Origin of the sequence: Shinella agrisoli (assembly GCF_046557955.1) — a bacterium.
Lineage (GTDB): Bacteria > Pseudomonadota > Alphaproteobacteria > Rhizobiales > Rhizobiaceae > Shinella.
This window is the reverse complement of sequence record NZ_JBJIEP010000008.1, coordinates 1-111,023: the sequence shown is the minus strand read 5'-3', so window position 1 is coordinate 111,023 and position 111,023 is coordinate 1. Positions and strand designations below refer to the sequence as shown.

General features: G+C 65.7%; 108 protein-coding genes, 3 tRNA genes, 1 pseudogene and 1 riboswitch (1 of these 113 running past the window's edge). Of the genes and pseudogenes, 77 read left to right on the top strand and 35 right to left on the bottom strand.

All coding sequences use genetic code 11. The features are described 5' to 3' along the window. From mutS to murJ, 3 genes are all read left to right on the top strand, one after another. Positions 1-2,002, top strand: the 3' portion of a protein-coding gene (gene mutS / locus ACIIOY_RS10680) for a DNA mismatch repair protein MutS (protein ID WP_411034638.1). Its footprint begins 737 nt before the window's first position; only the last 2,002 of its 2,739 coding nucleotides appear in the window; its start codon lies off the left edge, out of view; it ends in the stop codon at positions 2,000-2,002. Positions 2,003-2,094: 92 nt separating this feature from the next. After that, complete coding sequence (locus ACIIOY_RS10675; protein WP_411034756.1) at positions 2,095-4,938, top strand: [protein-PII] uridylyltransferase; 2,844 nt, start codon at positions 2,095-2,097, stop codon at positions 4,936-4,938. Next, a complete protein-coding gene (gene murJ / locus ACIIOY_RS10670; RefSeq protein WP_411034637.1) occupies positions 4,935-6,533 on the top strand; it encodes a murein biosynthesis integral membrane protein MurJ in 1,599 nt (532 codons plus the stop codon). Before ACIIOY_RS10675 ends, murJ begins: the two co-directional genes overlap by 4 nt. Before the next feature lie 10 nt (positions 6,534-6,543). On the opposite strand, the gene ACIIOY_RS10665 is transcribed toward murJ, so the two are convergent. Then, positions 6,544-7,020, bottom strand: a complete 477-nt coding sequence (locus ACIIOY_RS10665; RefSeq protein ID WP_411034636.1) for a YcbK family protein — start codon at positions 7,018-7,020, stop codon at positions 6,544-6,546. Positions 7,021-7,276: 256 nt separating this feature from the next. Between ACIIOY_RS10665 and trpS the strand changes: the two genes are divergently transcribed. The 15 genes from trpS (at position 7,277) to trmB (ending at position 20,696) form a co-directional block, all read left to right on the top strand. After that, entirely contained in the window at positions 7,277-8,344 is a 1,068-nt protein-coding gene (trpS, locus tag ACIIOY_RS10660) for a tryptophan--tRNA ligase (RefSeq protein WP_411034635.1), read from the top strand. Positions 8,345-8,380: 36 nt separating this feature from the next. Then, positions 8,381-8,872, top strand: a complete 492-nt coding sequence (locus tag ACIIOY_RS10655; RefSeq protein WP_411034634.1) for a universal stress protein — start codon at positions 8,381-8,383, stop codon at positions 8,870-8,872. Positions 8,873-8,971: 99 nt separating this feature from the next. Then, entirely contained in the window at positions 8,972-9,541 is a 570-nt protein-coding gene (locus ACIIOY_RS10650) for a NifU family protein (protein ID WP_411034633.1), read from the top strand. A gap of 30 nt (positions 9,542-9,571) precedes the next feature. After that, positions 9,572-10,219, top strand: a complete 648-nt coding sequence (gene tsaB / locus ACIIOY_RS10645) for a tRNA (adenosine(37)-N6)-threonylcarbamoyltransferase complex dimerization subunit type 1 TsaB (protein ID WP_411034632.1) — start codon at positions 9,572-9,574, stop codon at positions 10,217-10,219. Position 10,220: 1 nt separating this feature from the next. After that, complete coding sequence (locus ACIIOY_RS10640) at positions 10,221-10,715, top strand: GNAT family N-acetyltransferase (RefSeq protein ID WP_411034631.1); 495 nt, start codon at positions 10,221-10,223, stop codon at positions 10,713-10,715. Between the two features lie 38 nt (positions 10,716-10,753). Next, positions 10,754-11,179, top strand: coding sequence for a Fur family transcriptional regulator (locus tag ACIIOY_RS10635; protein ID WP_411034630.1), 426 nt, complete (start codon positions 10,754-10,756; stop codon positions 11,177-11,179). A gap of 121 nt (positions 11,180-11,300) precedes the next feature. Beyond that, positions 11,301-12,089 carry a lyso-ornithine lipid O-acyltransferase gene (olsA, locus tag ACIIOY_RS10630; protein ID WP_411034629.1) on the top strand — a complete coding sequence of 263 codons (789 nt, stop codon included), beginning with the start codon at positions 11,301-11,303 and terminating at the stop codon, positions 12,087-12,089. Between the two features lie 39 nt (positions 12,090-12,128). Next, the gene (gene miaB, locus ACIIOY_RS10625) at positions 12,129-13,508 is read left to right on the top strand and encodes a tRNA (N6-isopentenyl adenosine(37)-C2)-methylthiotransferase MiaB (RefSeq protein ID WP_411034628.1); all 1,380 of its coding nucleotides are present in this window, start codon (positions 12,129-12,131) and stop codon (positions 13,506-13,508) included. 29 nt (positions 13,509-13,537) lie between these two features. Then, positions 13,538-14,590 carry a PhoH family protein gene (locus ACIIOY_RS10620; RefSeq protein WP_411034627.1) on the top strand — a complete coding sequence of 351 codons (1,053 nt, stop codon included), beginning with the start codon at positions 13,538-13,540 and terminating at the stop codon, positions 14,588-14,590. 14 nt (positions 14,591-14,604) lie between these two features. Further along, the gene (gene ybeY / locus ACIIOY_RS10615; protein ID WP_411034626.1) at positions 14,605-15,114 is read left to right on the top strand and encodes an rRNA maturation RNase YbeY; all 510 of its coding nucleotides are present in this window, start codon (positions 14,605-14,607) and stop codon (positions 15,112-15,114) included. Positions 15,115-15,123: 9 nt separating this feature from the next. Next, entirely contained in the window at positions 15,124-16,278 is a 1,155-nt protein-coding gene (locus ACIIOY_RS10610; protein ID WP_411034625.1) for a hemolysin family protein, read from the top strand. Between the two features lie 113 nt (positions 16,279-16,391). Next, positions 16,392-17,975 (top strand): apolipoprotein N-acyltransferase, encoded by a 1,584-nt coding sequence (gene lnt / locus ACIIOY_RS10605; protein ID WP_411034624.1) that lies wholly within the window; start codon positions 16,392-16,394, stop codon positions 17,973-17,975. A 145-nt stretch (positions 17,976-18,120) separates the two neighbouring features. Continuing rightward, positions 18,121-18,540: a helix-turn-helix domain-containing protein gene (locus ACIIOY_RS10600; RefSeq protein ID WP_411034623.1), complete on the top strand. Its 420-nt coding sequence runs from the start codon at positions 18,121-18,123 to the stop codon at positions 18,538-18,540. A gap of 208 nt (positions 18,541-18,748) precedes the next feature. Further along, positions 18,749-19,987, top strand: a complete 1,239-nt coding sequence (gene metK, locus ACIIOY_RS10595; RefSeq protein WP_411034622.1) for a methionine adenosyltransferase — start codon at positions 18,749-18,751, stop codon at positions 19,985-19,987. Positions 19,988-19,994: 7 nt separating this feature from the next. Continuing rightward, positions 19,995-20,696, top strand: a complete 702-nt coding sequence (gene trmB, locus ACIIOY_RS10590) for a tRNA (guanosine(46)-N7)-methyltransferase TrmB (protein ID WP_411034755.1) — start codon at positions 19,995-19,997, stop codon at positions 20,694-20,696. A gap of 21 nt (positions 20,697-20,717) precedes the next feature. On the opposite strand, the gene ACIIOY_RS10585 is transcribed toward trmB, so the two are convergent. Further along, on the bottom strand, positions 20,718-20,975 hold the full coding sequence (locus ACIIOY_RS10585; protein WP_411034621.1) for a BQ00720 family protein: 258 nt from the start codon (positions 20,973-20,975) through the stop codon (positions 20,718-20,720). A gap of 132 nt (positions 20,976-21,107) precedes the next feature. After that, a complete protein-coding gene (locus ACIIOY_RS10580; protein ID WP_411034620.1) occupies positions 21,108-21,539 on the bottom strand; it encodes an Hsp20 family protein in 432 nt (143 codons plus the stop codon). 182 nt (positions 21,540-21,721) lie between these two features. Here ACIIOY_RS10580 and ACIIOY_RS10575 point away from each other — a divergent pair, with 182 nt between their 5' ends. Both ACIIOY_RS10575 and ACIIOY_RS10570 read left to right on the top strand, forming a co-directional pair. Further along, positions 21,722-22,663, top strand: a complete 942-nt coding sequence (locus tag ACIIOY_RS10575; RefSeq protein ID WP_411034619.1) for a nucleoside hydrolase — start codon at positions 21,722-21,724, stop codon at positions 22,661-22,663. Then, positions 22,663-23,022: a hypothetical protein gene (locus tag ACIIOY_RS10570; RefSeq protein WP_411034618.1), complete on the top strand. Its 360-nt coding sequence runs from the start codon at positions 22,663-22,665 to the stop codon at positions 23,020-23,022. The genes ACIIOY_RS10575 and ACIIOY_RS10570 overlap by 1 nt, the downstream gene beginning before the upstream one ends. Positions 23,023-23,173: 151 nt before the next feature. On the opposite strand, the gene ACIIOY_RS10565 is transcribed toward ACIIOY_RS10570, so the two are convergent. The 3 genes from ACIIOY_RS10565 to ACIIOY_RS10555 form a co-directional block, all read right to left on the bottom strand. After that, a complete protein-coding gene (locus ACIIOY_RS10565; RefSeq protein WP_411034617.1) occupies positions 23,174-25,507 on the bottom strand; it encodes a methyl-accepting chemotaxis protein in 2,334 nt (777 codons plus the stop codon). Between the two features lie 281 nt (positions 25,508-25,788). Beyond that, positions 25,789-26,688: a ribokinase gene (locus tag ACIIOY_RS10560; protein ID WP_411034616.1), complete on the bottom strand. Its 900-nt coding sequence runs from the start codon at positions 26,686-26,688 to the stop codon at positions 25,789-25,791. Between the two features lie 44 nt (positions 26,689-26,732). Then, positions 26,733-27,926, bottom strand: a complete 1,194-nt coding sequence (locus ACIIOY_RS10555; protein WP_411034615.1) for a DNA recombination protein RmuC — start codon at positions 27,924-27,926, stop codon at positions 26,733-26,735. A 111-nt stretch (positions 27,927-28,037) separates the two neighbouring features. Here ACIIOY_RS10555 and def point away from each other — a divergent pair, with 111 nt between their 5' ends. The 3 genes from def to truA are packed head-to-tail and all read left to right on the top strand — an operon-like array spanning position 28,038 to position 30,284. Further along, a complete protein-coding gene (gene def / locus ACIIOY_RS10550; RefSeq protein WP_411034614.1) occupies positions 28,038-28,562 on the top strand; it encodes a peptide deformylase in 525 nt (174 codons plus the stop codon). A 34-nt stretch (positions 28,563-28,596) separates the two neighbouring features. Next, complete coding sequence (gene fmt, locus ACIIOY_RS10545; protein ID WP_411034613.1) at positions 28,597-29,541, top strand: methionyl-tRNA formyltransferase; 945 nt, start codon at positions 28,597-28,599, stop codon at positions 29,539-29,541. After that, positions 29,541-30,284, top strand: a complete 744-nt coding sequence (truA, locus tag ACIIOY_RS10540; protein WP_411034612.1) for a tRNA pseudouridine(38-40) synthase TruA — start codon at positions 29,541-29,543, stop codon at positions 30,282-30,284. The genes fmt and truA overlap by 1 nt, the downstream gene beginning before the upstream one ends. 1 nt (position 30,285) lies before the next feature. Here the strand turns inward: truA and ACIIOY_RS10535 are convergent, their stop codons facing one another. The 4 genes from ACIIOY_RS10535 to dapD form a co-directional block, all read right to left on the bottom strand. Continuing rightward, the gene (locus ACIIOY_RS10535) at positions 30,286-30,882 is read right to left on the bottom strand and encodes a hypothetical protein (protein WP_411034611.1); all 597 of its coding nucleotides are present in this window, start codon (positions 30,880-30,882) and stop codon (positions 30,286-30,288) included. Beyond that, positions 30,869-32,062 carry a succinyl-diaminopimelate desuccinylase gene (gene dapE, locus ACIIOY_RS10530; protein ID WP_411034754.1) on the bottom strand — a complete coding sequence of 398 codons (1,194 nt, stop codon included), beginning with the start codon at positions 32,060-32,062 and terminating at the stop codon, positions 30,869-30,871. Before dapE ends, ACIIOY_RS10535 begins: the two co-directional genes overlap by 14 nt. Before the next feature lie 89 nt (positions 32,063-32,151). After that, entirely contained in the window at positions 32,152-32,538 is a 387-nt protein-coding gene (locus ACIIOY_RS10525; RefSeq protein ID WP_411034610.1) for a DUF805 domain-containing protein, read from the bottom strand. 4 nt (positions 32,539-32,542) lie between these two features. Then, complete coding sequence (gene dapD / locus ACIIOY_RS10520) at positions 32,543-33,400, bottom strand: 2,3,4,5-tetrahydropyridine-2,6-dicarboxylate N-succinyltransferase (RefSeq protein WP_411034609.1); 858 nt, start codon at positions 33,398-33,400, stop codon at positions 32,543-32,545. A 175-nt stretch (positions 33,401-33,575) separates the two neighbouring features. Here dapD and ACIIOY_RS10515 point away from each other — a divergent pair, with 175 nt between their 5' ends. After that, a complete protein-coding gene (locus ACIIOY_RS10515; protein ID WP_411034608.1) occupies positions 33,576-34,472 on the top strand; it encodes an LOG family protein in 897 nt (298 codons plus the stop codon). Positions 34,473-34,518: 46 nt separating this feature from the next. Here ACIIOY_RS10515 and ACIIOY_RS10510 read toward each other — a convergent pair whose 3' ends face one another. Together ACIIOY_RS10510 and ACIIOY_RS10505 are read right to left on the bottom strand one after the other, a co-directional pair. Further along, positions 34,519-35,466: an EF-hand domain-containing protein gene (locus ACIIOY_RS10510; protein ID WP_411034607.1), complete on the bottom strand. Its 948-nt coding sequence runs from the start codon at positions 35,464-35,466 to the stop codon at positions 34,519-34,521. 143 nt (positions 35,467-35,609) lie between these two features. Beyond that, on the bottom strand, positions 35,610-36,305 hold the full coding sequence (locus ACIIOY_RS10505; protein WP_411034606.1) for a pyrimidine 5'-nucleotidase: 696 nt from the start codon (positions 36,303-36,305) through the stop codon (positions 35,610-35,612). A 101-nt stretch (positions 36,306-36,406) separates the two neighbouring features. Here ACIIOY_RS10505 and ACIIOY_RS10500 point away from each other — a divergent pair, with 101 nt between their 5' ends. Continuing rightward, complete coding sequence (locus tag ACIIOY_RS10500) at positions 36,407-37,324, top strand: EamA family transporter (protein WP_411034605.1); 918 nt, start codon at positions 36,407-36,409, stop codon at positions 37,322-37,324. Positions 37,325-37,430: 106 nt separating this feature from the next. Then, the gene (locus ACIIOY_RS10495) at positions 37,431-38,204 is read left to right on the top strand and encodes a sterol desaturase family protein (RefSeq protein WP_411034604.1); all 774 of its coding nucleotides are present in this window, start codon (positions 37,431-37,433) and stop codon (positions 38,202-38,204) included. On the opposite strand, the gene argB is transcribed toward ACIIOY_RS10495, so the two are convergent. Next, positions 38,205-39,092 carry an acetylglutamate kinase gene (argB, locus tag ACIIOY_RS10490; RefSeq protein ID WP_411034603.1) on the bottom strand — a complete coding sequence of 296 codons (888 nt, stop codon included), beginning with the start codon at positions 39,090-39,092 and terminating at the stop codon, positions 38,205-38,207. A 243-nt stretch (positions 39,093-39,335) separates the two neighbouring features. Here argB and ACIIOY_RS10485 point away from each other — a divergent pair, with 243 nt between their 5' ends. Next, complete coding sequence (locus tag ACIIOY_RS10485; RefSeq protein ID WP_411034602.1) at positions 39,336-40,070, top strand: anti-sigma factor; 735 nt, start codon at positions 39,336-39,338, stop codon at positions 40,068-40,070. Between the two features lie 47 nt (positions 40,071-40,117). Here the strand turns inward: ACIIOY_RS10485 and yihA are convergent, their stop codons facing one another. From yihA to rpmH, 4 genes are all read right to left on the bottom strand, one after another. After that, the gene (yihA, locus tag ACIIOY_RS10480; RefSeq protein WP_411034601.1) at positions 40,118-40,771 is read right to left on the bottom strand and encodes a ribosome biogenesis GTP-binding protein YihA/YsxC; all 654 of its coding nucleotides are present in this window, start codon (positions 40,769-40,771) and stop codon (positions 40,118-40,120) included. A gap of 137 nt (positions 40,772-40,908) precedes the next feature. After that, complete coding sequence (gene yidC, locus ACIIOY_RS10475) at positions 40,909-42,705, bottom strand: membrane protein insertase YidC (protein ID WP_411034600.1); 1,797 nt, start codon at positions 42,703-42,705, stop codon at positions 40,909-40,911. Then, positions 42,705-43,097 (bottom strand): ribonuclease P protein component, encoded by a 393-nt coding sequence (rnpA, locus tag ACIIOY_RS10470; protein ID WP_411034599.1) that lies wholly within the window; start codon positions 43,095-43,097, stop codon positions 42,705-42,707. The genes yidC and rnpA overlap by 1 nt, the downstream gene beginning before the upstream one ends. 32 nt (positions 43,098-43,129) lie before the next feature. Further along, entirely contained in the window at positions 43,130-43,267 is a 138-nt protein-coding gene (gene rpmH / locus ACIIOY_RS10465) for a 50S ribosomal protein L34 (RefSeq protein WP_037405882.1), read from the bottom strand. A gap of 412 nt (positions 43,268-43,679) precedes the next feature. Between rpmH and ACIIOY_RS10460 the strand changes: the two genes are divergently transcribed. The 12 genes from ACIIOY_RS10460 (at position 43,680) to ACIIOY_RS10405 (ending at position 55,774) form a co-directional block, all read left to right on the top strand. After that, the gene (locus ACIIOY_RS10460; RefSeq protein WP_411034598.1) at positions 43,680-45,686 is read left to right on the top strand and encodes a methyl-accepting chemotaxis protein; all 2,007 of its coding nucleotides are present in this window, start codon (positions 43,680-43,682) and stop codon (positions 45,684-45,686) included. A 181-nt stretch (positions 45,687-45,867) separates the two neighbouring features. Next, entirely contained in the window at positions 45,868-47,337 is a 1,470-nt protein-coding gene (locus tag ACIIOY_RS10455) for a sensor histidine kinase (RefSeq protein ID WP_411034597.1), read from the top strand. A 136-nt stretch (positions 47,338-47,473) separates the two neighbouring features. Beyond that, positions 47,474-47,550: transfer RNA gene (locus ACIIOY_RS10450), tRNA-Arg, on the top strand. A gap of 375 nt (positions 47,551-47,925) precedes the next feature. Next, positions 47,926-48,999 (top strand): DUF707 domain-containing protein, encoded by a 1,074-nt coding sequence (locus ACIIOY_RS10445; protein WP_411034596.1) that lies wholly within the window; start codon positions 47,926-47,928, stop codon positions 48,997-48,999. A 23-nt stretch (positions 49,000-49,022) separates the two neighbouring features. Further along, complete coding sequence (gene rfbF / locus ACIIOY_RS10440; protein WP_411034595.1) at positions 49,023-49,805, top strand: glucose-1-phosphate cytidylyltransferase; 783 nt, start codon at positions 49,023-49,025, stop codon at positions 49,803-49,805. Between the two features lie 112 nt (positions 49,806-49,917). Beyond that, the gene (rfbG, locus tag ACIIOY_RS10435; RefSeq protein WP_411034594.1) at positions 49,918-51,033 is read left to right on the top strand and encodes a CDP-glucose 4,6-dehydratase; all 1,116 of its coding nucleotides are present in this window, start codon (positions 49,918-49,920) and stop codon (positions 51,031-51,033) included. Between the two features lies 1 nt (position 51,034). Then, entirely contained in the window at positions 51,035-51,454 is a 420-nt protein-coding gene (locus tag ACIIOY_RS10430) for a cupin domain-containing protein (protein WP_411034593.1), read from the top strand. Further along, on the top strand, positions 51,451-52,335 hold the full coding sequence (locus ACIIOY_RS10425) for an SDR family oxidoreductase (RefSeq protein WP_411034592.1): 885 nt from the start codon (positions 51,451-51,453) through the stop codon (positions 52,333-52,335). The genes ACIIOY_RS10430 and ACIIOY_RS10425 overlap by 4 nt, the downstream gene beginning before the upstream one ends. After that, positions 52,325-53,638, top strand: a complete 1,314-nt coding sequence (locus ACIIOY_RS10420) for a protoporphyrinogen/coproporphyrinogen oxidase (protein WP_411034591.1) — start codon at positions 52,325-52,327, stop codon at positions 53,636-53,638. Before ACIIOY_RS10425 ends, ACIIOY_RS10420 begins: the two co-directional genes overlap by 11 nt. Positions 53,639-53,808: 170 nt before the next feature. After that, positions 53,809-54,006, top strand: coding sequence for a hypothetical protein (locus tag ACIIOY_RS10415; protein ID WP_411034590.1), 198 nt, complete (start codon positions 53,809-53,811; stop codon positions 54,004-54,006). A 55-nt stretch (positions 54,007-54,061) separates the two neighbouring features. After that, the gene (locus ACIIOY_RS10410) at positions 54,062-54,334 is read left to right on the top strand and encodes a hypothetical protein (RefSeq protein WP_411034589.1); all 273 of its coding nucleotides are present in this window, start codon (positions 54,062-54,064) and stop codon (positions 54,332-54,334) included. Positions 54,335-54,526: 192 nt separating this feature from the next. Continuing rightward, positions 54,527-55,774: an alpha/beta hydrolase gene (locus ACIIOY_RS10405; RefSeq protein WP_411034588.1), complete on the top strand. Its 1,248-nt coding sequence runs from the start codon at positions 54,527-54,529 to the stop codon at positions 55,772-55,774. A gap of 43 nt (positions 55,775-55,817) precedes the next feature. Here ACIIOY_RS10405 and ACIIOY_RS10400 read toward each other — a convergent pair whose 3' ends face one another. Beyond that, positions 55,818-56,453, bottom strand: coding sequence for a DUF1236 domain-containing protein (locus ACIIOY_RS10400; RefSeq protein ID WP_411034587.1), 636 nt, complete (start codon positions 56,451-56,453; stop codon positions 55,818-55,820). Between the two features lie 121 nt (positions 56,454-56,574). Further along, positions 56,575-57,381: a 2', 3'cyclic nucleotide phosphodiesterase SpdA gene (gene spdA / locus ACIIOY_RS10395; RefSeq protein WP_411034586.1), complete on the bottom strand. Its 807-nt coding sequence runs from the start codon at positions 57,379-57,381 to the stop codon at positions 56,575-56,577. Between the two features lie 148 nt (positions 57,382-57,529). Here spdA and ACIIOY_RS10390 point away from each other — a divergent pair, with 148 nt between their 5' ends. Further along, positions 57,530-58,564 carry a proline racemase family protein gene (locus ACIIOY_RS10390; RefSeq protein WP_411034585.1) on the top strand — a complete coding sequence of 345 codons (1,035 nt, stop codon included), beginning with the start codon at positions 57,530-57,532 and terminating at the stop codon, positions 58,562-58,564. A gap of 36 nt (positions 58,565-58,600) precedes the next feature. On the opposite strand, the gene ACIIOY_RS10385 is transcribed toward ACIIOY_RS10390, so the two are convergent. Continuing rightward, positions 58,601-59,626 carry a tetratricopeptide repeat protein gene (locus ACIIOY_RS10385; protein ID WP_411034584.1) on the bottom strand — a complete coding sequence of 342 codons (1,026 nt, stop codon included), beginning with the start codon at positions 59,624-59,626 and terminating at the stop codon, positions 58,601-58,603. 188 nt (positions 59,627-59,814) lie between these two features. Here ACIIOY_RS10385 and ACIIOY_RS10380 point away from each other — a divergent pair, with 188 nt between their 5' ends. Next, a complete protein-coding gene (locus ACIIOY_RS10380) occupies positions 59,815-60,453 on the top strand; it encodes a FecR family protein (protein ID WP_411034583.1) in 639 nt (212 codons plus the stop codon). Between the two features lie 4 nt (positions 60,454-60,457). Here ACIIOY_RS10380 and ACIIOY_RS10375 read toward each other — a convergent pair whose 3' ends face one another. The 3 genes from ACIIOY_RS10375 to ACIIOY_RS10365 form a co-directional block, all read right to left on the bottom strand. Next, positions 60,458-62,299, bottom strand: coding sequence for a CHASE2 domain-containing protein (locus tag ACIIOY_RS10375; protein ID WP_411034753.1), 1,842 nt, complete (start codon positions 62,297-62,299; stop codon positions 60,458-60,460). Positions 62,300-62,315: 16 nt separating this feature from the next. Next, a complete protein-coding gene (locus ACIIOY_RS10370; RefSeq protein ID WP_411034582.1) occupies positions 62,316-63,020 on the bottom strand; it encodes a Crp/Fnr family transcriptional regulator in 705 nt (234 codons plus the stop codon). A gap of 109 nt (positions 63,021-63,129) precedes the next feature. After that, complete coding sequence (locus ACIIOY_RS10365) at positions 63,130-63,360, bottom strand: hypothetical protein (RefSeq protein ID WP_411034581.1); 231 nt, start codon at positions 63,358-63,360, stop codon at positions 63,130-63,132. A 144-nt stretch (positions 63,361-63,504) separates the two neighbouring features. On the opposite strand from ACIIOY_RS10365, the gene ACIIOY_RS10360 reads away from it, so the two are divergent. From ACIIOY_RS10360 to ACIIOY_RS10345, 4 genes are all read left to right on the top strand, one after another. Then, the gene (locus tag ACIIOY_RS10360) at positions 63,505-63,933 is read left to right on the top strand and encodes a DoxX family protein (protein ID WP_411034580.1); all 429 of its coding nucleotides are present in this window, start codon (positions 63,505-63,507) and stop codon (positions 63,931-63,933) included. A gap of 149 nt (positions 63,934-64,082) precedes the next feature. Then, positions 64,083-64,781, top strand: a complete 699-nt coding sequence (locus ACIIOY_RS10355) for an orotate phosphoribosyltransferase (RefSeq protein ID WP_411034579.1) — start codon at positions 64,083-64,085, stop codon at positions 64,779-64,781. A 63-nt stretch (positions 64,782-64,844) separates the two neighbouring features. Continuing rightward, positions 64,845-65,774, top strand: coding sequence for a carbohydrate kinase family protein (locus tag ACIIOY_RS10350; RefSeq protein WP_411034578.1), 930 nt, complete (start codon positions 64,845-64,847; stop codon positions 65,772-65,774). Positions 65,775-65,822: 48 nt separating this feature from the next. Further along, positions 65,823-66,908 carry a glycosyltransferase family 4 protein gene (locus ACIIOY_RS10345; protein WP_411034577.1) on the top strand — a complete coding sequence of 362 codons (1,086 nt, stop codon included), beginning with the start codon at positions 65,823-65,825 and terminating at the stop codon, positions 66,906-66,908. 26 nt (positions 66,909-66,934) lie between these two features. Here ACIIOY_RS10345 and pgi read toward each other — a convergent pair whose 3' ends face one another. Together pgi and ACIIOY_RS10335 are read right to left on the bottom strand one after the other, a co-directional pair. Continuing rightward, positions 66,935-68,560, bottom strand: coding sequence for a glucose-6-phosphate isomerase (pgi, locus tag ACIIOY_RS10340; protein WP_411034576.1), 1,626 nt, complete (start codon positions 68,558-68,560; stop codon positions 66,935-66,937). Positions 68,561-68,676: 116 nt separating this feature from the next. Beyond that, entirely contained in the window at positions 68,677-70,377 is a 1,701-nt protein-coding gene (locus ACIIOY_RS10335; RefSeq protein WP_411034575.1) for a long-chain fatty acid--CoA ligase, read from the bottom strand. Positions 70,378-70,684: 307 nt separating this feature from the next. Between ACIIOY_RS10335 and ACIIOY_RS10330 the strand changes: the two genes are divergently transcribed. Then, positions 70,685-71,869 carry an AI-2E family transporter gene (locus ACIIOY_RS10330; RefSeq protein ID WP_411034574.1) on the top strand — a complete coding sequence of 395 codons (1,185 nt, stop codon included), beginning with the start codon at positions 70,685-70,687 and terminating at the stop codon, positions 71,867-71,869. A 57-nt stretch (positions 71,870-71,926) separates the two neighbouring features. Here ACIIOY_RS10330 and ACIIOY_RS10325 read toward each other — a convergent pair. After that, a tRNA-Thr gene (locus tag ACIIOY_RS10325) sits at positions 71,927-72,002 on the bottom strand. A 126-nt stretch (positions 72,003-72,128) separates the two neighbouring features. Then, complete coding sequence (locus tag ACIIOY_RS10320) at positions 72,129-73,091, bottom strand: NAD(P)H-dependent flavin oxidoreductase (RefSeq protein ID WP_411034573.1); 963 nt, start codon at positions 73,089-73,091, stop codon at positions 72,129-72,131. A gap of 466 nt (positions 73,092-73,557) precedes the next feature. Here ACIIOY_RS10320 and ACIIOY_RS10315 point away from each other — a divergent pair, with 466 nt between their 5' ends. Continuing rightward, entirely contained in the window at positions 73,558-74,703 is a 1,146-nt protein-coding gene (locus tag ACIIOY_RS10315) for a PilN family protein (protein ID WP_411034572.1), read from the top strand. Positions 74,704-74,712: 9 nt separating this feature from the next. Here ACIIOY_RS10315 and ppk2 read toward each other — a convergent pair whose 3' ends face one another. Continuing rightward, positions 74,713-75,594 (bottom strand): polyphosphate kinase 2, encoded by an 882-nt coding sequence (gene ppk2, locus ACIIOY_RS10310; protein WP_411034571.1) that lies wholly within the window; start codon positions 75,592-75,594, stop codon positions 74,713-74,715. 142 nt (positions 75,595-75,736) lie between these two features. On the opposite strand from ppk2, the gene phoR reads away from it, so the two are divergent. The 7 genes from phoR (at position 75,737) to phoB (ending at position 83,473) form a co-directional block, all read left to right on the top strand. Next, complete coding sequence (phoR, locus tag ACIIOY_RS10305; RefSeq protein WP_411034570.1) at positions 75,737-77,029, top strand: phosphate regulon sensor histidine kinase PhoR; 1,293 nt, start codon at positions 75,737-75,739, stop codon at positions 77,027-77,029. 188 nt (positions 77,030-77,217) lie between these two features. Then, a complete protein-coding gene (locus tag ACIIOY_RS10300; RefSeq protein ID WP_411034569.1) occupies positions 77,218-78,252 on the top strand; it encodes a PstS family phosphate ABC transporter substrate-binding protein in 1,035 nt (344 codons plus the stop codon). 115 nt (positions 78,253-78,367) lie between these two features. Further along, a complete protein-coding gene (gene pstC / locus ACIIOY_RS10295; protein WP_411034568.1) occupies positions 78,368-79,852 on the top strand; it encodes a phosphate ABC transporter permease subunit PstC in 1,485 nt (494 codons plus the stop codon). Beyond that, a complete protein-coding gene (pstA, locus tag ACIIOY_RS10290) occupies positions 79,849-81,177 on the top strand; it encodes a phosphate ABC transporter permease PstA (protein ID WP_411034567.1) in 1,329 nt (442 codons plus the stop codon). The genes pstC and pstA overlap by 4 nt, the downstream gene beginning before the upstream one ends. A gap of 12 nt (positions 81,178-81,189) precedes the next feature. Continuing rightward, a complete protein-coding gene (gene pstB, locus ACIIOY_RS10285; RefSeq protein ID WP_411034566.1) occupies positions 81,190-82,005 on the top strand; it encodes a phosphate ABC transporter ATP-binding protein PstB in 816 nt (271 codons plus the stop codon). A gap of 38 nt (positions 82,006-82,043) precedes the next feature. Then, entirely contained in the window at positions 82,044-82,769 is a 726-nt protein-coding gene (phoU, locus tag ACIIOY_RS10280) for a phosphate signaling complex protein PhoU (protein WP_411034565.1), read from the top strand. A 20-nt stretch (positions 82,770-82,789) separates the two neighbouring features. Continuing rightward, on the top strand, positions 82,790-83,473 hold the full coding sequence (gene phoB / locus ACIIOY_RS10275; protein WP_244767332.1) for a phosphate regulon transcriptional regulator PhoB: 684 nt from the start codon (positions 82,790-82,792) through the stop codon (positions 83,471-83,473). A 142-nt stretch (positions 83,474-83,615) separates the two neighbouring features. Here the strand turns inward: phoB and ACIIOY_RS10270 are convergent, their stop codons facing one another. Continuing rightward, positions 83,616-84,146 (bottom strand): GcrA family cell cycle regulator, encoded by a 531-nt coding sequence (locus ACIIOY_RS10270; RefSeq protein WP_411034564.1) that lies wholly within the window; start codon positions 84,144-84,146, stop codon positions 83,616-83,618. Positions 84,147-84,571: 425 nt separating this feature from the next. On the opposite strand from ACIIOY_RS10270, the gene ACIIOY_RS10265 reads away from it, so the two are divergent. From ACIIOY_RS10265 to ACIIOY_RS10255, 3 genes are all read left to right on the top strand, one after another. Then, positions 84,572-85,762 (top strand): aspartate aminotransferase family protein, encoded by a 1,191-nt coding sequence (locus ACIIOY_RS10265; RefSeq protein ID WP_411034563.1) that lies wholly within the window; start codon positions 84,572-84,574, stop codon positions 85,760-85,762. 31 nt (positions 85,763-85,793) lie between these two features. Beyond that, entirely contained in the window at positions 85,794-86,705 is a 912-nt protein-coding gene (argF, locus tag ACIIOY_RS10260) for an ornithine carbamoyltransferase (protein WP_411034562.1), read from the top strand. A 195-nt stretch (positions 86,706-86,900) separates the two neighbouring features. Then, positions 86,901-87,893, top strand: coding sequence for an Hsp33 family molecular chaperone (locus ACIIOY_RS10255; RefSeq protein ID WP_411034561.1), 993 nt, complete (start codon positions 86,901-86,903; stop codon positions 87,891-87,893). 24 nt (positions 87,894-87,917) lie between these two features. On the opposite strand, the gene apaG is transcribed toward ACIIOY_RS10255, so the two are convergent. Both apaG and ACIIOY_RS10245 read right to left on the bottom strand, forming a co-directional pair. Continuing rightward, positions 87,918-88,310: a Co2+/Mg2+ efflux facilitator ApaG/CorD gene (gene apaG, locus ACIIOY_RS10250; protein ID WP_411034560.1), complete on the bottom strand. Its 393-nt coding sequence runs from the start codon at positions 88,308-88,310 to the stop codon at positions 87,918-87,920. Positions 88,311-88,434: 124 nt separating this feature from the next. Then, complete coding sequence (locus ACIIOY_RS10245; protein WP_411034559.1) at positions 88,435-89,619, bottom strand: O-succinylhomoserine sulfhydrylase; 1,185 nt, start codon at positions 89,617-89,619, stop codon at positions 88,435-88,437. Positions 89,620-89,662: 43 nt separating this feature from the next. After that, positions 89,663-89,741, bottom strand: a riboswitch (SAM riboswitch). A 79-nt stretch (positions 89,742-89,820) separates the two neighbouring features. Between ACIIOY_RS10245 and ACIIOY_RS10240 the strand changes: the two genes are divergently transcribed. The 5 genes and pseudogenes from ACIIOY_RS10240 (at position 89,821) to ACIIOY_RS10220 (ending at position 93,585) form a co-directional block, all read left to right on the top strand. Further along, the gene (locus tag ACIIOY_RS10240) at positions 89,821-90,927 is read left to right on the top strand and encodes a 2'-deoxycytidine 5'-triphosphate deaminase (protein ID WP_411034558.1); all 1,107 of its coding nucleotides are present in this window, start codon (positions 89,821-89,823) and stop codon (positions 90,925-90,927) included. 165 nt (positions 90,928-91,092) lie between these two features. Further along, positions 91,093-91,554: pseudogene (locus ACIIOY_RS10235) on the top strand (ABC transporter ATP-binding protein); the annotation flags it as partial. Between the two features lie 10 nt (positions 91,555-91,564). Then, positions 91,565-92,392 (top strand): amylo-alpha-1,6-glucosidase, encoded by an 828-nt coding sequence (locus tag ACIIOY_RS10230; protein ID WP_411034557.1) that lies wholly within the window; start codon positions 91,565-91,567, stop codon positions 92,390-92,392. Positions 92,393-92,406: 14 nt separating this feature from the next. After that, positions 92,407-93,435 (top strand): LacI family DNA-binding transcriptional regulator, encoded by a 1,029-nt coding sequence (locus ACIIOY_RS10225; protein ID WP_411034752.1) that lies wholly within the window; start codon positions 92,407-92,409, stop codon positions 93,433-93,435. Between the two features lie 76 nt (positions 93,436-93,511). Continuing rightward, positions 93,512-93,585: transfer RNA gene (locus ACIIOY_RS10220), tRNA-Gly, on the top strand. Between the two features lie 49 nt (positions 93,586-93,634). Here the strand turns inward: ACIIOY_RS10220 and ACIIOY_RS10215 are convergent. Continuing rightward, the gene (locus ACIIOY_RS10215; protein ID WP_411034556.1) at positions 93,635-94,789 is read right to left on the bottom strand and encodes a site-specific integrase; all 1,155 of its coding nucleotides are present in this window, start codon (positions 94,787-94,789) and stop codon (positions 93,635-93,637) included. A gap of 161 nt (positions 94,790-94,950) precedes the next feature. On the opposite strand from ACIIOY_RS10215, the gene ACIIOY_RS10210 reads away from it, so the two are divergent. After that, positions 94,951-95,547: a transcription termination/antitermination NusG family protein gene (locus tag ACIIOY_RS10210; RefSeq protein ID WP_411034555.1), complete on the top strand. Its 597-nt coding sequence runs from the start codon at positions 94,951-94,953 to the stop codon at positions 95,545-95,547. A gap of 140 nt (positions 95,548-95,687) precedes the next feature. Here ACIIOY_RS10210 and ACIIOY_RS10205 read toward each other — a convergent pair whose 3' ends face one another. From ACIIOY_RS10205 to ACIIOY_RS10195, 3 genes are all read right to left on the bottom strand, one after another. Continuing rightward, on the bottom strand, positions 95,688-96,248 hold the full coding sequence (locus tag ACIIOY_RS10205; protein WP_411034554.1) for a hypothetical protein: 561 nt from the start codon (positions 96,246-96,248) through the stop codon (positions 95,688-95,690). Positions 96,249-96,388: 140 nt separating this feature from the next. Further along, positions 96,389-96,700, bottom strand: coding sequence for a BrnA antitoxin family protein (locus ACIIOY_RS10200; protein WP_411034553.1), 312 nt, complete (start codon positions 96,698-96,700; stop codon positions 96,389-96,391). Next, entirely contained in the window at positions 96,700-96,945 is a 246-nt protein-coding gene (locus tag ACIIOY_RS10195) for a BrnT family toxin (RefSeq protein ID WP_411034552.1), read from the bottom strand. The genes ACIIOY_RS10200 and ACIIOY_RS10195 overlap by 1 nt, the downstream gene beginning before the upstream one ends. Positions 96,946-97,101: 156 nt before the next feature. Between ACIIOY_RS10195 and ACIIOY_RS10190 the strand changes: the two genes are divergently transcribed. From ACIIOY_RS10190 to ACIIOY_RS10125, 14 genes are all read left to right on the top strand, one after another. Then, positions 97,102-97,473 (top strand): hypothetical protein, encoded by a 372-nt coding sequence (locus ACIIOY_RS10190; protein WP_411034551.1) that lies wholly within the window; start codon positions 97,102-97,104, stop codon positions 97,471-97,473. A 188-nt stretch (positions 97,474-97,661) separates the two neighbouring features. Beyond that, positions 97,662-98,096 carry a P27 family phage terminase small subunit gene (locus tag ACIIOY_RS10185; RefSeq protein WP_411034550.1) on the top strand — a complete coding sequence of 145 codons (435 nt, stop codon included), beginning with the start codon at positions 97,662-97,664 and terminating at the stop codon, positions 98,094-98,096. Continuing rightward, positions 98,065-99,882 carry a terminase large subunit gene (locus ACIIOY_RS10180; RefSeq protein WP_411034549.1) on the top strand — a complete coding sequence of 606 codons (1,818 nt, stop codon included), beginning with the start codon at positions 98,065-98,067 and terminating at the stop codon, positions 99,880-99,882. Before ACIIOY_RS10185 ends, ACIIOY_RS10180 begins: the two co-directional genes overlap by 32 nt. A 4-nt stretch (positions 99,883-99,886) precedes the next feature. After that, positions 99,887-101,209 carry a phage portal protein gene (locus ACIIOY_RS10175; RefSeq protein ID WP_411034548.1) on the top strand — a complete coding sequence of 441 codons (1,323 nt, stop codon included), beginning with the start codon at positions 99,887-99,889 and terminating at the stop codon, positions 101,207-101,209. Further along, positions 101,199-101,564: a hypothetical protein gene (locus ACIIOY_RS10170; RefSeq protein ID WP_411034547.1), complete on the top strand. Its 366-nt coding sequence runs from the start codon at positions 101,199-101,201 to the stop codon at positions 101,562-101,564. The genes ACIIOY_RS10175 and ACIIOY_RS10170 overlap by 11 nt, the downstream gene beginning before the upstream one ends. Further along, entirely contained in the window at positions 101,561-101,992 is a 432-nt protein-coding gene (locus ACIIOY_RS10165) for a hypothetical protein (protein ID WP_411034546.1), read from the top strand. The genes ACIIOY_RS10170 and ACIIOY_RS10165 overlap by 4 nt, the downstream gene beginning before the upstream one ends. Next, on the top strand, positions 101,989-102,504 hold the full coding sequence (locus ACIIOY_RS10160; protein ID WP_411034545.1) for a hypothetical protein: 516 nt from the start codon (positions 101,989-101,991) through the stop codon (positions 102,502-102,504). Before ACIIOY_RS10165 ends, ACIIOY_RS10160 begins: the two co-directional genes overlap by 4 nt. After that, positions 102,504-102,911, top strand: a complete 408-nt coding sequence (locus ACIIOY_RS10155) for an NlpC/P60 family protein (RefSeq protein WP_411034544.1) — start codon at positions 102,504-102,506, stop codon at positions 102,909-102,911. The genes ACIIOY_RS10160 and ACIIOY_RS10155 overlap by 1 nt, the downstream gene beginning before the upstream one ends. Before the next feature lie 68 nt (positions 102,912-102,979). Beyond that, the gene (gene gpJ / locus ACIIOY_RS10150; RefSeq protein ID WP_502226618.1) at positions 102,980-106,402 is read left to right on the top strand and encodes a TipJ family phage tail tip protein; all 3,423 of its coding nucleotides are present in this window, start codon (positions 102,980-102,982) and stop codon (positions 106,400-106,402) included. 23 nt (positions 106,403-106,425) lie between these two features. Continuing rightward, positions 106,426-108,555 (top strand): hypothetical protein, encoded by a 2,130-nt coding sequence (locus ACIIOY_RS10145; protein WP_411034542.1) that lies wholly within the window; start codon positions 106,426-106,428, stop codon positions 108,553-108,555. Positions 108,556-108,567: 12 nt separating this feature from the next. Further along, the gene (locus ACIIOY_RS10140; protein ID WP_411034541.1) at positions 108,568-109,326 is read left to right on the top strand and encodes a hypothetical protein; all 759 of its coding nucleotides are present in this window, start codon (positions 108,568-108,570) and stop codon (positions 109,324-109,326) included. Positions 109,327-109,604: 278 nt separating this feature from the next. Then, the gene (locus tag ACIIOY_RS10135) at positions 109,605-110,426 is read left to right on the top strand and encodes a glycoside hydrolase family 19 protein (protein WP_411034540.1); all 822 of its coding nucleotides are present in this window, start codon (positions 109,605-109,607) and stop codon (positions 110,424-110,426) included. Further along, on the top strand, positions 110,426-110,617 hold the full coding sequence (locus ACIIOY_RS10130) for a hypothetical protein (RefSeq protein WP_411034539.1): 192 nt from the start codon (positions 110,426-110,428) through the stop codon (positions 110,615-110,617). The genes ACIIOY_RS10135 and ACIIOY_RS10130 overlap by 1 nt, the downstream gene beginning before the upstream one ends. Then, positions 110,614-110,997, top strand: a complete 384-nt coding sequence (locus ACIIOY_RS10125) for a hypothetical protein (RefSeq protein WP_411034538.1) — start codon at positions 110,614-110,616, stop codon at positions 110,995-110,997. The genes ACIIOY_RS10130 and ACIIOY_RS10125 overlap by 4 nt, the downstream gene beginning before the upstream one ends. Positions 110,998-111,023 lie beyond the last annotated feature (26 nt).

Sequence of the window (111,023 nt, the reverse complement as noted above, 5' to 3'; positions counted from 1 at the left end):
CGGCGTCTCCACGCTCGACGGCTTCGGCACCTTCTCGCGCGCCGAGCTGGCGGCCGCCTCCGCGGCCATCGCCTATGTGGAGAAGACGCAGATCGCCGAGCGCCCGCCGCTCGGCCGGCCGGAGCGGGAAAGCTCGGCTTCCACGCTCTTCATCGATCCGGCGACCCGCGCCAACCTCGAGCTGGTGCGCACGCTTTCCGGCGAGCGCAGCGGCACGCTCCTGAAGGCTATCGACCGTACCGTGACGAGCGGCGGCGCGCGGCTGCTCGCCGAACGGCTGATGTCGCCGCTGACCGATCCGGAGGCGATCAATGCCCGGCTCGATTCCATCGCGACGCTCGCCGACCGCCCCGCCTTCTGCGAGGACCTCTGCTCGGCGCTGAAGCGGCTTCCCGACATGCCGCGGGCGCTCTCGCGCATCGCGCTCGGCCGCGGCGGCCCGCGCGATCTCGGCGCGATCCTGCACGGCCTTTCGACCGCTGCCGAGATCGCGCGGCTGATGGCGGCCGAAGAGCTCGACGGCGAGCTCGCGGCCGCCCGCGCCGCCATCGCCGCCCTGCCGGTCGATCTTTCGCACCGCCTCGCCGTCATGCTTACCGACGAGCTGCCGCTCCTCAAGCGCGACGGCGGCTTCATCCGCGAAGGGGCGGATGCGGAGCTGGACGAGATGCGCGCGCTGCGCGACCAGTCGCGCCGCGTCATCGCCGGCCTCCAGCTGCAATATGCCGAGGAGACGGGCGTCAGGTCGCTGAAGATCAAGCACAACAACGTGCTCGGCTATTTCATCGAGGTCTCTGCCGGCAACGCTTCGGCCCTGACGGACGGCGACGCGGCCAAGGCGCGCTTCATCCACCGCCAGACCATGGCCGGCGCCATGCGTTTCACCACGACGGTGCTCTCGGAGCTGGAAACCAAGATCGCCAATGCCGCCGACCGGGCGCTCGCCATCGAGCTTGCCGCCTTCGACGGCCTCGTCGAGGCGGTCGTGGCGGAGGCCGAGGCCATCAAGGCAGCGGCGCGGGCGCTTGCCGTCGTCGATGTCTCCGTCGGGCTTGCCGCGCTTGCCGAGGAGCAGGCCTATTGCCGGCCCGTCGTCGACAATTCGACGATGTTCGCCATCGTCGGCGGGCGTCACCCTGTCGTGGAGCAGGCGCTGCGCCGCCAGCAGGGGGCGGCCTTCGTCGCCAATTCCTGCGACCTCTCGCCGAAGGACGGCAAGGGCCACGGCGCGATCTGGCTGCTCACCGGCCCGAACATGGGCGGCAAGTCGACGTTCCTGCGCCAGAACGCCCTCATCGCCATCCTCGCGCAGATGGGCGCCTACGTGCCGGCCGAAAGCGCCCATATCGGCATCGTCGACCGGCTGTTCTCGCGGGTCGGCGCATCGGACGACCTTGCCCGCGGCCGCTCCACCTTCATGGTCGAGATGGTCGAGACGGCGGCGATCCTCAACCAGGCGACCGACCGCTCGCTCGTCATCCTGGACGAGATCGGCCGCGGCACGGCGACCTTCGACGGCCTGTCCATCGCCTGGGCCGCCGTCGAGCACCTGCACGAGGCGAGCCGCTGCCGCGGCCTCTTCGCCACCCACTTCCACGAGTTGACCGTGCTGTCGGAAAAGCTTTCCCGCCTTTCCAACGCCACGATGCGGGTCAAGGAATGGGACGGCGACGTGATCTTCCTGCACGAGGTCGGCCCAGGCGCGGCGGACCGTTCCTACGGCATCCAGGTGGCGCGCCTTGCCGGCCTTCCTCCCTCGGTCGTGGCGCGCGCCAGGGACGTGCTCGCCAAGCTGGAGGATGCGGACCGCAAGAACCCGGCAAGCCAGCTCATCGACGACCTGCCGCTGTTCCAGGTCGCTGTGCGCCGCGAGGAGGCGCATCGCGGCGCCGCCCCGTCGAAGGTGGAGGAACTGGTGAAGGGCCTCAATCCGGACGACATGACGCCGCGCGAGGCGCTGGACGCGCTCTATGCGCTGAAGAAAGAACTTGGCAATCGCTAGCCGCTAGGATTTGTCCTCGCGTGCTGAAAGGGTCTATAGGCATGCGAACCGAACGGGCGATCGAGGACAAGCGGGACGCAGGCCGGCATCCGATGGAAAAGAAGTTTCTGGCACCGGCCGACTCCGGCCTGCTCGACGTGCCGGCGCTGCGCGCCAGGTGCGAGTTCATCGCCAGCACCAATGCCGATTACCGCGACCGCATGCGCCGCGAGCTCCTTGCCGAATTCAAGAAGGCCAACGCGGCGGGCCGCGAGCGGGCGCGCGAACTGCTCTTTGCCGACGGCAGCGGCCTGCAATGCGCCGCGCGCATCTCCTGGCTGCAGGACCAGCTGATTTCCGTCCTGCACGATTTCGCGCTCAACCACGTCTTCAGCGCCGGCCAGGCCCCGCCCGCCGCGCGCATCACGGTGACGGCCGTCGGCGGCTACGGGCGCGGCACGCTGGCGCCGGGCTCGGACATCGACCTGCTCTTCCTGCTGCCGGAAAAGCCGGCCGCCTGGAGCGAGCCGGCCATCGAGTTCATGCTCTACATCCTGTGGGATCTCGGCTTCAAGGTCGGCCACGCCACGCGCACCATCGAGCAGTGCATCCAGCTCTCCAAGGGCGACATGACGATCCGCACGGCGATCCTCGAGGCGCGCTACATCTGCGGTTCGGTGGCGCTGTTCGAGGAGATGGCGGTGCGCTTCGACCGCGAGATCGTGCGCAATACCGGCCCGGAATTCATCGCGGCGAAGCTTGCCGAGCGCGACGAGCGCCACCGCAAGGCCGGCGACACGCGCTACCTCGTCGAGCCGAACGTCAAGGAGGGCAAGGGCGGGCTTCGCGACCTGCACACCCTCTTCTGGATCGCCAAGTATTTCTACCATATCCGCGACCCGGCCGAGCTGGTGAAGCTCGGCGTGCTGTCGCGGCAGGAATACAAGCTCTTCCAGAAGGCGGACGACTTCCTCTGGGCCGTGCGCTGCCATATGCATTTCCTGACCGGCAAGGCGGAGGAGCGGCTGTCCTTCGACATCCAGCGCGAGATCGCCGAATGCCTCGGCTACCAGCCGCATCCGGGCCTTTCCGCGGTCGAGCGCTTCATGAAGCACTATTTCCTCGTGGCGAAGGACGTCGGGGACCTGACGCGCATCTTCTGCGCCACGCTGGAGGACCAGCAGGCGAAGGAGGCGCCCGGCATCAGCGCCGTCATCAGCCGCTTCACCCGCCGCACGCGCAAGATCGCCGGCACGCTGGATTTCCTGGAGGACCGCGGCCGCATCACCATCACGGATCCGGGCGTCTTCAAGCGCGATCCGGTGAACCTCATCCGGCTCTTCCACATCGCCGACATCAACGGGCTGGAGTTCCATCCCGACGCGCTGAAGGAGGTCACGCGCTCGCTGAAGCTCATCAACGGCGCGCTGCGCGAGGACGAGGAGGCGAACCGGCTCTTCCTGTCGATCCTCACCTCGCCGCGCGATCCGGCCCTCATCCTGCGGCGCATGAACGAGTCCGGCGTGCTCGGCCGCTTCATTCCCGAATTCGGCAAGATCGTCGCGATGATGCAGTTCAACATGTATCACCACTACACGGTCGATGAGCACCTGATCCGCTCGGTGGGCGTCCTTTCCAGCATCGACCAGGGCCGCGAGAAGGAAGCCCATCCGCTGAGCTATCAGGTCATGCCGAGCATCGAGGACCGCATCCCGCTCTATGTCGCGGTGCTGCTGCACGACATCGCCAAGGGCCGCCCGGAGGACCATTCGGAAGCGGGCGCCAGGGTCGCGCGAAAACTCTGCCCGCGCTTCGGCCTCACGCCGAAGCAGACGGAGCTCGTCGTCTGGCTGATCGAGGAGCACCTCACCATGTCCATGGTCGCCCAGACCCGCGACCTCAACGACCGCAAGACCATCGTCGACTTCGCCGAGAAGGTGCAGTCGATGGAGCGGCTGAAGATGCTGCTGGTGCTGACGGTCTGCGACATCCGCGCCGTCGGCCCGGGCGTGTGGAACGGCTGGAAGGGGCAGCTGCTGCGCACGCTCTACTACGAGACCGAGCTGATGATCTCCGGCGGCTTTTCCGAGCTGTCGCGCAAGGAGCGCGCGCAGGCCGCCCGCGAAACGCTGTTCGAGGCGCTTCCCGCCGACTGGAGCCAGAAGGACCGCAAGACCTATACGCGCCTCCACTACGATCCCTACCTTCTGACTGTGTCGCTGGAGGACCAGGTGCGCCATGCCGCCTTCATCCGCGAGGCGGACAAGGCGAGGCAGACGCTCGCCACCATGGTGCGCACCCATTCCTTCCACGCCATCACCGAGATCACGGTGCTCTCGCCCGACCATCCGCGCCTCCTGACGGTGATCGCCGGCGCCTGCGCGGCAGCGGGGGCCAACATCGTCGACGCGCAGATCTTCACGACCTCGGACGGGCGGGCGCTCGATACGATCCTCGTCAACCGCGAGTTCCCGAACGATGCGGACGAGATGCGCCGCGCCGGCACGATCGGCAGGATGATCGAGGACGTGCTGTCCGGCCGCAAGCGCCTCCCGGAGGTGATCGCCACCCGCACCAGGAGCCGCAAGCGCAGCCGCACCTTCACCGTCTCGCCGGCCGTCACCATCTCCAATACGCTGTCGAACAAGTTCACCGTCATCGAGATCGAGTGCCTCGACCGTCCCGGCCTCCTGTCGGAAGTGACGGCCGTGCTCTCCGACCTCTCGCTCGACATCGCCTCGGCGCATATCACGACCTTCGGCGAGAAGGTCATCGACACCTTCTACGTCACCGACCTCGTCGGCCAGAAGGTGACCAATGAGAACCGGCAGGCCAACATCGTCGCGCGGCTCAAGGCCGTCATGGCCGACGAGGCGGACGAGGTGCGCGACCGCATGCCGCCCGGCATGATCGCGCCTGTCGCCGCCGCGCCGAAAAGGATCAGGGCAGAACAATGAGTCTGGTGAAAAAATTCGCGACCGTGGGCGGCGCGACGCTCGGCAGCCGCGTGCTCGGCTTCGCCCGCGAGACGCTGATGGCCGCCGCGCTCGGCACGGGGCCGATGGCGGATGCCTTCTATGCCGCCTTCCGCTTCCCGAACCTTTTCCGCCGCCTCTTCGCGGAAGGCGCGTTCAACGCCGCCTTCGTGCCGCTCTTCGCCAAGCAGATCGAGGCCGGCGGCATCGACGGCGCGAAGCGCTTCTCCGAGGAGGTCTTCGGTGTTCTCTTCACCGTGCTCCTGATGCTGACCATCGCGATGGAGCTCCTGATGCCGCTCATCGTCGCCTGGGTCATCGCGCCGGGTTTCGTGGACGATGCGGAAAAGTTCGACACGACGGTCAAGCTCGCCGTCGTCATGTTCCCCTATCTCATGTGCATGTCGCTGACGGCGATGCTGTCGGGCATGCTCAATTCCCTGCACCACTATTTCGCCGCCGCCGTCGCTCCGGTCTTCCTCAACGTCGTGCTGATCGGCGCGCTTGCCTATGGGCTCTGGCAGGGTGCCTCGCCGCTTCAGACGGCCTGGTACCTGTCCTGGGGCGTGCTTGCCGCGGGCCTCCTCCAGATGGCCGTGCTCTATGCGGGCGTGCGCCATGCCGGCATGCGGATCGGCTTCCGCCGCCCGCGCATGACGGCGAACGTCAGGCGCCTGCTCTGGCTGGCGCTGCCGGCGGCCGTGACGGGCGGCATCACCCAGATCAACCAGCTCATCGGCCAGATGATCGCCTCCACCAAGGACGGCGCGATCGCCGCCCTGCAATATGCCGACCGCGTGTACCAGCTTCCGCTCGGCGTCGTCGGCATCGCCGTCGGCGTCGTGCTGCTGCCGGAGCTTGCGCGCGCGCTGAAGGGCGGCCACGAGCGCGAGGCCGGCAACCTGCAGAACCGCTCGATGGAATTCGTGCTCTTCCTGACGCTGCCGGCGGCCGGCGCGCTCTGGGTCATCTCCGACGAGATCGTGCGCGTGCTCTACGAGCGCGGCGCCTTCGGCACGGACACGACGTCCATCGTGGCGGGAACGCTCGCCATCTACGGCCTCGGCCTGCCCGGCTTCGTGATGATCAAGGCGCTGAACCCCGGCTTCTTCGCCCGCGAGGACACGAAGACGCCGATGCGCATCACGCTGCTTTCGGTCGTCGTCAACTGCGTCCTTGCGGTTTCGCTCTTCCCGTTCTTCCATGAGCGCGGCATCGCCACCGCCGAGGCCGTCTCCGGCTGGCTGACGGCGCTCCTCCTCTTCGTCACGCTGGTGCGCCGCGGCCACTGGCCGCTGGAAAAGGCGCTCGCCTGGCGTGTCGCACGGCTGCTGATCGCCACGCTCGTCATGGCCGCCACGCTGGAATATGCCTCCGGCTGGCTCGCCGGCCGCCTGGCCTCGGCCGCGCCGCTCCACGAGCAGATCCTTGCGCTCGGCCTGCTCGTCGTCCTCGCCATGATCGTATATTTCTCGGTCGCCTTCCTCATCGGCGGCGCCGATCTCGGCATGATCCGCCGCAATTTGAAGCGCAGGCCGCGCGCCGGGGCCGCGCCGACGGACGGCACGGCCGAGTAGGTTTCCTGCGTCAGCGCGCAGCGAGCTTCGTGCGCCCGCCAAGGCGCGCCAGCCCGCCGCAATGGTGCCAGCGCCGCTTCGGCCCGACATCGACATGGACGATGCCGTTGCAATAGGTGCCGACGCCGCCGACAGCCGGCGCGGACCGCGCAGCGGCGATGATCTGCTTCACGGAAACGCCGGGCACGCGGATGTCGGCGGCAAGGCACTTGCGGTGATAGGATCCTCTGCGGCCGTTCGAGCGGTGGCCCGACGTCACGAGCGGCCGGCGTCCGACCTGCCGTGCGATATGGGCGAGGATCGCCCTCAGCTTGCCCGGGAAACATCGGTGCCGCACGCGCGGCGTCTGCACCGTGTAGACCTTGGCGGCATTGCCCTTCTCGCTTCTGGCGACATGCCTGTGATTTCCGCTTGCCATGGTTTCGGTCGCGAAGATCGATGCCAGCGCGATCATGCAGGCAAGGAGGGGCGAACGGTTTCTTCGCATGGCACACTCCGGTTCGCGCCGTTGCGTCAAAAAACGGCTGATCGAAATCCGCCGGCCCCTGTCCCCGCCGGGAGGAAAGGCCCGGAAAGTGTCATTTATAAGGGAGTTCCTGATGGGGCCGGCCGCGGCCTGTAAAGCCGGTCATCCCTGCCGCGGCAGCGTTGCCGTCCCTCTTGATCGGCGCCCCCGCGCCGTGCATAAGCGCGGCGACAACAGCAACAGGATCAGGCCCTCCACCCGCCTGAAGGAAATCGTCATGAGCGCATTCAAGCCTCTCGTCTTCTCCGGCGTCCAGCCGACCGGCAATCTCCACCTCGGCAACTATCTCGGCGCGATCCGCAAGTTCGTTGCGCTGCAGGAGGACAACGACTGCATCTACTGCGTCGTCGACCTGCACGCGATCACCGCGCAGCTGGTGCACGAGGACATGCGGGGCCAGATCCGCTCGATCGCCGCCGCCTTCATCGCGTCGGGCATCGACCCGAGGAAGCATATCGTCTTCAACCAGTCCGCCGTGCCGCAGCACGCCGAGCTCGCATGGATCTTCAACTGCGTGGCGCGCATCGGCTGGATGGAGCGCATGACCCAGTTCAAGGACAAGGCCGGCGGCAGGAACGCCGAGCAGGTCTCGCTGGGCCTGCTCGCCTATCCGAGCCTGATGGCCGCCGACATCCTCGTCTACCGCGCCACGCACGTGCCGGTCGGCGACGACCAGAAGCAGCACCTGGAGCTGACGCGCGACATCGCCCAGAAGTTCAACATCGACTTCGGCGACCACATCCGCAGGGCCGGCACGGGCGTCGACATCGTCGTCGGCGAGGAGCCGGTGCACGCCTATTTCCCGATGGTCGAGCCGCTGATCGGCGGGCCCGCGCCGCGCGTCATGTCCTTGCGCGACGGCACGAAGAAGATGTCGAAGTCGGATGCCTCCGATCTCTCCCGCATCAACCTGCTGGACGATGCCGACACGATCTCCAAGAAGATCCGCAAGGCCAAGACCGACCCGGACGCGCTGCCGAGCGAAGCCGAAGGCCTCAAGGGCCGCCCGGAGGCGGAAAACCTCGTCGGCATCTATGCCGCGCTCTCCGACAAGTCCAAGGCCGAGGTCCTTTCCGAGTTCGGCGGCCGCCAGTTCTCCGTCTTCAAGCCGGCGCTCGTCGACCTTGCCGTCAACGTGCTCTCGCCGATCACCGACGAGATGCGGCGCCTGATGGACGACACGAGCCATATCGACGCGATCCTCAGGGACGGCGGCGAAAGGGCGCGGGCGCGGGCCGAGAAAACCATGAAGGAAGTTCGCGACATCATCGGTTTTGTGCAGTAAGGTCGCTGCAACAGAGACCTTGCACAAGGGGCCCGTATGGTTTCTCGACGTCTTTCCCGCCTTGAAGGCCACCGCCGCAAGTTTCTGGCGGTCATCGACGACACGCCGGAATGCCAGCGCGCCGTCCATTATGCGGGAATGCGGGCGAAGAATTCCAATGGCGGCGTGGTCCTGCTCTATGTGATCGCCAACGGCGATTTCCAGCAGTGGCTGGGCGTGGAGGAGATCATGCGGGCCGAAGCGCGCGAGGAAGCGGAGGCCGTGCTTGCCAAGGCGGCGCAGGCACTGCGCGAATCGATCGGCATCGAGCCGGAGACGGTGATCCGCGAGGGTGTCGCGAGCGAGGAGATCAACGGCCTGATCGAGGACGACCGCGATATCGCGATCCTCGTTCTGGCCGCCGGATCCGGCAAGGAGGGGCCGGGGCCGCTTGTGTCCTCGCTGGCCAGCCGCGCGCAGGCCTTCCCGATCCCGGTGACGGTGATCCCGGATTCGCTGAGCGACGAAGAGCTCGACGCGCTGAGCTGAGCCGGAACCTTGAAGAGCGGCGCAGAAGCGCCTATCTTCTTTTTTGAATTATTCTAAATGTCTTGGCCGACGGAAGCGCCTGGCCGCACGGAGAGAAAGATGTTCATCCAGACCGAAGCGACGCCGAACCCGTCGACCTTGAAATTCCTGCCGGGCAAGGTGGTGCTGGAGACCGGCACGGCCGAGTTCCGCGACGAGGCGGAAGCGCGCGCCGCATCGCCGCTCGCCGCCCGCCTCTTCGGCATTCCCGGCGTCAAGGGCGTGTTCCTCGGCTACGATTTCATCACCGTCACCAAGGACGGCGCCGATTGGCAGCACATGAAGCCGGCCATCCTCGGCAACATCATGGAGCACTTCATGTCCGGCCAGCCGGTCGTGGCGAGCGGCGCCTTCGGCGGCGGCGAGGAAGAGGACGGCGAGTTCTTCGACGAGGGCGACGAGACGATCGTCGCCACCATCAAGGAACTGCTCGAGACGCGCGTGCGCCCGGCCGTGGCGCAGGACGGCGGCGACATCACCTTCAAGGGTTTCCGCGACGGCGTCGTCTACCTCAACATGAAGGGCGCCTGCTCGGGCTGCCCATCCTCCACGGCGACGCTGAAGCACGGCGTGCAGAACCTTCTCCGCCATTTCGTACCGGAAGTGCAGGAAGTTGAAGCCGTCATGTAGGGCCTGCCCCGCAAGCCTCCGGTGCCCGGCATGATCGTTCTGGCGATCGATACGGCGGGCACGGGCTGCTACGCGGCGCTTTATGATTCCGGACAGGATACCGTCCTCGGCGCCGCCGGCGCGGATATCGGTCGCGGCCATGCCGAACGGCTGATGGGGTTCATCGACGCGGCGCTCGAGGCGGCGGGCATGACATTGCGCGATGTCCACCGCATCGCCGTCGCCATCGGCCCCGGCTCCTTCACCGGCATTCGCGTCGGCGTCGCCGCGGCGCGGGGCCTTGCGCTGGCGCTCGGCGTTCCCGCCGTCGGCGTCTCCACCCTTTCGGCGCTTGCCGCCGACCGGCAGGCGGGCTCGCCCCTCCTCGTCGCGATGGATGCCAGGCGCGACGAGATCTACTGGCAGCGCTTCGCGGCCGATGGCACCGAAGCCTCGCCGCCCGCGATTGCCTCGGTTGCGCAGGCGCGCGGCATCGCCGCCGAAGAAGGCTGTGCCGTCGCCGGTTCCGCCGCAGCGTTGCTGCGCGAGGGTGCGCCGCCGGAGAGCGACGGCGTCTCCATCGCCACGGTGGCGCGCCTCGGCGCCCGCCTCGATCCGGAAAGCCATCTGCCGAAGCCGCTCTATCTTCGCGGTCCCGATGCCAGGCCGCAGGCGGGTTTCGCGATCCGGAGGGCCTGACATGTCCCTGAGCGGTTATTTCACCCGTAAGCCCGTCTTCGACATCTTCCCCCTCGAAACCGCCGATGCCGGCATGGCCGCCGCATTGCACCGTGCCCGCTTTTCCCGGCCCTGGAACGACGGCGAGTTCCACTCGCTGCTGTCGCAGGATCCCGTCTACGGCTTCCTCGCATTGAAGGAGGGCGCGCTCGGCCGTACCGCCGGCGGCTTCGTGCTGGCCCGCGCGGCGGCCGGCGAGGCGGAGATCCTGACGATCGGCGTCGACCAGCGTTTCGAGCGCGCCGGCCTCGGCTGGCGGCTGATGCAGGCGGCGCTGCGCGAGGCCAGGATGCGCGGGGCCGAGGCCATTTTCCTGGAGGTCGACGAGGGCAATATCGCCGCCCGCGGTCTCTATGCCAAGCTCGGCTTTGCCAAGGTGGGCGAGCGCAAGGCCTACTATGCCGGCGCCGATGGCAGCCGGTCCACGGCGCTTGTCATGCGGCGCGATCTTCGCTAGTCCCCTATCGGGGCGCCGAACGAACGAGGGCAGGTCGCATGGCGGACGTCGAGAAATCGCTGGAAGAGCTTTGTGTCGAGCGCGGCATGCGCATGACCGAGCAGCGCCGCGTCATCGCGCGCGTGCTGGAATCCTCCGCCGACCACCCGGATGTCGAAGAGCTCTATCGCCGTTCGTCCGCCATCGATTCGCGCATCTCCATCTCGACCGTCTACCGCACGGTAAAGCTCTTCGAGGATGCCGGCATCATCGAGCGGCACGATTTCCGCGACGGCCGTTCGCGCTACGAGACGGTGCCGGACGAGCACCACGACCACCTGATCGACCTGAAGAACGGCCAGGTGATCGAATTCCATTCGCCGGAAATCGAGGCCTTGCAGGAGCGGATCGCCCGCGAGCACGGCTTCAGGCTCGTCGACCACCGCCTGGAACTCTACGGCGTTCCCCTCAAGGAGGGCGAGTGAGGCGAACCGCTACCGTCCTTTTCGATTTTTCCGGTTCGGCATTGTGGCACCCCCCTCTGCCCTGCCGGGCAAAGGGGGGTAGCCGCCCGGCACTGGCGTTCGACCGCTCGCCGGTGGCGCTTTGATCACCGCATTGCGCATCGCCCTCGGACTCGTCGTCCTCGTCACGGTGACGCTCGTCCTGCTGCCGGTCCAGCTCGTCGGGCTGCGCTTCGACCTGAAGATCCGCCGCCGCCTGCCGCGGCTCTGGCACCGCGTCGCCTGCCGGGTGCTCGGCCTGAAGGTGCGGGTGCACGGCACGCTTGAGCCGAGGCGCCCCCTGCTCATCGCCGCGAACCATGCGTCCTGGAAGGACATCATGGTGCTCGGCTCGGTCGCCGACGTCGTCTATATCGCCAAGGCCGAGGTGCGCGGCTGGCCGGTCTTCGGCATCCTCGCCCGCCTGCAGGCGACGATCTTCGTGGAGCGCGAGCAGCGCCGCAAGACCGGTGATCAGGTGGACGAGATCGCGCGGCGGCTGGCGGACGGCGAGATCGTCGTGCTCTTCCCGGAAGGCACGACCTCGGACGGCAACCGTCTTCTGGAGATGAAGACCTCGCTGTTCGGCGCCGCCGCCTCGGCACTGCCGCACGCGCCGGAGGGCATCGTGCATATCCAGCCGGTCTCGATCGCCTATACCGGCCTGCACGGCATGGCGATGGGCCGTTACCACCGCCCGCTCGCCGCCTGGCCGGGCGACATCGCACTCCTGCCGCATCTGCTCGGCGTCGCGCGGGAAGGGGCGGTCGACGTGGACGTGGATTTCGGCGAGCGCGTCGACTATTCCCGCGCCAGCAATCGAAAGCAGGTGAGCCGCGAGGTCGAGACGCGCATCCGTGCCATGCTCGGCGCGCGGCTGCGCGGCAGATAAAGCTTCATTTTCCGGGACTTTTCCACTATGCAAGCGGCCATGAGCGAACAGTCCCTCTCCACGCCCGCCAAAACGAACACCCGCAAGGTCTTCGTGAAGACCTACGGCTGTCAGATGAACGTCTACGACAGCGACCGCATGACGGACGCGCTGTCGAAGGACGGCTATCAGGCGACGGACGTGCTGGAAGAGGCCGACCTCGTCCTCCTAAACACCTGTCACATCCGCGAGAAGGCGGCGGAAAAGGTCTATTCCGAACTCGGCCGCCTGCGCGAGATGAAGAAGGCGCGGGCGAAGGACGGCCGCGAGATGGTGATCGGCGTCACCGGCTGCGTCGCCCAGGCCGAGGGCAGGGAGATCCTGCGCCGCGCCCCCGCCGTCGACCTCGTCGTCGGCCCGCAGACTTATCACCGCCTGCCCGAGGCGCTGCGCCGCGCCAAGGGCGGCGAGCGCGTCGTCGAGACGGACTATGCGATCGAGGACAAGTTCGAGCACCTGCCGGCGCCGGAAAGGGCGAGGACCCGCGCCCGCGGCGTCACCGCCTTCCTCACCGTGCAGGAAGGCTGCGACAAGTTCTGCACCTTCTGCGTCGTGCCCTATACGCGCGGCGCGGAGGTCTCCCGTCCCGTTTCGCAGATCGTCTCCGAGGCCGAACGCCTCGTCGAGGCCGGCGTGCGCGAGATCACCCTGCTCGGCCAGAACGTCAACGCCTGGCATGGGCTCGGCCCCGGCGGACGCGAATGGGGCCTCGGCGACCTCCTCTACCGCCTCGCGGAGATCGAGGGCCTCGCGCGCCTGCGTTACACGACCAGCCATCCGCGCGACATGGACGACCGCCTCATCGAGGCGCACCGCGACCTGCCGAAGCTGATGCCTTACCTGCACCTGCCGGTGCAGGCCGGCTCCGACCGCATCCTCAAGGCCATGAACCGCCGGCACACCGCGGCCGAATATGTCGCGCTCATCGAACGCATCCGCGCCGTCCAGCCGGAGCTTGCGATTTCCGGCGATTTCATCGTCGGCTTTCCCGGCGAGACCGACGCCGACTTCGAAGCCACGATGCGCCTCATCGAGACGGTCGGTTATGCACAGGCATTTTCGTTCAAGTATTCGATCCGTCCCGGCACGCCCGGCGCCGAGATGGACGGCCATGTCGAAGAGAGCGTGAAGTCCGAACGCCTTGAAAGATTGCAGGCTTTGCTCTTCCGCCAGCAGAGCGCGTTCGCCCGCGGCTGCATCGGCAAGGAGATCGACCTGCTCCTGGAGAAGCCCGGACGCATGCCCGGTCAGCTCGTCGGCCGCTCGCCCTGGCTGCAGCCTGTGAATGTTGATGCAAAAGGCTGCGAAATCGGTGACATTATCCGGGTACGAATCACGGATGCCGGCCCCAACAGCCTCTTCGCCGAAGCGATCGGGTGACGGACCGGCCCTTTGGGAGCGAGAACCGCTTGAACGGACACGAATTGATGACGTCATCGCCGCGCCAGTCGAAAAGCCAGACCGACGCCAATCACTTCGTGCTGACCTTCGAGAACAATCGATACGCAAGCGAGCTGTTCGGACAGTTCGACCAGAACCTGAAGCTTCTGGAGCAGCGCCTCAACATCGATGCGCGCGCCCGCGGCAATTCCGTCTCCATCTCCGGCGACGTGGTGGCCACCAACCAGGCCCGCCATGCGCTCGACTATCTCTACGACCGTCTTCAGAAGGGCGGCTCGATCGAGCTTTCCGACGTCGAGGGCGCCATCCGCATGGCGATCGCTGCGGACGACCAGCTCTCGCTGCCCACCATGGAGCGCAAGGCCAAGCTCACCATGGCGCAGATCTCCACGCGCAAGAAGACGATCGTCGCCCGCACGCCGATGCAGGATGCCTATATCCGCGCGCTGGAACGCTCCGAGCTCGTCTTCGGCGTCGGCCCGGCCGGCACGGGCAAGACCTACCTCGCCGTCGCCTATGCCGCCCAGCTTCTGGAGCGCGGCGCGGTCGACCGCATCATCCTGTCGCGCCCGGCCGTCGAGGCGGGCGAACGCCTCGGCTTCCTGCCGGGTGACATGAAGGAGAAGGTCGATCCCTATCTGCGTCCGCTCTACGACGCGCTCTACGACATGATGCCGGGCGACAAGGTGGAGCGGGCGATCACCGCCGGCGTCATCGAGATCGCGCCGCTCGCCTTCATGCGCGGGCGCACGCTCGCCAATGCCGCGGTCATCCTCGACGAGGCGCAGAACACGACCTCGATGCAGATGAAGATGTTCCTGACGCGTCTCGGCGAGAACGGCCGCATGATCGTCACGGGCGATCCGAGCCAGATCGACCTGCCGCGCGGCGTCAAGTCGGGCCTTGTCGAAGCCTTGCAGATCCTGAACGGGGTGGAGGGCGTCTCCGTCGTCCGCTTCAAGGATGCGGACGTGGTGCGCCATCCGATGGTCGCCCGCATCGTCCGGGCCTACGAGGCCCAGACGGCCGTGCAGGACGAAAGCGAGCAGATGGACCGCTGACGGTCCCGGCCCTCATGAGTGAACTCGATATCCAGATTTCCGTCGAGGAGGGCGCATGGCCCCCCGAGGAGCACCTGTTGGCGATGAGCGGGCGCGTGCTCGGCGCGGCCGCGGACTACCTTCGCAAGCAGGAACGGCAGCCCTTCCCGAAGGCCGACGCGCCGGAAGTCTCCCTCGTCTTCACGAACGATGCGGAGATCCGCGGCATCAATGCGCAGTGGCGCAACCAGGACAAGCCGACCAACGTGCTCTCCTTTCCGGCGTCACCCCTGACGCCCGGGAAAATGCCCGGTCCCATGCTTGGCGACATCATTTTCGCGCAGGAGACGCTGACCCGCGAGGCGGCGGATCTCGGCAAGTCCTTCGACGATCATCTCACGCATCTCATGGTGCATGGATTTCTGCATCTCTTCGGCTATGATCACATGGAAGACGAAGAAGCGGAAAAAATGGAGAGGCTGGAGACTCGCATTCTTGCCGAGCTTGGCCTATCTGACCCTTACGGGGATGGCCCCGATGAATAGTTTGGACCAATGAGCGACTTCAAGAACCAGTCGGCAGCGACGGAAAAGAACGAGGCTGACGCCTCAAGTCAGGACGAGGCGGGCAGTAGTAGCAGCGCGCCGAAGCAGGAAGGCGGGGGCCGTTCATCCTTCTGGTCCCGTGCCGCACGGCTTTGGCGCATGACCGGCGCCTCGAGCCTTCGCAAGGACCTCGCCGAGGCCCTGATGACGGAGGAGAGCGGCGGCGAGCCGGCCTTCTCGCCCGAAGAGCGGGCGATGCTGCACAACATCCTTCGCTTCCGCGAGGTGCGGGTCGAGGACGTCATGGTCCCCCGCGCCGATATCGAGGCCGTCGACCAGGACATCACGATCGCCGAGCTCATGGTGATCTTCGAGGATTCCGGCCGCTCGCGCATGCCGGTCTACAATGAAAGCCTCGACGATCCGCGCGGCATGGTCCACATCCGCGACCTCCTCGCCTATGTCACCAGGCAGGCGCGCAACAAGCGCCGCAACGGCGCAAAGCCCGCCGCGGCGGCCTCCGGCGAGAAGCCGGCGAGGACGCCGAAGGCCGAGTTCGACCTCGGCCGCGTCGATCTTTCCAAGACGGTCGCCGAGGCCGGCATCATCCGCCAGGTCCTCTTCGTGCCGCCGTCCATGCTGGCCGCCGATCTGATGGCGCGCATGCAGGCCGACCGCACGCAGATGGCCCTCGTCATCGACGAATACGGCGGCACCGACGGCCTCGCCTCGCTGGAGGACATCGTCGAGATGGTCGTCGGCGACATCGAGGACGAGCATGACGACGACGAGGCGATGATCCAGCGCGTCGGCGACGACGTCTTCATCGCCGACGCCCGCGTCGAGCTCGAAGAACTCGCCGAGGCGATCGGCCCGGATTTCGACATCCGCGAGCAGCTCGAGGATGCCGATACGCTCGGCGGCCTGATCTTCGCCTCGCTCGGCCGCATCCCGGTGCGCGGCGAAGTGGTCCAGGCGGTGCCCGGCTTCGAATTCCACGTGCTCGACGCCGATCCGCGCCGCGTCAAGCGCGTCCGCGTCACCCGCAAGCGTGTCGGCTCCGTCCGCCGCCGCGAACGCCGGCCGGAAGGCGAGGCCATCGGCCCCGCCGCCGACCGCACCAGGCTCCCCGAGCAGCAGAACGACGGGGCGAGCGCCGAATAGGCGGCCGCCCCTTCCGCCCTGCCGAATACGATTGCCCTTCGGTAACGCGGGACAAGGCGCCGTTTTTTTGGAAGACTGGCCCGGCTGATTCGGGGACACATAGAGGGGACGGCATGGAGCGGCTCGCGGGCAAGGTCATGCTCCTGTCTGGGACAAGACGGGCGCTGGCGGCATTTCTTGCGGGCCTGATCGGGGTGCTGGCGCTGCCGCCCTTCGGCTTCTTCGCGGCGCTCTTCGTGTCCTTCACCCTGCTGGTCTGGCTCATCGACGGCGCCAGCGCCGTGCCGCAAGCCGGCTTCCCGAGGCGGCTTGCGCCGGCCTTCCGCATCGGCTGGTTCTTCGGCTTCGGCTACTTCCTCGGCGGGCTCTGGTGGCTCGGCAATGCGCTGCTGGTGGAGGCGGACGCCTTCGCCTGGGCGCTGCCGCTCGCCGTGTTCGGCCTGCCCGCCTTCCTCGCCTTCTACTACGGCCTTGCCGCGGCGCTTGCCCGCCTTCTCTGGTCGGACGGCATGGGCCGGATCGCCGCGCTCGCCTTCGCCTTCGGCGCGGGGGAATGGCTGCGCGGCACGCTCTTCACCGGCTTTCCGTGGAATGCCGTCGGCTATGGGGCGATGCCCGTGCCGCTGCTCATGCAGTCGTCCGGCGTCGTCGGCATTGCCGCCATGAATGCCCTTGCCGTCCTCGTCTTCGCCGCGCCCGCCCTCCTCGGCACGCGGCGGGGCAGGGTTCCCGGCCTTTCCCTCGCGGCTTTGCTCTTCGCCGCCCATGTCGCCTACGGCTATTACGCCCTCAATGTCGTGCCGGCGCCGCAGGACGGCGCGACCGTCGTCCGTCTCGTCCAGCCGGTGATCGACCAGGCGATGAAGCTCGACGATTCTGCGCGGGCGGACATCTTCGAGCGGCACCTGTCGCTGAGCGCCGCGGCGCCCGAGGCGGGCGGCAAGCGGCCGGACGTCATCGTGTGGCCGGAAACCTCGATCCCCTTCATCCTGACGGACAATCCGGACGCCCTCGTGCGCATCGCCGCGGTGCTGGAGGACGACCAGATGCTGATCGCCGGCGCCGTCCGCACGGAAAGCGCCGGTTCCGGCAAGGCGCCGCGCTACTACAATTCCATCTACGCGATCGACGGCAGGGGGCAGATCGTCGGGGCGGCCGACAAGGTGCATCTCGTGCCTTTCGGCGAATACATGCCCTTCGGCGAATTCTTCGAGAGCCTCGGCGTCAGCGCGGTCGCCATGCCGGGCGGCTTTTCCGCCGCCCGCGAGCACCAGATCCTGAACGCTGCCGGCAAGGGTTTCTATCCGCTGATCTGCTACGAGGCGATCTTCCCTTCCGAGATCACCGCCGCGGCCGATGGCGCGGCCGCGCTCCTCAACGTCACCAACGATGCCTGGTTCGGCAACACGCCCGGTCCCTACCAGCATTTCCAGCAGGCGAGGCTGCGTGCGGTGGAGCGCGGCCTGCCGCTGATTCGCGGCGCCAACAACGGCATTTCGGCCGTCGTCGACGTGAAGGGCCGCGTGCTGTCGGGCCTGGCCTATGACGTTCCCGGCTTCGTGGATGCAACCCTTCCGGGAAGGGCCGGGCCGGAAGACCGGGCAAAAAGGCAGAACTGGTCGTTTCTGATCGTCCTCGGCGTGCTCTTCGCGACAGCGGGCATTTCTCGCATTGGTTTTAGAAACAGGGTGAATTGACCCAAAACCCCTAAAATAGCATAGTGCACCCCGCCGGCCGTTCTCCTGTATTGTAGCGACCTTCAGAGTTTGCGCATACAACGTGACGTTAGGTTTTCATTAAGGGTGCCGGCGGGTGGGGCCATTCCGCGTTAGGACGAAAGTGATGATGGAAAACAAGAAGAAGCCGAATCCGATCGATATTCACGTCGGCAGCCGGATCCGGCTTCGCAGGACCATGCTCGGCATGAGCCAGGAGAAGCTGGGCGAGAGCCTCGGCATCACCTTCCAGCAGATCCAGAAATACGAGAAGGGCACGAACCGCGTCGGTGCGAGCCGCCTCCAGAACATTTCGAGCATTCTCAACGTGCCGGTCTCGTTCTTCTTCGAGGATGCGCCCGGCGAGCAGGCCGACGCCCAGGCCGGCCTTGCGGAAGCATCCAGCTCCAATTACGTGGTCGACTTCCTTTCCTCTTCAGAAGGCCTGCAGCTCAACCGCGCCTTCGTGAAGATCGGCGATCCCAAGGTGCGCCGCAAGCTCGTCGACCTGGTGAAGGCCCTGGCTGCCGAAGCCGAGATCGAGTGATCGGATCTCCTCCCATGGACAGGCAAGAGAACGGCCCTTCGGGGCCGTTTTTCGTTGGGGGGCTGGCGCTGTAGCGCCGGCGCGACAATCGCGGCAAATCGTCCGGGAATGCGGGACATAAACATATTCTTATGTCCTTCTGCGCTTGTCTTTGACCGACGAACTGAATAACAACGTCGAAGTTCATTTCTTTGAGGGGAATTCCCGCATGCGCAGCAGCTATCTCTTCACCAGCGAATCCGTCGCCGAAGGCCATCCCGACAAGGTGTGCGACCGCATCTCCGACGAAATCGTCGATCTGGTCTACCGCGAGGCCGTGAAGTCGAAGGTCGACCCGTGGTCGGTCCGTATTGCCTGCGAGACGCTTGCCACGACCAACCGCGTCGTGATCGCCGGTGAGGTGCGCCTGCCGCCGAGCCTCATGAAGAAGGACAAGGACGGCAAGGACGTCATCAATCCCTCCAAGTTCAAGTCGGCCGCCCGCAAGGCGATCCGCGACATCGGCTACGAGCAGGACGGCTTCAACTGGAAGACGGCGAAGATCGACGTGCTGCTGCACTCCCAGTCCGCCGACATCGCCCAGGGCGTCGACAACGCCGCCGACAAGCAGGGCGACGAAGGCGCCGGCGACCAGGGCATCATGTTCGGCTACGCCTGCCGCGAGACGGCGGAGCTCATGCCCGCGCCGCTCTACTATTCGCACCGCATCCTCCAGCTGCTTGCCGACGCCCGCAAAAAGGGCGAGGGCGAGGCCGCAAAGCTCGGCCCCGACGCCAAGAGCCAGGTGACCGTGCGCTATGTCGACGGCAAGCCGGCCGCCGTCGTCTCGATCGTGCTGTCCACCCAGCATCTCGACGCGAGCTGGGATTCCAAGAAGGTGCGCAAGGTCGTCGAGCCCTATATCCGCGAGGCGCTGGCCGACCTCAAGATCGCCGACGATTGCTCCTGGTACATCAACCCGACCGGCAAGTTCGTCATCGGCGGGCCGGACGGCGATGCGGGCCTGACCGGCCGCAAGATCATCGTCGACACCTATGGCGGCGCGGCCCCGCACGGCGGCGGCGCCTTCTCCGGCAAGGACACGACCAAGGTCGACCGCTCGGCGGCCTATGCGGCCCGCTACCTCGCCAAGAACGTGGTGGCCGCCGGCCTTGCCGAGCGCTGCACGATCCAGCTTTCCTACGCCATCGGCGTCGCCCAGCCGCTGTCGGTCTATGTCGACCTGCACGGCACGGGCAAGGTGAGCGAGGATGCCGTCGAGGCCGCGATCCGCAAGGTCATGGACCTCTCGCCGTCGGGCATCCGCCGCCACCTCGACCTCAACAAGCCGATCTATGCAAAGACCGCCGCCTACGGCCATTTCGGCCGCAAGGCCGGCCGCGACGGCTCCTTCTCCTGGGAGCGCCTCGACCTCGTCAAGGCCCTCAAGGATGCATTGAAGAACTGAGGCGATGATGACCGATGCAGAGCGCCGCAGCCGCGCGAGCGAAGCCTTTTTCGGCCGCCGCAAGGGAAAGCCGCTCAGGGAGCGGCAGGCGCAGCATCTTCAAACCCTGCTGCCGGAACTGAAAGTCGACCTTTCGGCCGAGGCCCCGGCAGACATTGCGTCGCTTTACGATTTCAAGCCTTCCCTCATCCATCTCGAAATCGGCTTCGGCGGCGGAGAGCACCTCATCCATCGGGCGCTGGAGCGGCCGGACACCGGTTTCATCGGTGTCGAACCCTTCGTCAACTCCATGGCGAAACTGGTCGGGCGCGTCGAGGAAACGGGCGCGAGGAACATCCGGCTCTACGATGACGATGCGACGGCGCTTCTCGACTGGCTGCCTGCGGCCTCGGTCGACCAGATCGACCTTCTCTATCCCGATCCATGGCCGAAGAGGAAGCACTGGAAGAGGCGGTTCGTGTCGAGGGTCAATCTCGACCGCTTTGCCCGGGTGATGAAGCCGGGCGGGCTCTTCTGCTTCGCGTCCGACATCGACACCTATGTCAACTGGACGCTTATGCACTGCGGGGCTCATCCCGCTTTCGTGTGGACCGCGGAAAACGCGGTCGACTGGCTGGCGCCGTTTGCCGGCTGGCCGGGCACGCGCTACGAGGCGAAGGCCAGGCGCGAGGGCCGCAAGTCCGCCTATCTCACCTTCCGCCGTCTCTGACGGAAAGCGATCGGCGCGGCGTCAGTGCAGGCTGACGGTGCGCAGGTCGTCCTCGGCAGCCTTGAAGAAGGTGCTCGAGCGGTTGTCGGTCAAGAGGATCGGCGTGCCGTCCGCGCCGAACAGCGCCCAGAGATCCAGGCTCGGATCGATCTCGGGGGCTTCCGGGAAGACGCGCGAGACTTCGTCCGCCTTCATCTTGCGGATATAGCCGACTTCGCCTGCGCCGAGATGTGCAAGGTCTGCCTTCGAAACGGTGGGGGTTGCGGTTTTCAGTCCCATCTTTGCCTCCATGGCAATGCCGGCAGGGCCGGCCACCGGACGCCCACGGCCACCATGGCCCATCGGTACGTCAGGCGATCAGGTTACGCTTGAAACGTTCCGGCGGGTGTTCCCGCAGGAACGGCTCGTGATCTAGTCTGATACGGAAATGTTAATTTTCTTTACCATTCGGACAGGTTCCGGCCGGACGAGGTCGACCGAGAGAAGGCCGTTCCTCAGTTCCGCGCCCTGGACGCGCATGCCGTCGGCAAGCACGAATGTGCGCTGGAACTGGCGGGCCGCGATGCCGCGGTAAAGATAGTCCCGCTCGCCGCTGTCGATCTGGCGGCCACGGATGACGAGCTGGTTCTCCTCGGTCGTCACCTCGAGCTCCTCGTCGGAGAAGCCCGCGACGGCGAGCGTGATGCGCAGGCGCTCGGGCGCACCCGTCTCGCCGTCCGGCCGCAGCCGCTCGATATTGTACGGAGGGTAGCCGTCATTGCCCTTGGCGATGCGCTCGAGGGTTTTTTCCATGGCGTCGAAGCCCAGGAGCAGCGGGCTCGTGAAAGGGGTCATGCGTGTCATCATCCAGTCCTTGGCTTTCAAGCGACTTCGACGGGACCCGGCCTCGGCATCCCGACGGCTGCAATATGGGGATTGCGGCGCGGTCGCGCAAGACGCTTGCGAAAGGCGATCCGGCAAATATAGTCGCCGCTTCGCCTGTGCGTCGCCGGCGGGAAACATAAGAAACAAGGGATGGAAACGGCATGTCCGAGCCACGGAAAATCATCATCGATACGGATCCCGGCCAGGACGATGCCGCCGCGATCATGCTGGCGCTCGGCAGCCCCGAACTCGACATCCTCGGCATCACCGCGGTGGCCGGCAACGTGCCGCTGGCGCTCACCGCCCGCAACGCCCGCATCGTGCTGGAATTCTGCTCCCGGCCGGATGTGAAGGTCTTTGCCGGCGCCGACAAGCCGGTCGCCCGCCCGCTCATCACCGCCGAGCACGTGCACGGCAAGACCGGCCTCGACGGTCCGGAACTGCACGAGTCACGGATGCCGCTGCAGGAGCAGCACGCCGTCGACTTCATCGTCGAGACGCTGAGGCGCGAGCCCGCAGGCACGGTGACGCTCTGCACGCTCGGGCCGCTGACCAACATCGCGACCGCCCTTGCCCGGGCGCCGGACATCGCCGGCCGCGTGCGCGAGCTGGTCATGATGGGCGGCGGCTTCTTCGAGGGCGGCAACATCACGCCGGCCGCTGAATTCAACATCTATGTCGATCCGGAAGCGGCGGCCGCCGTCTTCAAGTCCGGCATTCCCATCGTCATGATGCCGCTCGACGTCACCCACAAGGTGCTGACGCTGAAGAGCCGCGTGGCGAGGCTGCGCGAGATCGGCAGCCGTCCGGCCGTCGCGCTTGTCGAGATGCTCGACTTCTTCGAGCGCTTCGACGTGGAGAAATACGGCTCCGACGGCGGCCCGCTGCACGATCCGACCGTCATCGCCTATCTCCTGAAGCCCGCGCTCTTCTCCGGCCGCGACTGCAACGTCGAGGTCGAGACCGCCTCGCCGCTGACCGTCGGCATGACCGTCGTCGACTGGTGGCAGGTCACCGGCCGTAAGCACAATGCGAAGGTCATGAGGGACGTCGACGCCGACGGCTTCTTCGACCTCCTGATCGAGCGCGTCGGGCGTCTGTGATGCGCGGCCCCCGCAACGCCGCGTCCGGTGCGGAGGCCGGTTTCCACAAGGAGATGATGGGCCTTTACGACCGTTTCGCCGCGCTCGGCTTCCGCCCGGTGCTGCTGCGCCGTTTCGTGCTCCTCAACGGCGGCGTGGCGGCGGCGAGGGAACTCGTCTTCAAGCCCGGCACCACCGGCCTCGAACGGCTCCTCGACGCCGGCAAGCCGGAGCTTTCCATGGAGGCGCTGATGCTGCGCCCGGAATACCGCGGCCTCTTTTCGGACGCGGAGCTGAAGGAGGCCTCCCAGCGGCTGGCAAACGCGACCCGCTCCCGCTCCCGCGGCCGGCTCCAGCCGCAGCCGACGGAGCGAAAATAGCACCCGGCCGGCCATCGCAGCTTTGAAAAACTACGGGCGCAAATGCCGCGTGGGTGGATGTGCATGGCCTCCGGCAGGACACGACCGGAATCCTCCGGAACGACAAGGCCGGCGTTCCCGCCGGCCCTTTCCGCGTCAGGCCGCCGATTTGTCAGAACTCTTCCCAGTCGTCCTGGGCGAGCGCCGTGTTGCCGGCGACAGGCGGCATGGCGCGGGCCGCGGCGCGCGGCGCCTGGTAGCCGGCGCGCGGGGCAGGCTGCGGGCGGGCCGCCTGCTGCACGGGCTGGGGCGCGGCGGGGCTGCCGGCGCCGGCGCGGAAGCGGGCGACGAGCGACTTCAGCGTCTGGGCCTCCTCGTTCAGCGCCATGCTGGCGGCGGTGGTTTCCTCCACCATCGCGGCGTTCTGCTGGGTCACCTGGTCCATCTGGTTGACGGCCGCGTTGATCTCCTTGAGGCCGACGGCCTGCTCGGAGGCGGAAGACGAGATCTGGCGGATGAGCCCGTTGATCTGGATGACCTGCTCGGCGATCTTCTCCAGCGCGTTGCCGGCCTTGCCGACGAGATCGACGCCCTCGCGGACCTGCACCTCGGAGGTGTTGATCAGCGTCTTGATCTCCTTTGCCGCATTGGCCGAACGCTGGGCGAGCTCGCGCACCTCCTGCGCCACGACCGCAAAGCCCTTGCCAGCCTCGCCGGCGCGTGCCGCTTCCACGCCGGCATTGAGCGCCAGAAGGTTCGTCTGGAAGGCGATGTCGTCGATCACGCCGATGATGTTGGAGATTTCGCGCGATGAGTGCTCGATGCCGTGCATGGCGTCGATCGCCTTCTGCACGACCTCGCCGGACTTGCTGGCATCCTCGCTTGCGGTCTCGACCGACTTGGCGGCGACGCGGGCATTCTCCGCGCTGGAATTGACCTGCGAGGTGAGCTGGTCGAGCGCGGCCGCGGTCTCTTCCAGGCTTGCCGCCTGTTGCTCGGTGCGGTGCGAGAGGTCGGCCGCGCCCTTGGAGATTTCGCTGGTGCCGCCGCCGATATTGCCGACCGAGGCGTTGACCGTCTGGATCGTCTCCTCGAGGCTGGCGATCGCCGAGTTGAAATCGGTCTTGAGCTTGCCGTACTCGCCCGGGAAATCGCCGGAGAGGCGGAAGGCGAGGTTGCCCGAGGAAAGCTGGGCGAGGCCTTCGCCGAGGCGAGCGACGACGTCGCGCTGGAGGGCGCTCGATTCGGCGCGTTCGGCTTCCGAGCGGCTGCGCTCGGCCTCCGTCAGCTGGCGCTGGCTGTCGGCCTCGGCCTCGAGGCGCTTGGTATCGGCGAGCCGGTGGCGGAAGCCTTCCAGGGCCCTGGCGACCGCGCCGGTCTCGTCCGACCGGTCCTGGCCGCAGATCGGCTGCGTATAGATGCCGTCGCTGAGGGTCGCGACGTCGCCGACGAGGCCGGCGAGCGGCTTCTGCACGAAGGCGCGGACGGCGAGGTAGAGGCCCGCCAGGACGGTGCCGAGGACGATCAGCCCGCCGAGGATCATCATGGTGGTCTGGTCGTTGACCGGCGCGTTGATCGCCGCGCGCGGCACGTCGACCAGCACGGCCCATGTCGTGTTGATGTCCGGAAGCGCGAACGGATAGACGACGCGGTCGAAGGAGGCGAGCTCGTCGAAGGAGAGGTTCTCGATGTGGCCGGTCTTCCCGGTGGCGAGCGCTTCCTTGACCATGTCGGCGCCCTCGCCGTCGTAGTCCTTCATCAGGAGATCGGCGGTCGGGGCGACGATCCACTTGCCCGTCTGCGACAGCAGCATGACCCGGCCTTCGCCGAAGGGCCTCAGCTGGCTGAGCTTGTCGTAGAGCGTCTTCAGCGAGACGTCGACGCCGGTGACGCCGATGCGCTTGCCGCCCGACATGACGGGGTAGGCAATCGAGGCCATGGTGAAGTTCTCGCCGGTCGAGGTCTCCGCATAGGGCTGGCTCATCGCGCCCTTGCCGCTGTTCGCGGCCAGCGCGTACCACTCGGCCTTGTAGTCGGATGCGAAGGTGGAGAGCACGATGGAGCCGTCCTTGCGCTTCGTCCAGTAGGGGTTGAACGAACCGTCCTTGAACGTACCGGTCTCGAGCTGTTCGGGAAGCGCGCGCGACCTGCCGTCGAAGGCGTTCGGCTCCTCGGCAAACCAGCTGCCGAGCGCGAAGCTGTTCTTTTCCGCATTCGCCTTGATGATGTCGACGACTTCCCTGCGGTCGAAATGGCCGCCGGAATGGCCCTGCCCGATCACGCCCGCCATGGAGCGCGCCGCGCTCGCAAGCTGGCCGATATCGGTCGCGATGTCGGCCGCGATCGCCTTCGCCTCGGTGTCCGCCTTGGAATAGACGAGATCGGCGACGCGGTTCTGCGTTTGGGTGATGAGAACGGTGTTGGAGGCGAGCATCACCAGGGCGATCGTGCCGCCGGTGACCGCAATGAGCTTCGTCGCAAGCGACTTGGCCTGGAACTTGAACATGAAATCCTCACGATGAGAGACGTCCGCGGCGGCTGCCGCGAAGAGGCACATTCGTTTGCAGGGGGATCTCCATCATGGAGGGCGGGGCGCGCGACCAGCGCCGGAGACGGACCGGACGTCTTGCGCGAAGGCCGGTGTCTGGAGACTTCAGTAACCGATAAAATATTAATAAATAGCCAAGCTTCGCCGGCGCCTGCCTGCGCAACCGGCTGAATTTTCAGGCATCGCCGCAAAGCGACGCCCGATATGGCATTTGCGGGATTTGCCGGAGAGGCGGCCGCTCAGACCGCGGCATCGACGGCGGGAGCGAACGGAATGGAAGGCTGGGCGCCCGGCTTCAGGCAGGCGAGCGAGCCTGCGACCGCCGCGCGGCGCAGCGCCTGCTTGAAGGACAGGCCGGCATCGAGCGAGGCGGCAAGGTAGCCGCAGAACGTATCGCCGGCACCGACCGTATCGACCGGCTCGATCGCAAGGCCGGCGGCGCGGTGGATCTCGTTCTTGCGGATGGCGACGACGCCGTCGGCACCGAGCGTCACGATGATCGTCTGCCCGCTTTCGGCATGGAGCCTCTGCATGGCCGCCTCGCGCTCCTCGTCCGAGAGCTCGCCCTTGCCGACGAAGAGGTCGAATTCCGTCTCGTTGGCGACGAGGATGTCCGCCAACGCGCCGAGGCGTTTCGCCGCGGCGCTGAAGGGGGCGATGTTGACGATGGAGATCACGCCCTTCGCCTTCGCGCCGGCAAGCGCGGCCTCGATGGCCGGGTTGGGGATTTCGAACTGCAGCATCAGGTAGTCGCCGCGCGACATGGCGGCGAGGGTGCGCCTGGCGTCCTCGTCGGTGACCGTGCCGTTGGCGCCGGGCACGACGACGATGACGTTCTCGCCATCGGCGGCGACCAGGATATGGGCGGTCCCCGTCGCCTCGGCGGCGGAGCGTACGCCGTTGAGGTCCACGGCGGCGTCAGCGAGCAGCGCGAGCGCCTGGCTTGCCATGCGGTCATCGCCCACGGCGCCCGCCATGCGCACGATGGAGCAGGCGCGGCGGGCGGCGAGCGCCTGGTTGGCGCCCTTGCCGCCGGCGGCGGTGGTGAAGCTGGTGCCCATCACCGTCTCGCCCGGCTTCGGCAGGCGTTCAGGCGTGGCGATGAGGTCCATGTTGATGGAGCCGAAGACGGTGATCATGAGAGCTGCCCCTTGTCGTTTCCGCCGGACGATGCCCGAGGCGGTCAGTCCTCGTCAACCACTCTCAGGCGCAGCTGGCCCGTCCGGCTCTCGACGGCCTTCTCCGCCGGCTGGGAAAGTGCCGAAACCGTTTCGAATTCCAGCTCGCCGATGCGCGCGCCGCGCCGGGCGAGCTTTTCCGTCGAGGTGAGGATGAGGTCGACATCCTTCTGCGCGGATGTGAAATGGCCGTGGAGCTTGCGCACCCGGTCGTCGAGCCGCGTCAAATCGTCCATCAGCCGCGCGACCTCGCCCTGGATGACATGGGCCTGCTCGCGCATGCGCTGGTCCTTCAGCAGCGCCTGGAGCACCTGCACCGACAGCATGAGCAGCGACGGCGAGACGATGACGATGCGCGCGCGGTGCGCCCGCTGCACGACGCCCTCGAAATCCTCGTGGATGCTGGCGAAGATCGATTCCGAAGGCACGAAGAGGAAGGCCGTGTCCTGCGTCTCGCCGGCGATGAGGTATTTTTCCGCGATGTCGCGGATATGGGTCTCCATGTCCCGGCGGAACTGCTGCGCGGCGAGCTTGGCGGCCTCCGGCGCGCGTCCGTCCGACATGGCGTTCCACGCCTCCAGCGGGAACTTCGCGTCCACGACGAGCGGCGGCTGTCCGTTCGGCATGCGGATCGTGCAGTCGGGGCGCACGCCGTTGGAAAGCTGCGCCTGGAACTGGTAGGCGCCGGGCGGCAGGGCATCGGCGATGATCGCCTCCATGCGCGACTGGCCGAAGGCGCCGCGCGTCTGCTTGTTGGAGAGGATTGCCTGAAGCCCCACCACGTCCTTGGCCAGCGACTGGATGTTCGTCTGCGCATTGTCGATCACGGCAAGCCGCTCCTGCAGGCGCCGGAGGTTCTCGTGCGTCGCCCGCGTCTGTTCGGAGATCGACTGGCCGAGCCGCTGCGTCAGCCCGTCAAGGCGCGCATTGATCGCCTGGTTCGTCTCGGATTGCTTGGCGCCGAACACCTCCGCCATGGCGGCGACCCGGCCCTGCATTTCCGTCTGCGCCTTCAAGAGCTCGGCAAAGCGCATCTCCGCCATCGCCGCCGCCTCGCGCTGGCGCGCCTGGCTGCGGCGGGCCGAGAGGAGACCCAAGAGCGCGAGAAGCGCTGCGGCGAGCAGGGCCATCGCCGGGCCGGGACCGCCGAGCCGGGCGAGGAAGGAGGAAAGCAGCGCGTCGAAAGCGGGATCGATCATGCCGCGACCATATCACGGATTGCGGCGGAAACCAGATCATAACGTGAACAAATCGAGCGGCGGACCGGCAAAGTCGATTGAAAGCGCCCAAAAACCACGCTAAGGAGGCGCATGACCATCAAGCCGCTGATAATCCTTCCCGATCCGATCCTCCGCCAGGCCTCCAAACCCATCGAGACCGTGGACGGCGAGGTGAAGAAGCTTGCCGACGACATGCTCGAAACCATGTACGACGCGCCCGGCATCGGCCTTGCCGCCATCCAGATCGGCGTGCCGCGGCGCATGCTGGTGCTGGACGTCTCCAAGGAGGGCGAGGACAGGAAGCCGCTGGTCTTCATCAATCCGCAGATCGTCGCCTCGTCCGACGAGCGCTCGGTCTATGAGGAAGGATGCCTGTCGATCCCGGATTACTATGCCGAGGTCGAGCGCCCCGCGAAGATCACCGTCAAGCATCTCGACCGCGAGGGCAGGGAGCAGCTGACCGAGGCCGACGGCCTGCTGGCGACCTGCCTCCAGCATGAGATCGATCACCTGAACGGCGTGCTGTTCATCGACCATATTTCCAAGCTGAAGCGCGAGATGGTGATCCGCAAGTTCACCAAGGCGGCGAAGCTGCGCGGCAGCAAGGCCCTCTGAGGCTGCCGCCCGTAACATTCACGGAGGCTGACCGATGGCCCTTCGCATCATCTTCATGGGCACGCCGGATTTCTCCGTTCCCACGCTGGAAGCGCTTGCGAAGGCGGGCCATGAGATCGTCGCCGTCTATTCGCAGCCGCCGCGCCCTGCCGGCCGCCGCGGCCTCGAACTGGTGAAGTCGCCGGTGCACCAGGCTGCCGAACGGCTCGGCGTTCCCGTCTTCACGCCGGTCAATTTTCGCGCGGAAGCGGATCGCGAAGCGTTCCGCGCCCTGAATGCGGATGTGGCGGTCGTCGTCGCCTACGGCCTGCTGCTGCCGGAGGCGATCCTCGCCGGCACCCGGCTCGGCTGCTACAACGGCCACGCCTCGCTGCTGCCGCGCTGGCGCGGGGCGGCGCCGATCCAGCGGGCGATCATGGCGGGCGACGGCGAAACCGGCATGATGGTCATGAAGATGGACAAGGGCCTCGATACGGGTCCCGTCGCCCTCACCCGCCGTGTGGCGATCAGCGAGACCATGACCGCCGGCGAGCTGCACGACGTGCTGATGCAGGCGGGCGGCGCGCTGATGGCCGAAGCCATGGCGAAGCTGGAGGCCGGCGACCTGCCGCTCACCCCGCAGGCGGAGGAAGGCGTGCTTTACGCCGCCAAGATCGACAAGGCCGAAACGCGCATCGACTTTTCCCGGCCCGCCAGGGACGTGCACAACCATATCCGCGGCCTCTCGCCCTTTCCCGGCGCCTGGTTCGAGCTGCCGGTCGCCGGCAGGCCGGAGCGGGTGAAGGTGCTGGCGAGCGAGCGGGCCGGCGAAGGCTCGTCCGGCCCCGCCGGCATGGTTCTCGACGACCGGCTGACGGTTGCTTGCGGTGATGGCGGCGCCGTGCGGCTCGTGCGCCTGCAGAAGGCCGGCGGCAAGCCGCTCGGCGCGGCCGATTTCCTGCGCGGCACGTCCGTGCCCGCCGGCCAGGTCCTCGCCTGATGCCGCGCTATCGCCTGCGCATCGAATATGACGGCACGCCCTATGTCGGCTGGCAGCGGCAGGAGAACGGCCACTCCGTGCAGGGCGCCATCGAGGCGGCGGTCCTGTCGCTCACCGGCGAGACCGTTTCGATCCGCGGCGCGGGACGCACGGATTCCGGGGTGCATGCCCTCGGGCAGGTCGCCCATGTGGATCTCGCCCGCACCTGGAAGGAGCACACGCTCCGCAACGCGCTCAACGCCCACCTGATGCTCGCCGGCGAGCGGACCGTCGTGCTCGACGCGGCGGAGGTTCCGGGCGATTTCGACGCCCGCTTTTCCGCGGTGAGGCGGCACTATCTCTACCGAATCATCTCGCGCCGCGCGCCTCTGGCGCTGGAGGCGAACCGCGCCTGGTTCGTCACAAGGGAGCTGGATCACGATGTCATGCATGCGGCCGGCCAGGTGCTGGTCGGCAGGCACGATTTTTCCACCTTCCGCGCCGCCCAGTGCCAGGCGAACAGCCCGGTGCGCACCATCGACCGGCTGGAGGTGACGCGAAGCGGCGAGCTGATCGAGATCCGCGTCTCCGCGCAGAGCTTCCTGCACAATCAGATCCGTTCCTTCGCCGGTACGCTGAAGCTGGCGGGCGAGGGCAAGTGGACGGTGGAGGACGTGCGCGCGGCGCTCGAGGCGCGCGACCGCAAGGCCTGCGGCCCCGTCGCGCCGCCGGAAGGCCTCTACTTCCTGGCCGTCGATTACTGATTCAGCCCGGCAGCGTGCCGAGCAGGCGCTGCAATTCCTGACCGGCGATCATCGGCGGCAGCACGAAGATCGCCGTCATGGCGGCGGCAAGAAGCGTCTGCTTGCCGACGCACATCCACACGAGGCGGAACTGCAGCACGACGCTCGCGCCGAAGACGGCATAGAGCAGGAGGCCGGCAAAGGGGGCGCTTGCCGGCAGGAGAAGCGTCAGCGCGAAGGGGATGGCGGCCGCATAGGCGAAGGGGACGGCGATCCAGTTGCTGGCCGTCACGACGATTGCGAGATATTTGCCATAGCCGAGCGGGCGCGCCAGCACGGCGAGGAGCACGAGCGGCAGCAGCCATCCGGCGACGTCGATCACCAGCAGCTTGGCGAAGAAGTTGACGCCGGCGGCCGTCCCGGCCGGCATGCTGGCGAGGTAGTAGAGCCGCCAGGAGGCCCAGATGACGGCAAAGGCGGGCAGGCACCAGACGAAGGCCCAGAAGGAGCGCGCAAGGCCGCGCAAGGTCAGGTCGAGCCAGCCGAACCCCTCCTGCCTCTGCCGGAGCAGCAGGTAGATGCCGTTGAGGTAGTGCAGGACCTCGTCAAGACCGGGCATCGCCGAACCAGCGTTCGATGAAGGTCTCGTAGATCAGGGTGAGCGTCTCGAGGTCGGCGACCGCCACCCGCTCGTCCACCATGTGCATGGTCTGGCCGACGAGGCCGAACTCCACAACCGGACAATAGTCCTTGATGAAGCGCGCGTCCGAGGTGCCGCCGGTCGTCGACAGCTTCGGCGAACGGCCCGTGACGGCTTCGACGGCGCCCGACAGCGAGGCGATGAGCCGGTCGTTGCGCGTGAGGAAGACGTGGCTCGGCCGCTCGGCCCATCGGACGTCGTAGCGCACGGGCGCGCGGCCCGGCCGCAACGTCCCGTCGGCCGCGGCGGCGTCGAGCCGGCGCACGATCTCGGCCATCACGGTCTCGGCCGTCCAGGTATCGTTGAAGCGGATGTTGAAGCTCGCGCTCGCCTTTCCCGGCACGACATTCGTCGCCGGATTGCCGACGTCGATCGTCGTCACTTCGAGGTTCGACGGCTGGAAATTCTCCGTGCCGGCGTCGAACGGCGGGTGCATCAGCGCACCCGCCAGAGCGATGACGCCCCGAACCGCATTGTCGGCGAGATGCGGATAGGCGGCATGGCCCTGCACGCCGTGCACGGTGATCGTGCCGGAGACGGAGCCGCGCCGTCCGATCTTGATCATGTCGCCGAGCCGGTCCGGGTTGGTCGGCTCGCCGACGAGGCAGGCGTCCCAGCGCTCGCCGCGTGAGGCCGCCCATTCAAGGAGCTTGACCGTGCCGTTGACGGCAGGCCCCTCCTCGTCGCCGGTGATGAGGAAGGAGACGGAGCCCTTCGGCGGGCCGCTCTTTTCGATCCGGCGCGCGATGGCCGCCACGAAGCAGGCGATGCCGCCCTTCATGTCCACCGCGCCGCGGCCGAACATCTCGCCGTTCTCGATCTCCGCGCCGAAGGGCGGATGCGTCCAGGACGCTTCGTCGCCGGCGGGCACCACATCCGTATGGCCGGCGAACATCAGGTGCGGCCCCCCGGTGCCGATACGGGCGTAAAGGTTCTCGATGTCCGGCATGCCGGGCTCGCGCGCGGTCATGCGCTCCACCTTGAATCCGAGCGGCGCCAGCATGCCGGCCAGCGCCGAGAGCGCGCCGCCTTCGGCCGGCGTCACGGAAGGGCAGCGGATGAGCGTGGCGAGATTGGCGATGGGGTCGCAGGAGGTCATGGGCATGCGGTCACGGCACGAGGGAAGAGAGGAATCGAGGTGTAGCCGATCGCCGGTGGCCTGTCACGCGCGGCCGATGCGCACGGCCGTCAGTCTTTCGGACGATCGGGCAGGCGGCCGTAGTCGTTCGGGCCGTTCGTGCCCGGCCAGACCATGAAGGCGAGGAGCGCGAAGAAGGAGATGGCCGGGACGAACAGACAGATGATGAGCGGCACCGGCAGGTTCATGTCGTGCAGCCGCTTGATCGTCAGCATGATGGAGGAGACGGTCGAGACGATGGCGACGCCGAAGAACACGATGGCCCACAGGAGGAAGGACGGATCCTCCTCCGGCACGATGACGATGCGGGCGAGCGCCGCCGAGAGCAGCATGAGCCAGAAGGCCCAGCCGAGCGCGAAGGGAAGCCGGCTCAGCCGGCCGGACCAGCCGAAGAAGAGCCAGGCGAGGCCCGGCCTCCGCTCCCCGGCAGCCGCCATGGCTTCAGTCCCTGAGCAGTTCGTTGATGCCGGTCTTCGAGCGGGTCTGCGCGTCGACGCGCTTGACGATGACGGCGCAGTAGAGGCTGGGCGCCGGCTGGCCGTTCGCCATGACCTTGTCGGAGGGCATGGAGCCGGCGACGACGACGGAATAGGGCGGCACCTCGCCATAGGTCACCTCGCCGGTCGCCCGGTCGACGATCTTGGTCGACTTGCCGATGAAGACGCCCATGCCGAGCACCGAGCCCTCGCGCACGATGCAGCCCTCGACGACTTCCGAGCGGGCGCCGATGAAGCAATTGTCCTCGATGATGGTCGGGCCGGCCTGCATCGGCTCCAGCACGCCGCCGATGCCGACGCCGCCGGAAAGGTGCACGTGCTTGCCGATCTGCGCGCAGGAGCCGACCGTCGCCCAGGTGTCGACCATCGTGCCCTCACCGACATAGGCGCCGAGGTTGACGAAGGAGGGCATCAGGATGGCGTTCGGCGCGATGTAGGCCGAGCGGCGCACCACGCAGTTCGGCACGGCGCGGAAGCCGGCCCGCTCGAATTCGTTGACGCTCCAGCCGTCGAACTTGGAGGGCACCTTGTCCCACCAGGCCGAGTCGCCCGGGCCGCCCTTGACGATCTCCATCGGGTTGAGCCGGAAGGACAGGAGAACGGCCTTCTTGAGCCACTGGTTCACCGTCCAGGTGCCGTCCGCGCCGCGCTCCGCGACGCGAGCCTTGCCGCTGTCGAGCAGGTTGAGGGCCGTCTCCACCGCGTCGCGCACCTCGCCGCGCGTTCCGATATTGATGCCGTCGCGTTCCTCGAAGGCGCGCTCGATGGTTGCGGAAAGTGTGGCGAGGTCGGACGTGCTCATCGGAATTCCTTAAACTTCGACGCTTATTTTCGATTGTCGGGATGCCGGAAGGTCGATTTCATCAATCAGCAAAATGCTCTAGAGCAAGTGCCCGGAAAGATGAAGCCCTTTTCCGGCAGATACTGTCGCACGGGCGAAACGGCAATCCCGTGAGACGGGAAGCAGGGAAGAAGACATGGCAAGACTGAGGAAGAAGAATCTGCGTCGCAAGGACGGCGTATGGGATCCGTTGGCAGACAGCGCGCAGGACAAGTACCGCGCCGCGGTCGTGCCGCAGACGCCGCAATCGGCCCATCCGGCCTATCGGCTCGCCTATGTCGACGACGATTTCCTCTGCCGCGAGGAACTGCGCCCGGTGCGCCTCCAGCTCGAACTCCTGAAGGTCGAGATGATGCTGGCCGAGCGCGGCATCAAGTCGACGGTCGTCATGTTCGGCGGCGCGCGCATTCCCGCCCCCGGCCAGGAGGCCTGGGCGGCGCGCAACGAGACGCAGCGCGCCAATCTGGAAGCCGCCTCGATCTACTACGAGGAGGCCCGCAAGTTCGCGCGCATGTGCTCGCAGAAGTCCGCCGAGCTCGGCTTCAAGGAATATGTCGTCGTCACCGGCGGCGGGCCGGGCGTCATGGAGGCGGGCAACCGCGGGGCGGCCGATGTCGGCGCGCCGTCGATCGGCCTCAACATCGTGCTGCCGCACGAGCAGGCGCCGAACCCCTATGTGACGCCGGAGCTCAGCTTCAACTTCCACTATTTCGCGATCCGCAAGATGCATTTCCTGCTGCGCGCGAAGGCCGTGACCGTCTTCCCCGGCGGCTTCGGCACGCTGGACGAGCTGTTCGAGACCGTGACGCTGATGCAGACCGGGCGCATGGCGCTCGTGCCGCTCATCCTGTTCGGCAGGAAATTCTGGCACAAGATCATCGACTTCGAGGCCCTGGCCGCCTTCGGCACGATCGCGCCCGGCGACGTCGAGCTGATGCAGTTCGTCGAGACGGCCGACGAGGCCTGGGACATCATCGTCAGGTTCTACGAGAAGCTGGAAGCCGAGCAGGCCGCGGCAATCGCTCAGGGCTGAAACAAAAACGCCCCGGCATCGCCGGGGCGTTTTTCAATCGATGCGCTTATTTCTTGTGGCGCTTGCCGATCTCGTCGGCGGTGATGAAACCGTCGCCGTTGCGGTCGCGCTGCTTGAACATGGCGGTTGCGGCGGTTTCCATTTCGCCCTTGGTCAGCGTGCCGTTCCCGTCGGCGTCGGCGCGCTCGAACATGCGGCTCCCCAGGCGGTCGATCCGCGCTTCGCGCAGCGCCTTGCGGGCGGCATCCCGGGCTTCGCCCTCGGTCGCCTTCACCTCGCGGAAGGCCTTGCGGGCGTCGCGGAAGGCTTCGCGCTTCGCATCGACCTCCGCCTTCGTCACCTCGCCGTTCTTGTCCGCGTCGAAGCGCTCGAAGGTCTGCGAGGCGCGCGCCAGCATCTCGTCCTGCGAGACCTTGCCGTCGCCGTTGGCGTCGAGGCGCTTCAGCATGCGTTCGGCACGCTGTTCGCCGCCCTTGCCGTGATGCCCCTTGCCCTTGCCGGGGCGGGCATCCGCCGTGTCGAGGGCGCCGTCCTTGTTGCTGTCGCGGCGTTCGAAGATCCTTTCGGCGGCGGCAAGCACCTCGGCCTCGCTGAGCGAGCCGTTCTTGTCGGCATCGGCACGGTCGAACATACGGCCCGCGCCCGGCATGCTGTAAGGGCCGGCAGCGCGCAGCGCCTCGCGGGCCTTGTCCCTGTCGGCATCGGCCGCCTCCCGGACGGCCTTTCGGGCGTCCCTGAACGCATCCCGGCGCGCCTTGATCTCGTCCTTCGTCACCTCGCCGTTGCCGTCGGCATCGAAGGTCCCGAAGGCTGCCGAGACGTTCGTCTTGAACTCGTCGAGCGAGACCTTGCCGTCCTTGTCGGCATCGAGGCGCTCGATCATTGCGGCACGGCGCGGCTGATGCCTGTCTTCGCCCTTGGCGGCGAAAGCGGTGGTGCCCGAAAGAAGAAGGCCGGCTGCGACGGCGCTGAGAAGAAGTTCCTTTTTGGCCATGGTCATTCCTTTCCATCCATCATCGTCCCTTGAGGGCAGGATAGAGGGAAGGCCGGCATGCACCAGTTACAAATTGGTAATTCAACCTTTTGACGGGAAAGGGTTTTTTCCGTGTCGGGATTGTGTCGCGGTAACCGCGCCGGCTAAAGAAGCGCGTTGAGAAACGCCGTCAGGTCCGACGTCGCATAGTCGATGTGCCTGTCCTCTTGCGTGCGCTTCTCCCAGGCGTCGACGAATTCGTGGCTCTCGTCGCGCGGGGTCAGCAGCACCGTCTTCATGCCGAGCGTCTTCGGCACGACGAGGTTGCGCGGAAGGTCCTCGAACATCACCGCATGCCGTGTGTCGACCCGGTGCAGCGCCATGAACTTGTCGTAGGTCGCGCCCGCGGGCTTGGGCACATATTCCGCCGCCACGATGTCGAACACATCGTCGAAATGGTGGAAGATGCCGAGGGCTTTCGCCGCCATTTCGGCATGCTTCACGCTGCCGTTGGTGAAGATGAACTTGCGGCCCGGCAATGCCTGGATCGCCTCGCCGAGCGGAAGGTCCGGTGAAAGCACGTCGTAGTTGATCGCGTGGGCCTTTTCCAGGAAGTCGGACGGGGCGATGTCGTGATGGATCATCAGGCCCTTCAGCGTCGTGCCGTGGTCGTAATAGTACTGCTTCTGCAAGGCCCGCGCCTCCTCCCGCGACAGTCCGAGCAGGCTTGAAACGTAAGCCGTCATGTTCTTGTCGATCTGGGCGAAGAGGTCGACGTGATGCGGGTAGAGCGTGTTGTCGAGGTCGAAGACCCATTCACGCACGTGGGCGAAGTCGGCTTTGTTCGGAAGGTCGGTCATGGGCCGTTTATGCCATGGGCGATGTCCGAGGGAAACGGAATTTTCCGTGCCGGCCGCTGCGGGCGATGGATTTGCGGCAGCCCGCATGCTAGCGGCAGGGCATGGAAATCTGGGTCCTCATCACGATCGCGGCGGCCTTCCTCCAGAACGTCCGCTCGGCCATGCAGAAATATCTGAAAGGGGCGATGGGCACGACGGGCGCGACCTTCGTGCGCTTCGGCTTCGGCATGCCCTTCGCGCTCCTCTACATGGCGGTGCTCGTGCTTGCGCTTGCGCGGCCCCTGCCGGTCCCGAACGCTTCCTTCTTCCTCTGGGCGGTCGTCGGCGGCGTCGGGCAGATCGCCGCGACCTTCCTGCTCGTCCACCTCTTCTCGTTCCGCAATTTCGCGGTCGGCACCGCCTATTCCCGCACCGAGCCGGCTCAGGCCGCCCTCTTCGGCCTCGTCTTCCTGGGCGAGCGGGCTTCCCCCGGTACGCTGGTCGCCATCGCGATCTCGGTCGCCGGCGTCATGGTGATCTCGGTTGCCCGCAGCGTCGTTTCCCTGCGCTCGCTCCTCACCTCGGTCTTCACGCGCACGGCGGCGATCGGGCTCCTCTCCGGCACGTTCTTCGGCGTGTCGGCCGTCGCCTACCGGTCGGCCTCGCTCGCGCTGGCGCCAAGCCTGCCCGCGCCGGACTACGTGATGCAGGCGAGCTATACGCTGTCCTTCGTCATCGTGCTGCAGACGGCGCTCATGTTCGGCTGGATGCTGCTGCGCGAGCGCGCGGAACTGCCGCGGATCGCCCGGGCCTGGCGGCCGGCGCTGCTCGTCGGCTTCGTCGGCGCGACGGCCTCCTTCGGCTGGTTCATGGCCATGACGCTGCAACAGGCGGCGGTGGTGAAGGCGCTGGCGCAGGTCGAGATGCTCTTCACCTTCGCCTCCACGGTCCTCGTCTTCAAGGAGCGCATCAACCGGCTGGAGATCATCGGCTGCGCGCTCATCGTCGTCGGCGTGCTTGCGCTTGTCATCTATGGTTGAGCACCTTTACCCCGGCAACCTTCTACGCTAGCTTGCCGCCGGCTGGCATGGGGCATGAGGGGATCAGGGGCGAATGGGCGGTTTCACGCGAAGTATTGGGGAATTCTTGCTGCTGCTCGGCGTGATCTACGCGGCGACCGTGGCGATCTACTTCATCCTCGGTTTCGCCATCACCTGGCTGAACGACCGCAACCCAGACCGGCGCATCCAGAAGAACCGCCGCGGCGAGAAGCGCAAGATGGCCGAAATCCGTCTGAGCATGGCGTCGATCTTCGTGACGTGCCTGTCGGTCTCGATCGGCCTCTTCGCGCAGCACAAGGGCTGGACATGGACGCCCTGGGCGTTTTCCTGGTGGACGGCGGTGCCGCTCTTCCTGCTGTGCATGGTGCTCTTCGACACGTGGTTCTATTTCGCCCATCGCCTGCTGCACACCAGGGCGTTCTACCGTTTCCACCTGGAGCATCACCGCAGCGTCGCACCGACCGTCTGGAGCAACGATTCCATCGGCCTCGTCGATACCGCCCTGTCCCAGGGTTTTTATGCGGCGATCGTCTTCATCGTGCCGTTTCCGCCGGTGATCCTGCTGGCGAACCGGCTCTTCGACCAGGTCAACGGCACGTTCGGCCATGCGGGCTTCGAATATTTCGCCTCGAAGTCCGCGCGCTATCCCTCACCCATGCTGTGCACGACCTACCACGACCAGCACCATGCGGAATTCAAGTACAATTTCGCGAACTACTTCTCGTTCTGGGATCGCGCCATGGGCACGATCTCGCCCGTCTACGACAAGCGCGTCGAGACCTTCGAGAAGGAGGCAGAGCCGCTGAAGCTCACGCTCGGCGGGGAAATGGCGCCGCAGGGCGGCGACGCCTCCGCCTGATCAGGGAACGATCAGCGTGCCTGCGCCGTGCTCGGTGAAGATTTCGAGCAGCACCGAATGGGCCGTCTTGCCGTTGAGGATGACGACGCCCTGGACGCCCGCCTTGATGGCGTCGATGCAGGTCTCGACCTTCGGGATCATGCCGCCGGAAATCGTGCCGTCCTTGATGAGCGCGCGGGCCTCTGCGACGGAGAGCTCCTTGATGAGCTGGCCTTGCCGGTCGAGCACGCCCGGCACGTCCGTCAGGAAGAGCAGGCGCGTCGCGCTGAGCGCGCCGGCGATGGCGCCGGCGAAGGTATCGGCATTGATGTTGTAGGTGTGGCCGTCGCGGCCGGGCGCGACCGGCGCGATGACCGGGATCATTTCCGATTTGGCCAGAAGGTCGATGAGCGTGCGGTCGACCTCGACCACCTCGCCGACGAAGCCGAGGTCGAGGATGCGCTCGATATTGCTGTCCGGATCGACGACCGTCTTCTTGGCCTTTTCGGCGAAGACCATGTTGCCGTCCTTGCCGCAAAGCCCGATCGCCCATTCGCCCGTCTGGTTGATGAGCGCGACGATCTCCTTGTTGATGGAGCCTGCCAGCACCATCTCGACGATCTCGACCGTCTTCTCGTCGGTGACGCGCAGCCCCCCTTCGAATTTCGATTCGATGCCCATCTTGGTCAGCATGGCGCCGATCTGCGGGCCGCCGCCGTGCACGACAATCGGGTTGACGCCCGATTGCTTGAGGAGCGCGATGTCGCTCGCGAACGCCTTGCCCAGCTCGGGATTGCCCATCGCATGGCCGCCATATTTTACCACGATGGTCTTGTTCTCGTAGCGCTGCATGAAGGGCAGGGCCTGGGCGAGAAGGCGGGCTTGGGTTTCGCTTTCGGATAGGGACATGGCGGCCTCGTGGGAATGGGTGGGCGCCTGTTTAACGCATGTTTCGTGACGATGGAATGATCCGTCGGCCACATTGCGGAAAAGAGAGCGCGGTGGCCGGGAGCGTTGGCAAGGAAGGCCGTTGGGGAATATGATGCGCTCCTCATGCGTTTCCATGAGCAAAAGCGTTTCCGCGTGCCTATATAGGAAGTGCGAGGCTCCGTCCTCGCGGCGATCCTTCGAAACGAGAGAGTGCATGAGCCGATGACGGCGTCCGACCGAGAAATGAGGGAACCCTGCTGCGACGAGGTGATCGCGGGCGAATACGTGCTTGGGGTGCTTTCCGCCGAAGACCGCCGCAAGGTGGAGGCGCGCCTGGCAAGGGACCGCCAGTTCGCCGCCATGGTGAGCCGCTGGGAGGAGAACCTTTCCGCCTTCAACGACGACTACGAGGCGCTGCACCTGCCGCCGGGCGCCCGCCTGCCCATCGAGCAACACCTTCTCGGCGCCGTCCCGCGCGATGCCGTCCTGTCGGGCAGGGTCGCCGGCGGCTGCTGGCATTCCCTGGCGCTCTGGCGCGCGCTGGCCTTCGCCTCGCTCGCGGTCGCCGCCGGCCTCGCCGTGTCGATGAGCGCGCTGCTTGCGCCGCGTCCCGTGAACGGCGGCCGGCTGGTTGCGGACCTGACGGGCGAGGGCGCCGCGGTCAACCTGGTGGCGCGCTACGACGATGCGAGCGGTGCCGTGCGCGTCACGCCCGTCGCCGGCGGCGCGGAGAAGGAGAAGTCGCTGGAACTCTGGCTCGCCGAGGAAGGCAAGGCGCCCGTCTCGCTCGGCGTCCTGCCGCAGACGGGAGAGGGGGAGCTTGTCGTGCCGGTCGAGACGCGTGCCCGCCTCGTGCAGGGCGCAACGCTCTCCGTCAGCGTCGAGCCCTTCGGCGGCTCGCCCACCGGCAGGGCGACCGGGCCGGTCATCGCTTCGGGCGCCGCACGGTTCGACTGAGCCTCAGGCACGCCGCAAGACCGCCCGACACTTCGCGTGGGAACGCTTCAGCGCGCTATCGCGGTGATGATCGCGCCGCGCAGTTCGTCGAGCCCGCGGCCCTTCTCCGACGAGGTGGCGAGCACTTCGGGATAGGCGGCGGGACGCTTGGCGATCGTCTGCAAGGTCTCCTCGACGAGGCGCGGCACGCCGGCGTCCTTGATCTTGTCGGTCTTGGTCAGCACGACCTGGTAGGAGACGGCCGCCTTGTCGAGCAGGGCGAAGACTTCCTCGTCGTTCTTCTTGATGCCGTGGCGGCTGTCGACCAGCACATAGACGCGCTTGAGCGTCGAGCGGCCGCGCAGGTAATCGAAGACCAGCTTCGTCCAGGCGTCGACCTGCTCCTTCGGCGCCTGCGCATAGCCGTAGCCGGGCATGTCGACGAGCGCCATCGGTGGCAGGTCGTCTTCCGCGCCCGAAAAGCCGTCCGGCACGAAATAATTGAGCTCCTGCGTGCGGCCGGGCGTGTTGGAGGTTCGCGCCAGGCCCTTGTGCCCGACGAGCGCATTGATCAGCGACGATTTCCCGACATTCGAGCGGCCGGCGAAGGCGATCTCCGGCGGGCCTTCCGGCGGCAGGAATTTCATGGCCGGCACGCCGCGGATGAAGATCCACGGCCTGCCGAACAGCGGCTTGTCGTCCGGCGACGTCGTCTCGGTCATTGCGTCTTGCCTTTGTTGTCAGGCCCTTCGCTTCCGGGTTTTGGCCGCGAAAGTCAAGCGCGCCGCCGCCCGGGGGACGAGGCAAAAGAAAACCCCGGCGCGGGGGCCGGGGTTTTTCTCGTCGGTCGAAGATGCCGTCAGGACGATTTGGCTTTCCTGCCGAAGAGGCCCTTCAGGTTGTCGAAGAGCTCGATTTTCACGCCGTGGCGCTTCATGATGATGCCCTGCTGGATGATCGAGAGCAGGTTGTTCCAGGCCCAGTAGATGACGAGGCCGGCCGGGAAGGTCGCCAGCATGAAGGTGAAGATCAGCGGCATCCAGTTGAAGATCATCGCCTGGGTCGGATCCGGCGGCGTCGGGTTCATCCGCATCTGCAGGAACATCGTGATGCCCATGATGATCGGCCAGACGCCGATGAGCAGGAAGTGCGGCACGTCGTAGGGCAGCAGACCGAACAGGTTGAACAGCGACGTCGGGTCCGGCGCGGAAAGATCCTGGATCCAGCCGAAGAACGGCGCATGGCGCATCTCGATCGTGACGTAGATCACCTTGTAGAGCGCGAAGAAGACGGGGATCTGCAGGAGGATCGGCCAGCAGCCCGCGAGCGGGTTGATCTTCTCTTCCTTGTAGAGCTGCATCATCGCCTGCTGCAACGCCATGCGGTCGTCGCCGTGCTTGGCCTTCAGCTCCTCCATCTTCGGCTGGATCTTCTTCATATTGGCCATGGAGGCGTACTGCTTGTTGGCCAGCGGGAAGAAGAGGCCCTTGACGACGATCGTGGTGAGCAGGATCGCGATGCCGAAGTTGCCGAAGTAGCGGAAGAAGAAGTCCATCATCTGGAACATCGGCTTGGTGAAGAACCAGAACCAGCCCCAGTCGATCATCAGGTCGAAGCGCGGGATGGAATAGGACGCTTCATACTGGTCGATGATCGGCACTTCCTTGGCGCCGCCGAAGAAGAGGTTCTTGACCTCGATCGTCTGGCCGGGCGCGACGGTGATGTCGTCCTGCCGGTAGTCCGCCTGGTAGCGCGGTCGGCCGTCCTGGAAATAGGAGAAGCGCGTCTCGTAGGGCGTTCCCTGCGGCGGCACGAGCGCGGTCGCCCAGTACTTGTCGGTGATGCCGAGCCAGCCGCCGGTCGCCTTGCCGGGCGCGACGGTCGTGTCCTCCTCGGTCTCGCTGTACTTCACCTCGTGCAGGCCGAGATCGCCGAGCACGCCGATGAAGCCCTCGTGCAGCACGTAGACGGACGGGTCGGACGGCTTGAAGAAGCGGGTCGAGCGGCCGTAGGGCGACAGCGCGACCGCCGCTTCCGTGCGGTTCTCGATGCTGTCGGTGACCTGGAACATGTAATGTTCGTCGACCGAGATGGTGCGGGTGAAGGTGATGCCCTTGTCGTTGGTATAGGTCAGCTTCACCGGCGTCGTCTGCGTCAGCTTGCCGGTGCCGTCCTGCGTCCAGACGGTCTGGGGTCCCGGGACCGGTCCGGTCGCCTCGCTGCCGACATAGCCGATCTCGGCGAAATAGCCGTGTTCGGTCTCCGCCGGGCTGAGCAGCGTGATGATCGGGCTCGTCTTGTCGACGGTCTCGTGGAACTCTTTCAGCCTCAGGTCGTCGAAGCGGGCACCCGTCAGGTTGATGGAGCCGGAGAGCGAAGGCGTGTCGATCTCGACGCGGGCGGACCGGGCGAGCGCCGCGTCGCGCGTTTCGGTCGTGGTCGCCGCTCCCGAGCCTCCCGGCAATGCGCCGCTCGTGCCGGTCGCGGTCGTCGTCGTGCCGCCGGACGTCGTCGTCTGCTGGCTCTGGGCTGCCTGCTGGGCTTCGAGCGCGGCGCGGTCCTTCTCCAGCTTGGGGTTCACGTAGAGGAACTGCCAGGCGACGAGGATCACCACGGACAGCGCGATCGCCACGAAATAATTGCGGTTGTTTTCCATCACTCTTTCCCGGGAGCAGCAGGGCGCTGCTGCTGCTTCTGTTTCTGTCTTGTCGCGATCCTGTCCCTGAGGCCGGCTTCAAGGGTTTTGAAGGGCGCGTTCAGCACGTCCCGTCTGGCGACAACCACATAGTCGTGTCCGGGCTCCATTGCAAACCCGGCGGATAGCCGCACCGCCTCTTTCAGGCGCCGGCGCATGCGATTGCGTTCCACGGCGTTGCCGTGCTTCTTGGTGACGGTGAAGCCGACGCGGGGCGGTTCGTCCGGCATCTGCCGGTCGCGTACTTCGAGAAGGAACATGGGTCCCTTGCGCTTCTCGCCCTCGCGCACAAAAAGAAACTGCGGACGGCTTTTCAGCCGTCCGACAGCGGATTTCTCAACAGTTTTCGTCATTGCCCGTCGCCTCTGTTCGGGCAGGCACGGCCTTAGGCCGAGAGACGTGCGCGGCCGCGGGCGCGACGTGCGGACAGGACCTTGCGGCCGCCCTTCGTAGCCATGCGGGCGCGGAAGCCGTGACGACGCTTGCGGACAAGCTTGGAGGGTTGGTAGGTACGCTTCGACATTTATTTAATACCGCGGTGTGCGGCCCTTCTTGGGTTTGCGTTACGCAAGGAGCGCTTCGGCCCGGCATAGCCTATCCCTCGCAGGAAGGCGCGCTTTCCGGACGTGCGCGGCTTATAAGGGCAAAGCCGGTCGAAAGTCAATTGCGGGCGCGCCCGCATGGATTCCTGTCGCAATCGTTAATGCTAAATCAATTCTCGGTTGTTCCTTGATTGCGTTTCGGCATGCCTCCTGCCGTAGGGTGAGGCGGAATACCTTGGATTCCCCGGCATACGCAATATTAGTCACGAAGAATGTTCCTATTCTTCGGGTGGTTGCATCAAAGTCTAGTTAACTTTTAGCGTTTACCGTTCCTGCCAGGTGGAGGGGCGTGTGCCGCCTCGCCGATCCGCTACGGTTTCCTTGGAGTGCGACGTGAAGATACGCGGCAAGATTTATCTCATCGTGGGCGTGATGGGTCTCATCTCCGTCCTCATCGGCGGCATTGCCGTGCATGTGGTCTCGGAGTACAGCGACAAGCTCCGCCAGTACGAGAACGCGGCCGACCGCGCCTTCCTCGGCGAGCACCTGAACCGCCAGGTCACGGCCGTCGTCATGGAATCGCGCGGCATCTACGCCTCCAAGGATGTGGAGGCCGCCAAGAAATTCGCCGAGGGCATCGGCAAGGAACTCGACGGCATCGACGAGACTCTGAACAGGTGGCGCCCCATCGTGCCGGAAGAGCAGAAGGCGGCCTTCGACGCCGTCGTTGCGCGCGCCGCCGAATTCCGCGCCTTCCGCACGGAGACCGCGCGCCTCGGCACCGAGGTTTCGCCCGCGGCCGCCAACGAGCAGGGCAACAACGAAAGCAACCGCGCCAACCGCAAGGCCTTCCAGAAGGAGATCGACGCCGTCGTGCAGACGGACAACGAGAACCTGACCGCGATCAAGGCCGATGTGGCGGCCTTCGAGACCCTCATGCTGACGCTGGTGCTCGGCACCGTCGGCGTCGGCCTGGTGCTCGGCGGCGGCACCGCGTTCTACATCGCGACCAACGAGCTGAGCCGTCCGATCCAGAACGTGACGGACACGATGAACCGGCTGGCCGGCGGCGACCTGGAGACCGAGGTGCCCTATGCCGGGCGCAAGGACGAGATCGGCGAAATGGCCGCTGCCGTCGCCGTCTTCCGCCAGAACGCCATCACCGTGCGCGACCTCAACGCCCAGGAACAGATCCTGCGCGAGAAGAGCGCCGATCTCCAGTCCTCGATCGCGACCGTCGTGCATGCGGCGGCGGCCGGCGACTTCAGTTCGCGCATCGGCAAGGACTACCAGAACGACGACCTCAACCGCTTCGCCAACAGCGTCAACGAACTCGTCGCCGGCGTCGAGGAGGGTATCGCCGAGACCCGCCGCGTCATCGGCGCGCTGGCCGAGGGCGACCTGACGCAAACCATGGACGGCAGCTTCCGCGGCGCCTTCGCCGAACTGCAGCAGAACGTGAACGCGACGCTTGCAACGCTTCAGCGCACCATGCGCGAGGTACGCGCTTCGACCGATGCGATCAACGCCAATTCCGGCGAGCTGCGCACCGCTTCCGACGACCTGTCCAAGCGCACCGAGCAGCAGGCCGCGGCGCTGGAGGAAACCTCGGCCGCGCTCGAGGAGATCACCGCCGCCGTCAAGCACTCCACGGAGCGCGCCAACGAGGCGAGCCTCATGGTCGGCGAGGCGACGCAGAGCGCCAAGCAGTCCGGCGATATCGTGCGCAATGCCATCGACGCGATGGGGCGCATCGAGCAGGCGTCCAGCGAGATCAGCCAGATCATCTCGGTGATCGACGAGATCGCCTTCCAGACCAACCTGCTGGCGCTCAATGCCGGCGTCGAGGCGGCCCGCGCGGGCGAAGCCGGCAAGGGCTTTGCCGTCGTCGCGCAGGAAGTGCGCGAACTTGCCCAGCGCGCGGCGAGCGCCGCCAAGGACATCAAGGGCCTGATCACCAAGTCCGGCGACGAGGTGGCCGTCGGCGTCAAATACGTGCAGGAGACGGGCTCGGCGCTCTCCGATATCGAAGGCCGGGTCGTCACTATCAACGAGCGCATCCATGCGATTGCCACGGCCGCCCGCGAGCAGGCGACGGGCCTTCAGGAGATCAGCACCGCCATCAACCAGATGGACCAGGTCACCCAGCACAATGCCGCGATGGTCGAGGAGACGTCGGCCGCCACGCACAAGCTCAAGGGAGAAGCGGACGGCCTCGCCGATCTCGTCGCCCGCTTCCGCACCGGCGATGCCGTGCAGCGCGTGGCCGTCGTGCGCACCGAAACCCGGCCCGTCGAATCGCCCGCGCGCCGCATGATCGGCAATGTCGCCCGGGCCTTCGGCGGCAACCGCGCCGCCGCGACGGCAACGGCGGCCCAGGAGAACTGGGAAGAGTTCTGATCCGAAGCGGATCGGCTGATCGGGCGCGGCGGTCTTCGATCGCCGCGCCCTGCTTTTGCGCCGGCGTTGGAAAAATCGCCGCAATCTCCTATAATTGGCTGTCGGCCATGGCCGAAGGTGCGTCGTCGATCCCTGGGTCGCGATGTCGAGCGCCGCTTGCGGCAGTCCGGGGAGTTGAGACATGGTGGACAGAGACGGGTCGCCGTCCTTGACCGAAACGCCGGTGCCGGCGGTCGGCTTCCTGTCCGGCCTGTCGGGCAAGCTCCTGCTCCTTACCGCCGTCTTCGTCCTTATCGCCGAGGTGCTGATCTTCGTGCCCTCGGTCGCCAACATGCGGCTGATGTGGCTGCGCGACCGGCTGAACACCGCAGCCGCCGCCAGCGTCGTCATCGAGGGCCTGCCGGATCAGGAACTGCCGCGCGCCGTGCAGGAGGAGACGCTGCTGGCGACGGGCACCAAGGCGATCGTGCTGAAGAAGCAGGACGCCTCGCGCATGGTCGCCGCCGTCGACATGCCGCCGAGCGTCGATGCGCAATACGATCTTTCCGACGTCTCGACGCTGACCTCCGTCTACGACGCCTTCGACACGCTGCTTTTCGGCGGCGACCGCATCATCCGCGTCTACGGCCCGGTGGGCGAAACGAGCACGCGGATCGAGCTCCTGCTGGACGAGGGCGCGCTGCGCCGTGCCATGCTGCGCCATGCGCGCAACGTCTTCATCCTGTCCATGGTCATCTCGCTGGTCACGGCAAGCCCGATCTTCTTCGCGCTCAATCGCCTGCTGATCCGCCCGATGCGCCGCATGACCGCGAACATCCGGGAATTTGCCGCCGATCCTTCCAATCCGGCCCGCGTGCTGGAACCCTCGGGCGGACGCGACGAGATCGCCGTCGCCGGCATCCATCTTGCGGCCATGCAGCAGACATTGCAGCGTACGCTGAAGGAGCAGAAGAACCTCGCCGACCTCGGCCTCGCGGTGTCGAAGATCAACCACGACATGCGCAACATCCTGTCCTCGGCCCAGCTCATGTCGGACCGCCTGTCGGATGTCGACGATCCGGTGGTCAAGCGCGTCGCGCCGAAGCTCCTGCGCAGCATCGACCGGGCCGTGGGCTATACGAACGAGGTTCTCTCCTACGGCCGCATGCGCGAGCCGGAGCCGCGCCGACGCTTCGTCGCGTTGCGTCCGCTGGTCCAGGAAGTCTCCGAAGTGCTGGCGCTCGATACGCGCGGCGACATCGACTTCGTGGTGCAGGTCGAGCCGGGCCTGCAGGTCGATGCGGACAGCGAGCAGCTCTTCCGCGTCATCCACAATCTGTGCCGCAACGCGGTCGAGGCGCTGTCGCAGGATGCCGGCAGCGAGCGGCGCACCGTGCTGGTGACGGGCCTGCGCACCGGCAGCGTCGTCTCCATCGCGATCGACGACAACGGTCCCGGCATGCCCGTCAAGGCGCGCGAGAACCTCTTTGCCGCCTTCCGCGGCTCGGTGCGCTCCGGCGGCACCGGCCTCGGCCTTGCCATCGCCCGCGAACTGGTGCTCGCCCATGGCGGCACGATCGCGCTGGTGGAGAAGGCGACGCCCGGCACGCTTTTCCGCATCGAATTGCCGGACCGTCCCGTTCCGCTCGACGCCTTCCGCCACCGCGCCTGACCGCAAGTCCGCGTGCGGCGAAGGACGGCGGCTCGATGAAAAAAGTGCATTTTTCTCCGAAAGGCGCTTGCAATAAGCCGGCGTACCCTTTAGAGAACCGCCTCGCAGCCGGGCACGACGCCCCGCCGCTGCCAGCGCACCCGTAGCTCAGCTGGATAGAGCACCAGACTACGAATCTGGGGGTCAGGAGTTCGAATCTCTTCGGGTGCGCCATTCATATTCCCCGGCACGATCAATGATCTGAGGAACGGCGCTTCTCTCTTGGCGCTCGCCTTGCGGTGCCTGCCTGAGCCCGGCCACCCGGCATCGCGTTACAACCGCGCAAGGTCAGCCTGGGGAAAGGTCGATGTATGATCTTCCGGGATAACGTGGCGGGATAGATTTCGGATCCTAGAAGCGAAGAATCATGTTCGTGCCTAGGAGGCCGGTCTCAAGTTGCGAAAGCCTCCCCTTCTTGCCGATCAGATGTCGTCGTCCCGCCCGCCGGCGCAGGCTGGCGGAACGCCGGCGACCTCGCATTTTCCTGCCTGCTTCCGGCAGCAGGGCGCTTCCGTTCTTTCGATGAACCGAACCTTGCGGTGACGATACATGGCAATCCAGGAAAGTGATCTGTTCGCCGGCACATGGGCCTTCTTACGGGAGAACGGCGATAGCATCGCTCCCGTCCTCAGATTCCTGCCGAATGGCGTCGTCGGCGGCTACATCCACCCCTTCGAGCGCTGCTGGGCACTGGCGGACGGCAAGCTCCGCTTCCTGAACATCTATGGGCAGACGACCACCGAGTTCGGGGACCATGCCGAGGACGAGCACGGGCTGCTGCGCCTGAAGGGGCGTTCGCGCGTCGATCCCGGCACGGTGCATGTGCTCGAGCGGGCGGCGATGCCGAGCGCGCGCGACTTCGGGCAGGCCGCGTCGGATGACGTTCCGCAGTTTCGCATCGCCGAATCTGTCGGCCGAGGGCGGCGCCGCAACCTGGTGGTCCTTCGTGCGAACGCGCACTCGCTGCACACCCAATGGCCGGCCAATATCGGCGAAGAGGACCGCAACTGGGACCTCTGCATCAGCTGGTACGGCCGGGAGCTGCCCGAAAACCTCGCCGGCTGGGAATATTTCACCCACCAGCCGAACGACCGCAAGTTCTCCGCCATCTACAAGCTCTTTCTGGAAGGCAGCCCGCTTCTCGACTACGAGAACATCTACATGCCGGACGACGACCTGATGACGTCGTGGGGCGATATCAACAAGCTGTTCAACATCTTCCGCCTCGGCGGCTTCGACATCGCCCAGCCTTCCCTCGTGCCGACCTCCTACGTCACCCATCCGGTGACGGCGCAGAATCCCGACTACGTGCTGCGCTATACGAGCTTCGTGGAGCTGATGTGCCCGGTCTTCACCCGGGCGTTCCTCAGGATCTGCCTGCCGACCTTCGAGGCGTCCTTCAGCGGCTTCGGTCTGGATCACATCTGGTCCCAGCTTGCCGGCCGCGTGCCGGGCCGCATCGCCATCATCGACGATATCGCCGTCGCCCATACGCGCCCGCCGAACAAGAACTACGACGTGATCGCCGCGATCATGGAGGAAAGGTCCATGGCCGGCCTCTACCGCTCTTCGAAATCCTACGAGACGTTCGGCGGCATCGGGCGCAAGTACACGTTCGGATAACGGGACCAGCGGGGAATAGAGGGATGCAGTTCAAGCCGAAAGCCGTCATTCTCGCCGGGGGACTGGGCACCCGGCTGGCCGAGGAGACCGCCACCAAGCCGAAACCCATGGTGGAGATCGGCGGACGCCCCATCCTTTGGCACATCATGAAGATATACAGCGCCCACGGCATCAATGACTTCATCATCTGCCTCGGCTACAAGGGCCATGTGATCAAGGAGTATTTCTCCAACTACTTCATCCACATGTCCGACATCACGATCGACCTGCAAAACAACAGGATCGAGACCCACTCGGCAAAGGCGGAGCCCTGGCGCGTGACGCTGGTCGACACCGGCGAGATGACGATGACCGGCGGGCGCCTCAAGCGGGTCATCTCCCATGTGCAGAACGATCCCTATTTCTGCCTGACCTACGGCGACGGCGTCGGCGATATCGACATCACCCGGCTCATCGATTTCCACAAGTCGAACGGCCTGCGCGCGACGGTCACCGGCACCCAGCCGCCCGGCCGTTTCGGCGCCCTGAAGCTGGACGACGACCGGGTGGTTTCCTTCCTGGAAAAGCCGGTCGGCGACGGCAACTGGATCAACGGCGGTTTCTTCGTCCTGACGCCGGACGTCGCCTCGCTCATCGCCGGCGACGAAACGACCTGGGAGCAGGAGCCGCTCGAAAGCCTTGCGCGCGACGGGCAGCTGGGAATCTACCGCCATTTCAGCTTCTGGCAGCCGATGGACAGCCTGCGCGACAAGACCCAGCTCGAAAAGCACTGGGAAAGCGGCAGGGCACCCTGGAAGATCTGGTAGGCGGGCGACGGCGCGGGGACTTCCTGCCCCCGGCAAAGATGGAGGCGGCGTTTCCGCGTGAGGAGAACGCCGGAGGCATTCACCAGGGCGGCTTCGCCCGAACAGGCAAGAGATGACCGTGAGCTTTGACGACGTATTTTCCGGCGCCCGCGTGCTGATAACCGGCCATACGGGTTTCAAGGGCGCGTGGCTCAGCACCTGGCTGATCAGCCTCGGCGCCAAGGTGTGCGGCTATTCGCGGGAAGTTCCGACGACGCCGTCGCTTTTCGATCTCGCCGGCCTTTCGGGCGAGGTGGACCATCATATCGGCGATATCCGCGATCTGGAGCGCCTGCGTGCGACGGTGCGCGCGTTCCGTCCGGACTTCGTGTTCCATCTCGCCGCCCAGGCGATCGTTTCGGTTTCCTACAGGGACCCGCTCGATACGATCACCAGCAACGTCACCGGGACTGCGAACGTGCTGGAGGTCCTGCGCGAGGTCGACTGGCGCTGTACGGCCGTCATCATCACCTCGGACAAGTGCTACGACAATGTCGAATGGGTTTGGGGATACCGCGAGACGGATGCGCTCGGCGGCAAGGACATCTATTCGGGCTCGAAGGGCGCCGCCGAGCTGATCTTCCGATCCTACTACCACTCGTTCTTCAAGGGGCGGAACCATCCGGTGCGTCTTGCTACCGCCCGCGCCGGCAATGTCATCGGCGGCGGCGACTGGGCGGCCGATCGCATCGTCGCCGATTGCATCCGGGCCTGGGGAGAGGGGCGCGTCGTCGAGATCCGCTCGCCGGCCGCCACCCGGCCGTGGCAGCATGTGCTGGAGCCCCTGAGCGGCTATCTCACGCTCGCACGCGCGCTCGCCGCTTCGCAGGCGCAGGACGGGGAATCCTACAACTTCGGCCCCCGGGCCGAGCAGAACCGCACGGTCGTCGACCTGATCGGCGATCTCGGCCGCATCTGGGGCCTCGGCTCGGATGCGGAGGCCTACAGGACCACGGGCAACATCCCCTTCCACGAGGCGAGCCTGCTCAAGCTCAACTGCGACAAGGCCCTGCTCGACCTGAATTGGGAAGCGAACCTGAAATACGAGGAGTGCATCGCGTTGACGGGATCCTGGTACCGGCGTGTCCTGAAGGGCGGGGAGCAGGCGCTGGCCGTGACGCTGGAACAGATCGCCGGGTTCAACGCGCTCGCCGCCGAGCGCCGCAGGACCTGGGCATCGGCGGGCTGAAATGAGCGCACCGTTCCTGACCCCGCTGAAGCGAATCGCAACGCCCAAGGGCGACGTCATGCACGGGCTGAAGGCCGGCGATCCGGGCTATGCCGGCTTCGGCGAAGCCTATTTCTCCCTCGTCAACGCGGGCGAGACGAAGGGGTGGAAGCGACATTTCCGCATGACGCTCAATCTTGTCTGCGCGGCGGGCCGCGTCCGCGTCGTGGTGCGCGGGGAGGACGGCGGCGTCGTGCTGGATACACAGCTTTCCCCGGATGCAACGGAGCTTTACAATCGCCTGACGGTGCCGCCCGGCTATTTCGTCGCCTTCAAGGGCCTTGCGCCCGGTGCGTCGATGCTTCTCAACGTCGCCTCCATACCGCATGATCCCGACGAGGCCGAAACGCGGCCGACGACGTTTTTCGGAGGCGACCTTTGAACCACAGGCCGGTCCTGCTGCTCGGCGCATCGGGCATGCTCGGAAGCCGATTTGCCGCGCACCTTGCCGGCCGGCCGCTCGCGCTCGTTCCGCGCGAGGCGCTCGATGTGACGCGGCCGAGACATCTTGTCGATGCCATCGTCGCGACGTCCGCCGCCACCATCGTAAACTGCGTGGCGGATACCGACGTGGAGGGTGCCGAGGCCGAGCCGTCGCGCGCCTTCGCCGTCAACGCCCTGTTGCCGGGCCTGCTTGCGCAGGCCGCGCGCGAGATGGATGCGCTCCTCGTGCACTTTTCCTCCACCGGATGCTACGGCCGGGCGGCCGGCGGCGGCCTTGCGCCGCACTCGGATTTCTCCCCCCTTCATCCCACCACCGTCCATCACAAGAGCAAGGCAGCCGGCGAGGCCGCCATCCTTGAAGCCGGATGCCGGCACCTCGTTCTGCGGCTCGGCTGGCTTTATGGCGGCAGCATGGGGCACCGCAGGAATTTCGTCTGGGCGCGCATCCTCGAAGCCCGGCAGAAGCCGGAACTGTTCTCCGATCCCCATCAGATCGGTTCGCCGACCGATGTCGAGGATGTCGTGCGGCAGACCCTGCTTCTCGTCGACGAGCGCATGACCGGAAGCTTCAATTGCGTGGCGTCGGGCGCCGTTTCCCGCTTCGACTACGTTCGGCACATCCTTGCGTCCGCGGGCCTCTCGCCGGTGCTCGTGCCGAAGCGTTTCGACCGGCGGGCGCCGGTCTCGCCCAACGAGGCCGCGGTCAACGACAAGCTCACGCTGCTCGGCCTGAACAGGATGCCCGCCTGGGACGCGGCGGTCACCGCCTATGTCGAGGCGTTGCTAGCGGAAGAAGGGCGGTCTGCCGATGTCCGATGACCGGTTCGCCATCCTCGGCGGCGGCATAGCGGGCCTTTCCGCCGCCGCGCGCCTGCGCGAGCATGGCCTGGATGTGCCGGTCTTCGAGGCGAAGGACCGCCCCGGCGGCCTCCTCGACAGCTTCACGCTCGAAACGGCGGAGGGCCGCTGGACCTTCGACAACGCGGTGCACCTGTCCTTCGCCTCGGAGCCTGAGGTGCGCGCCGTGTTCGACCGCACGCCCTATCTCAGCCACGAGGCGCGCTCGCTGAACTGGGACGGCGGCCTGTGGATTCCGCATCCCGTCCAGAACAACATGTTCCCGCTGCCGGCCGAGGAGAAGGCCGACCTGATTGTCGACCTTTCCCGCCATCTGGCGCAGGTGCATGCCGATGCGCCCATCGCGACCTACCGCGACTGGCTGCTCCATCAATACGGCGAGAAGATCGCGGAACGCTGGCCGCTCCGCTATACCCGCAAATACTGGACGCTCGACGCGGGCGACCTGGGAATCGGCTGGATCGGCAACCGCATGCGCCGCGCCGACCTGCGCGAAGTCGTCTTCGGCGCCGTCAGCGACAACCCGCCAAACACCTACTATGTCTCGACCATGCGCTATCCGGAACGCGGCGGCTACAGGGCGTTCCTCGACCCTCTCCTCGAAGCGGCCGATATTCGCTGCGGCCTTCGTGCGGTCGAGGTGGACAACCGGCGCAACGTGGTCACGTTCGCCGACGGCCGGTCGCGGCCGTACCGGCGGATGATCTCCACCATTCCGCTGCCCGTGCTCGTCGCGCTGATGACGGATGTGCCGGATGACATACGGCGCCTGGCCGATACGCTGTTTGCGACCTCGATCGATATCGTCTCGATAGGGTTCCGAAAGCCGAACGTCTCGCCCAGCCTCTGGTTCTACATCTACGATACCGACATCCTCGCCTCCCGCGCCTACTCGCCGAGCATCAAGTCTGCGCACAATGCGCCGGAAGGCTGTTCTTCCCTGCAGTTCGAGATTTATTCATCGCGCGCAAGCGGGCACGGCCTTGCACCGGACGGGTTGGTCGAGAGCTGCATCCGGGCCGTCGAGGCAATGGGCCTTGCCGGACGGGAGGAGATCGCCCTGACGCATCACAAGCATCTTCCCTTCGGAAACGTCGTTTTCGATCTCGGCATGGAGGAGAGAAGGGACGTCGTGCGCGGCTGGGTCGAGAGCCAGGACATCCTTCTCGCCGGCCGCTTCGGCGAATGGGACTATCTGTGGTCCAACCAGGCCTTCATGTCGGGACGCGCCGCCGCCGATGCGCTCGCGCAGGCAGCCCGCTAGCCGGCCGAGTTCTGCCTTGCCCATATGGCGCACGACGAAGCCTCCCGCTTCCGCCAGGCCATGTTCCGGTGCGGTCGATCATTTCACGTCCGGCGGTAATCCGTTACTATGAATCCCGGCCTTGCGCGAAACATCGCCGGTTGCGGCCGGCAGGAAGGAGGCGATGCGTGATGGGTATCCTGTTCCAAGGCGCCGTTGCCGTCGTCTTTTCGATGGTGCTGCTCGTCCTGCTTTTGCTTTTCTGGCCCCGGCGGGAGGGCCTTCGCAGGATGCTGGGAAGCGGCAGCGCAGGCGGATCAAGCGTTGGCGCCTACGGCGCTTCGACCGACGGATGCAGCGGTCAGGACGGAGGAGGAGGCGATTGCTGAGCCGGGCGTCCGCAAAACCTTCGGCATGCGGTGCTCGGCAGGGCCGTGAGCGCGCATGAGGCGGCTTTATCATGTCGGCACATGCCCATTGTGCAATCAGGGCCGTCTCTTTCTCCAGAAGAACCTGAATGCTTCGGTGATCTATGCGCATTGCGAGGAATGCGAGCACGGCTATCGGTCGCCGGGGGACATCGGATTTCCGGATCGCGGATTCCTCACATTGACCGAGGACTATGACACCGACGACCCGACCCGCGAGGAGATTTCACGGTCGGAATGGGCGCGTGCCACCATCTGGTCCGAAACTGTTCCCGATGAGAATCCCTGACGGGCAGCCTTGCCGGCGGCAGCCGCCCGGTCGGGCGGCGTGGCCGATATGCCACGCGGATCGGTCTCTCGTGATGTGCCGTTCCGCCATGCCGCACGGCTTCTCTTCAAAACTGTGCGTTGCTCGGCTAAGCAGGGGCGAACGGTGCGTGCACAGCGCCGGCGAAAACAGGAAAGCGGAAGGAAGCGGGACATGACGAACCGCGAGATGCCGCGCGTATTGCGTCGCGTGATCTTCGCCGGGCTTCTGGCGCTTGCCGGCTGCGCCGGCCGGCCGGAAGGCGTGCTGGTGCCGAGCGGCGAGGTGCCGCCCGGGGTCTCCACCGTCGACCTGCTCGTCGCCACGACGCGTGCGCCTTCGAGCCAGCCGGGCGTGCTTTTCTCCGGCGAGCGCGGATCCGAGCTTGCCCTGAGCGACATCGTCGTCTCGATCCCGCCGGACGGCAAGCGCAAGATCGGCCAGGTGCAATGGCCGGCGAAGCTGCCGGCCGACCCGCTGAAGGACTTTTCCACCGTCAGCGTGAAGCCGATCGACGGCGCCAGGGCCGGCCGCGCCTGGCTCGACCGCAACCTGCCGAAGAGCCGCCGCGTGCTCGTCTTCGTGCACGGTTTCAACAACCGTTACGAGGATGCGGTCTATCGCTTCGCGCAGATCGTGCACGATTCGAAGACCGATGCGGCGCCGGTGATCTTCACCTGGCCCTCGCGCGCCAGCATCTTCGATTATTCCTACGACAAGGAAAGCACCAACTATTCGCGCGACGCGCTGGAGGAGATGCTGCGGGCAGCCGTCGAGACGCCCGAGGTGGGCGAGATCACCATCATGGCCCATTCCATGGGCACCTGGCTTGCGGTGGAGACGCTGCGCCAGATGGCGATCCGCGACGGGCGCGTGCCGAAGAAGATCCAGCAGGTCATTCTCGCCTCGCCCGACCTCGACGTCGACGTCTTCGGCCAGCAGCTGCGCGCGATCGGCGAGGACAGGCCGCACTTCACGCTTTTCGTCTCGCGGGATGACCGGGCGCTGACGCTGTCGCGCCGCATCTCGGGCAATGTCGACCGGCTCGGCCAGATCAATCCGGCGCAGGAACCCTATCGCACCATGCTGGAAAAGCAGGGCATCACCGTGCTCGACCTGACGGCGCTGAAATCCGGCGACCGGCTGAACCACGGCAAGTTCGCCGAAAGCCCGGAGGTGGTGCGCCTCATCGGCAATCGCCTGATCGACGGGCAATCCGTCACGGATTCGCAGGTCGGCTTCGGCGAACGGCTCGGCGCCGTTGCCCTCGGCACCGCACAGACCGTCGGCAGCGCGGCGAGCATCGTGGTGTCCACCCCGATCGCCGTCTTCGACCCGGTGACGCGCAAGAACTACGACGATCAGTGGCGGCGCCTCGGCAATTCCGTCGAGAACACGACGGTCACGGCCGTCGGACAATGAAAAGGCGGCCCTCTGAGGGCCGCCTCCATGCCGGGGAATGGCGTTACCGGACCCAGATCACCTCGCGGGTGCCCCGGTCGACGAGGACCGGACGTTCGTTGACATAGATGTAGCCGTAGTTCGGGTTCTCCGGCACTTCAACGATCTGCACCGTTTCCGGGATGACGACGCCGGCCTCGACCGGACCTTCCAGCACCACGGGTTCCAGCGGATGGCGCTCGACATAGGTGATCGTCTCTTCCGGGATGTCGGCCGAGATGCTGGCCGTCGTTTCCACCTCGGGCGCGTAGATCACCTGGCGGCTGTCGGTCCGCACGATGACCGGGCGGTTGTCGACATAGACGTAGGCGAGGTCTGGGTGATCCGGGATCGGCGTCAGCGTGACGGTGTCGTCGAAGCGCGTCTCGGCGGTCACCGGGCCTTGCAGGATGACGGGCGGCGTCGGGTTCTTCATCACATAGACGCGGGCCTCTTCCGGGACGGCCGCTTCCGCGCCGATGGCAAAGCCGGCCACGCCGCCGACGATCGCACCCACCGGTCCGCCGACGACGGCACCGGCGGCTGCGCCCGCTGCACCGCCGGCTGCGCCGCCGAGGGCTTCCTTGTCGCGGTCGTCCGCATGGGCGGCTGTCATACCGATGAGTGCCAGAGCGGCACCGGCCATCAGAATCTTACGCATGGTCTTCTCCTTCGAACGTTGGGTTCCACCCCTTCGGCGGAGACAACGTGGGATGTGCTTTTGTGTTCCGCGCCGTTCGCGGCAGCCCATCACGATCTGTAACGCGCGTTAACCGGCCCTCTCAGGCGATGTCCGGGTCGCGCCGGGCGATTTCGTAGTCCTCGTTGTGCACCTGCAAGCCCTCTTCCGTCACCACGACGATGCCGTAGGCGCCCGGTTCGTCCACCGAGAGCGACGTGTCCGGCGTGTCGAAGGGCATGGGCTGCTGGTGCACGGGGCTCTTGAAGATTGAAAAGGGGATGCCGCGATGCGAGCCGCCGATCGTGCGGTGCACGTGACCGGCGAAGATATGGCGGACATTGCCGTGCTTCAGCACGAGATCGTAGAAGGCGTCCTCGTTGCCCAGCCGGATCGCGTCCATGCCGGTAAAGCCCGTCTTGTGCGGCGGGTGGTGCATGAAGAGGAGGACCGGCAGGCCGTTCGCGGTGGAGAGCGCCCGGTCGAGCCAGGCGAGGCGCTTTTCGCAGAGATAGCCGGCATGGCTGAGCGGATAGTCGTAGGGCGGGGCGAAGAGCGTGTCGAGCAGCACGACGCGGCAATCGGCAAAGTCGATCACCTGCTGGACGAAACCGTTCTCGTCGGGCAGGACATGGGAAAAGGTTTCGAGGAACCGGTCGCGAAAGTCATGGTTGCCGATGGTGATGGCCGCGGGCGGCACTAGCAGCGAGAGGAGATCGCGCAGGCGCTCGTAGGACAGCGTGTCGGCGCGGTGCGTCAGGTCGCCGGTGAAGATCACCCGGTCGGCATCCGCATGGTAGCGGTTGACGTGCTCGATGCCGGCAAGCAGCCGCTGGTAAGGGTCGAGGCCGATGATCTTCGCGCCCTCGGGCACCATATGCAGATCGGTGAAGACGATGAGTTTGGTCATGGAGCGGTCTCGTGGCGGAACGGCGTCGGCGGGAAGCACTCTCGTAGCGCGCAAACCTCTCGCATGAAAAGCAGTTGGAACGCATGACAATCTGATATATCAGGAAGGCCGCACAGCCGGCGCGGCCGGGAAAACGGAGCATATCGACATGAGATGGAAGCGCACGATCCAGCTGCTGGACGTTCATTGCGAGGGCGAGATCGGCAAGGTGGCGATCGGCGGCGTGCCGAAGATCCCCGGCAACACGATCGCCGAGCAACTCAACCACATCAACACGGTCGACGACAGCCTGCGCCGCTTCCTGTGCCTCGAACCGCGCGCGGCCGCGACCGGTTCGGTCAACCTGCTGCTGCCGGCCAAGCGTCCGGAAGCCGACGCCGGCTTCATCATCCTCCAGGCCGATCAGGCGCATGCCTCGTCCGGCTCCAACTCGATCTGCGTCACCACGGCGCTGCTCGAATCCGGCATCGTCGAGATGAAGGAGCCGGAGACGGTCGTCGTGCTCGACACGGCTGCCGGCCTCGTCAAGGCAACGGCGACCTGCCGCGACGGGCGCTGCGAGAAGGTCAAGCTCACCATGGTGCCTTCCTTCGTGCAGGAGCTCGACGTCGAGATCGACACGCCGCACTGGGGCCGCGTGCGCTTCGACATTTCCTATGGCGGCATCTTCTATGCGCTCGTCGATGTCGATCAGATCGGCACGAAGATCGAGAAGGGCAATGCCCGCGCGCTGGTCGATGCCGGCATGGCGCTGAAGGATCTCATCAACAGGTCGATGCGGGTGGTGCATCCGGAAATCCCGGAAATCAACGGCATCGCCTATGTCATGTTCCGCGACCGCGATCCCGATGGCCTCGTGCGCACCGCCACCACGATGTGGCCCGGCCGCGTCGACCGCTCGCCCTGCGGCACCGGCAATTCCGCCAACCTTGCGACGCTGCACGCGCGCAGCCTTGCCAAGGTGGGCGATACGTTCCGCTCGCGCTCGATCATCGGGTCCGAGTTCGAGGTGGGGCTGGAGGCCGAGACCGTGGTCGCCGGCCGCAAGGCGATCATCCCCACCATCACCGGCCGCGGCTGGACGTTCGGCCTGCACCAGATCGCGCTCGACCCGACCGATCCGCTGGCGAACGGTTTTGCCATGACGGATACCTGGGGGCCGCAGGCGGGCGAGATCGGCTGAGCGATTCCGGCGAGGGTGCAGGAAGATGATCCCGCGTCATTTCCGGGCGTAATGCTTCTCGATGGCGCCGAGGGTGATCGGATCGATCTCCGCATCGCCGGCCTTCTCGATCAGATCGCGTTCGGCGAGCACCTGCTTGATGGCAAGGCGGGCGTCGGCGCTGATCTGCTCCGGCTGGTTGCGCAGGATCACCTCGAGGTCCACGTCGCGCATCTCGAAAGCGGCGACGAGGCTGTTCACCGCCTGCTCGATGTTCTTGACGATGCCGGCGCCGCTCTGCTGCATCAGGCCGAGCTTCAGCTTGCCGTAGCTGTCGCCGCGATCGGCGGCCCGCCTGAAATAGCCGGCGGCGGCAGAAAGGTCCTGTGCGATGCCTTCGCCAGATTCCAGCATGAGGCCGAGGTTGATCATGGCGTCGACATTGCCGCCCTCGGCCGCAAGCCGATAGAAGGCGGCCGCCCGTGCATTGTCCTCCTTGACGAGGCTGCCGTCGTCGAAGAGCACGCCGAGATTGAAGGCGGCGGTCTCGTCCCCGGCCGCTGCCGCCTTGTCGAACCAGCGGGCCGCCTCTTCGCCGTCGACCTCGGTGCCGATGCCGTCGCGATAGGCGACGCCGAGATTGTAGGCGCCGAGCAGGTCGCCCAGTTCCGCCGCCTTCCTGTAGTGGTTGAATTCCCCGGCCGGGTCGCCGCGCTTGCCCAGCATGCCGCCGTAGTTGACCATCGCGGCCGTATGGCCGAGGGCCGAAGCCTCCGCATAGAGCTTCATGGCTTCGAGGTCCTGGCCGGCGCGCTCCAGTGCGCGGCCGAGCTGGAAGGCCATGCGGGCCCCGCCGCCGGCGTTGTAGGCCTCGCGGCAGGCGGAAAGCGCCGGGCCGATCTTGATGTCCTCAAGCGCGACCGGCGCGAAGGTCGTGTTGCGCGTCCGGTCGTAGCGGCTGCCGGCGCTCGCATCGCACTGGTCTTCGATGGAAAGCGTGCCCGCCTGGGCCGCGCCGGAAAGAAGGACCGCGAAGAAAAGGGCGCGGCCGGCCGTCTTTATCACTGTGGATCGCGTGATCATGGTCCGTCTCCTTCGTTGGATGGCCGAACCTTAGCCGACTGGAAGAAGGAGGCTGTTTCCGCGGGAACAGAAGGATGGCGGGGAGCGGCGCATAAGGGTTGCATGCCGGGCGGCGCTCGCGGTTGACGCGCCGGCCCCTATCGGTTCAATTCCTCCCGGCGGGTGCGGTCCCGCGCGAAAGGTATGTCATGCAGACGTTCGACGCTCTCCGTCCGGTCACCTTCAGCCGCAGGCTTTTCATCGCCGGCGGCGCGCTCGCGCTGACGGGCATCGGCATTCGTGCAACCCAGGCCAACGCGGTCATCGGCAGGGCCGTCGAGGTCAACGGTGAGGTCACCCGCCGGCAGGCCGACCATCTGGAGGGCCTGAAAGCCGGCGCCAGCCTGATGGACCACGATTTCGTGGCGACCGGCAAGGAAAGCTTCGCGGAACTGGCCCTCGGCGACGATACCAGCCTGCTCCTCGGCAGCGAGACGGAGTTGCTGATCGACACCTTCATCGCCGGGCAGGGCGGCGTCATCGAGCTCGGCACCGGGCAGATGGTCTTCGACAGGCCGGAAGGGCTCGCCAAGATCGACCTCACCGTGCGCACCGCCTTCGGCATGATCGGGGTGCGCGGCACGAAGTTCTTTGCCGGCCCGAGCCGCGGCGCCTTCGCCGTCTTCGTCGAGCACGGGCTGGTCGAGGTCTCCGGCGGAGGCGTGACCCGCCAGGTCGGCCGCGGCGAGGGCGTGGACATCGCCGCGCCGGGCGCGGCTCCAAGCGAGGTCACGCAATGGGGCGCAGCCCGCATCCGCGAGGCCTATGCGAGCGTCGGCATCCGCTAAGTCTTTAATCCAGGGTAAAGAGGTCCATCGTGCCGAAGCCGCGGATCTCGTGGCTTCCGATGGCACGCAGCCGCCGGCTCGTCTCGCCTGCCGCGCGCGGGCCGACGCAGATCTGGGTGCCCAGGAACTTGTTGGCATCCTGCAGCCGTGCGGCGAGGTTCACCGCGTCGCCATGCGCCGTATAGTCCAGCTTGCCGCCGGCGCCCACCTCTCCCAGCACCGCCATGCCCGTTTCGACGCCGATGCGCGTGCGGCCGAATTCCTTGTCGAGGAAGTCCGGGCGGCGGCGCATTTCCTCGGTGAGGGTGCGGATTTCGTCCGCGCAGGCAAGCGCCTTGTCCACATGGCGGTCGAGATCGTCCGGCGCGTTGAAGAGCGCATGAACGGCGTCTCCCACCACCTTGTCCACCATGCCGCCGTGGCGCGCGACGAGGGCGTTCACCTCGGCGAAGTAGATGTCGAGCAGCTTGACGAGGTCGTGCGGGCCGATCTTCTGCGCGAGCGCGGAAAAGCCCTCTATGTCGGTGAACAGCGCCGTCACCTGCCGTTCCTCGCCGGCGACGCGCTCCATCTCCGGATTGTCGATGTAGCGCGAGACGACGGATTGCGGCAGGTATTGCGCGAAGCGCTGGCGGGCCGTCGCCTCCGCGCGGCGCACATGGCCGTATTGCAGGAGGCCGGTGACGAGCGCCGCCGTCGCGACGATGAGAGAGACGCCGACGGCATCCGACAGCAGGGCCGTGCGCGCATAAAGCAGCACCGAGGCGCCGAAGACGAGGCCGAGAAGGCCGATGCCTGCCACGGCCGCGCCGAGCGGGCGCAGCCGCGCCGCCGCAAGGGCCGCAGCGGCGGCGGCGGCGAAGGCGAAGCCGGCCTCGACGGGCAGGAGGCCGGGATCGCGCATGGGAATGTGATCGGTAAGGATGGCGTTCGCGACATCCGCGTGGATCTGCACGGACGGTTCCAGCGGCATGGAGGCGCTGGTCCTGAGGCCGCCGAGATTGGGCAGGCTGCTGCCGATCAGCACCACCTTGCCGGCGATCCTGTCCGCCAGCACCGTTCCCGCGACGACATCCGCCGCGGAGAAGGTGCGTGCGCCGATCGTCTCGTTGCCGCCCGCCACGAAACGCAGGCTGCCATCCTCGTCGAGCCGCAGGATGCGCGAATCGTGGCGGAGCCAGGTGGGGTTGCCGCCGAGCACCGGCGTGCGCGCGCCGGCCGCAAGCCGCGCCGCCTCGACGCCGAGCGCCGGATAGGCAGCGTTGCCGACGATGGCATAGGCCTGAACGCGGCGCACCACGGCATCCTCGTCACCGACGAGGAAGGCGGCGGCCGCTGCCGCGGCCTTGTCCTGCAGGAAGGCGCAGGAGCTTTCCGTGCCCTCGATGAACCAGAGGTCGGGCACGATGACGGGCCTTTGCAGGGCAAGCTTCGGCACGGGACGCGGCGTCTCGTTGAGAGCCTCGCCGATCAGGAAGCCGAGGACCGTCGGCACCTTGCCGATGGCGCCGGCAAGGGCCGCGTTGGCGGGCTCTTCCGCCGTGCAATCCGTGCTGAAGACGAAATCGAAGGCGATGGCGGTGGGTCTCGCGGCTGCGAGCCGTTCGATCAGTTCCGCCGTCTGCGCCCGTGTCCAATCCTTGCCCGGCACGCTCTGGAAGGCCTTGCGGTCGATGTCGACGACGACGATCCGGTCGCTCAGGGGGACGGGGACCGCCTGCGTCAACGCGTCGAAGTAGAATTCGCGCTGCTGCTCCAGCGCCGTCTCGCCGAGCGCGAAGAGCGCCAGTGCGCCGGCAAGGCTCGCGACGAGGCCGGCGGCAAGGGGTCTGTATTTCTTGGCGATCATGATGGCCGGGGGGCTAGTCGTCATCCGGCTCGGCAACGCTGTGGAGCCGGCCGATATTGCAATGGATGATGCCGCCGTTGCGGCGGATGGCGCCGGCTTCCTCCAGCGCCAGGATCGACCGGTTGATCTTCGGCCGGCTCGCGCCGAGGATGCCGGCGATCTCCGTCTGGCTCAGCGCAAGCTGGAGATTGGCGCTGTCCGGCAATTCCTCGCCGTGGATGCCGCGCAGCGTCGCCAGGAAGAAGCGGGCGACGCGGGCGTCGAGGTCGTAGAGCGCTATGGTCTCCAGCTGTTCCGTCGTCTCGCGCAGCTTGGTGCAGAGATAGTGGATGATCGCCTGCGCGGCTGTCGGGTTGCGGGTGAGGAGGTCGAGGAAATCGCGCTTGGCGATGACATAGCCTTCCGTGGCGACGGCGGCCGTGGCGTCCGCCGAGCGCGGCTGGCCGTCGAGGATCGCCATCTCGCCGAGCACCGAGCCGGGTTCGAGCTGGCGCAGCGACAGCTCCTTGCCCTGCGGCGTGATGAGCGAGAGTTTTATGCGGCCGGAGACGAGCACGATGAGATAGTTGCCCTCGTCGCCGCGCTGGAAGATCACCGTGCCGGCCGGCCATTTGCGGAAGGTGGCGATCGCGGCGATCTCGCCGATCGTTTCCTTGCTGAAGCCTTCGAAAATCGGAAAAGAACGCCAGAACGCGGCGCTCCTGTTGATCTCGTTCATATCCGGTTTCCCCCGGCCGCCGCTGACGAAGTAAAGACGGGCTGCCCGGTGGAAATCTTCGCCCAGCCGCTGGGCGCTTGCAACAGAAAAGAACGGAGCGTTCCGGGCGCTACCGGCAGATGCGCACGCGCTTGGTGATCGTCCGGCCGTGAGCGTCCGTGGTGCGGACGCGCTTGGTTATGCAGGTCTGCTGGTAATGGCCGTAATATCCTTCCGGATAGGAGGTGCCCGCATGGCCGGCGGAAGAGAAGGTGAGGGCAGCGACGGCAAGGGCGAGGGTGAGAAGGCAGTGGCGCATGGCGTCTCCGGCAAGGCAGAAGGGATGCGCTGCTTGTCGCATGGCGGGATCCGCCGGTCTGTTCCGCGGGGAACAGGAGTCGTTCACAAAAAGAGAACAATCTGTCGCCTGTTTGCTCGTCTAGATTGACGGCGGAAAGCTGGTATCTCTCTGCCGACCAAACGCTTGAAGCCCCAGGAGCTTTCCATGCAGCAGAACGCCGTCGTCCTCCTCGGACGCATCCTCCTTTCCCTCATGTTCATCACGGCCGGTTATCCGAAGCTCATCGATCCGTCGGGCACCGCCGGCATGATCGCCGGTGCCGGCCTGCCGGCCGCCACCGCGCTCGCCTATCTCGCCGGCCTCTTCGAGCTCGTCGCCGGCCTGTTCATCCTCGTCGGTTTCCAGACGAGGATCGCCTCCTACCTGCTCGCCCTCTTCTGCGTGTTCACCGCGCTCGTGTTCCACAGCGGTTCCATCAACATCCCGGACTTCCCGGAAGGCGCCAACGGCCTCCTGACCGTCTTCAACGGCCTGATGATGTGGAAGAACATCACGATCGCCGGTGGCTTCCTCATGCTCGCCGCCTTCGGTCCGGGCACCTATTCGATCGACGCCCGGCGCGCCGCCGCCTGACCGCCCGCAACAGGCTGATCCTCCAGCAACCCTTCCCGGCCTCCGGGAAGGGTTTTTCGTCGTGCGGCCTCCGGAAAAGGCCGCACCCGCTGGAAAGCCGATGCTCTTGCTGCTATGCGCACCGTCAGACAGTCACGCGGGAGATGCCGATGTTTTCCAATTCCTTTCCGGACAGAGACGTGATGGCGGAGCTGATGGCCCGCATGCTGTGGGAGATCAAGGCGGTTCACTTCCGTCCCGGGGAGCCCTACAAGCTTGCCTCCGGCATGGCGAGCCCGGTCTACATGGACTGCCGCAAGCTGCTCTCCTATCCGCGCATCCGCTCGGCGATCATGGATTTCGCCGCCGCGACCGTCACCCGCAACGCCGGCTTCGAGCGCTTCGACGTGGTCGCCGGCGGCGAGACGGCCGGCATCCCCTTCGCCGCGCTTCTTGCCGACCGGCTCGGCCTGCCGATGATCTACGTGCGCAAGAAGCCGAAGGGGCATGGCCGCAACGCGCAGATCGAGGGCGTGATGCCGGAAGGCGCGCGCGTGCTCGTCATCGAGGACCTCGTGACGGTCGGCGGCTCCATGTTCACCTTCATCGATGCGATCCGCGCGGCCGGCGGCGTGGTCGACCACGGCATGTCGCTCTTCTACTACGGCATCTTCAAGGAGGCCGAGGCCCGCTATGCCAATGGCGGCGTGACGCTGCACCACATCGCCACCTGGCGCGACGTGCTCGCCGTTGCCCGGCAGGAAAAGCTCTTCGACGATGCGACGCTCGCCTCCGTCGAGGCTTTCTTCGATGCGCCGCTCGCCTGGTCGGCGGCCCATGGCGGCGTTGCGGAGCTGCCGACGTCGTAAAAGCCTATGGCGCTTTCCGCTGCGATCGTTTAAATCGATTGAAAGTTCGATGGGAGGAATTCGATGATCCTGTGTTGTGGTGAAGCGCTGATCGACATGCTGCCGCGGACGACGACGCTCGGCGAGGATGCCTACGCGCCCTATGCCGGCGGGGCGATCTTCAACACGGCGATCGCGCTCGGCCGCCTCGGCGTGCCGACGGGTTTCTTCACCGGCCTTTCCGACGACATGATGGGCGACATCCTGCGCGGCACGCTGCGCGAAAGCGGCGTCGACTACAGCTATTGCGCAACGCTGTCGCGTCCGACGACCGTCGCCTTCGTCAAGCTGGTCGACGGCCATGCGACCTATGCCTTCTACGACGAGGGCACCGCCGGCCGCATGATCACCGAAGCCGAGCTGCCGGTGCTCGGCGAGGACTGCGAGGCGCTGCATTTCGGCGCGATCAGCCTCATCCCCGAGCCCTGCGGCTCCACCTACGAGGCGCTTTTGAAGCGCGAGCATGAAAAGCGCGTCATCTCGCTCGATCCGAACATCCGTCCGGGCTTCATCAGGGACAAGGATGCCCATATGGGCCGCATCCGCCGCATGGCCGCGATGGCCGACATCGTGAAATTCTCCGACGAGGACCTCGCCTGGTTCGGTCTCGAAGGCGACGAGGAGGCGCTGGCGCGCTACTGGCTGCACCACGGCGCAAAGCTCGTCGTCGTGACGCGCGGCGCGCAGGGCGCGGTCGGCTATACGGAGAGCCACAAGGTGACGGTACCGAGCGAGCGGGTGGCGGTGGTCGACACGGTCGGCGCCGGCGATACCTTCGATGCCGGCGTGCTCGCCTCGCTGAAGAAGCAGAACCTGCTCACCAAGGAGCAGGTGGCGAAGCTGTCGGAAGACCAGATCGCCAAATCGCTGGCGCTCGGCGCCAGGGCCGCGGCCGTCACCGTCTCCCGCGCCGGCGCGAACCCGCCCTGGGCCGGCGAGATCGGGCTCGCATAGTCTGCGCCCTCTTCATTCGCCTGTCATCGCGGCATGGTCAAAGGGGCCATGTTCGATGACACCGCTCCCGATTCGCCCGCTGCTGCCTGGTCGAATGGCCGGGCGCCCACCATCCTCGTCGTCACGGACGCCTGGCGCCCGCAGTTGAACGGCGTCGTGCACACGCTCGAGGAGCTGGCCCGCTCGATGGCGGAGGAGGGCATCGAGGTCGTCTTCCTGACACCGGAGAAGTTCGCGACGATCCCGTTGCCCTCCTATCCGGAAATCCGGCTCGCCATCGCCTCGGTGCGCCAGGTGCTCGCCGAGATCGAGGCCGTCGCGCCGGATTACATCCATATATCGACGGAAGGCCCGCTCGGCATGGCGGCGCGGCGCGCCTGCCTCAAACGCCGGCTGCCCTTCACCACGGCCTATCACACGCGCTTTCCCGAGTTCATCAGCGCGCGCCTGCCCATTCCGGAAAGCTGGAGCTACTGGTGGCTGCGCCGTTTCCACAATGCCGGCGAGGGCATGATGGTGGCCACGAAGTCGCTCGGTGCGGAGATGGCGGCGCGCGGCTTCGTGCGCATCAAGCGCTGGTCGCGCGGCGTCGATACGAAGCTGTTCGATCCGGCAAGGCGCCGCGACCTCGGCCTGCCCCGGCCGGTCTTCCTGAATGTCGGACGGGTTGCGGTCGAGAAGAATCTTCCCGCATTCCTCGGCCTCGACCTGCCGGGCAGCAAGGTCGTGGTCGGCGACGGGCCGGACCTTGCCGTGCTGCGGCAGCGCTATCCGGCCGTGCATTTCCTCGGCCGCAGGACCGGCGAGGAGCTTGCGGCGATCTACGCCTCGGCGGACGTCTTCGTCTTCCCGAGCCGGACGGACACGTTCGGCAATGTCATGCTGGAAGCCCTGGCGAGCGGCGTTCCGGTCGCTGCCTTTCCCGTCACCGCCCCGCGCGACGTGCTCGGCGAGGGCGGCGTGCTGTCGGAAGACCTGCGGGAAGCGGCGCTTGCCGCCCTTGATATCCCGAAGGACGTCGCCCGCGCCCGCGCCATGACCTACAGCTGGCGCGCCTGCGCACGCCAGTTCCTCGGAAACCTCGCCCGCGTGCCGCGCGATGCTTTCGCGGCACGCCGCCTCAGCCTTCGCTGACCGCTGCGCGCTTTTGCCGGGACGGCTTACTGCGCGGCCTTCAGCAGCGCTGCGACGAGCCCGGCCGTCGAGGAATCGTGGCCTTCGGCGCTCTCCTTGCCTTCCATCACCGGCAGCAGGCCCGTCGCCAGTTCCTTGCCGAGCTCCACGCCCCACTGGTCGAACGAGTTGATGTTGAAGAGCGCGCCCTCGACGAAGACGCGGTGCTCGTAGAGCGCGATCAGCCGGCCGAGCGCGAAGGGCGTCAGGCTGTCGTACACCATGGTGATCGACGGCCGGTTGCCGGAGAAGACCCGGTGCGGCGCGATTCGGTCGGCCTTCGCCTCGTCCATGCCCTTGGCGGTGAGCTGGGCCTTGGCCTCCGACAGCGTGCGGCCCTTCATCAGCGCTTCCGACTGCGCCAGGCAGTTGGCGATGAGGAGCTGGTGCTGGTGGCGCAGGTCCTTCTCGTGGCCGTTCGCCGCGATCATGAACTCGGCCGGGATGATCGCCGTGCCCTGGTGGATCAGCTGGTAGAAGGCGTGCTGGCCGTTTGTGCCGGGCTCGCCCCAGACGACCGGCCCGGTCTGGCCCTCGACAGGCGTCGAATCCATGGTGACGGACTTGCCGTTCGATTCCATGTCGAGCTGCTGGAGATAGGCCGGAAAGCGCGACAGGCGCTGGTCGTAGGGCAGGATCGCACGCGAGGGATAGCCGAGCACGTTGCGGTGATAGTAGCCGATGAGCCCGAGCAGCATCGGGATGTTCTGCCGGATCGGCGCCTCGCGGAAATGGTTGTCGACGGCATGGCCGCCGGCGAGGAAGTCCGCGAAATTCTGCCGGCCGATGGCGATCATCAGCGGCAGGCCGATCGCCGACCAGATCGAATAGCGTCCGCCCACCCAGTCCCAGAAACCGAAGACGCGGGCCTCGTCGATGCCGAAGGCGGCGACCTTGTCGAGCGCCGTGGAGACCGCGCAGAAATGGCTGCCGACGGCCGCCTCGCCAAGCGCGTTCGCGATGAACTTGCGCGCCGTCGCCGCATTCGTCATCGTTTCGATGGTGGTGAACGTCTTCGAGGCGACGATGAACAGCGTCGTCTCGGCATCGAGCAGCTTCAGCGTGTCGGCGATATGCGCGCCGTCGATATTGGAGACGAAGTGCAGCCGCGGCCCGTCGTGGAAAGGCGCGAGCGCCAGCGTCGCCATGACCGGGCCGAGGTCGGAGCCGCCGATGCCGATATTGACGACGTCGGTGATCGTCTTGCCCGTCGCGCCCTTCAATGCGCCCGAGCGGATTCCGTCGGCGAAGGCGCCCATGGCGTCGAGCACGGCGTTGACGTCCGGCATGACGTCCTTGCCGTCGACGAGCACCGGCGTGTTGGAGCGGTTGCGCAGCGCGGTGTGCAGCACGGCGCGCTCCTCCGTGATGTTGATGATCTCGCCGGAGAACATGGCGTCGCGCTTCTTCTCGACGCCGGCTTGCCTGGCAAGCGCTTCCAGCCCGTCGAGCACGGCGTCGTTCACCGCGCACTTGGAATAGTCGAAGAGGAAGTCGCCGAGCGTTGCGGAGTAACGGGAGAAGCGCTTGGGATCGGCCGCGAACGCGGCCCTTATGTCTATGGCGTTGGTCTCGCGGACGACGGATTTCAGCTTTTCGACAAGCGCGTTCATCGGCGTGTTCCCTGGCTTTGGACGATGCCGGTTAGCTAGTCGCTTTGGCATCCGCAAATCAAGACCGCAAACGCGACTCGGCCGAAAAAATTAAATCGGTTTAACCGGGGCTGCCGTCAGCCCCGGAGATCCTTGCGGAGAATCTTGCCGACATTGGATTTCGGCAGCTCGTCGCGGAACTCGACGAATTTCGGCCGCTTGTAATTGGTGAGGTTGGCCGCGCAATGCGCCTTCACGTCCGATTCGGTGAGCGCCGGATCCTTCCTCACCACGAAGAGCTTCACCGCTTCGCCGGAATGGTCGTCCGGCACGCCGATCGCCGCGCATTCGAGGATGCCGGCCAGCGACATCGCCACTTCCTCGACCTCGTTCGGGAAGACGTTGAAGCCGGAAACGAGGATCATGTCCTTCTTGCGGTCGACGATCTTTGTGTAGCCCTCGGGCGTCATGAAGCCGATGTCGCCGGAGCGGAAGAAGCCGTCGGGCGTCATCACCTTCGCCGTTTCGTCCGGCCGCTGCCAGTAGCCGGCCATGACCTGCGGGCCGCGGATGCAGATTTCGCCGACTTCGCCGAGCGCCAGCGTCTTGCCGTCGTCGTCGCGGATCTCGATGTCGGTGGAAGGGAGCGGCAGGCCGATCGTGCCGGTGAATTCCGGAAGGTCGAAACGGTTGGCCGTCGCGACCGGCGACGTTTCGGAAAGGCCGTAGCCCTCGGTGATCGCGCAGCCCGTCGTCTTCTGCCAGCGTTCGGCGACCGGACGCTGCACCGCCATGCCGCCGCCGAGCGTCAGCACGAGCTCGGAGAAGTCGAGCTTGGCGAAGTCCGGGTTGTTCATCAGGGCGTTGAACAGCGTGTTGAGGCCGGGGAAGATATGAAAGCGGTATTTCGCCAGTTCCTTGACGAAGGCCGGGATGTCGCGCGGATTGGCGATCAGCACGTTGTGGCCGCCGAGCGCGATGCCCATCAGCCCGTTCACCGTCAACGCGAAGATGTGATAGAGCGGCAGCGCGCAGATGAAGACGAGCTGCTCCGGCCGCCTCTTGATCCGGAAGGTCGGCTCGATCCACAGCTTGATCTGCTCCATGTTGGAGAGCAGGTTCGCGTGCGTCAGCACCGCGCCCTTCGAGACGCCGGTCGTGCCGCCGGTATATTGCAGGAAGGCCGTGTCGCCGGGCTCGACGCTGACGGGTTTGACGGTGTTGCGCGCGCCTTCCGCCATCACCTGCTTGAAGGGGATGTGGCCCGGCAGCGACCAGGCGGGCACCAGCTTCTTCACCTTGCGCACGACGAGGTTGACGATCAGGCCCTTGACGCCGAGCATGTCGCCCATCGTGGTGACGACCACGTGCTTCACCGCCGTGCGCGAGACGACCTGCGCCACGGTGCTCGCGAAATTCTCCAGCACGAACAGCGCCTTGGCGCCGGCGTCCTTCAATTGGTGCTCCAGCTCGCGCGGCGTGTAGAGCGGGTTGACGTTCACGACGACGAGGCCGGCGCGCAGGATGCCGAAGATGATCACCGGGTTCTGCAGGATGTTCGGCATCATGACCGCGACGCGGTCGCCCTTTTCAAGGCCGCGGGCCTGGAGCCAGGCGGCGATCCTGGCCGATGCCGCATCGAAATCGCGGAAGGTCAGCGTCTTGCCCATGCTGGTGAAGGCGGGGCGGTCGGCGAACTGGGCGCAGCAGCTTTCGACGAGCGCGCCGATGGAATTGTGGCTGAGCGGCGCGATCTGCTGCGCCATGCCCTCGGGATACGAGGCAAGCCAGAAACGGCCGGACGGCTGTGTAGACGGGTGCTCTGCTGTGACCGACATGTGTGCTCCTCCTCATTGGACGCGGGCATCGTCCGCCCCGCCGGCACCGAAAGGTCCTCCAACCGTCCGATGCGGACAAGATGATGCTTTTGGCGCGCGCCATCAAGCGTCATCGCTATATTACATTGACGTAAACGTCAACAATCCGGCGATCCTCCAGTCGCTTTTTCGTGAGGTTGCGATTAAATGGCTTCCTGCGGCGTCTCGGCGCGCCGTTGCCCAAAAAACCGCGTATATGTTTAACATTCCTCGGATACATCTTATCTAGGCGCATCGGCCCGGACGCCGACCCATTGGAGTGGACAGAGTGCTGCATTCGGAACATCGCAGAAGTGAACCCCGGCTCCTCGGCGCGCCGCGTCCGAGCGGTGCTGCGCTCATATCGCCGATCTCGGCGGCGCGCTGGCTTCTCGTCTTCATCGTGCTTGCCGGCATCTACTTCTTCCACGGCTTCCTCGTGCCGGTGCTGGCGGCGCTCGTCATCGCCTTCGCCAGCTGGCCGCTCTATTCGCGTCTCCTGGCGCAGGTGAACGGCAACCGCACGCTTGCGGCCTCCATCGCCATCCTCCTCATCCTGGGCTTCATCATCGGGCCGATCATGTTCGCCTCGACCTACGCCTTCCACGAGATCCGCGACTGGATCGGCTGGGCGGTCGAGACGAACCGCACCGGCGCGCCGACGCCGGACTGGATCCGCGCGCTGCCGGTGATCGGCGGCTGGCTCGACATGCAGTGGACGCGCTTCCTCGATCATCCGGGCGCGATCGGCGAGCTGACGCAGATCGTCAGCGGCGCCAACATCGGCAACATATACCGTGTCGCGCTGGCGGCCGGCGGCAAGGCCTTCAACCTGCTGCTCGCCATGCTTTTCATGCTGATCGCGCTTTTCTTCATCTACCGCGACGGCCTGTCCTTCGCCAGGCAGGTCGACCGCCTCGGCGAGCGCATCCTGCCGATGCGCTGGGAACGCATTTCCCGCATCGTGCCGGCGACGATCAGCTCCACCGTCACGGGCATGACGCTGATCGCCATCGGCGAGGGCATCGTGCTCGGCATCGCCTACTGGATCGCCGGCGTGCCTTCCGCCGTCACGCTCGGCGTGCTGACCGGCGTCATGGCGCTCTTCCCGGGCGGCGCGCCGCTGTCCTTCACGCTGGTCTCGGTCTACCTCGTCTCCAGCGGCTCTCTCGTCGAGGGCCTTGCCCTGTTCGCCTGGGGTTCGGTGGAACTGTTCATCGTCGACAAGACGCTGCGTCCCCGCCTTGTCGGCGGCCCGATCAAGCTGCCCTTCCTGCCCACCTTCTTCGGCCTCATCGGCGGCGTGAAGACCATGGGCTTCCTCGGCCTCTTCATCGGCCCCGTCCTCATGGCCCTGCTCGTCGCCATCTGGCGCGAGTGGATGCGCGAGATCGAAGCCACCGAAGCGTCCTCGCCCCTCATCCTGGACGAAGCATCGGACGATGCGCTGGATCAGGAGCGCAACGTCGGCTGATGTTGCGCGAGGAAGGCCGAGGCCTGCCGCATATAATTTCAGGAAAGACCGAGGAAATGGTGCCGCTTACGTGACTCGAACACGTGACCCCATCATTACGAATGATGTGCTCTACCGACTGAGCTAAAGCGGCCTCTGAAGGTCCCGAAGCGTGTCGGGACCGGATTGGGTGCGCTGATAGCCGCAATGGCGGGAGATTTCAAGCGGGGAGTTTCAACTTCCGCATTTTTCCCCGCACGGGTGCAGCGGAGCGGCTTGCTCAAGCGGCGCAGATGCGGGCCTTGGCGGTCTGGTACTCGCGCTCCAGCCGGGCGACGAGGTCCTCGACCGGGCCGACGGCTTTCACCGCGCCGATGCCCTGGCCGCAGCCCCAGATGTCCTTCCAGGCCTTCGCGCCGGTGGTGGCCTTGTCGAAGTCCATCTTGGACGGATCGGCCTCGGGCAGGTGGTCGGGGTCCATGCCGGCGGCGGCGATGGAAGGTTTCAGGTAGTTGCCGTGGATGCCGGTGAAGTAGTTGGAATAGACGATGTCGGCGGCGGTGCTGTCGACGATCATCTGCTTGTAGGCCTCGCTCGCCCGCGCCTCGCTCGTCGCGATGAAGGGCGAACCGATATAGGCCATGTCGGCGCCCATCGCTTCGGCGGCAAGGACCGCCCCGCCGGTCGCGATCGCCCCGGAGAGGAGGAGGGGGCCGTCGAACCATTCGCGGATTTCCTGGATCAGCGCGAAGGGCGAGAGCGTGCCGGCATGCCCGCCCGCCCCGGCGGCGACCGCGATCAGCCCGTCCGCGCCCTTGCGGATCGCCGAATTGGCGTGCCGGTTGTTGATGACGTCGTGCAGCACGATGCCGCCATAGGAATGGATGGCCGCGTTCACCTCCGGCACGGCGCCGAGGGAGGAGATGACGATCGGTACCTTGTACTTCACGCACATCGTCAGGTCGTGCTCCAGCCGTCTGTTGGAGCGGTGCACGATCTGGTTGACGGCGAAGGGAGCGGCCGGCCGGCCGGGATTCTTCGCATCGTGCGCGGCCAGCCCTTCGGTGATTTCCGCCAGCCATTCGTCGAGCTGCGATTCCGGGCGCGCGTTGAGCGCCGGAAAAGCGCCGATGACGCCCGCCTTGCATTGTGCGAGTGTCAGCGCGGGATGCGAGACGATGAAGAGCGGTGCGCCGACGACGGGCAGGCGCAGCTTGTCCTTGAGGATCGCGGGCAGGGCCATGGCGGGGGAGTCCTGTATGGTTTTGACGTTTACGAAAACGTCAAAACCATAGCAGCCCGATTCCTTCCTGAAAAGGGGGCGCGGAGCGTCCGCCAGACACGGCTTTCCCCGCGAAAGGCGCGGCTTTGCGGGATCGCCAGGCTTGCGGCGGCAGGTGCAAATGACGCAAGCAAGACGGGGAGGTGGCGGAAGAACGAAGGACCTATCCGATGCCGCGCGGCGCGAGAATCCCGCCGGCATCGTGTGGGAACAACCGCCGCAGCGGAATATCTACGACGGCGGTGCGCTCGAACAACAGCCCCGATATGCCGCTTATCCCCGGCGAAGGACAGGCAGTTTTGGCCGGAAGACTTGCGCAAATTCCCGTCAAACGTTACGCAAAAGCTAACAAAAGCCGGAAAGTAGGGCTCTTTCCACAGGTGCATTATCGCCGCGGCGTTGGGCGGTTCCCACAGAAGGGTCGGATGTGAGCGGACTCGAAACGGCAATCAGGAACGCGCTGGCGCGCTCGGAGCGCGCCAATGCCGAGGTTCGGGCGCGCATATACCAGTCGGCACGCAACGCGCTCGAGGCGGGCCTTCGCAAGCAGGAGATCAACGATCCCGAGACGATCGCCGCGCAGCGCCACCGGCTGGAGGCGACGATCCACCAGATCGAGGCCGAGGAGCGCGCGCAACTGACCGCAGCCGCTGCCGCGCACGGCGGCCGCGTCGAGCCTGTGGTGGAGGAGCGGCCGGAGCCGATGCTGCATGCCGGGCGGGATGTGCGGCCCGAGCCGCAGCTCGACGCCGAACCGCGCATGGAGGCAGAACGGCCGGCAGCGGCGGGCGACATAGGCGCCATCCGCCCCGAGCGGGAGGATGGTTTTGCCCGGGCCGGCGCCGCCGCGCCGGAAACCCGGGCGGCGACCGGCGAAGCCTCGGATTTCCGCCCGGAGCGGGTCGCCAAGGCCCGCAAGCGCCGCAGCCGGGTGTTCTCCTTCCTTCTGGTCGCCGCAACCCTGATCGCTGCCTTCGGCGCCCTTGCCTGGTGGCTGCAGACGAGCGGGCTGCTCGAAGATCTGCAGAACGGCGCAGACAATTCCACGCCGCCCGCCCGGGTTTCCGGCGAGGATTTCTCGGGCGAGGATCCGGTCAAGAAGGCGCTCGACACCCAGAGCCGCTTCTCCTCCGATTGGCGCGCCGTCTTCTCGCCGGACGACACGGCAAGGCTTTCCGCCGGCGCGGCTGGCCGGTTCGAGTCCGTCAGCACGAATGAAGGCCCGGCCGTGCGCGTCACCTCCACCAATCCGGAGCGGGACGGCGCGGTGCGCATCGAGGTGTCGCCGGAGATCCTCGGCGAGATGGGCGGCAAGACCTCGACGGTCGCGCTCACCGTACAGTCGGCGGGCGACAAGCCGGTACAGGTCGCGGTGGAATGTGATTTTTCCACCATGGGCGGATGCGGGCGCCACCGGTTCACGGTGGCCGAACGCACCGATATCCTGTTCCAGGTGGAGTTCGACCGCTCGCTCTCGCCGAGCGAGCCGGGACACCTGCTTTTGAACAGCGACATTTCCGGCGGGGATGCGAGCGTGAATCTCTACGCCGTGCGCATCCTGCCGGGCGAATGAGTCGCCGGGTTACTTGAGGAAGCCGGGGCCCGAGCCGAGGACCTTGTCGTCGATCTCGCCGATCGCTTGCCTGTCCTTGCCGTCATAGTCGAGCGTCTTGAGGATGTGGCGGATCAGGTTGATGCGCGCGCGGCGCTTGTCGTTGGCGCGGATCACGGTCCAGGGGGCCTGGTCCGTATGTGTTTCCTTCAGCATGCGGTCGCGCTTTTCCGAATAGTCGTCCCATTTGTTGAGGGCGGCGATGTCCATCGGCGAGAGTTTCCAGATCTTGAGCGGGTCGTGCCTTCGGTCGTGGAAGCGCTTGAGCTGCATTTCGCGGCCGATATTGAGCCAGAACTTGAAGAGGTGGATGCCCTCCGAGACGATCATCTTCTCGAAGCGCGGCGTCTCCTTCAGGAACTTTTCGTACTGCTCGGGCGTGCAGAAGCCCATCACCGGCTCCACTCCGGCGCGGTTGTACCAGGAACGGTCGAACAGCACGAATTCGCCGGCCGTCGGGAAGGTGGCGACGTAGCGCTGGAAATACCACTGGCCGCGCTCCGTCTCTGTAGGCTTGGTGAGCGCGACGATGCGGGCGGAGCGCGGGTTCATGTAGGACATGGTGGCGTGGATCGCGCCGCCCTTGCCCGCGGCATCGCGCCCCTCGAAGACGGCCATGATGCGTTTTCCCGTCTTCTGCTGCCAGAACTGCACTTTGACGAGCTCGATCTGCAGGAGCTTCAGCGTCTTTTCATATTCCTTGTTGTCGAGCTTCTTGTCGTAGGGATAGTCGTCGGAGCCGAAGGCCTTCTCCTCGATCCAGTCCGGAAGCTTCGGATCGTCGATGTCGAACACCCGCTTCTTGCCTTGGATGTCGAGTTCCACAGCCCGGCTTTCGACCTTTTCCGCCATCGTCCGCTCCTTGAAATGACAGGGTGCGGCGCGCGCCGCATCGCCGAAGGTGGCCACAACCGGATTGCGAATTCAAGCGCGCCGTGAAAAACATGTCACGAAGCCGCGCTATCCATCGGGAATCGATTGAGGCGCGGAGGGCATGATGCTTGCAAGGGAATGGGCGGCGGTGACGGATCAGCGGACGGGCCTCGGCTGGCTGGCGGCGCAACTGTGGGGCGAACGCGTTCTCATCGCCTCCGCCGTCTTCGTCGGCTTCATGATGTGGCTCGCGGGGCTGCATCTCGGCTGGGTGTCCTTCGCCGTCCTGCTGCTCGTCATCGCAGGCCTGCTGCGCACCGAGCGGCGTGCGGGTGAAGACGCCGGCAAGGCCATGGATGCGGTCTCCGCCGCGCCGGCTGCCGGTCTCGCGGCGCCGGCGGAAGACCTGACGGCGATCGCCGCCGTTCTCGGCGCGCTGGATGCGCCTGCGCTCCTTCTTTCGGCCCGTGAAACGGTGAAGCTCCAGAACCGGGCGGCAGAAGCCATCTTCGGCCCGATACCGCACGGCAGCGACCTTGCCGGGCGTATCCGCGCGCCCGGCATCCTCGACATGGTGCGCGATGCCATCGGCTCCGGCCAGCCGCGCGAGACCGAGCATGCCGAGCGGCTTCCTTCGGAGACGGTCTATGTCGTGCGTATCGCGCCGCTTGCCGGCCCGACGACCGAGCCGCTCTGGCTGCTGACCTTCCGCGACGTCTCCCAGGCTCGCCGCATCGAGCGCATGCGCTCCGATTTCGTGGCCAATGCAAGCCATGAACTGCGCACGCCGCTCGCCTCGCTGCGCGGCTTCATCGAGACCCTCCAGGGGCCCGCGAAGAACGATCCCAGGGCGCACGAGCGTTTCCTCGGCATCATGCACGAGCAGGCGACGCGCATGAGCCGCCTCGTCGACGACCTGCTCTCGCTCTCGCGCCTGGAACTGCGCTCGAACCTTGCGCCCGACCAGACGGTGGACCTCGTGCCGCTGCTCGGCCATGTGCGCGACAGCCTGCAGCCGCTGGCGAGCGATCTCGGCGTGGAGGTGGTGCTCGACCTGCCGAAGCACCCGGTCACCGTCCACGGCGACCGGGACGAACTGGTCGAGGTCTTCGAGAACCTCGTCGAGAATGCCTGCAAGTACGGCCAGGAAGGCAAGCGGGTTGATGTCGTGCTCACCGGCGGCGGGGATGCGCCCGCCGAGTTCAGCGTCACGGACTACGGCCCCGGCATTCCGCCCGAGCATGTGCCCCGCATCACCGAGCGTTTCTACCGGGTTAACGTGGAAGCGAGCCGGTCCAAGAAGGGCACGGGCCTCGGCCTTGCCATCGTCAAGCATATCCTCACCCGCCACAAGGCGCGGCTCGTCGTGAAGTCCGAAGTGGGCAAGGGCACGGTCTTCACCGTCAAATTCTGACACAAAGGGCGGCACCTTCGTCGTGCTTCTCGAAATATACAAGTAATTTCAATATCTTTAAGTGTCACAAATGTTTCGTCAAACTGACATAAAAGGAAGGGCGATCGGGGTTTAGAGAAGAGCCGCCGGTCAACGGCAGAGAGCGTAGAACAGCGCTTTCCACACACGTCCTCTTTGGGAGAACCCAGATGAAATCTCTTAAGCTCACTGTCGCGGCGCTTGTTGCCTCCGCCGCATTCGCAGGCGTTGCCGTTGCGCGCGACCAGATCCAGATCGCCGGCTCCTCCACCGTTCTTCCCTACGCCAAGATCGTCGCCGAGACGTTCGGCGAGACCTTCCCCGACTTCAAGACCCCGATCGTCGAATCCGGCGGTTCCTCGGGCGGCCTGAAGGAGTTCTGCAAGGGCGTCGGCCCGAACACCATCGACATCGCCAACTCCTCGCGTCCGATCAAGGACAGCGAAATCGAGGCCTGCAAGGCCGCCGGCGTAACCGAGATCCAGGAAGTCCGCATCGGTTATGACGGCATCGTCTTCGCCACCGACGCCAGCAATGCCGACCTGAAGCTCGAGCCGAAGGACCTCTACCAGGCGCTCGCCGCCGAGGTCGTCGTCGACGGCAAGATCGTCGCCAACCCCTACAAGAAGTGGTCGGAAGTCAACGCCGACCTGCCGGACGCCGAGATCGCCGCCTATATCCCGGGCGAAAAGCACGGCACCCGCGAAGTCTTCGAGGAGAAGATCCTCGCCGAGGGCTGCAAGGCCTCCGGCGCGCAGGACGCCATCAAGGCTGCCGTCGCCGACGAGAAGGAACAGCATTCCAAGTGCGTAGCCGTTCGCAAGGACGGTCTGGCCGTCGACATCGACGGTGACTACACGGAAACGCTGGCCCGCATCGCCGCCAACAAGACCGGCATCGGCGTGTTCGGCCTCTCCTTCTACGAAAACAACGCCGACAAGCTGAAGGTCGCCACCGTCAACGGCGTCGTTCCGTCGACCGAGACGATCGCTTCCGGCGAGTACCCGGTTTCCCGCCCGCTGTTCTTCTACGTCAAGAAGGCGCACCTCGGCGTCATTCCGGGCCTGAAGGAATATGTCGAGTTCTTCACGAGCGACGACATGATCGGCCCCGACTCTCCGCTCGCCGAATACGGCCTCGTCGCCGCTCCGGATGCCGAGCGCGAAGAGATCCGCAAGGCCTTCGCCGACGGCAAGATCATGTAATGACGTCGGCCGGCGCGGTTCTCTCGCAAGAGCCGCGCCGGCCGTTCCTTTCGGGCGGTCCGCCCGCGTCAGTCGAAAGGTCGGGGCGGGTGATCTCGCCGGGAGAATTTCCTAAATGAGTATTTCCCTTCTTCTGCTCATCGTCGCCGTCATCGGCGTGGCGGGCTATCTCGTCGGCAGCTGGCGCGCCAACGCGCTTGCCGGCGGCAGGCTTTCGAGCCTGCATTCCCGGCCGGGCTACTACGGCTCCTTCGTCGCCATCTGGTCCATGCTGCCGGCGGTTCTCGTGCTCCTGGTCTGGATCATCGCAAGCCCGATCTACATCGGCTCGACGGTGCGCGGCGGCTTTCCCGACGAGGTGAAGGCCGAACCGCAGGCGACGCAGAACCTCAACTACAACATGATCGGCGCGATCGCGCGCGGTCTCAAGCTGCTGACGCCGGAAGAGCGCGAGGCGCTGTTTGCGGACGGCTCCGCGGCCCGCGCGGTGCTCGGCGCCAAGGGCGTGCCGCTCGCGGCAGACCCCGCGCCCTACATGCTGACGGCCGCCGACGACCTCAACCGCATGACGGCGGCAAGCAGCACCTTCCTGTCGATCCTCGTCGTCATCGCCGCGCTCGCCGGCGCCGTCGTCTCCTACCGCGCGATCGCGCCGAAGTTCCGCGCGCGCAACCGTGTCGAAGGCGTGATGCTGGTCGGCCTCATCGGCGCCTCGTCGATCGCCATCCTGACGACGGTCGGCATCGTCGCCTCGATGCTCACCGAGGCCGTGCATTTCTTCAACATGGTGCCGGCCTGGGAGTTCTTCTTCGGCACGGTCTGGGATCCGCGCTTCGCCGCCGCCGGCGCGACGGACTCCTCCGGCCAGTTCGGCCTGATCCCGCTGCTCGCCGGCACGCTCTATATCGGCTTCGTGGCCATGCTGGTCGCCGTGCCGGTGGGGCTCTTCGCGGCCATCTACATGTCGGAATATGCCTCGCGTCACGTCCGCTCGGTCGCAAAGCCGCTGCTCGAAGTGCTCGCCGGCATCCCGACCATCGTCTACGGCTTCTTCGCCCTCGTGACGGTCGGTCCCTTCCTGCGCGATATCTCCGCGCAGCTGAACGGCCTCGTCACCGGCAACTATGCGAGCTTCATCCAGGCGCAGAGCGTGCTGACCGCCGGCTTCGTCATGGGCATCATGCTGATCCCCTACGTCTCCTCGCTCTCGGACGACATCATCACCGCCGTGCCGCGCGCGCTGCGCGACGGTTCGCTCGGCCTCGGCGCGACCCGCTCCGAGACGATCAAGCGCGTCATCCTGCCGGCGGCCCTGCCGGGCATCGTCGGCGCGCTGCTGATGACCGCGTCCCGCGCCATCGGCGAAACCATGATCGTGGTGCTCGCCGCCGGCGTTGCCGCCCGCATGCAGCTCAATCCCTTCGAGCCGATGACGACGGTGACGGTGAAGATCGTCAACCAGCTGACGGGCGACCTCGAATTCACCTCGCCTCAGACGCTGGTGGCCTTCGCGCTCGGCATCACGCTCTTCGTCATCACGCTTTGCCTCAACATCTACGCCCTCTATATCGTGCGCAAATACCGGGAGCAGTACGAATGAGCCAGGTCTCCACGAGCCCTTCGACGGCCGCCCTCGGCATTTCCGCCAGGCCCGAGCGCCGCGATATCGGCCTTCGCCGCCGCTACGCCGCCGAACGCCGCTTCCGCCTCTACGGCATGGCGGCGATCGGTTTCGGCCTCCTCTTCCTGTTCCTGCTGCTGTTCTCGGTGGTCTCCAAGGGCTACACCGCCTTCCAGCAGACCATGATCACCATTCCCGTCGAGTTCTCCGAGGAGGTCATCGACCGGAACAACGAGCGCGCCACCAACCCGCAGAAGCTGGCTTCCGCGAACTACCCGGTCGTCGCCCGCAACGCGCTTGCCAAGGTGCTCGGCGTCGACGAGAACGACCGCGCCGCGATGCGGCAGGTGAACGGCATGATCTCGGACAGCGTCCGCGTCCAGTTCCGCAACCTCGTCACCGCCAATCCGTCGATCATCGGCACCACGCAGACGGTGAGCTTCCTCGCACACGGCGACCTCGACTCCGCCTTCAAGGGCCAGATCAACCTCGATGTGACGGAAAACAACCGCAAGGTTTCCGACCGCCAGGTCGGCTGGATGAACCAGCTCGCCGAAAGCGGCGCCCTCTCCAAGCATTTCAACACCGGCCTCTTCGTGAACGGCGCGTCGAGCCGCCCGGAAGCCGCCGGCGTCGGCGTCGCGCTGATCGGCTCGCTCTACATGATGCTGATCGTGCTCGTGCTCTCGCTGCCCATCGGCGTGGCCGCCTCGATCTACCTCGAGGAATTCGCGCCGAAGAACCGCTTCACCGACCTCATCGAGGTCAACATCAACAACCTTGCCGCCGTGCCGTCCATCGTCTACGGCCTGCTCGGCCTTGCCGTCTTCGTCAACTTCGCCGGCTTCCCGCGCTCGGCGGCCCTCGTCGGCGGCCTGGTGCTGACGCTGATGACGCTGCCGACGATCATCATCGCGACCCGCGCGGCGCTGAAGGCCGTGCCGCCGTCGATCCGCTCGGCGGCCCTGGGTCTCGGCGCCTCGAAGATGCAGACCGTGTTCCACCACGTCCTGCCGCTCGCCATGCCGGGCATCCTGACGGGCACGATCATCGGCCTCGCCCACGCTCTCGGCGAGACCGCCCCGCTCCTCCTCATCGGCATGGTCGCCTTTGTCGCCGACGTTCCGGCAACCCCGCTCGACCCGGCGACGGCGCTTCCGGTGCAGATCTACATGTGGGCGAACGAGGCCGAACGCGCCTTCGTGGAGCGCACCTCGGGCGCCATCATCGTGCTCCTCATCTTCCTCATCCTGATGAATGTTGGTGCAATCCTGTTGCGCCGCCGCTTCGAACGGCGTTGGTAAAGGAACAGACAGATGAACATCATGTCAGAAGCAGCAGTCGAGAAAGCGCTGGACAAGAAAATGAACGACATTTCCTACAAGATGATCGGCAAGGACGTTTCGGTCTACTATGGTGAGAAGCGTGCCCTTTACGACGTCAACCTCAACGTCCGCGAAAACACCGTGACCGCCCTCATCGGCCCGTCGGGCTGCGGCAAGTCCACCTTCCTGCGCACGCTGAACCGCATGAACGACACGATCGACGGCTGCCGCGTCACCGGCCGCATCACGCTCGATTCCGATGACATCTACGATCCGGCGATCGACGTCGTGGAGCTGCGCGCCCGCGTCGGCATGGTCTTCCAGAAGCCGAACCCGTTCCCGAAGTCGATCTACGAGAATGTCGCCTACGGCCCGCGCATCCATGGCCTCGCCAAGACGAAGGCCGACATGGACGCCGTCGTCGAGCAGAGCCTGCAGAAGGCGGGCCTCTGGAACGAGGTGAAGGACCGCCTGCAGGAGTCCGGCACCGGCCTTTCCGGCGGCCAGCAGCAGCGCCTTTGCATCGCCCGCGCCGTCGCCGTCAGCCCGGAGGTCATCCTGATGGACGAGCCCTGCTCGGCGCTGGACCCGATCGCGACGGCCAAGGTCGAGGAACTGATCCACGAGCTGCGCGCCAACTTCACCATCGTCATCGTGACGCACTCGATGCAGCAGGCGGCCCGCGTCTCGCAGCGCACCGCCATGTTCCACCTCGGCAACCTCGTCGAGGAGAACGACACGGACAAGATGTTCACCAACCCGGACGACCAGCGCACGCAGGACTACATCATGGGCCGCTTCGGCTGACGCCCGTTTTCCTGACCACGCGCAGCAAGGACAAAGCCATGCCGACCCATATCGTCTCGATCTACGACGAAGAACTGAAGTACCTTTCCCGCCGCATCTCCGAAATGGGCGGCACCGCCGAGCAGATGGTGTCGGATTCCGTCCGCGCCCTCGTCACCACCGACGCGGCGCTGGCGCAGAAGGTGATCTCGGAAGACGTCATCCTCGACAATGCCGAGCGCCAGATCAACGAGAAGGCGATCGTCACCATCGCCAAGCGCCAGCCGATGGCGGCGGACCTGCGCGAGATCATGGGCGCGATCCGCATCGCGGCCGAGCTGGAGCGCGTCGGCGACCTCGGCAAGAACACCGCCAAGCGTGTCATCGCCGTGCAGAGCTCGGGCATGCCGCGCAAGCTCGCCCGCGGCCTCGAGCACCTTGCCGAGCTCGCCCTGATGCAATTGAAGGAAGTGCTCGACGTCTTCGCCACGCGCTCGGTCGACAAGGCCAAGGCCATCCGCGAGCGCGACGACGAGATCGACGCGATCTACACCTCGCTGTTCCGCGAGCTCCTGACCTACATGATGGAGGATCCGCGCAACATCACGCCCTGCACGCACCTCCTGTTCTGCGCCAAGAACATCGAGCGCATCGGCGACCATGCGACGAACATCGCCGAAACCATCTACTACATGGCGACCGGCTCGCAGCCCGAGGGCGAGCGCCCGAAGGACGATACCTCGACGTCGGTGGTTGCCGCCGGCACCAGCGACGTCTCCGAGTAACGAGAGCAGGGTTCAGGTCCATGGTGCCCAGAATTGCCGTCGTGGAAGACGAGGAGGCGCTGAGCGTCCTCCTGCGCTACAATCTCGAGGCCGAAGGCTTCGAGGTCGATACGATCCTCTCCGGTGACGAGGCCGAGATGCGCTTGCAGGAGCGCATGCCGGACCTGCTCATCCTCGACTGGATGCTGCCCGGCGTTTCCGGCATCGAGCTGTGCCGGCGCCTGCGCCAGCGGCCGGAAACCGAGCGCCTGCCGATCATCATGCTGACGGCGCGCGGCGAGGAGAGCGAGCGGGTCCGCGGCCTTGCCACCGGCGCGGACGATTATGTGGTCAAGCCCTTCTCGACGCCGGAGCTCGTCGCCCGCGTGCGCGCCATGCTCCGCCGGGCCAAGCCGGAGGTCGTCTCGACGGTCCTGCGCTGCGGCGACATCGAGCTCGACCGCGAGACGCACCGCGTCCACCGCCGCACCCGCGAAGTGCGCCTCGGCCCGACGGAGTTCCGCCTGCTGGAGTTCCTGATGACCTCGCCAGGCCGCGTCTTCTCCCGCTCGCAGCTCCTCGACGGCGTCTGGGGCCATGACATCTATGTCGACGAGCGCACCGTCGACGTGCATGTCGGCCGCCTGCGCAAGGCGCTCAACTTCGCCAACATGCAGGACGTCATCCGCACAGTCCGCGGCGCCGGCTATTCGCTGGAAGCCTGAGGCGAAAAGTTTCCTCCCAAGGACGGAATGGGCCCTTCGGGGCCTGTTTCGCGTTTTGCGGTGCGTTGACCTCGCCCTTATTCTCCAACCCAGACGAAAACGGGCCCTTCCGGGCCCGCGTCTCAGTCCACGCTCGTGCTGTTCACCGCATCCGCCGCCGCTCGGCCGAGGGCTGGTAGGCGAGGCGCTGGTGGTAGGTGCAATAGGGCGAGTTGTCCGGGGACTCGTTGCCGCAGAAATGGAAGTCGTCGTTCAGCGGATCGCCGATCGGCCATTTGCAGGTGCGCTCGGTGAGCTGCGTCAGTTCCAGCCGGCGCGACATCGGCACGACCACGGCATTGCCGTTGGCCGGAACCGGAAGCTGGTCGCTCTGCGCGTCGAAATCGATCTCTTCCTTGGCGATGGTGTTGCCGGCCGGGCGCGCCACGGTGCGGGCGGTGACGGCGCGGGCCGCGAAGTTGGACGGGCGCGGGGCTGCCGCCGCCGGGCGCTTCGGGCGCGATGCGCTCTGCGTGCCGCCGGCCTTGGCCCGGCCCGGCAGGTTCAACCGGTGCACCTTGCCGATGACCGCGTTGCGGCTGACGCCGCCGAGCTGTGCCGCGATCTGGCTCGCGCTCAGGCCCTCGCTCCAGAGCTTCTTGAGTTTCTCGACGCGCTCGTCTGTCCAGTTCATGCTCTCGTCTCCGTTCGGCGCTCGCAATGCGGGAATCCCTCATCGCGTTCCGGACGGGTCCGGAACTGAACGCCCTAACTCTTTTGGTGACTAGTTCCGCCGCATGCAGCCTAGTAATTGGCCTTTAACCTAGAGTCCGGGGGACTCCGTGACAAGAGTCGCCCGAATCGAGGCGAATCGATTTCGGAGTTTTCCCCAACTTGCTGGTCGGGTGTGACTCGATAGCGACACCTTCCACGCGTGCCGTGAATCCTCACCTTGCGGGAGGTTCAGCCGCATTTCGGCTTGCGATTTTGTTGACATCCCGGGGTGAAATGCCGATAGTGCCGGCATGCCGCCGAAAGGCGGCTTTTGATTTTTCTGATGCCCGGAAAAGTCAAGCCGCAGACACGTTTTTCCGCATCTCTTTTCGGAGGATCCGCGCCATGGCCGATGCCGCGCCGCTCTATGAAACCTATATGCGTGCCCCGCTCCGGTTCACGCGCGGGGAGGGCGTGTGGCTGATTGCCGAAGATGGCGAGCGATATCTCGATTTCGCCGCGGGCGTCGCCGTCAATTCGTTGGGCCACGCCCATCCGCATCTTGTCGCCGCGCTGAAGGACCAGGCCGACAAGGTCTGGCACCTGTCGAACCTCTACGAAGTCCCCGGCCAGGAAAGCCTCGGCCGCAGGCTGGCCGAAGCCACCTTCGCCGACAAGGTGTTCTTCACCAATTCGGGTGCCGAGGCGCTGGAATGCGCGATCAAGACGGCGCGGCGCTATCATTTCGCCAAGGGCCATGCCGGCAAGTACCATATCATCACGTTCGAAGGCGCCTTCCACGGCCGCACGATCGCGACCATCGCGGCGGGCGGGCAGGAGAAGTATCTCGAAGGCTTCGGCCCCAAGGCCCCCGGTTTCCTCCAGGTCCCCTTCGGCGACATCACCGCCGTCAAGGATGCGATCACCGAGGAAACGGCGGCGATCCTGATCGAGCCGGTTCAGGGTGAAGGCGGCATCCGCCCGGTTCCGAAGGAGTTCATGCAGGAGTTGCGCCAGCTGTGCGACGAGTACGGGCTGCTGCTCGTGCTCGACGAGGTGCAGTCCGGCGTCGGCCGCACCGGCCGCCTCTTCGCCCATGAATGGTCCGGCATCACGCCGGACATCATGGCGGTCGCAAAGGGCATCGGCGGCGGCTTTCCGCTCGGCGCCTGCCTTGCCACCGCGGAAGCCGCATCCGGCATGGTCGCCGGCACGCACGGCTCCACCTACGGCGGCAATCCGCTCGCGATGGCCGTCGGCAACGCCGTGCTCGACGTCGTGCTCGAAGACGGCTTCCTCGACCATGTGCGCGCTGTCGCCCTCGTCTTCCGCCAGGGCCTCGCGGCGCTGAAGGACCGCTTCCCGGAGATCGTCGAGGAGATCCGCGGCGAGGGGCTGATGCTCGGCATCAAGGCGAAGATTCCGGCTGCCGACCTGCTGAAGGCTGTGCGCGCGGAAAGGCTGCTCGCCGTCCCGGCGGGCGACAACGTGCTGCGGCTGCTGCCGCCGCTGACGGTGACGGCGGAAGAAGCGCGCGAGGGGCTTGCGCGTATCGAGCGGGCAGCAGAGAAGCTCACGGCCGCCAAGGCCGCCTGAGCAAAGGGACCGGGGACAGACAGGACATACCATGGCCAAGCATTTTCTCGACCTTTCCGCCGTTTCGGAAAGCGATCTGCGCGTCATCATGGACGATGCGCACAAGCGCAAGGCGGCCAGCAAGGCCGGTACGGAAGAGCGGCCTCTCGCCGGCAAGATGCTGGCGATGATCTTCGAGAAGCCCTCCACGCGCACCCGCGTCTCCTTCGATGTCGGCATGCGCCAGCTCGGCGGCGAGACGCTGTTCCTGTCGGGCACCGAAATGCAGCTCGGCCGCGCCGAGACGATCGGCGACACGGCGAAGGTCCTGTCGCGCTACGTCGACGCCATCATGATCCGCACGACCGACCATGCGCGCCTGCTGGAGCTTGCCGAGCACGCCACCGTGCCGGTCATCAACGCGCTGACGGATCTCACCCACCCTTGCCAGATCATGGCCGACATCATGACCTTCGAGGAGCATCGCGGCTCCACGAAGGGCAAGACCTTCGCCTGGACGGGCGACGGCAACAACGTGCTGCACTCCTTCGTCGAGGGCTCCGCCCGTTTCGGCTATACGATGAGGATGGCGGTGCCGATGGGCTCGGAGCCCGACGACAAGATTTTGAACTGGGCGCGCGACAACGGCGGCGACATCCTGCTCGGTCACGACCCGGAAGCGATCGTGGACGGCGTCGATCTCGTCGTCACCGATACCTGGGTCTCCATGAACCAGGAACACCGCGCCCGCGGCCACAACATCTTCCAGCCCTACCAGGTCAACAAGCAGCTGATGGCGCGTGCCGACAGGAACGCCCTCTTCATGCACTGCCTGCCGGCCCATCGCGGCGAGGAGGTGACGGACGAGGTGATCGACGGCCCGCAGTCCGTCGTGTTCGACGAGGCGGAAAACCGCCTGCACGCGCAGAAGTCCATCCTCGCCTGGTGTTTCGGCGTCGTCTGACGCCGCCTTGAAAAACGGGGCTGCCCGCACGATCTAGGGGCCATCACGGGGCGCTGCAAGGCGCTTTTGCTGGCGCATGCCCGCCCGGTATGGAATGATCGGGCGGCAGGGAGCGCTGAATCACGGTAGAACGCTGTCGGACGCGGCCGGGCTGATCGCCCGCCGGCATCGCGGCGTGCAAGGAGCAGAATGACGATGGCTGAAAGTGCCCTGAAACTCGGTGAACCCGGCTTTGCCGGCGACGACCATGTCCTGCCGTTCCAGGTGGAAGGCCTCGATGTGCGCGGGCGCGCCGTGCAGCTCGGCCCGATGCTCGACGGCATCCTGGGCCGGCACGATTATCCCGCGCCGGTTGCGCGGCTGCTCGCCGAGGCGATCACGCTGACCGTGCTGCTCGGCACCTCGCTGAAGTTCGAGGGCAAGCTGATCGTCCAGACCAAGGGCGACGGCCCGGTCGACCTGCTCGTCGCCGATTTTTCCGCGCCGCAGGATGTGCGCGCCTATGCCCGCTTCGACCAGCCGGCGCTCGACGCCGCCGTCGCCGAAGGCAGGACCGAGCCGCACGAGCTGCTCGGCAAGGGCGTCCTCGCCTTCACCATCGACCAGGGCCCGCACACCCAGCGCTACCAGGGCATCGTCCCGCTTGACGGCCACACGCTGGAAGAGATCGCCGGCGTCTATTTCCGCCAGTCGGAGCAGATCCCGACCAAGGTGCGTCTCGGCGTCGCCGAGCTCTACGACCGCGACCCGGCCGGCAAGGCCCGCCATCGCTGGCGGGCGGGCGGCATGGTCGCGCAGTTCCTGCCGCAGGCGCCGGAACGCATGCGGCAGGCCGATCTTCCGGGCGGCGACGGCGAGGAAGTCGGCCACAAGATCGACGACGACGACAACTGGGCCGAAGCCAAGGCGATGGTCGAGACGATCGACGCCGACGAATTGACCGACCCCAATGTCGGCACCGAGCGCCTTCTGTACCGCCTCTTCCACGAGCGCGGCGTGCGCGTCTACCAGCCGCAGCAGGTCTTCGACCGCTGCTCCTGCTCGCGCGAGAAGCTGAAAAACGTTCTGGCCGGGCTCAGCGCGGAAGAGATCGCCGAGACGGCGGACGAGGAGAACGAGATCGCGGTCACCTGCGAATTCTGCTCGACCACCTACCGCTTCGAGGCGTCGGAAGTGCTGCCGCAGTAAAAAAGGGGCAGCCTTTCCGTCCCGTCAGTTCAAGACCCGCACCTGCCCCGGCGTATCCAGCGAGAAGGCGGGGATGGCGACGTCGAAGGCTTCGCCGTTCTCCGCTTCCATGCGATAGCGGCCGAACATGATGCCGGAAGGCGTTTCGAGCGGGCAGCCGGAGGAATATTCGTAGGTGTCGCCCGGGCGCAGCACCGGCTGCTCGCCGATGACGCCCGGCCCGTTGACCTCGTCGACCTGGCCGTTCTGGTCGGTGATGTGCCAGTAGCGCGTCATCAGCCGCACGGCGACGTCCGAATGGTTCGCGATGACCACCCGGTACCCCCAGACGTACCGGCTGTCCTCCGGATCGGACTGGTCGGCCAGATAGTAGGGCTCTACGGTCACTTCGATGTCGCGGGTCAGCGCACGATACATGGGCAAGCCTTGAACTGGTTATATTCAGCTATTCTACAGCAATGTGGCTTCGTCAAGAATATGCAAAGAAGGCGCCGGCCCCTCCGGCCGGCGCCTTCTCGTTGTTTACCTTAATGGCAGCGGCTCACGCGCCGATCTTGGAAAGCGCCCGCGCGAAGTCCTCGACGAGGTCGTCGCTGTCCTCGATGCCGGCGGAAAAGCGCACGGTGCCGGCCGAGATGCCGAGTTCGGCGCGCGCCTCGTCGGTCAGGTTCTTGTGCGTCGTCGTCGCCGGGTGGGTGATGAGGCTCTTGGTGTCGCCGAGGTTGTTGGAGATCTTCACGACCTCCAGCGCGTCCTGCAGCGCGAAGGCCGCCTCCTTGCCGCCCTTCAGCTCGAAGCAGACGAGCGTCGAGCCGCCCGTCATCTGCTTGGCGATGACGTCGGCCTGCGGATGGTCCTTGCGGCCCGGATAGATCACGCGGGCGACCTGATTCTCGCCGGCGAGGAAATCGGCGATGCGGCTCGCATTCTCCGTCTGCTGCTTTACGCGCAGCGGAAGGGTCTCGATGCCCTTCAGGAGCGTCCAGGCATTGAACGGCGACATGGCGGGGCCGGTGTGGCGGAAGTAGTCGTGCAGGTTCTCGTCGATCCACTCTTTGTCGGAAAGCACGATGCCGCCGAGGCAGCGGCCCTGGCCGTCGATGTGCTTGGTGGCGGAATAGACGACGACATGCGCGCCGAGCTCCAGCGGCTTCTGGAAGAGCGGCGTCGCGAAGACGTTGTCGACGACGACCTTGGCGCCGATCTGGTTGGCGAGTTTTGCAACGCCGGCGATGTCGATGACTTCCAGCGTCGGGTTGGTCGGGCTTTCGAGGAAGAAGACCCTGGTGTTCTTCCGGATCGCCTTTTCCCAGTTGGCGAGGTCGCGGCCGTCGACCAGCGTACACTCGATGCCGTATTTCGGCGCCAGCGTCTCGACCACCCAGCGGCAGGAGCCGAAGAGGGCGCGGGCGGCGACGATATGGTCGCCGGCCTTCAGCTGGCAGAGGATCGCGGCGGAAACGGCCGCCATGCCGGAGGCGGTGGCGCGGGCGTCCTCGGCGCCTTCCAGCATGCACATGCGCTTTTCGAACATGTCGTTGGTCGGGCTGCCGTAGCGGGCGTAGATGAAGCCGTTCGTCTCGCCCTTGAAACGGGCTTCCGCGGCTGCGGAGGTGTCATAGACGAACCCCTGCGTCAGAAAGATCGCTTCCGCGGTTTCGCCATGCTGGGAACGGGTGGTGCCGCCGTGGACGAGTTGGGTGGCCGGACGCCAGGACTTGCTCATGTGATCGTCGCCTTCAAACAAAAAAACCGGCCGCGAAAGCAGGCCGGTTCGATACCCGGCCTTTTTAGCTACTTGTTTAACGTGGCTGCAAGCCGGCCGGCCAAATCACCACGGGATAACCCTGCTATTACTGCGCGCCCGCGCTTGCGTCAATTGCCGGCATTTGGTTTTGTTCGGACCTTCTGACGGGACGGGACGATCATGGCTTCTGCGGCACGCAGCACGGGCATTCTGGCGGACCACGCCATTCGCGGCTTGTTCGAAAGCGGCAGGCTGAAGAGCGAGGCCGTGCTCGACGGCGACCAGATCCAGCCGGCGAGCCTGGACCTGCGCCTCGGCGCAAAGGCCTTCCGCGTGCGCGCGAGCTTCCTGCCGGGGCCGTCCCACCTCGTCGCCGACAAGCTCGACCGGCTGCAACTGCACGTCATCGACCTCACGCAGGGCGCGGTGCTGGAAACGGGCTGCGTCTACATCGTGCCGCTGATGGAAAGCCTCGACCTGCCGGCAGGGCTCGCCGCCTCGGCCAACCCGAAGAGCTCCACCGGCCGGCTCGACATCTTCACCCGCGTCATCACCGACCGCGCGCAGGAATTCGACAAGATCCCCGCCGGCTATTCCGGCCCGCTCTATCTCGAGATCTCGCCGCGCACCTTCCCCATCGTCGTGCGCCGCGGCTCGCGCCTCTCGCAGATCCGTTTCCGCAAGGGCAACGCCCTGCTCGGCGAAAGCGAGCTGCTGGCGCTCCATGCATCCGACACGCTGGTCGCCAGCGAGACGCCCAACGTCTCCGGCGGCGGCATCGCGCTTTCCATCGACCTCAAGGGCACCGGCCCGGACGGCCTCATCGGCTATCGCGGCAAGCACCACACCTCGGTCGTCGATGTCGACCGCAAGAACCAGCACGACATCTTCGATTTCTGGGAGCCGCTGTTCAGCCGCGGCCGCAACGAGCTGATCCTCGACCCGGACGAGTTCTACATCCTCGTCTCGCGCGAGGCCGTGCACGTGCCGCCGCTCTATGCGGCGGAGATGACGCCCTTCGATCCGCTCGTCGGCGAGTTCCGCGTGCACTATGCCGGCTTCTTCGATCCCGGCTTCGGCCATGCCCCGGCCGGCGGCTCGGGCAGCCGCGCCGTCCTGGAGGTGCGCAGCCACGAGGTGCCCTTCATCCTCGAGCACGGCCAGATCGTCGGCCGCCTCGTCTACGAGCACATGCTGGACGCGCCGGAAGGCCTCTACGGCTCCGGCCTCGGCTCCAACTACCAGGCGCAGGGCCTGAAGCTCTCCAAGCACTTCCGTGCCGGATAACGCCGTTCCCGCAACGGCTTACGATGGCCGGCCTTAGCCTCGGACGACGCTGCCCTCTCCCAGATATTTCTGCTTTACAAAAGAAATTAAACGTTTTTATTATGATATAAACGTTTAACCCCGGCCGAGTAGCCCAAACGTTGCCGCCGACAGGGGAGGAATCCGTTGGCATCGATCCGTATCGAAAATCTCCGCAAGGGCTTCGGCGCGCTGGACGTGCTGAAAGGCATCGATCTCGACATCGCCGACGGCGAGTTCGTCTGCTTCCTTGGGCCCTCGGGCTGCGGCAAGAGCACGCTCCTTCGCTCCATCGCCGGCCTTGTGAAACTGGACGGCGGTGCGATCCGCCTCGGCGAGCGCGACATCACCCATGTGCCCTCCGCCAGGCGCGACATTGCCATGGTCTTCCAGAATTATGCGCTCTACCCGCACATGAACGTGCGCAAGAACCTCTCCTTCGGCCTCGCCCTCAACGGCATGAAGCGCGACGAGATCGACCGGCGCGTCGAGAGCGCCGCCGAGATCCTGCGCATCAAGGAACTGCTCGCCCGCAAGCCGCGCCAGCTTTCCGGCGGCCAGCGCCGGCGCGTCGCCATCGGCCGTGCCATCGTGCGCGAGCCGAAACTGCGACCGCGACGTGCTCTTCGCCTTCACCAAGCCGCCGGTGCACGGCTGGGCCGTCTCGCTGATCGAGGCCATGCAGCCCGGCTTCCTCACGCCGGAGCGCAGGGCCTACCTCAAGGAGAAGATCGGCCGGCAGGTCGACTACTGGCTGACCCACGCCCGCGCCGGCGAGGGCACGCTGCCGGGCTATTTCCACGGCAACGACAGCGGCTGGGACAACGCCACCTTCTTCGCCGAGGGCGGCCCCGTCGTCTCGCCGGACCTGCCGACCTTCCTGATCCTTGCCTGCGGCACGCTGGCCGACCTGCTGGAGGACGATGCCGTCCGCGCCGCCGCATGGCGCGCCAAGGCGGATGACCTTGGGAAAATGCTCGTCGAGAAGCTCTGGACCGGCGAGACCTTCCGCGCCCGGCTCGCGGACGACCCCGGACGTTTGCTGCCCGACCGCAACTTCATCCAGTTCATGCCGCTCCTGCTCGGCGACCGCCTGCCGCGCGAAATGGCCCGGAAACTTCTGGCCCGCCTCGGCGAAGGCGGCTTCGTCACCGAGTGGGGGCCGGCGACCGAAAGCCCCGATAGCCCCTTCTACGAGGACGGCGGCTATTGGCGCGGCCCCATCTGGGCACCGACGACGCTGCTTCTGTGGGATGGCCTGCGGCGGCAAGGAGAAATGGAACTTGCCCGCTCTGTTGCGGAAAAGTTCTGTTCTCTTGCCTCCAGAAACGGTATGGCGGAAAACTTCGATGCCCGGTCGGGGAGGGGGTTGCGGGACAGGGCTTTCGCCTGGACCTCTGCGGCCTATATTCTCCTCTCCGCCTCCCTCAGCCAGGAACAATCGTGACGAGCCGAGACGCGATGCCAAGACCGACGATCAAGACCATCGCGCAGGAAACAGGCCTTTCGATCGCCACCGTGTCGAAGGCGCTGAACGACAGCCCGCAGGTGCGGCCGGAAACGCGCGCCATCGTCGTCGCCGCCGCAAAGCGCGTCGGCTACCAGCTCAACATGCACGGCGTGCAGCTGCGCACCGGCAAGACATACCAGGTCGCCGCCATCATGACGGCCCCCGGCCCGAAGCAGAACGAATGGGAAGGCGTCGAATACGCCCAGCTCCTCAGCGGCATCTCGTGGGCGCTGGAGGAAAGCCCCTACCGCGTCTCGCTCTATGCCGTGCGCAATTTCGAGGAGAGCCTTGCCACCATCCGCCAGATCGTTTCGCTGAGGAAAGCCGACGGCATCATTGTCTCCGGCACGAGGGCCGACGATCCGCGCGTGCGCATCATGCAGGACGCGGATTTCCCCTTCGTCACCTACGGCACGACGATCCGCAACGCCCCGCACGCCTATGTCGACGCCGACAACGAGCAGATGATCCGCCACTCCGTCGCGCGCCTTGCCGGGCGCGGCCATCGCCGCATCGCGCTCATCAACCCGACGGCGGAACTCAGCTATGCCATCACACGTTTCGAGGCCTACCGCCGCGCGCTGGAAGCGGCCGGCCTTTCTTTCGATGCCGCGCTCGTCGCCCACGGCCGCCTGACCCCCGCCTTCGGCCGCGAGAGCGTCCTCACCATGTCCGCCCTGCCGGATCCGCCGACCGCCTATATCTGCGCCAACGAGGCGTCGGCCCTCGGCGCCTTCTCCGGCTTCCACGCCCGCGGCCTCGTGCATGGCCGCGACGCCGTCATCAATGCCACCGACGATCTCAACGTCAGCCAGTATTTCGCCCCGCCCATCACCACCTATTTCCTGCCGATCCACGAGCCGAGCGAACTCCTCGGCCGATACATCCTGCGCCGCATGGAGGGCGAGCCGCCCGAAGCGCTCCAGGCCCTCATCATGCCGAAGCTCATCGAGCGCTCCGACGACCGGCTGACGCGTTAGCAGGGACCTCCGCCATGCCCCTCGCTTGACACGCCGGACGAACTGTTGAATGACTGCGTTCCATCGGCGCTGCCCTGCGGGTATGATGTAATGGTAGCCTGTCAGCTTCCCAAGCTGAACGCGCGGGTTCGATTCCCGCTACCCGCTCCAGAAAATTCAATTATTTACGGCGACGGCGTGTCACGCGTTTCACTTCATGTCACTCGCTGGATTTCGCCCGCGATTCGGCTCGTGCCTGGGCAACCTTGCGGCTTGCCTCAAGGCCATCGCCGCGGCTGTACCTTTTCGTCATCTCAGTAGTCGTGTGCGTGGCAAGTTCTCGCGCCACCTCAATCGAGCCCGTCGCTTCTATCGTCTCCGACACAGCTCCTGCGCGCGTGTCCATCGACCACACGTCATCCGGCACGCCTGCCGCTTTCCGCACCATGGAGAACTTCTTGATGTAGCGGTCGCTCCAGTAGGGCTTGCCGGTGTCCTCGTCGAGGACCACAGGGCCGATATCCGGGATGACGTAGGCTTCAAGGGCCTCCATGACGAGCGGGCAGGTGGACAGGTCGCGCGCCACGTCCGCGCCGGTCTTGCTCGTCTTCACCTTGAGGATGAGCTCTTTCGACAGGTCTTTGCGCATCAGCCCAGACCAGCGATAAGGTCCGCCTTCCGGCGGCGGTGCCCACTCTCCAATGACATCGATACGGCGAAGGGCCGTTTCAAACTTCACGGCCTCGACGAAGCCGATGGACGGGCAATTCATTTCGATGCTCTTCCTAACGATGGCCGCGCACTGCTCGTAGGTCATTGCGACCTTGCGCGGTGCCGGTTGCTCGAAGCGCATGTCGGCAAGGATTTCCCGCGCCTGGCGGCATCCCCGTAATCGCTCGCCGGCTCCATAGGAGATTATGAGCCGAAGGAGCTTGATCGCGCCCGCGGCCCTCCTGTGGCCCTTCTTCCGCCATTGCTCGTACCAGCGCTTGAAGTCGGACGAACGGAGGGCGTTGATGTCCCGGCTGCCCACATTCTTCTCCAGCACCCGCAAGCTCGGCTCATAGTCTCTGATACGGGTCGAGTGCTTCACGGTATGCAGGGAACTGGTTGGATCGGTGCGAAACAGTTCGATCAGCGATTTGATCGTGCCGTCGAACTTCACCGGAGCGTCCTTCGCGTCAAGATCCGCGCGTAGCTGGGCGGTGCGACGTTGGCATTCTTTTGCCAACTCCTCATCGGTGAGGCCGTCCGCGAGCCTCACCGTGGTCAGGAACGCGGGAGCGCTTTTTATCGCTCTCCTCGGGTTCCAGTAATGGACGCGCGTGCCGTCCTTGTTGTCCCGGTACTGATAGCCGGGCCTGTCAGTCCTCATCCCAATTTTCCTTTCCATCAGGGGCGTAAGTGCCCACCCCTGACGTGCCGGCCGATCCCGGCGGAGTGTCAATGCTCGCCGGGCTGTGGATAGTGGGGATTATGGTGACAACCAGTGACCGCAGGTCCACTTGGAGAGCGGCGCCCTGACACTTCGCGGCCTTGATCAGCCGCTCGACGTCAGCCTGCCGAAATGCCGCTCGGGACATCACCGGCCTCCTCGCTGGGTCGGGCAAACTGAGGAAACCGTCGGCGCGCCTCATCAGCATAGACCTGTACATGCCGGCCTTCTGGGAGGAAATCCGAGCGCATCGGGGTCACAAGATGCGCGCTCGGCGGCTGCCGTTGTTCCCCGGCTATGTCTTCATCCGGCGTGATCCGAAGCACGGCTTCAAGCCGGTGAAGGATGAGGTTGAGGGGGTTATCGACTTCGTTTCGGTCAAGCAAAGGCCGGTGATCTTTGCCGAGGACGATATCCGCTTCCTGATGATCCAGATGTTCGAGCGAGAACAGGCGTTCAGATTCCACAGGGCGGAAGTGGCAGAAAAGGCGCGCTTCAATCGGCGGCAGCGGCTGAATGCGGAGTTGGGACGCCATCTGCCGCGCGGCCGGGGGCGCAAGGTCTCGCTTCGGATACATGCCGAAGCCTGCATCAACAGTCTGCCGGCGGCCTCGCGACAACGGGTTCTGGGAATTATGTCCGCACTGGACGGCATCGATCAGGAATATGGTCTTGCGGATTTTCGTGATCCGGTATAAATTCCTGCTTCTCTGGGATGTCGAGATTTGCGCCCTCCATGCTTCGCGCTGGACAGCTGCCGGTCCCACTGCCGGAAATATGCATCCGGCGCGATGGGGGAAATGCGTCCTGAGATCAGGTCAAGCGATGCAATCGGACATCACATTTTCTTTGTGCAGCTAGTTTCGTGCGTGATGGTGCTATTAAGGCCGACGGTGACCTTCGTTTCGATCTTCTCGCAACCAAACATGTAAATCCCCACCGTACCGAGAACTGTTACAGACCCGCCAATCACGAGCCATGCAATGATAGGCAAGGGGTCGTCGGTGACAGCGAGGGTTCCGCGAGCCTCATCGCCTCGAACGTCAAAGAAGGTTTTCTCAACAGACGCCCCGCCGGATTCGAACGTATATGAGTGCCGTGGGACGATTCGCTCCTGCGAAATGGCTTGTACTGATGCGATGTCGGGGACGTCCAATTCAGCTGGCACGCGGACCGTCCAAGGCACGGACACTCCTTCAGTTGTATGCAAAACATAGCCTTCGAAGACGTAGTCTCCATCCACCGGCTCTTGTCCTGCGGTAGCATAAAGCGACGACATGAAGATCGATCCATCGCTTTGGTATGCGGCTTCCACGGTAGCGAACTGGCTATTTGCTGAAGCCCCGGACGGGATAGCGATGAGCGACGCGGCGGTTAGCAAGCGTAGTGGCTTCAGCATGAGTTTTCTCCCCCAAAGTTGGCAAGCGCGTAGCAAGATGCAACGTCTGGGCGCAGGAGTCGATAGCTTCAATCACCTCGCACGTTCTCTCCGTTCGTGCGTCGGTCGGCCGTAGGGCCGGAACACCCTACGGCCATTCATCACAAGCCGGCGACTTTTCGTAGATCGTCGTTCATTCGGCTTTGCCAGCCTTTGCCGGTGGCTTTGTAATGCTCCACAAGATCGGGATCGAGGCGGATTGTAACCGGCGTCTTGGTGACATTGGCCTTCGGGCGTCCCCGGACAGCCTTCTCCATCTTCTCCGCGATATCGGGGAAAGCTTCCTTGAACGGGCGAGCGGATTTCATTTCCTCCTCGGTCAGGGGAGGATTATCGGATACGGCGTCCCAGTCCTCTTTCGAATAGCCACGTCCGGGCTGGAACTCCTCGTGGCGCTTGTACTTGATGGCCATCAGATCAGGCTCCTTTCGTCTTTCCGGGCCGGGCGCATCGAGATAACCGAAAGCGCCTCGGTGCCGAGGGTTACGAAGATCACGACGACCGTTCCGTCTGCGAGGCGACCAATCGCCTTCGAACGGCCAGCCTTGGCAGGAACGACCACCGAGGTAAGGAAGAATTCGAAAGACAGGTCCGCGAAGTCGAGGCCGTGCTTCTCGATATTGGCAATTCGTTTCGGTTCGTCCCATACGATCTTCATATAATGTACGTACGATAATTCAGGTCGCGAAGCAAGGATTATTTGTACGTACGGGAATTATTTTTGTACATACAGGGAAGCGATGCCGTCTTGCCCCACAGCTCATCGATCCCCCATGCGAGGTGATCGCCAGCAGCAGCGCCGAAAGGACGACAGGTGAAGCCAGATCATCGCCCATCGGCCCGCCAACGTGGCTATGACAGCAAATGGGAGAAGGCCCGCAAGGCCTTTCTTGCCCTGCCGGAAAACCAATTCTGCGAGCGGTGCAAGGCCGCCGGCCTGCTCAATGCCGGCAACCTTCGCATGGACGGCTCTGCCCAGACGAACCCGAGGCGAATGCACCTGGTCGTCAACCACCGTATCCCACACAAGGGCGACCAACGCCTCTTCTGGGATCGCTCGAATTGGGAAGTCGCCTGCCCTGACCACCACGACATCCGCATCCAGCAGGAGGAGCGGGGAAAGATCAGGACCGGGACGGGAGCGGATGGCCGCCCCCTCGACCCGAACCACCCATGGAACCGTTAAGGCGGCTGACCTCACCCGAGAATCGACAGTCGCGAAAGAATGTTGCGCTATGGAGCATGATTCTGCCGAGGGGGAGGGGTATCAAAAGTCCAGGTGCCAAAGGGGGCTGGACCGCCCGGGGGCAGCGTTCGCACCGAAAGCATATTTCAAACAGAAAAGTTGAGGGCACCCCGTAGGGGTGAAATGTCATGGACGTGATCGACGGCAGTGGCTCGATCGTGCCGGAACCCAATTGGGGACTGCTTCTCACGGATGAGCTGGAGGTCGAAAGCGCGCGGGAGTACTGGCGTTTGGTTACGACCGAAATGCGGGAGCGGAACATTCTGTCTCCGATCAACCGGCATTCGATCCAGCGACTGATCATGGCCTACGTGATGTTCGATCGCACGTCGCGAACCGTCGCGGAACAGGGGCCGGTCCTGAAGCCGAAACGAGGCAACCCGAAATCGATCGCCAGGATGAACCCGCATTATACGGCGATGCGTGAAGCCGGCGCCGACGCTGACCGGATCGAGGCGGAGCTTGGTCTTTCGCCTCGCCGCCGCAACGCTGCCGGCAAGATCGAGAAGAAGGCGAAAGTGAGCCGCGCAAGTGACGCCTATCTCAAGCCGGTATCCAAATGACCCGACCACCAATTGGGCGCGGGATGCAGTCGAAGGTCGCCTCGTCGTTGGGGAACTGGTCGCAGGCGCGGCCGAACGGCATCTGAAGGATATCATCGACGGATCCAGCCGGGATCTGTACTGGGCGCCGGATAGGGCGGCACATGCAATCGGGTTCTTCCCCGCGATGCTCTCGATTACCGAGGGTGCAAAGGTGGGCGAGCCCTTCAATCTGCTGCCCTGGCACACCTTCGTCGCCGGGTCGCTGTTCGGGTGGCGCAAGTCTAGCGGCCGCATGCGGTTTCGGTCTGGCTGGCTGGAGACAGGGAAGGGTCAGGCCAAATCGCCGTTCATGGCGGCGGTCGGGCTGTATATGTCCGGCTTCTACGGCATCCGCCGTGCCAAGGCGTTCGCGATCGGGCAGGACAAGGCCACGGCCAACGTCTTGTTCAAGGACGCTGTGTCGATGTGCCGGGCTGATATTCCCGGCCACGACGAAGGCGACAGTCTTGTGTCGCGCGAGGTAGCCGTCATCCGCGGCGAGGGTGACAACGCCTGGAAGATCGAGTTTCCGGCAACGGAGTCGGTGTTTCAGTCGCTGGCGAACGGAGAGGCGGTCTCAGGCCCGAAGCCCACGCTGGTCGCGGCTGACGAAATCCACGAGTTCAAGTCGAACACCTCGATCGAACTGTGGAAGCGCGCCATCGCGAAAATGCCGGGTGATGCCCTGATGCTGCTCGGCACGAACACGCCGGCGTCGACGCAGATCGTCGGCACAGACTATTCGGAATTTTACCAGAAGGTCGCAAGCGGCCAGATCAAGGACGACGAGGCTTTCGCCTTCATCGCCCGGATCGACAAGGCTGACCGAGAAACGGTCTTCGAGAATGAGGCGTGCTGGCCGAAGGCTCTGCCGGCGCTGGGTGTGACATTCCCGATCGAGAATATCCGGGGCGAGGTGAACACCGCCAAGGTGCTCCTGTCGACAGCGTTCTCAGTGAAGCGGCTGTACTTCGGCGTCCCGATCGGCTCGACCGATTTCTGGATTGCGGAAGACGCATGGTCGGCGGTGCAGGGAGCCGTCGATGAGGCCAAGCTGAAGGGCTGCAAGTGCTGGCTCTCGCTCGACCTCTCGGAAAAGAACGACCTGACCGCGTTGTCCTGCTGCTGGCTGGATCGGAGCGGGAAGCTTCAGGTCAAGACCTGGTACTGGACGACACGCGAAGGGATCAAGGAGCGAGGGCTTGCCGACAACGCTCCGTATGAGGAGTGGGCGGCTGACCCGAACGTGACGCTGACGGCCGTCCCGGGGGCGGTCATCGACAAGACGTTTGTAGCCGCAGAGGTGGCGCGGATCTGCCGAGAGCACACCGTCGAGTTTCTTGCGTTCGACCCGGCCGGCATCGCGGACTTCATGGCCGCCTGCAAGGACATCGGGTTCCCGGTGTGGCGCTTCATGGGTTCCAAGGAGCCGAAGGGTGTAGGCCTGAAGCTGGTGAGCCATGCGCAGGGCAAGAAAGTACTGTTCGAAGACAAGCAGCTCACCATGCCGCGGTCGATCGAGAAGCTCGAGGATCGCATCCTCAAGCGGACGATCGTGATCGACAGTTCACCGGTAACCTACTCGTGCGCAGCCAACGCGGCGCTCGACTATGACGCCCAGAACAACCGAGCGTTCGACAAGAACCGCTCAAGAGGAAGGATCGACGGCATGGTCACGGTAGCAATGGCCGTCGGCGCGGCAGACAACGAGCTCGTCGAGGCGAAGAAGTCGCCATACGCGACACGCGGGATTCGGATGGTATAGCCGGATGGGAATTTTTAATCGCCTCTGGCCGGGTGGCAGCAAGGCCGCCGGCAAGTCAACGCCACGCGCCAGCGGTGAGGAATATGTCGGCCTCTCGCTGACGGACCCGAAGATCATCGATTTCCTGCGCGATGGCCTGCTGGCGGCATCCGGCTTCACGGTGAATGTCGAGACGGCCCTGAAGAATCCTGCAATGTTCCGGGCTGTCAGCCTGATCTCGAATTCAATCGGCATGCTCCCGCTTCATCTGAAGAACCAGGAGACAAAGGAAAAGGCTATTGACCACCCGCTGTTCAAGGTGCTGCACCGCAAGCCGAACAGCTTCCAGTCGGCGTTCGATTTCCGGGCAACGATGCAGCTCCGCGCGCTGGTCCACAAGAACGCCTATGCGTTGATCTTGCGGTCCACGAGCTTGCGAACAGGTAAGAAGATCATCACCGGGCTTGTGCCGCTCGATCCGCGCCGCATGTCGGTGAAGATGCTGCCGGACTGGACGCTCGACTATGTCTACCAGCCGGTAACGGGGCCGAGGGTAAGATACCGGGCTTCCGATATCTTCCACCTTCGCGGTGCGTCGCTCGACGGCATCAACGGGTTCTCGCTCGTTGAACAGGCCCGCGAGGCAATCGGCCTTGCCCTGTCTGCCGAGCTCGCGGCGGGTCGCATCTTCAAGAACGGCTCATTCATTGAGGGCGTCATAGAATCTGCGGAAGAAATGAGCGAAGACGCTTACCTGCGTCTGAAAACCTCATGGGCTGAACGCCATACCGGCGTCGACAATGCTGGCTCGACGCCGATCCTCGAAGGGGCGCAGTACAAAGTCGTCGGCTCGACGGCACGTGATGCGCAGATGTCCGAACTGCGCAAGCTGCAAGTCGAGGAAATCGCCCGCGTAACGGGTGTGCCGCGCCCGCTTCTCATGGTCGATGAGACAAGTTGGGGTTCTGGCATCGAAGCCCTGGGGCAGTTCTTCGTCGCGTACGCACTCGGCCCATGGTTCGAAGCGTGGGAACAGTCGATTGCACGCTGCCTCCTCGATGACGACGAGGCAGAAATCTACGAGGCGAAATTCAACCCCGGCGCATTGCTGCGCGGCTCTCTGAAGGATCAGGCAGACTACTTCGCGAAGGCGATGGGGGCCGGCGGTCACCAGGGCTGGATGCATTACGACGAGGTCCGTGACGTCATGGACCTGCCGGAGCGCGAAGCACCGGTCAACCCGATGATGGGCCATAACGGCGGCCCGGCGATCGACGACCCCGAACCTGAACCCAAGTCGAAGCCGAAGAAGAAATCTCCTGTCGAGGACGACGATGATGACGAATAACCCATCCGCCGCCAAGCCAAAACCGTCTGCCGTGCTTGTCGGCACCTCCGCCGCGCGGCCGCCGCGTGGAGCGCTCGGCACACCGAAAGCCGGGACGCGACCGGGCGCGCTCCCGCTTCCGGCCAACCGCGAGATTTGCGCCTTCACCAAGCCGAACGTTTTCGACCGGTGGACGGACGAGGCGTCTGGCGTTCGGGCACTGGAGAAGGGCGACAACGTCGTTACCATGTTCGAGGTGATCGGCGAGGACTTCTGGTCCGGCGGCGGCGTGACGGCGAAGAAGGTGGCCTCGCAGCTCAAGGCCAACCGCCAGCTGCGGGGCATGGGCGTGCGTCCGCGAAGGAAGGTGATGTGAGCGTTCCGTCCTATCCTTCCGAGCTTCCGCCACCGCTGAGGGCCGATTATGCCGAACAGTCCGGAGAGGGGCGGGCGGTGTTCCGTCCCGACGCCGGCCCGCCTTCGGTTCGCCTGAAGTTCGCGGCCGTCGTCGATACCGTCCCGTTCTCGACCTCCCTGGAACGGTGGCAGCTCGGCGTGTTCGACAGGTTCTTCAGCGAGACGCTGAAGAAGGGAACGCTTCCCTTCACCATGCCGGCGCCGCTGATCGATGGGTTTGCGATGCTCGATGAAAATTGCGAGCCCTTGCTTGATGAGAACGATAAAACTCTTCTTTTCCCGGAAACCATGCTCGTCATGTTCGCCGATCAGGGATTGCCGCAGCGGATGCAGGTCGACGTCGAGGAATACCGCGTGCGGTTCAGCCTCATGAGGCTCCCGGCATGAGAGCGATATCGCCCACGGCCCGTCGCCTGCTGGACAGCACGGCCATCCCGAACGACGAGGTGGTGCTGCTGCGCATCCGGCATCCGGACCTCGACGAGGACATCCTTGTCTCGTCCGACGCGACGGAGATGGTCAGCGTCTCCCCGCTCCAGTTCGGCACGCGCTCGACCTGGCTGGGCGAGGAGAAGGTCTTCCTGACGATCAGCATGGGGATCGACCTGCCGGACGACACAACGGACGCGCCGATGGCCGCGTCTTTGGTGCTCGACATCCTCGATAGCCGTATCGCGGAGGTGCTGACCTCGACGCACGAGCCGGCGACCGTCGACATGGCGGTGGTCCTGCGCTCCAGCCCGGATTTCATCGAGCGCCAGTTCCTCGGACTCCTGATGGAGGGAGCGGAGGGCGACGGCGGGAGCGTGTCGCTCTCCTTCGAGCGTCGGAAGATCCACGAGGATCCTTGCCCGCGCGACCGCACGACCAAGGAACGGTTTCCGGGGCTGCATTTCTGATGGCGATGCACTGGAGCGCGTCCTACGTCGGCATGCCCTACGCGGACGAGGACCGCGGCGCGGCCGGGTGCCATTGCTGGGGCCTGCTGCGCCTGGTCTTCGCCGGCGAGCGCGGCATTGCCCTGCCGAGCTACCAGACGACCGGCCCGGACGATCTCGCGGACATTGCCGGGCTTGCCCAAGGCGAGATCGCAGCGGGCCGGTGGGTGCGCGTCGACGCGCCGAGGGAATTCGACGCCGCGCTGTTCCGGCGCGGCCGTCATGACAGCCATATCGGCGTGATGATCGACGCCAGACACATGCTCCATAGCGACCGCCAGTCGGGCGGCGCCATCGTGGAGCGCATCGACACCGGCCGCTGGGCCTCGGCCTTCGCCGGCTTCTACCGACATCGGGACCTGATCTGAGCATGAACGCAGCGCAATCGACAGCACCGGCCTTGCAGCCGGGGGGCGGAGCCGTGCCGGTGACGATCATGCCGGCTTTCGATCCGGCGGAAGCCCGCATCCGGTTCTCCGTGCCGCACGGCGCGACGATCGCCGAGATCCTGCGCATCGGCATGTCAGCGATGCCGCCCGCGGAGCGCATCCGTGTCGATCTCGTTTCCGACCGCGGCGTCTGCTTCGTCGACCGCGCCGTCTGGCGGCACGTGCGGCCGCATGCCGGCGTCCATGTCGTCGTCCGCGTCATCCCCGGCGGATCGTCGATGCGCTCGGTGCTGTCCCTGATGGTTTCGGTGGCGGCCGCGGCGCTGGCCGGTCCCGTCGCGGGCCTGCTCAACGTGACCAGCGCCTTCGGCAAGGCCGTCATTGGCGCGGGCCTCATGATGGCGGGCGGCCTGCTGCTGAACGCGCTCTTTCCGCAGCAGGGCGAGAAGAAGGAGAAGCCGAACTACGTCATCTCCGGATGGCAGAACGAGTTCTCGCCGGATTCCCAGGTTCCGCTGGTGCTCGGCAAGGTGCGCTATGCGCCGCGCTATGCCGCGAGAACCTATACCGAGGTGGTGGGGGACCGGCTTTATCTCAGGACGATCTTCCTCGAGGGATACGGGCCGGTCGTGCGCAGCGAGCCGCGCATCGGCCGGACGGACCTGTCGAAGTTCGACGAGATCGAGGAGGAGACGCCGACGGGCCTTCCGGAAGACCCGCCATTGACGCTCTATGCGACGCAGGTCCTGGAGGAAAGCATCGGGACCGAGCTGGTGCGTGAGCGGGAGCGCGACGACTACGGCGAATTCGTCGGCCCCTTCGTGGAAAAGCCCATCAGCCGGTTCACCGCCCGGGACGCCACGGCGGCGACAATCATCCTGATCTTCGAGAACGGGCTCAACCGCCGCGACGGCGATAAGGTCAAGTCGCGCGCGCTCGACCTGAAGTTCGAGATGCGTCTCGTCGGAGAGGAGGAGTACACCTATCTCGGGACGCTGACCCCCAACGAGAAGAAGACCGTTCCGTTCTTCCGCGCCGTCACCTTCGACCATCCGGTGCGCGGGCACTACGAATACCGGATCACGCGCACCTCCGACAATTCGGACGATGCGAACATCAGCGACAAGGTGAAGTGGTTCGCCCTCCAGAGCCACCGGCCGGAGTACCCGATCAACTTCCCCCGGCCGCTCGCGCTGCGGGCCATGCGGGTGAGGGCAACAGACCAGCTCAACGGCACGCTCGACACCTTCAACGAGGTCCTGTCGTCGCCGGCGCGCGATTGGGACGGCGCGGCCTGGGTGGCGCGGGAGACGCGGAACCCGGCCGCGCTCGCCGTCCACGTCTTGACGGGGCACTGGTGCCCGAAGCCGGCGGCAGACGGCGAGATCGACTGGCCGGTCTTCGAGGAATGGCACGAGGAATGCACCGAAAAGAACCTCGCCTTCAATCGCGTCATCGACTTCGACGCAGGGCTTGACGAGGTGCTGGCAATGGTCGGCGCCGCCGGCCGCGGCGCCGTGTGGTGGGACGGCGAGAAGTGGACCGTCACGATGGACCGGAAGCGGACCTTCGTGGTCGATCACATCAGCACGCGCAACGCCTCGAACATCCGCTGGTCGACGACATATTTCGAGCCGCCGGACGGTCACCGGGTGACCTTCCTCGACGAGACGAACGATTACGAGGAGGGCGAGCGCGTCGTCCCGTGGCCCGCGGACGTGCGGTACGAGACCAAGGCGGACATGCTGGCGGACCTGTCGCCGCGTCACAAGGCCCGCGCCGAGGTCTATGCCGACCCGGTGGAAGCGAACAACGCCTACTATCGCAAGGACGGCAGGAGCGGCGAGGGAAGCTGGCAGGATGCTCCCCTCGACGTCGTCGAGGCGACGGACCTGCCGGGCGTGACGAACCCGGATCAGATTTGGCTGGAGATGCGCCGCCTTCAATACGAGCGGATGTACCGTAACACGGTCTATACCGCCACGCAGCCGGGCTCCGTGCGCCGCGCCGCGCCCGGCGACATGGTGATGCTCGCCCGTGACGTCCTGGTCCGGGCCATGCATGCCGGCCGGGTGACGGCCGTCGCCGGCCGTCGCATCGAGGTCGACGCGATCTTCGTCATGGAGGAAGGGCAGGACTACGCCATCCGCTGGCGGCGCTATACCGGCGACGACGACACGGTGGGCGAATCCATCCTTCGCCAGATCAAGACGATCGCCGGCGAGAACCGGGCGGTGACGCTCGTCGGCACGGGAGAGGTGCCTGGCGTCGGCGACCTCATACATTTCGGGCCGATGGCGCAGGAGAGCATTCCCGTCATCGTCGCCGGCATCGACCGCGGCGAGGACAACGCCTCCATCCTCCAGATGCTGCCGGCCGCCGACGAGATGCACGACCGGCTTGCCGCGGAAGTCCCTCCGCCGTGGAACGGGCGCGTCGGAACCGATCTCGGCGGCTCCAGCGCGCCGCCGGCCGTGCCCGTCGTTGTCGAGGTCGCCACCGGCGTCACGGGTACGGACGATCCCGATGGACTAGTCATTCGCCTGCGGCCGGGCGGCGGCGCGGTGGAGGTCAGGGAGTTCGAGGTCCGCCACCGTCTCGACGGCGCGGGAAGCTGGTCGGGGACGGTCTCCGTCCTGGCAGGCGCCGGGGCGGTCTCGATCCCCGGCTATGCCGCCGGCGACACGGTGGAGTGGGAGCCTCGGGCGATTTCGGTCAACAACATTCCGAGCGCATGGGGAACGACCCGAGAAACGACGATCGGGGCGGACGATCCGGTTGCGCCCGACGCGCTCAATTCCGACCTGATCGTGGTCACGGGCGGCCTCGGCAAGGGCGACATCTTCTTCACCATCCCGGGCGACACGGAGAACATCACCCATGTCCAGCTCTACCACAACGTCACCGGCGTCCTCGATGCCGGAACCGACGCCGTCCTTGCTCCCGTCGCCGTTGAGGCCGGAGGATCCTACGCCCGCGTCCATGGTGATGCTTCGCGCGCGTCCCTCCTCGCAAACGGTGACTTCGCTGCGGCAGCTCCTCCCCCGACGCTCGGAACCGGATGGACCGTAGCAGGCGGGAAGGCGAACCGGGCGGCGGGGACGGCCGGGGCGATCGCCTGGACCGGTCTCGGCCTCTCCGCCGGCAAGACCTATCGCTTCGGCCTCACCGTCGACAGCCTCAGCGGCTCCGGCGCCAGCCTGACGCCGTCGCTGACCGGCGGGGCCGGGGTTGCCGGATCCGCGATCACGACGCCGGGGGCGAGTCTCGGCGCACTCACCGCCGTCAGCGGCAGCGCCGGGTTCTCCATTGCCGCCAACGCGGCCGCAGTTGCCGAGATCGACAATGTCAGCCTCTACGAGGCGTCGGCAGCCAGCCTGCCGCAGGGCACCAACTATTTCTGGCTCCAGCCCGTCAATGACGGCGTGGCCGGGCCCGTCTCCGGACCCTTTGCGGTCATCGTCATCTAAACCGAACATCGAGAGAGAAGAGCATGGCAACGGGAGTCCGTCTCACCGACAAGGAATCGTCCGCGACCGTCGAGAGCCTGGTCGGCCTGCGCACCAATCCGGTGACGAAGGTCACGCCGATCGCGGTCGACGATCTTGCCGAGCAACTGCTTGGCGGCGAGATCGGCGACGCGATCGCTGGCGCCGCCGCCGGCCTCAAATCGGCGAAGACCTGGGCCGAGTTGTCCGCAGTTGTCGGCACGGCCGAACTGCAGAAGGGCGAGGTTACCGACGACGCCGGAACGCATACCGATCCCGTGACCGGACTGACTGTCCCCAACATGGGTACGTATAGCTGGAGCGCGTCGCCGGCAGGGTGGACGCGTACCGGCGACTATGCGGATCCGGCTACCGCAGTTGAGGCGAAGGCGGCCGCCGATGTGGCGGCAACGACCGCCGTTGGCGCGTCGGTCGTCGCCGGTGAGGCGGGAATATGGCAGCTCAGCGGCAACAACCTCGGCGTGACCTTTGCCATTTCCGCCGACGACGGCAAGATGCCCTGGGGCGTGTTGCCGGACGGCTCCTATTACGCGGGCGCACTGCTGACCGAGATCAACTATGCAGGCAACAATCTCGGCCTCGTCGACGGCCTGGTGGGTGCGGGCGGGCGATTGCTCTGGGGTGTCGACCGTTGGGGCGGCGAGTGGATCGGCGGGCAGTATTCCGAACCGCTCGGAAGTAACAATCTCGGCCTGATCTGGGGTATCGTCGGGGACGATGGCAAGGTGCCGCTGGGCGTGAGGTCCGATGGCTCGTTGATCGGTGCGCTGGCGCTCCAGGACGTCGGTGCGGTCGTGTGGGAGGCCGGCGGCAATCTCTACGGCCTGCTCGGCACACAGGAGGTGCAACTGACCTCGACAGGCAAGTATGATCTGCCCCGCGTCGTCGGCGAGCATGTGCATTTCCGGTCCACGCGCCGGCGCGACGTGTCGATGACCTACCGGGTCGCCTACAACAACCCAGGCAAACTGGAGGTCTTCTATGCGTCCCGCAAGGCCAACGAGGCCAGTTTCACGATTGGTCAGTCACTCGCGGAGGGCGGAGACGTCGCGATTACCACGACGCCGCCGTTTCCGAGCAACGCGCTCAAGTTCGCAAACGGTCCAGTCGGCAAACAGTCAGAGGTGTTGACCGGCCCGCTCGTGCCGCTGGCCGAGGCGGTCAACGAGACGATTTCGACCGGGATGGCCCGCAACATTCTGGCCGACGAGTTGGATCGCACGCTCGTCATGGCCGGTCAGGCGTGGGGCGGAAAGACCTATGCCGAATTGAAGAAGGGCGCGGCGGACGGCGTTTACGAAAAGGTGATCGCGCAGGCCGTCTATCTGGCGGGGCTGCCCGGCGGCGCTCATTGCCGTGCGGTGAACGTCATCCACGGCGAGGCCGATGGACTGATCTCCAACGTCAACTATGACGCCGACTTGCGCGAGTGGCTTGACGACCTCAACGAGGACATCAGGGGCGCCTTGGATCAGTCCGACCGCATCGTCATGCTCACTTGCCAGACGTCGAGCGCGGCCGGCTATCGCTCGATCGGCGTCCGCGACACTTTCACGACGCCGTTCCTTCAGCTCAAGGCGTCGGAGGAGAACGATGACATCTTTCTCGTCGGGCCGAAGTACCACCTGACCTACCTTGACCATTCGCACATCGATGCAGCATCGACGCGCCTGTGGGGCGAATACTATGGCAAGGTCTACCGACGCGTCGTCATCGAAGGCGAGGACTGGCGACCGCTGAGCCCGGCGACGATCACGGTGGACGGATCGGACGTCGTCATCGACTGCCATGTGCCGGTCGCGCCCATCGTCATCGATACGACAGCCGTCACCGATCCCGGCAATCTCGGCTTTAACCTGCTGGACGCGGGTGGCGCGACGATCACCGGTGTTTCGGTGACGGGTCCTGCGCAGATCACCGTCGCTCTCTCGGCACCCCCACAGACCGGCTGGCGGCTGTCCTATGCCTTCCACAATGGTGCGGCCTCGGCCGGCAGCAACTCCGGGCCGACGACCGGATGCCGGGGCTGCATCCGGGACAGTGACCCGACCCTTTCAGCCTACACCGTCGCGCCGCTTCGCAACTGGCTCGTCGCCTTCCAGCACATCTTTTAAGGAGCACAATCAATGGTCGGACGCATCATTCGCACCGGGCAGACGTTCAGCGCGGACCTGCCCATCCTCATCAACTACGATTATCGCCGAATCCTTGACCAGATCCTCGCCTTGCCGTCGCTGCGCGCGTTCTACGATTTCAGCGATCCCACCAAGATCACGAAGGACGGCAGCAATCTGGTTGGCCAGGTGCTCGACCTCGGCCCCAACGCGTTGCACCTCACCGCATCGTCTGGTGACCCCCCGACCTATGCGGAAGGCGCCATGAACAGCGTGCCGGCGGTACAGTTCAACGGGTCGAACAAGCTCACCAACGCCAACCTGTTCTCCGGATCGATGCGCCTCACCGTGTCGGCAACGCTCTACGCGACAGGCGCGGACGGCACCAGCCGCATCTTCCTCGGCGACGGGAATACGAACAACGCGAACTTCTATACGAACCAGTCGTTCTTTTTCGCGATGGGCGGAAACGCCTCGCAGGCCGTGAGCGGTATCAAGACGTCGATCAAACACTACCTCGCCACCATGAACGACGTCACCGACCGGGTGACGGTGCGCTCCGGTCTCGCCGCCCCGACCGTTGGTGCGCTGACCTACTCTCGTCCGTCCGGCTCCGGCAATGTCGGCGCGTGGAACGATGCCGTCACGACCAACCGCTATAACGGCTATATCGGTCATCTCGCCATTCTGGACGAGGACGTCAACGCCAATGCCGCCGTGACGTCGCTGCTCCACGAATATTGCGTGCGGCGGTATCGCACGGCGATGTAAGGAGGGGAGAGCCCGAACGACCGGCAGTTCTCGACCTAGAACATTACCAGCACCGGCATCAGCGCCAGGATGCTGATCGTGAGTGCCGCTCCTGCGACCCTGCCGATTTGGACCTGTCGCTTTTCGATCAGCGCAAGACGTCTCTGCAATGCCCCAGCTCCTCTTGATTTCCCCGGACGCGACTATCGCCGCGTAGGGTTAATGCTGGCTTAACCGGACCGGTGGAGGCGCTGCGCCTCTGTCGACCAATCTCATAGCCCCTCGAAAGGAAACCCACCATGAACCGCTCCGCGTTCTACGCGTCGGCGCGCCAGCGCGCGTCCGGCATCTTCGGCACGTCTCTATCCCAAGCCCAGGTCGACGGGTGCGAGGCCATTCTCGATGAGGCAGAGAGGCGAGGCACGCCGCTGAAGCAGCTCGCATACGTTCTCGCCACGACCTATCACGAGACGGGCGGCCAGATGCAGCCGGTGAAGGAAACCGTTTATGCATCCAGCAAGGACCGCAATCCATCGGACGAGACGGTCATCAAGCGTCTTGAAGCGGCATGGAAGGTCGGCAAGCTCGGGAGCGTCAAGACGCCGTACTGGCGCAAGGACGCGGACGGAAAGGCGTGGTTCGGCCGTGGCCTCGTCCAGATCACCCACAAGGCGAACTATTCGAAGCTCGGGCTGCTGATCGGCGTCGATCTCGTCAAGGACCCGTCGAAGGCGCTGGAGCTTTCCACGGCGGTCAAGATTCTCTTCGTCGGGATGGAGCTTGGCAGCTTCACGGGCAAGGCGCTTTCCGACTACATCAGCGACGGCCGCGCCGACTACGAGGGCGCGCGCCGGATCATCAACGGCACGGACAAGGCGGCGAAGATCGCCGGATATGCGCAGGCCTTCGAGCGCGCGCTTGTCGCTGCCGGTTACAGCAGCAAGGCGAAACCGGTGTCCGGCGGCACTCAACCGACGCCAGAGCCGCCTACTGCCGGCGCTGAGGTCGGTTCGCTACCGGCAAAGCCCGTCGCGAATACCGAACGGAGCCCTACTTCCTCCGGCAACTGGCTCGCTTCCCTTCTCTCCGCGCTCTTCAACCTCCTGAAAGGAAAAAAGTGATGGTCGCCGTCCTCTCCCGCATTGCCTTGCGCTATCTCGCAGCCGCGCTGGTGACGGCCGGCTATCTCGACGCCGACGTCGGCAACCAGATCGGCGCCGATCCCGATCTCCTGATTCTCGTTGGCGCCGGTATCGGCGTTGCCGTCGAGATGGCCTATGCCGCGGCCAAGCGTCTTGGATGGGCCACATGAGCATACTCGCCAAGCTTCTCGGCTGGCTCACGGGAGGCACGCTGGACCGCATTCTCGATACCGTCGATCACAAGCTCGACAACGAGACGGCGCGCGAGCGGATCAAGACCGAAGCCGTCGAAGCCTACATTACCGCCCAGGCGTCCGTCCTCGCCGGCCGGGGCTGGTGGTTCCCGCTGTTCTTCATCGCGCCGCTCGGCCTCTGGTTCGGCGCGGTGTGCGTTTATTCCGTCCTATGGTGCGCGCGCTGCGCCTATCCGCAGGACTGGTCGATTGCAGCGCTTCCGTCGCCGCTGAACGATTGGGCCGGCATCATCGTCGGCTCACTGTTTCTCGCCAAGACCGGCGAACAGATCCTTGCGAAGTGGAAATCGAAATGACCGCATTGAAACCCGTGGAGGAGGCC

What these genes read in the sequence shown, in the direction of transcription:
- ACIIOY_RS10675 (WP_411034756.1), top strand. Translation starts at nt 2,095, where the DNA reads ATGGAAAAGAAGTTTCTGGCACCGGCCGACTCCGGCCTGCTCGACGTG.
- murJ (WP_411034637.1), top strand. Translation starts at nt 4,935, where the DNA reads ATGAGTCTGGTGAAAAAATTCGCGACCGTGGGCGGCGCGACGCTCGGC.
- ACIIOY_RS10665 (WP_411034636.1), bottom strand. Translation starts at nt 7,020, where the DNA reads ATGCGAAGAAACCGTTCGCCCCTCCTTGCCTGCATGATCGCGCTGGCA.
- trpS (WP_411034635.1), top strand. Translation starts at nt 7,277, where the DNA reads ATGAGCGCATTCAAGCCTCTCGTCTTCTCCGGCGTCCAGCCGACCGGC.
- ACIIOY_RS10655 (WP_411034634.1), top strand. Translation starts at nt 8,381, where the DNA reads ATGGTTTCTCGACGTCTTTCCCGCCTTGAAGGCCACCGCCGCAAGTTT.
- ACIIOY_RS10650 (WP_411034633.1), top strand. Translation starts at nt 8,972, where the DNA reads ATGTTCATCCAGACCGAAGCGACGCCGAACCCGTCGACCTTGAAATTC.
- tsaB (WP_411034632.1), top strand. Translation starts at nt 9,572, where the DNA reads ATGATCGTTCTGGCGATCGATACGGCGGGCACGGGCTGCTACGCGGCG.
- ACIIOY_RS10640 (WP_411034631.1), top strand. Translation starts at nt 10,221, where the DNA reads ATGTCCCTGAGCGGTTATTTCACCCGTAAGCCCGTCTTCGACATCTTC.
- ACIIOY_RS10635 (WP_411034630.1), top strand. Translation starts at nt 10,754, where the DNA reads ATGGCGGACGTCGAGAAATCGCTGGAAGAGCTTTGTGTCGAGCGCGGC.
- miaB (WP_411034628.1), top strand. Translation starts at nt 12,129, where the DNA reads ATGAGCGAACAGTCCCTCTCCACGCCCGCCAAAACGAACACCCGCAAG.
- ybeY (WP_411034626.1), top strand. Translation starts at nt 14,605, where the DNA reads ATGAGTGAACTCGATATCCAGATTTCCGTCGAGGAGGGCGCATGGCCC.
- ACIIOY_RS10610 (WP_411034625.1), top strand. Translation starts at nt 15,124, where the DNA reads ATGAGCGACTTCAAGAACCAGTCGGCAGCGACGGAAAAGAACGAGGCT.
- lnt (WP_411034624.1), top strand. Translation starts at nt 16,392, where the DNA reads ATGGAGCGGCTCGCGGGCAAGGTCATGCTCCTGTCTGGGACAAGACGG.
- ACIIOY_RS10600 (WP_411034623.1), top strand. Translation starts at nt 18,121, where the DNA reads ATGATGGAAAACAAGAAGAAGCCGAATCCGATCGATATTCACGTCGGC.
- metK (WP_411034622.1), top strand. Translation starts at nt 18,749, where the DNA reads ATGCGCAGCAGCTATCTCTTCACCAGCGAATCCGTCGCCGAAGGCCAT.
- trmB (WP_411034755.1), top strand. Translation starts at nt 19,995, where the DNA reads ATGACCGATGCAGAGCGCCGCAGCCGCGCGAGCGAAGCCTTTTTCGGC.
- ACIIOY_RS10585 (WP_411034621.1), bottom strand. Translation starts at nt 20,975, where the DNA reads ATGGGACTGAAAACCGCAACCCCCACCGTTTCGAAGGCAGACCTTGCA.
- ACIIOY_RS10580 (WP_411034620.1), bottom strand. Translation starts at nt 21,539, where the DNA reads ATGACACGCATGACCCCTTTCACGAGCCCGCTGCTCCTGGGCTTCGAC.
- ACIIOY_RS10575 (WP_411034619.1), top strand. Translation starts at nt 21,722, where the DNA reads ATGTCCGAGCCACGGAAAATCATCATCGATACGGATCCCGGCCAGGAC.
- ACIIOY_RS10570 (WP_411034618.1), top strand. Translation starts at nt 22,663, where the DNA reads ATGCGCGGCCCCCGCAACGCCGCGTCCGGTGCGGAGGCCGGTTTCCAC.
- ACIIOY_RS10565 (WP_411034617.1), bottom strand. Translation starts at nt 25,507, where the DNA reads ATGTTCAAGTTCCAGGCCAAGTCGCTTGCGACGAAGCTCATTGCGGTC.
- ACIIOY_RS10560 (WP_411034616.1), bottom strand. Translation starts at nt 26,688, where the DNA reads ATGATCACCGTCTTCGGCTCCATCAACATGGACCTCATCGCCACGCCT.
- ACIIOY_RS10555 (WP_411034615.1), bottom strand. Translation starts at nt 27,926, where the DNA reads ATGATCGATCCCGCTTTCGACGCGCTGCTTTCCTCCTTCCTCGCCCGG.
- def (WP_411034614.1), top strand. Translation starts at nt 28,038, where the DNA reads ATGACCATCAAGCCGCTGATAATCCTTCCCGATCCGATCCTCCGCCAG.
- fmt (WP_411034613.1), top strand. Translation starts at nt 28,597, where the DNA reads ATGGCCCTTCGCATCATCTTCATGGGCACGCCGGATTTCTCCGTTCCC.
- truA (WP_411034612.1), top strand. Translation starts at nt 29,541, where the DNA reads ATGCCGCGCTATCGCCTGCGCATCGAATATGACGGCACGCCCTATGTC.
- ACIIOY_RS10535 (WP_411034611.1), bottom strand. Translation starts at nt 30,882, where the DNA reads ATGCCCGGTCTTGACGAGGTCCTGCACTACCTCAACGGCATCTACCTG.
- dapE (WP_411034754.1), bottom strand. Translation starts at nt 32,062, where the DNA reads ATGACCTCCTGCGACCCCATCGCCAATCTCGCCACGCTCATCCGCTGC.
- ACIIOY_RS10525 (WP_411034610.1), bottom strand. Translation starts at nt 32,538, where the DNA reads ATGGCGGCTGCCGGGGAGCGGAGGCCGGGCCTCGCCTGGCTCTTCTTC.
- dapD (WP_411034609.1), bottom strand. Translation starts at nt 33,400, where the DNA reads ATGAGCACGTCCGACCTCGCCACACTTTCCGCAACCATCGAGCGCGCC.
- ACIIOY_RS10515 (WP_411034608.1), top strand. Translation starts at nt 33,576, where the DNA reads ATGGCAAGACTGAGGAAGAAGAATCTGCGTCGCAAGGACGGCGTATGG.
- ACIIOY_RS10510 (WP_411034607.1), bottom strand. Translation starts at nt 35,466, where the DNA reads ATGGCCAAAAAGGAACTTCTTCTCAGCGCCGTCGCAGCCGGCCTTCTT.
- ACIIOY_RS10505 (WP_411034606.1), bottom strand. Translation starts at nt 36,305, where the DNA reads ATGACCGACCTTCCGAACAAAGCCGACTTCGCCCACGTGCGTGAATGG.
- ACIIOY_RS10500 (WP_411034605.1), top strand. Translation starts at nt 36,407, where the DNA reads ATGGAAATCTGGGTCCTCATCACGATCGCGGCGGCCTTCCTCCAGAAC.
- argB (WP_411034603.1), bottom strand. Translation starts at nt 39,092, where the DNA reads ATGTCCCTATCCGAAAGCGAAACCCAAGCCCGCCTTCTCGCCCAGGCC.
- ACIIOY_RS10485 (WP_411034602.1), top strand. Translation starts at nt 39,336, where the DNA reads ATGACGGCGTCCGACCGAGAAATGAGGGAACCCTGCTGCGACGAGGTG.
- yihA (WP_411034601.1), bottom strand. Translation starts at nt 40,771, where the DNA reads ATGACCGAGACGACGTCGCCGGACGACAAGCCGCTGTTCGGCAGGCCG.
- yidC (WP_411034600.1), bottom strand. Translation starts at nt 42,705, where the DNA reads ATGGAAAACAACCGCAATTATTTCGTGGCGATCGCGCTGTCCGTGGTG.
- rnpA (WP_411034599.1), bottom strand. Translation starts at nt 43,097, where the DNA reads ATGACGAAAACTGTTGAGAAATCCGCTGTCGGACGGCTGAAAAGCCGT.
- rpmH (WP_037405882.1), bottom strand. Translation starts at nt 43,267, where the DNA reads ATGTCGAAGCGTACCTACCAACCCTCCAAGCTTGTCCGCAAGCGTCGT.
- ACIIOY_RS10455 (WP_411034597.1), top strand. Translation starts at nt 45,868, where the DNA reads ATGGTGGACAGAGACGGGTCGCCGTCCTTGACCGAAACGCCGGTGCCG.
- ACIIOY_RS10445 (WP_411034596.1), top strand. Translation starts at nt 47,926, where the DNA reads ATGGCAATCCAGGAAAGTGATCTGTTCGCCGGCACATGGGCCTTCTTA.
- rfbF (WP_411034595.1), top strand. Translation starts at nt 49,023, where the DNA reads ATGCAGTTCAAGCCGAAAGCCGTCATTCTCGCCGGGGGACTGGGCACC.
- rfbG (WP_411034594.1), top strand. Translation starts at nt 49,918, where the DNA reads ATGACCGTGAGCTTTGACGACGTATTTTCCGGCGCCCGCGTGCTGATA.
- ACIIOY_RS10430 (WP_411034593.1), top strand. Translation starts at nt 51,035, where the DNA reads ATGAGCGCACCGTTCCTGACCCCGCTGAAGCGAATCGCAACGCCCAAG.
- ACIIOY_RS10420 (WP_411034591.1), top strand. Translation starts at nt 52,325, where the DNA reads ATGTCCGATGACCGGTTCGCCATCCTCGGCGGCGGCATAGCGGGCCTT.
- ACIIOY_RS10415 (WP_411034590.1), top strand. Translation starts at nt 53,809, where the DNA reads ATGGGTATCCTGTTCCAAGGCGCCGTTGCCGTCGTCTTTTCGATGGTG.
- ACIIOY_RS10410 (WP_411034589.1), top strand. Translation starts at nt 54,062, where the DNA reads ATGAGGCGGCTTTATCATGTCGGCACATGCCCATTGTGCAATCAGGGC.
- ACIIOY_RS10405 (WP_411034588.1), top strand. Translation starts at nt 54,527, where the DNA reads ATGACGAACCGCGAGATGCCGCGCGTATTGCGTCGCGTGATCTTCGCC.
- ACIIOY_RS10400 (WP_411034587.1), bottom strand. Translation starts at nt 56,453, where the DNA reads ATGCGTAAGATTCTGATGGCCGGTGCCGCTCTGGCACTCATCGGTATG.
- spdA (WP_411034586.1), bottom strand. Translation starts at nt 57,381, where the DNA reads ATGACCAAACTCATCGTCTTCACCGATCTGCATATGGTGCCCGAGGGC.
- ACIIOY_RS10390 (WP_411034585.1), top strand. Translation starts at nt 57,530, where the DNA reads ATGAGATGGAAGCGCACGATCCAGCTGCTGGACGTTCATTGCGAGGGC.
- ACIIOY_RS10385 (WP_411034584.1), bottom strand. Translation starts at nt 59,626, where the DNA reads ATGATCACGCGATCCACAGTGATAAAGACGGCCGGCCGCGCCCTTTTC.
- ACIIOY_RS10380 (WP_411034583.1), top strand. Translation starts at nt 59,815, where the DNA reads ATGCAGACGTTCGACGCTCTCCGTCCGGTCACCTTCAGCCGCAGGCTT.
- ACIIOY_RS10370 (WP_411034582.1), bottom strand. Translation starts at nt 63,020, where the DNA reads ATGAACGAGATCAACAGGAGCGCCGCGTTCTGGCGTTCTTTTCCGATT.
- ACIIOY_RS10365 (WP_411034581.1), bottom strand. Translation starts at nt 63,360, where the DNA reads ATGCGACAAGCAGCGCATCCCTTCTGCCTTGCCGGAGACGCCATGCGC.
- ACIIOY_RS10360 (WP_411034580.1), top strand. Translation starts at nt 63,505, where the DNA reads ATGCAGCAGAACGCCGTCGTCCTCCTCGGACGCATCCTCCTTTCCCTC.
- ACIIOY_RS10355 (WP_411034579.1), top strand. Translation starts at nt 64,083, where the DNA reads ATGTTTTCCAATTCCTTTCCGGACAGAGACGTGATGGCGGAGCTGATG.
- ACIIOY_RS10350 (WP_411034578.1), top strand. Translation starts at nt 64,845, where the DNA reads ATGATCCTGTGTTGTGGTGAAGCGCTGATCGACATGCTGCCGCGGACG.
- ACIIOY_RS10345 (WP_411034577.1), top strand. Translation starts at nt 65,823, where the DNA reads ATGTTCGATGACACCGCTCCCGATTCGCCCGCTGCTGCCTGGTCGAAT.
- pgi (WP_411034576.1), bottom strand. Translation starts at nt 68,560, where the DNA reads ATGAACGCGCTTGTCGAAAAGCTGAAATCCGTCGTCCGCGAGACCAAC.
- ACIIOY_RS10335 (WP_411034575.1), bottom strand. Translation starts at nt 70,377, where the DNA reads ATGTCGGTCACAGCAGAGCACCCGTCTACACAGCCGTCCGGCCGTTTC.
- ACIIOY_RS10320 (WP_411034573.1), bottom strand. Translation starts at nt 73,091, where the DNA reads ATGGCCCTGCCCGCGATCCTCAAGGACAAGCTGCGCCTGCCCGTCGTC.
- ppk2 (WP_411034571.1), bottom strand. Translation starts at nt 75,594, where the DNA reads ATGGCGGAAAAGGTCGAAAGCCGGGCTGTGGAACTCGACATCCAAGGC.
- phoR (WP_411034570.1), top strand. Translation starts at nt 75,737, where the DNA reads ATGATGCTTGCAAGGGAATGGGCGGCGGTGACGGATCAGCGGACGGGC.
- ACIIOY_RS10300 (WP_411034569.1), top strand. Translation starts at nt 77,218, where the DNA reads ATGAAATCTCTTAAGCTCACTGTCGCGGCGCTTGTTGCCTCCGCCGCA.
- pstC (WP_411034568.1), top strand. Translation starts at nt 78,368, where the DNA reads ATGAGTATTTCCCTTCTTCTGCTCATCGTCGCCGTCATCGGCGTGGCG.
- pstA (WP_411034567.1), top strand. Translation starts at nt 79,849, where the DNA reads ATGAGCCAGGTCTCCACGAGCCCTTCGACGGCCGCCCTCGGCATTTCC.
- pstB (WP_411034566.1), top strand. Translation starts at nt 81,190, where the DNA reads ATGAACATCATGTCAGAAGCAGCAGTCGAGAAAGCGCTGGACAAGAAA.
- phoU (WP_411034565.1), top strand. Translation starts at nt 82,044, where the DNA reads ATGCCGACCCATATCGTCTCGATCTACGACGAAGAACTGAAGTACCTT.
- phoB (WP_244767332.1), top strand. Translation starts at nt 82,790, where the DNA reads ATGGTGCCCAGAATTGCCGTCGTGGAAGACGAGGAGGCGCTGAGCGTC.
- ACIIOY_RS10270 (WP_411034564.1), bottom strand. Translation starts at nt 84,146, where the DNA reads ATGAACTGGACAGACGAGCGCGTCGAGAAACTCAAGAAGCTCTGGAGC.
- ACIIOY_RS10265 (WP_411034563.1), top strand. Translation starts at nt 84,572, where the DNA reads ATGGCCGATGCCGCGCCGCTCTATGAAACCTATATGCGTGCCCCGCTC.
- argF (WP_411034562.1), top strand. Translation starts at nt 85,794, where the DNA reads ATGGCCAAGCATTTTCTCGACCTTTCCGCCGTTTCGGAAAGCGATCTG.
- ACIIOY_RS10255 (WP_411034561.1), top strand. Translation starts at nt 86,901, where the DNA reads ATGGCTGAAAGTGCCCTGAAACTCGGTGAACCCGGCTTTGCCGGCGAC.
- apaG (WP_411034560.1), bottom strand. Translation starts at nt 88,310, where the DNA reads ATGTATCGTGCGCTGACCCGCGACATCGAAGTGACCGTAGAGCCCTAC.
- ACIIOY_RS10245 (WP_411034559.1), bottom strand. Translation starts at nt 89,619, where the DNA reads ATGAGCAAGTCCTGGCGTCCGGCCACCCAACTCGTCCACGGCGGCACC.
- ACIIOY_RS10240 (WP_411034558.1), top strand. Translation starts at nt 89,821, where the DNA reads ATGGCTTCTGCGGCACGCAGCACGGGCATTCTGGCGGACCACGCCATT.
- ACIIOY_RS10225 (WP_411034752.1), top strand. Translation starts at nt 92,407, where the DNA reads ATGCCAAGACCGACGATCAAGACCATCGCGCAGGAAACAGGCCTTTCG.
- ACIIOY_RS10215 (WP_411034556.1), bottom strand. Translation starts at nt 94,789, where the DNA reads ATGAGGACTGACAGGCCCGGCTATCAGTACCGGGACAACAAGGACGGC.
- ACIIOY_RS10205 (WP_411034554.1), bottom strand. Translation starts at nt 96,248, where the DNA reads ATGCTGAAGCCACTACGCTTGCTAACCGCCGCGTCGCTCATCGCTATC.
- ACIIOY_RS10200 (WP_411034553.1), bottom strand. Translation starts at nt 96,700, where the DNA reads ATGGCCATCAAGTACAAGCGCCACGAGGAGTTCCAGCCCGGACGTGGC.
- ACIIOY_RS10195 (WP_411034552.1), bottom strand. Translation starts at nt 96,945, where the DNA reads ATGAAGATCGTATGGGACGAACCGAAACGAATTGCCAATATCGAGAAG.
- ACIIOY_RS10185 (WP_411034550.1), top strand. Translation starts at nt 97,662, where the DNA reads ATGGACGTGATCGACGGCAGTGGCTCGATCGTGCCGGAACCCAATTGG.
- ACIIOY_RS10175 (WP_411034548.1), top strand. Translation starts at nt 99,887, where the DNA reads ATGGGAATTTTTAATCGCCTCTGGCCGGGTGGCAGCAAGGCCGCCGGC.
- ACIIOY_RS10170 (WP_411034547.1), top strand. Translation starts at nt 101,199, where the DNA reads ATGACGAATAACCCATCCGCCGCCAAGCCAAAACCGTCTGCCGTGCTT.
- ACIIOY_RS10160 (WP_411034545.1), top strand. Translation starts at nt 101,989, where the DNA reads ATGAGAGCGATATCGCCCACGGCCCGTCGCCTGCTGGACAGCACGGCC.
- ACIIOY_RS10155 (WP_411034544.1), top strand. Translation starts at nt 102,504, where the DNA reads ATGGCGATGCACTGGAGCGCGTCCTACGTCGGCATGCCCTACGCGGAC.
- gpJ (WP_502226618.1), top strand. Translation starts at nt 102,980, where the DNA reads ATGCCGGCTTTCGATCCGGCGGAAGCCCGCATCCGGTTCTCCGTGCCG.
- ACIIOY_RS10145 (WP_411034542.1), top strand. Translation starts at nt 106,426, where the DNA reads ATGGCAACGGGAGTCCGTCTCACCGACAAGGAATCGTCCGCGACCGTC.
- ACIIOY_RS10140 (WP_411034541.1), top strand. Translation starts at nt 108,568, where the DNA reads ATGGTCGGACGCATCATTCGCACCGGGCAGACGTTCAGCGCGGACCTG.
- ACIIOY_RS10135 (WP_411034540.1), top strand. Translation starts at nt 109,605, where the DNA reads ATGAACCGCTCCGCGTTCTACGCGTCGGCGCGCCAGCGCGCGTCCGGC.
- ACIIOY_RS10130 (WP_411034539.1), top strand. Translation starts at nt 110,426, where the DNA reads ATGGTCGCCGTCCTCTCCCGCATTGCCTTGCGCTATCTCGCAGCCGCG.
- ACIIOY_RS10125 (WP_411034538.1), top strand. Translation starts at nt 110,614, where the DNA reads ATGAGCATACTCGCCAAGCTTCTCGGCTGGCTCACGGGAGGCACGCTG.